Raw genomic sequence first — 115,343 nt, forward strand, 5'->3', positions numbered from 1 at the left:
AGTAATACTCAGGCAGTATTGGATGGTTCATTAGATCAATTTATTGAAGCCAGTTTAAAGGCAGGAGTAGGGCAAGCATGAGTGAAGAACATGTACATTTAGATGAAAGTGAAGTTTATCATATTCGCAAACAAAAATTAGCGGAATTGCGCACAAGCGGGTTTAATTTTCCAAATACCTTTCGCCGCGAACATTTAGCCGATGCTTTGCTGAAGCAATACTCCGAAACTGAAAAACAAACATTAGAACAAAAGCATGTGAAAGTATCTGTTGCAGGCCGAATCGTTCTGAGAAGAATTATGGGTAAAGCCAGTTTTTTTCATATTCAGGATGTATCAGGTCGGATACAAGTTTATCTTCGTTCAAATGATCTTCCTGACGTTTATGAACAGTTTAAACATTGGGATTTAGGAGATATTGTTGGTGTACAGGGTGAGTTATTTAAAACAAACACTGGTGAACTGACCATTAATGCAGAATATGTTGAGTTATTAACCAAATCTTTAAGGCCGCTTCCTGATAAATTCCATGGTTTGGCTGATCAGGAATTGAAATATCGTAAACGTTATGTTGACTTGATTGCAAATGAAGACAGTCGAAAAACTTTTTTAATACGTTCACATTTAATCAAAGCCTTCAGAGAATTTATGGATGATAATCATTTTCTGGAAGTAGAAACACCAATGATGCATCCAATTCCTGGAGGTGCTTTGGCTCGTCCTTTCGTAACTCATCACAATACATTGGATATGACCATGTATTTGAGGATAGCCCCCGAGTTGTACTTAAAACGCTTGGTTGTTGGTGGTTTTGAGAGAGTATATGAAATTAATAGAAATTTCCGTAACGAAGGAATTTCTACTCGTCATAATCCAGAGTTTACGATGCTGGAATTTTACCAGGCTTATGCCGATTACAATGATTTGATGAATTTCACTGAACAATTGTTTCATTATCTATGCGATAAAGTATTAGCTACTCGGCAAATAGAATATCAAGGTCAAGTCATTGATTTCAATAAACCTTTTGAACGGTTGAGCGTAAAAGAAGCTATATTAAAATATCATCCTGATATTAAGGCGCAGCAGTTAGAAACGTTAGAGGGATGCAGAACACTTCTGAATGATTTAGGTCTGCCTTATAAAGAAACTGATGGCCTGGGTAAACTACAAATTATTCTTTTTGAGGAGACAGTAGAGCACCAATTATTTCAGCCCACTTTTATTACGGAATACCCTACAGAAATATCTCCTTTAGCGAGACGTTCTGATACCAATCCGGAAGTCACCGATCGATTTGAGTTTTTTATTGCTGGTCGTGAGATTGCGAATGGATTCTCTGAATTAAACGATGCCGAGGATCAAGCTGAGCGCTTTCGAAAGCAAGTTGAAGAAAAGGATGCAGGTGATTTAGAGGCAATGCATTTTGATAGTGATTATATTGAAGCATTGGAATATGGCTTGCCGCCTACAGCTGGTGAAGGGATTGGAATCGATCGCTTGGTGATGTTATTTACTAATTCGCAATCAATCAGAGACGTTATTTTATTTCCGCATTTGAGACAGTAAAGTACAGCGATTTTTAGATAGCAATGGTTCTAAACAAACCATTGCTATGTCAAGCAATACATAAAATACACTTGGTTTAGATAAAATTATCTGTGTCCATGAACATTACTTGGAGTAGCATGGACGTGAACATTATTACCATGTGTATGTACTGGATTAGAATGGGTATGAACGGTTCCTGAGTGATGAGTGTGGTAAGTACCGCCATTGTTATAAACAGGATGCGAATGAAAAGTTGGGTTATAGCCTGTATACCATGCACTGCTCCAAGGTCTGTAAGCTGGTGAGCTTGATACGGTATATACACTACGGCTACTGCCACAGCAGAGCAATAATGGAAGGCAGCAGATACCCACAGCAGCTAGTAATGCTCCTCCTACAACTAATAATGGAGATAGAGCTGCTCCTGCGGTTGCAACACCAAAACCTACGGCTGCTGTCGCAGTGGCTTTGATTACCACAGCGGTTACTATTGCTGCTGTAGCAAGTGCTGCTGTAGCAGCAGCCATACATTTTAATAGAAAGCTGTAATTTGTATTGTCTTCTTTTTTGTGTATTTTAGACTGCATAACTTACCTCATCTTGATTTTCAGTTAATAGAATGCATTGTTCTGAGTGTGTTATATCTTTTAGCGATGTTGTTATTATTTTGCTGGCATAGCATTATTTCTATGCGCTTGGGATTTTACCTGATCATACTAAAATGTCACCATAAATTTGGATTTAGAGGTTGATTTGTTCAAAATTAAATCAAAAATAATGGAAATACGTAGAATATTATTAAGTTTGGTTAAGTTAAAGGCTGGGGCATGACTTTTTCACAAAGTAAGGGATTTCTCTAAATGAACTCCCTTACTTTGCTCAAGGTAACATGATTAAATTTTATTCATCATCCCAGCTTAAAGTACCACCAGCCTGATATTCAATAACACGAGTTTCAAAAAAGTTTTTCTCTTTTTTGAGATCCAGCATTTCACTCATCCAGGGGAATGGGTTTTCAGCACCAGGGTATTGATCCGGCAGACCTATTTGATTTAAGCGACGGTTTGCAATAAAGTGCAAATATTCTTCAAACATCTCGGCGTTCATTCCGAGAATGCCATGAGGCATAGTGTCTCTGGCATATTGGTATTCGAGCTCAACGCCTTCTCTGATGAGTTGAATTATTTCATTCTTAAATTCAGGTGTCCATAAATGAGGATTTTCGATTTTGATTTGATTAATCACATCAATACCGAAATTCATATGCATGGACTCATCGCGCAGTATATATTGGAACTGTTCTGATGTTCCTACCATTTTGTTACGACGTCCCATGGACAGAATTTGAGTAAATCCGACATAAAAGAAAATACCCTCAAACACGACATAAAATGCAATTAAATCGCGTAGCAGGCGTTGATCATTTTCCGGAGTGCCTGTATGGAAGGTCTCATCACCTAAGCTTTGAGTAAATGGCAATGCCCAAACCGCTTTTCTGGATACAGAAGGTATTTCTCTATACATATTAAATACTTCCGCTTCATCCAGCCCCAAACTCTCTATAATGTATTGATAAGCATGAGTGTGTAACGCTTCTTCAAAAGCTTGCCTTAAAAGATATTGACGACACTCAGGGTTAGTAATATGTCTGTAAACAGCAAGAACCAGATTATTCGCAACGAGTGAATCAGCGGTTGAAAAAAATCCCAAATTACGCTTAATGATTAAACGCTCATCTTCTGTAAGACCATAAGGATCTTTCCATAAGGCGACATCGGCACTCATACTGATTTCATTGGGCATCCAATGATTAGCACAGGCTGTCAAGTATTTATCCCAAGCCCATTTGTATTTGAAAGGCACCAATTGATTTAAGTCAGCACGGCAATTAATGATTTGCTTGTCATCGACATGAATGCGTGCAGCCCCCATTTCTAAAGTTTCGAGCCCTGTCGCGCCCATAAGAGGAGTTACGACAATTTCTTGAGTATCATTGAAGTTCATAAATTTCTCCTGATTATTGGCAAGCCTCGCAGTCTGGATCAGTAATAGAACAAGCCTTTGGTTCGGTATCTATTAATTTGACTGCGTTAAGTGCCCCGTCGGTAACAGTGGATTTTTCAGCATTACTTGCACCTAAACTACGTAAGTAGTAAGTAGTTTTTAATCCACGAATCCATGCATGCATATAAAGCTGATCCAGTTTTTTACCAGAAGGTTGGGCCATATAGATGTTCAAGGATTGGGCTTGATCTATCCATTTTTGACGGCGTGACGCGGCTTCAACCAACCACATGGGGTCAATTTCAAAAGAAGTGGCATAACGTCTTTTCAGCTCCTCTGGAATTCGACTGATAGGTTGTACACTGCCATTAAAATATTTTAGATCATTGACCATGACTTCATCCCAAAGGTTCAGAGTTTTTAAATCGGCCACCAAATAGGGATTCACCACGGTAAATTCGCCTGACAAGTTGGATTTGACGTAAAGGTTCTGATAAGTTGGCTCAATAGATTGTGATACACCGCAGATGTTGGATATTGTGGCTGTAGGTGCAATAGCCATTACATTTGAGTTACGCATGCCTTGTGTGCGAACTTTAACTCGTAATGGTTCCCAATCCAGTTTTTGTGACCTGTCTTGCTCCAGATATTTATTACGGGATTGTTGCAAGAGGTTAATTGAATCGATAGGCAATATGCCTTTGCTCCATAGAGAACCCTCATAGGTTGAGTAACTGCCCCGCTCTTTAGCCAGGTCACAAGAAGCTTCGATAGCATAGTAACTAATTAGTTCCATGGAAGAGTCAGCAAATTCAATGGCTTCTTTGGATGCATAATCCATTTTTAATTCGTATAGCGCATCCTGAAAGCCCATGATACCTAGACCAATTGGCCGATGTTGCAAGTTGGAGTTACGAGCTTGAGGTACAGAATAATAATTAATATCAATGACATTATCCAACATACGGACAGCTGTTGATATTGTGCGCTTGAGTTTTTGCTCATCCAGTTTACCGTTTTTAATATGCGCTGGAAGATTGACACTGCCTAAATTGCACACAGCAATTTCTTCTTCAGAAGTATTTAGAGTAATCTCTGTACATAAATTAGAACTGTGTATTACTCCAGCATGTTGCTGAGGTGATCGTAAATTGCAGGGATCTTTGAATGTTAGCCATGGATGACCAGTTTCAAAAAGCATGGAAAGCATTCTACGCCATAGTTTGACAGCTGAAATGGTTTTTGTATTCCTAATAATACCTTGTCGAGCTTTTTCTTCATATTCAACATAGAGAGCCTCAAATGCTTTACCATATTGATCATGTAAATCGGGTACTTCATCAGGTGAAAATAAAGTCCAATTACCATCTTCACGAACACGCTTCATAAACAAATCAGGTACCCAAAGGGCAGTATTCATGTCGTGAGTACGGCGGCGATCATCGCCAGTATTTTTTCTTAACTCCAGAAATTCCTCTACATCTCTGTGCCAGCATTCCAGGTACGCGCAGACAGCTCCCTTGCGTTTCCCCCCCTGATTTACTGCTACAGCAGTAGCATCGGCAACATTCAGGAAAGGAACTACACCTTGAGATTTACCATTAGTCCCTTTGATATGAGCACCCATAGCTCGTACTGGAGTCCAGTCATTGCCTAGTCCTCCAGCATATTTAGAGAGAAGGGCATTGTCTTTTATAGCGCTATAAATACCATCCAAATGATCGGGTACTGTTGTTAAATAGCAACTGGATAACTGCGGCCTTACTGTTCCGGAATTAAATAATGTTGGAGTGGAAGACATATAATCAAATGAAGAGAGTAACTGATAAAACTCTATGGCTTTCTCTTCCTTATGTTGTTCACGAAGAGCAAGGCCCATGGCTACTCGCATGAAAAAAGCTTGAGGAAGCTCATATCTTACCCCGCGCTCATGAATAAAATAACGATCATATAAAGTTTGTAAACTTAAATAGGTGAACTTCATATCTCGTTCGGGAAGAAGAGCTTGGCTAAGTTTGTCCAGATCGAAGTCAGCCATCTTAGGGTCAAGCATACCTTGGGCAATACCTTGCTCTATGTAAGATTTGAAATAAACTGGATAGATTTGAGCCATTTCATCAAATGTAGCTTCTGATTTGATATTGAGTTTAGTCAGTGCTTCAGAACGTAAGCTGTCTAGCAACAAACGCGCGCTGACATAAGTGTAATTAGGTTCTTTTTCAACCAACGCACGCGCTGACATAATCAAAGCTTTGTGGACATCTTCATATTTGGCTTGGTTATAAAGATTACGCAAGGCATCTTTAATAACAGGTTCTGCTTTGACGTTGCTGAGGTCACGACATGATTCTTTGACGATAGTATTGACCCTGTCCATATCTAATGGTTGTACTTCTCCATTAGGCATAGTTATTAATAAATGCTTACTGTCTTTTGTTTGTTTTTGTTTCGATTCTGATTCTCGTGCTTTTCGACGTTCTTCTCTATATAAAACATAGGAGCGAGCTACTTTATAGTGTCCGCTGCGCATAAGAGCGAGTTCAACTTGATCCTGGATCTCTTCAATATGAATAGCGCCACCACTAGGTAAACGGCGTTTAAATACCTGGGTGATTTGTCTGGTTAGCTCTTCGATTTGCTGGTGAATTCGATCAGAAGTTGGGGCTGTACCACCTTCGTCGGCAATAAAGGCTTTGGTAATAGCAATTTTGATTTTAGTATCATCATAAATGACTACCTTGCCATTTCGTTTTATTGTTTTAAGCATGCCTGGGACATTAGCAGTCAATTCCAGTTGATTTGTTAGCGGTATATCCTTTACCGGCTCAAGAATTTCGGACATTTTTCCTCCACGAAATATATTTTGGCAATTCATTGTTTCAGTGAATCCAACATGTTTTACGAACTTGTTTAAAAGGCAATCCTAGTTTCGTTGAAACTAAGACTTGCTCCTGTTTTTACGACCGTCAAGAGAAGCTTTTGTTTACTGTTACCATAATTATAGCAAAAAACCCAAGATATAGGGTGTTTTAGGGGTTTTAATAACAAGATAATGTGTTTTTTTACTTTGGTCAATAGAATAATCTGGGATTATTCTGTGGATAAGTTGTGGGTTAAAATACTCTGCGGGGGTTAAATTTATGAGAAATAATGTTTAATAGGCTAATTATAGGCAGCATGAATAGAAATAAAATTTTTTCTATTATTTTAAACGTGATTTTAGAGACTCCTGTTGATAATGCATAGCGACGGCTGAATTTCTCAAAAAAAGGCCATCTATAAATTTTAAAACCGGATTCTTCTTTATACCCCAAAAAAAAATTGCCGGTAAAATATCCATAATATTGGAAAAATTTGTTAGGATAAAACACATAAGTAGCGGCAGATGACGCATCAAGATACTCTGTGTAATGCCAACAATTTCTAGGCATGAATAACATATCGCCTTTCTCAAGTAGAACCTGATATCCTTCAGCCTGATTCAGTCTGGGGTATTGTTGAATTAAAACATCCAGGGGTTGAGTGAAGTCAATCAAAGAATCCCCAATAAAGGGGAGTTTGTAAAGGTTGTCACTTTGTTTTCTGGTAAACAGCAATACTTGTTTTTTCCCACTCAAACATAAATGAAGATTGCAGCAATGTTCTCGGTCAAAATGCATTTCTGAGACAGCGCCTTTACCTCCAAAAAAATAAGCCACTTTTTTGGTTTCTCTAAAATACCTTGGCCTGAAAGGAATTTTTTGCCAAAGTGGCACATGCTTTTCTATTTCCTTAGAGCGTTCTCTAGACAAAATTTGCCCAAAAATACGAATGGGTTTGTTGCTTTTTATTTGTTGGATGACTTCAGCAAAATTGCCCGCTTGGAAATCAACACATCGCTTGTTTTCAAAGGTACAATAAGTGGTTTTGGCCTGAGTGAGTTGTTCAAAATAATCGAGTGAAAATTGGCTGGTAAAATCAGGTATTTTAATTAAGATAGGTTCTTTGGATTCATACAAGATATGCTTAAGGATTTCTTCCTCACCATAGTTGTAGATGATTGTTCTGATTTCTTTTAATTTCATTAAATTACCTGTTGAATGGAGTAATTTATAAATATTTTTCATCTCAATAATCTATATTATATCATTAAAAAAATCATGACTTGATTGTGATTTATGTATACGAATGATATAGCAGATTCGGGATTACGGATCTCGCGAAAACAAAGGTGGAATTTGAAAAGGAGATTCTGCACGTGGCTGGAACGCATGAATTAAGTACTATAAGGGGTTTGAATCCAATCAATGATAAGGGGCTTGACTCGAATGCCCCTAAATTTTCTTAACTATGATCGCATCACTGACATTAGAAAAACCATGTACATTGAGCTGAAAGCTGTCAATCTTGGCATATAATTGGCTGGAACTTCCACCATCCAAATTGATTGCGTCACTACAGGATAATGGAGGCGACCTCATAATTTGAGCTAATTGTCTGGTTGACATGGCGGCATTTGTTGTAACCAATATAATCACTTTGCCATCGTCCGTGATCCCCAATGCTGTTCTGTCAGCAACCCCGGCTTTAAGAGAAGGGATGTTTCCTCTGATTAATAATCTGGGGCCGCTTTGAATAGCAAAATCAATGTTACTGTCATAATGAAAATTGCGTATGTTAGTAATACGAGGTTTATTATCCTTAACATAAAAAATGCCCCACCAGCTAATGCGTTTTAATGGATTTTCCTGTTTTTTGTTGTTAATCCTAAGCCCCAGAGGATTGAATTCATGATCAAAAAATCCGCCATTTATGCTAAGTAAAGCTTTGCTGTGTTCAGCAAATTGATCAACGGATGCATTTTTTTGAGCAAGGTTTTTGGCTGTCACCAATGCCATCTGATTTTTATTAAGATCGATACGAAATACATGAATATGAGACCATGGATTTAACAAGCCTCCTTCTAGATCCTGATATTCAATACCTGGAGTAAGTTCTTGCCAATCACTGGCAGAGTAGGACGTCATAGGGATGAAAATGGCGAGTGCTAAAATAAGCAAGGGCCATAAATTCAATTTGTTTGCAGGATAAACATTGGTTTGCGAAGACATGTTATTGTATCCTTATGTACATCATTCAACACCACGGAATCTCATATGCAAATTAAACCGCAAAATAACAATAGTGAAGTATATAAGTCAACAACAGATTTAAATCGAGTGATAAAAGATGTCTTGGAACTTGCCAAAAAAGAAGGTGCCACTGATGCAGCAGTGGCTGTAAATTATGATCGAGGTTTTTCAGTCGATGTGAGAATGGGGGAAGTGGAGACAGTCGCTTTTAGCGAAGATAAAGGAGTTGGTTTAACTGTATACATTGGGCAGCGCAAAGGGGGAGCAAGCAGTACAGACACATCTCCTGAAGCATTACAGTCTTTGGTTAAAGCAGCCTGTGAGATAGCAAAGGTTAGTGCTGAAGAACCATGCTTTGGATTAGCTGATAAGGAATTGATGACAAAGAATCATCCAGATCTTGATTTGTATCACTCCTGGGACATTACCCCACAACAAGCTATAGATTTGGCTTTAAAATGCGAATCACATGCCTTGTCTTTAGATAAACGGATTACTAATTCAGATGGTGTTAATGTTTCTTCCTATGAATCTCATCACGGTTATGCCAATACCCATGGTGGAGAGGGGTTTATTCATAGTACTCGACATAGTATAAGTTGCTCGGTAATCGCCAAAGAAGGTGATGAAATGCAAAGAGACTATGATTATACGACGGCCAGAAATGCGGAAAATTTAGTCTCAGCTGATTTGATAGCAGCTAAAGCTGTCGAAAGGGCATTAAGTCGTCTGGGATCAAAACAAATTAAGACACAAATGACACCGGTTATTTTTTCTTCAAGAGTTTCCAGTGGATTATTGGGTAGCTTTGTGAGCGCTATTAGTGGTTCAAATTTATACAGAAAAAATTCCTTTTTGCTTGATTCCATTGGACAACAATTGTTTCCGGAGTTTGTTCATATTTACGAACAGCCACATTTAAAAGGTGCTTTGGGGAGCGCCCCTTTTGATGGGGAAGGTGTGCCTACGCGACCCAATGTATTAGTTGAAAAGGGGCGTTTGCTTCAATATGTTCTTGGCAGTTATTCGGCGCGAAAAATGGGTTTAAAGACAACAGCAAATAGTGATGGCGTTCATAATTTAACCATTGATCCTACTTGCGGGGATCTTGGTGACCTTTTGAAAATGATGCGGAAAGGGTTGCTGGTTACAGAACTAATGGGCCAGGGTGTGAATGGTATTACCGGAGATTATTCACGTGGGGCAAGTGGATACTGGGTTGAGGATGGGGTCATACAATATCCGGTTGATCAAATTACTATTGCAGGAAATCTTAAAGAAATGTACCGGATGATATTGGCAGTAGGCAGTGACATTAATCCGAATATTTCCATGCGCTGTGGCTCTATTTTAATAGAAAATATGATGGTTGCCGGGAAATAAAATACCCCAAACCATCGAGGTTAACCACTTGCTCTGTAATCTTGGTGATAGTTCTCTGGAACATTAGCTATATACCTGGCTGCTTGCAGCCAGCTTTTTCTATATTCCGTCAGATTTTCTTTAATGAAACAGAGAACAGCTATAGAAATTGGATGAAACGCATTTAGCCTTTATCGCGAAAAATGATACGACCCTTTGAAAGATCGTAAGGAGTCAGCTCTACCTTAACCTTATCCCCAGTCAGAATTCTGATATAATTTTTCCTCATCCGACCTGAAATGTGAGCCGTAACGATATGTCCATTTTCCAACTCAACGCGAAACATGGTGTTGGGTAGTGTATCTATGACAGTACCAGCCATTTCAATGTGATCTTCTTTTGCCATATGTCTCTCAAATGATGTATCAAATTTTTAAAAGTGAAATAGTGCACTAAATTGCGGAAAATGGCAATCCAGTCTTGCAATTACATTGTTCAAAGATATAGCCCAAGGCTCAATTATTGGGAGATATTCAATTATTTTACCAGGCTGTATCCAGCATCTAGCCATCCTTGCAATCCAGTATCCAGAGAATATACATTGGTATATCTCATTTTTTGTAGACTATCGGCTACCAAAGCGCAGCGATAACCCCCGCTGCAATAAACTACAATATTGCTTTGATTATCTGTGATAATTTTTTCAATGTCACGCTCAATAATCCCTTTACTTAAATGAATTGCGTTCGGGATTTTACCTGTTTCCCATTCATTTGTTTCACGAACATCTATTATAATTAACTTTTCATTGTTATCGATTTTACTTTTTAAAATTTGAGGACTAATCTCGTTTATACGTTTTTTTGCTTCCGCTACCAGTTTTAAAAAACCTTGTGAATGCTGCTTCATGCTTATTCTCACTCTATTTAGTTTTAAAAGATAAACGGTTATTGATAAAAAGATTTAATTAATTTAATCAACAGACCAATTTCCCTTCTTGTCAGGGTATTTTAAAGTTTCTTGTAACATATGAAGAAATTCTTTTCGACTTATTATTTTTGCGCCAAGGCGCATTAAATGTAAGGTTGGCAACTGGCAATCAATAAAATCAAAATTCCATGATTGCATAATGCTACATAAAAAATGCAAGGCGACTTTGGAGGCATCGGTTATTGTATGAAACATCGATTCACCAAAAAAAGCATGTCCAAGGCTGATTCCGTAAAGTCCACCTACAAGTTCGGAACCGTCCCAGATTTCAAAGGAATGCGCATATCCCATCTCATGTAATTGGGTGTATGTTTCTATCATTTCACGAGTGATCCAGGTCTTATTAGTCCTGTCTGAACAAGTTGCACAGTATGAAATGACTCGTTGAAAAGCAGTATCGACAGTCAGTTTAAAAGGTTTTTTCAGAGTTTTTTTTAAACTTCTGGATATTTTAAATTCGTTAGGTATTAAGATCAGGCGCGGATTAGGTGACCACCAAAGAACAGGGTTACCGGGCTCATACCAAGGGAAAATTCCTTGGGAGTAGGCTTGCAAAACTCGCTTGGGGGTCAAAACACCCCCAATTGCTAATAAACCCTGTTTATCACTGGTTTCCGGGTCAGGAAAAGTATAGTCGCTATCGTAAGCCAATTTTATATTGAATCCAGGTACTTTTCAGCATCCAGGGCTGCCATGCACCCAAATCCTGCTGATGTAATGGCCTGACGATAAACATGATCAGCAACGTCGCCACAAGCAAATACTCCAGGAACAGAGGTGCTTGTTGCCATTCCATCAAGTCCTGACTTAATCAAGATATAACCGTCTCTCATAGCCAGCTGATCTTGAAATATTGCAGTATTTGGTGTGTGTCCAATGGCTATAAAAATACCATCCATTGCCAGTTGATCAGTTTCGCCAGTTTTAAGGTTACGAATCATGGCTCCTGTAACTTTTTTCTCATCGCCCAGTACTTCGTCAAGGGTTGAGTTCCATACTATTTTGATGTTACCGGAATGCGCTTTCTCAAAGAGTTTATTTTGCAATATCTTTTCTGCACGTAAGCTGTCTCGTCTATGAATCAGAGTAACGGAAGATGCCAAATTTGATAAATAAAGTGCTTCTTCAACGGCAGTATTGCCTCCTCCAATAACGCAAACACTTTTATTGCGATAAAAAAATCCATCGCAAGTAGCACATGCTGAGACACCTCGCCCCTGGTAGGCCGTTTCTGAGGGTAATCCCAAATAACGAGCAGAGGCTCCGGTTGCAATAATCAAGGCATCGCAGGTGTAAGTAGCACTATCCCCTTGTAGTGTAAAGGGAGCTTGCGCTAAATCAGCTTTGACAATATGATCGAATATGACTTGAGTATCAAAGCGTTCCGCGTGTTTTTGCATACGCTCCATTAGAGCGGGGCCTTGTAATCCTTCAATATCTCCGGGCCAGTTGTCTACATCAGTCGTGGTCGTTAATTGTCCACCAGGCTGCATTCCGGTGATCAAAACGGGATTCAGATTGGCTCTTGCGGCATAGACTGCAGCAGTGTAACCTGCAGGACCTGAACCGAGTATGATTAAGCGATGGTGATTGCTTATGCTCATTGTCTCTGCCTTCCTTATTTTTTGTGTTAAGATGGCAAATATTATGACAAAAATAAAAACATTAAAATACCTATGGCAAAACAACATTCGGGAAAACAGGCTGGAATCCCTAAAAAATCCATGCCGAGCTTTATAATAAAACGCTTGTGTGAGGGGAGTTTTATATTGATTTTGACAGGAGCTCTTTTTGTTCTCTTGTCTTTATTTACCTATTCAACCAATGATCCAGGCTGGTCTCATGCCTCCCGTTCTGGTATGTCCGTTTCAAACTCAGGGGGACAAGTTGGTGCGTATATTGCCGATGCGCTTTATTTTGCATTTGGATATTTTGCTTTCTTATTACCAATAGCATTTGTTTACATTGCCTGGGCCATTTTGAAAGATTTTCGCTCTTTTAAAGAGCTGGATAGAATGGTTCTGTTACTGAGAACAGTTGGTTTTATCCTCATGGTTTCTGGTGGTTGTGGCTTATTGAGTATAAATCATCGCTTTGAAGCAGTAGATACCATTCACAGCTCAGGAGGTATTATCGGACAAACAGTTGGAAATGGTTGGTGTCAAATGCTTAACATGGAAGGAGCCACTTTACTTTTATTAGCAATGTTTCTTGTGGGAACAACCTGGCTGACTGGATTATCCTGGATAAAGGCAATTGAGTTAATCGGGTATTACACATTAAATCTTTTCACATTTCTTGATAAATTCATCAGAAAAGGAATGCAAATTATTTCTGAAAATTTTAACAAAGAGAAATTAAAAACACCATTGATCAAGACCGAACAACTCCCTAAACCTGATAATGAAAAAAAGAAATCTGTTCCTAAATTATTCCAGGACAAGAAAGATAAAGAGCAAGAAAAAGCAACACCTGTTTTAATTGCAAGTGAAGAAAAACCTGAAATTGTCAAATCTACCAATGAGTTCAAGGAAATTCGTCCTCCTAAAACAATAACCCCTGGATCTCTTCCCAGTCTGTCGTTGTTAGATAAAGGTCAACCAGGGAAGCCGATGGGAGGTTATACACATGAGGAATTGGAAAGTCTTTCAAGAGATGTAGAACAACACTTGCTTGATTTTGGTATCCAGGCAGATGTTGTAGCCGTTCACCCAGGGCCGGTGGTAACCCGATTTGAATTGCAATTGGCAGCAGGGGTCAAAGTGAGCAAACTGACCGCTTTGGCAAAGGATTTGGCCCGTTCATTATCAGTTATTTCTGTTCGAGTTGTAGAGGTTATTCCTGGTAAAACTGTTGTGGGCCTTGAATTACCTAATCATTCACGTCAAGTGGTCAGGCTATCTGATGTTTTATCTGCAGATGTGTATCAGCAAGCTCATTCTCCCTTATCTTTAGCCTTGGGAGTTGATATTGGTGGGCACCCTATGGTGGTTGATTTGGCAAAAATGCCTCATCTACTGGTTGCAGGAACAACTGGTTCTGGTAAATCAGTTGGTATTAATGCCATGATTTTAAGTATTCTTTTTAAAGCAAGTCCAGAGCAAGTGCGTTTAATTATGGTTGATCCCAAAATGTTGGAATTATCAGTTTATGATGGGATTCCACATTTGCTGACTCCTGTTGTTACCGACATGAAGGAGGCAGCGAGCGCACTGCGTTGGTGTGTAGAGGAAATGGAAAGGCGTTATAGGTTAATGGCCGCATTGGGTGTTAGGAATTTGGCAGGGTATAACACCAAAATTACGGAAGCGGCAGTTAATGGCCAGCCATTGTTAAATCCATTATGGAAACCCGTCGACTCTATGGATGAAACAGCACCAGAGTTGCAAGCACTGCCTTATGTAGTTGTTGTAATTGATGAACTTGCTGACATGATGATGGTTGTTGGCAAGAAAGTGGAGCAATTGATTGCTCGTATTGCACAAAAAGCAAGAGCAGCAGGAATCCATATGATTCTTGCGACACAAAGACCTTCAGTGGATGTATTAACAGGTTTAATTAAATCCAATATTCCAACAAGAATATCATTTCAGGTGTCTTCAAAAATTGACTCACGCACTATACTTGACCAACAAGGAGCCGAACAATTGCTCGGCCATGGTGATATGTTATATCTGGCGCCTGGAAGTGGAGCTCCTTTACGTGTGCACGGTGCTTTTGTCGATGATAAGGAAGTTCATCGTATTGCTGATGACTGGCGGTCAAGGGGTGAACCTGATTATGTTGATGACATCCTTAAAATGGTAAATGAAAATGGGGATGGCGCTTTCGATGATGACAATGGAGGGCAATCCGTAGAAGACGATGATCCTCTTTATGATCAGGCGGTAGAGTTTGTAATTCAGACACGCAAAGCTAGTATTTCTGCGGTACAGAGAAGATTAAAAATCGGTTATAATCGCGCTGCCAGAATGATAGAGGAAATGGAGAGGACAGGAATAGTCGGTCCATTGGATGGTGGTTATCGTGACGTATTAGTAACATCAGTGACTGAGGACTGAATATGAATAAATTGTTTCTCATTTTGTTGCTCATTTTTTCGCATGAAGTGTTTAGTCAAACTTCTGCTGAAGTACTGCAGAGTAAGTTAAATGCTATACAAACCATGACTGCAAATTTTAGTCAAATTGTAAAGGCAAAGAATCATGAAGTGTCACGTTCTTCAGGTTCCATGGCATTGCAACGTCCCGGACGATTTCGCTGGCAAACAAAAGATCCATTGGAACAATTAATTGTTGCTGACGGCCAAAAAATGTGGATTTATGATGTGGACCTTGAACAAGTCACAGTCAAAAATCAGGAAAAGGGACTAGGTGGTACTGCTGCATTGTTTTTGAGCGGCTATGATGAAACCCTTACCCATGATTTCGATGTCAGTGAAAAACAAAAAGGGAAATTGACCGTTTTTGATTTGAAATCCAAATCTGCAAAAGAAAATTTTCAAAGAATTAAGTTAATTTTTAGTCAAAGTGCTTTGATTGGTCTGGAGTTATATGATCAGCTAGGCCAAATTACTGATGTTAAATTAGTGCAGATTAAGTCAAATCCTAAATTACCTGCCAAATTGTTCCAATTCAAGCCCCCTAAAGGTGTGGATGTGGTAAAACAATAATTTTAATGTTGATTTATGAGCCTATTCAATAAAGAACCTGATCCACCATTGGCTGAAAGTTTAAGACCTAAGCATATCGATGAGGTCATAGGTCAAAGTCATTTGCTTGGAGAGGGTAAACCCCTAAGACTTTGTTTTATGGGCTCCAAATTGCATTCTATGATCTTATGGGGGCCACCAGGGGTCGGTAAGACTACTATAGCAAGATTAACCGCACAGGCTTTTGATTGTGAATGGATAGCATTATCAGCTGTGTTTTCGGGTGTTAAGGATATTCGCGCTGCGATTGAGAAAGCGCAGGAATATTTAATTCATGATAAACAGACTATCTTGTTTATCGATGAAATTCATAGATTCAATAAAGCCCAGCAAGATGCCTTATTACCTTATACAGAATCAGGTTTAATCACTTTCATTGGGGCAACTACAGAAAATCCGTCTTTTGAGGTTAATCCAGCGTTATTATCACGGGCGCAAGTTTATGTTTTAAAACTGTTATCGGAGCAGGAGTTAAAACTCTTATTTCTTAGGGCTCACCAAAGAGCTTTATCTTCTCTGCAATTTACCGAGGAAGCCATGGATTTTTTAATTTCTTGTGCTGATGGAGATGCCAGACGATTACTCAATTTACTTGAGCAAACAAAAACAGCCTGCCTAACAATTAAAACAGCAGTTGTTGATGTAGAGCTTTTGCATAATATGATAGTACAAAGTGGTCGACGTTTTGATAAAGGTGGAGAAGCGTTTTACGATCAGATTTCTGCTTTACATAAGTCGGTACGAGGCTCTAATCCTGATGCGGCATTATATTGGCTATGTCGAATGCTGGATGGTGGTGTGGATCCATATTATTTAGCCAGACGTATTATTAGAATGTCATGGGAAGACATTGGGTTAGCAGATCCGAAAGCAATTCAAATCGCTAATGATGCTGCTGCAACTTATGAGAGGCTTGGCTCACCCGAGGGCGAGCTTGCTTTGGCACAAGCTGTAATTTATTTGTCTGTTGCTGCCAAGAGCAATGCGGGATATGTCGCATTTAATCAAGCTATGGAATTTATAAAAAGAGACAAGTCCAGAGAAGTACCCATTCACTTGAGGAACGCTCCTACTCAATTAATGAAAAAACTAGGTTATGGTCATGAATATCGATATGCTCATGATGAACCACACGGCTATGCGGCTGGTGAATGTTATTTACCTGAAGGAATGCCAGAAGTAAATTGGTATAACCCGGTGCAAAGAGGTTTAGAAACTAAAATTGCAGAAAAGCTCGCTTTTCTGCGCCAATTAGATAAAGATGTGAAAAAGAAAGTTTGATTTGTTCTCTGTTTAAGCCAGGTTAGGTTTGTCTCCCAATTTATACTAAAGAAGAAGTCCAATCGACATTGGTATCCGGTGAAGTATAAAGAGTATGTCAAAATTCTGACTGTAGGAAGCATGGATGATTCTTTAAAATCTCCTTAACCCCATTTACAATGATTTAAAAATTACAAATTGTTTATATTTTTAAATACATTCAAAAAAATTTGGTTTTCAATTGGTTAATTAATTGATTTCAAATACATTTTAATTTTGGCCTGAACTTTGCTAGAGACATTTCATAATAATAATTAAAATGAATGACATGCATTATTCAAATTATCAAACTTGTGCAGTCAAACCACAGATAGAATTATCTGAATGGGACATTTTGTCCAGTTTGCCTACCGCCTTGGTAATTTTGAATGCCCAAGGCAAAGTGGTGTGGTTAAATCCTTCAGCTGAAGCGATGCTTGGTTATGGACTGATTGGTTCACTATGGGTAGATGTGATTCAAAAAGCATTTGTTCCAAGAGCTGATGATGGGCATGAAGTGTCTCTGGCTGATGGAAGGCGTGTGCACGTAGCCATTTCGTCTTTAGAGAGTTTACCCGGTATATTGATTACTTTGTCTGACATTACTGCAAGCAGGGATTATGAAGAAGCCAAAGAAAATGAAAAGCGATTGGTTTCTATTGGTACAATGACCGCACAATTAGCTCATCAGATTAGAACTCCTTTGTCTTCTGCCATATTGTATACCGAGCATTTAAATAATCTCCCAAGTTTGGATCATCGCATTAAAAACTGGATTCACAGATTGCAAGAATGTCATGCCAGTATAGAGCAACAAATTCAGGATTTATTATTATTTGCCAGAGGAACCTCCATAGAGCCAAAGTATATCGATATGGAATTTTGGTGCTCTCAATTAATGCAAAGAGCTCAGCCATACATCGAGTCTTATGCAGCTGTATTACATGTTAATAACCATCTTATTGCTCGTGAATCCTCCATACATGGAGAGTCTTTGATTGGAGCAATTTTAAATCTGATAATCAACGCGCTGCAATCTGAGGCAACCCAAATTGATTTAACACTTGCATCCATGGATGATTCAGGTATACAAATATCAGTAGAGGATAATGGAAACGGAATGTCTGAAGAAGTCAGGGCACAAGCATTTTCGCCATTCTATACAACAAAAGCACAAGGTACCGGCCTTGGATTGGCGGTGGTTTTTGCTGTAGTAAAAGCGCATGGCGGTCGAGTGACTCTTGAGTCGACTGAAGGGATAGGAACACAGGTAACTATTTATTTACCTTGCCTGAACAGAAACGTAGGGTAACTTTATCAAACAAAGGATTTTCTATGAGTCATGTTTTAATAGTTGAAGATGATTCAGTATTAAGAGAAGCGTTGGCTGAGACTATGACGATCTCAGGCCATACCTATATCACTGCTAAAGACGGTAAAGAGGCATTAGCACTTCTTGAATTACATAATCCAAGTGTCGTACTCACTGACATAAGAATGGATAAATTAGATGGAAATCAGTTATTAAATGAAATACAAAAAAAGAGGCCTGGTTTGCCGGTTATTCTAATGACAGCTTATGGTTCTGTAGAGGATGCGGTTACAGCGATTCGCAATGGCGCTGTTGATTATTTGCAAAAGCCCTTCAGCGCGCAAGTCTTAATTGAAAAAATAAAGCAGTATATAAAAACTGATCTGAGTGAAGAGGATAATGATCCTATTGCACGGGATCCTAAAAGCCAAGCCTTACTGACAATGGCTTTGAGAGTTGCACAATCCGATGTGGGAGTAATGATCAGTGGAGAAAGCGGTACTGGAAAGGAAGTGCTCGCACATTTTATCCATGATCATTCTTATCGAAGCAAACAACCTTTTATTGCAATTAATTGTGCTGCAATTCCTGAACAAATGCTGGAAGCAACCCTGTTTGGTTATGAAAAAGGTGCTTTTACCGGAGCATACAAATCAACCCCTGGCAAGTTTGAGCAAGCCCAGGGTGGAACTTTACTTTTAGATGAAGTGAGTGAAATGTCCTTAGGTTTGCAGGCAAAATTACTTAGAGTTTTACAGGAAAAAGAAGTAGAAAGGATTGGTTCAAACAAAATAATAAACCTTGATGTGCGCATTATTGCGACGACAAACAGGCAATTAAAGGAAGAGGTTCTGGCAGGGCGTTTTAGAGAGGACCTTTACTATCGATTGAATGTTTTTCCTCTGCAATGGCACCCACTAAGAGAGAGAACAAGTGATATTATTCCATTAGCGAATTATTTAATCCGTAAACATTGTCAGCATAAACAACCAATAGTTCCAGTCATTAGCCCGGATGCACAAAAGGCAATGTTGTCCTATTCATGGCCAGGGAATGCGAGAGAGCTGGATAATGTTATACAAAGAGCTCTGGTGTTACAAACTCAAGGTATCATCGAAGAAGAGCATTTGCAGATTACGAATTCAACTACCATGCCTTCGGAAGCGAAGACAAAGGGTACGAGTAAAAATTTACAGATACATGAATATGAATTAATAGAAAAAACATTATTAGAAAATGAAGGAAACAGACAAAAAGTCGCTGCGTTATTGGGGGTTAGCGAAAGGACTTTACGCTATAAACTCGCAAAAATGCGTGAAGAAGGATATGTCGTTTAACAGGGGCTGAGAAAATGAGTGATATTAATACAGTAAATTTAATTAATCAAATGAAAACTCTGGCTGCCCAGGCTGAGGGGATAAAACTGGATTCTGGTTTAAATCACACTTCTTTCAGTTCGGTTTTTCAACAGGCATTGAATCAAGTCAATGAATTATCACAAACAGCAGATAGTTTAAAGACCCGCTTTGAAATAGGTGATCCTAATGTGTCCTTGGGAGAAGTAATGATAGCAAGTCAAAAATCCAATTTAGGGTTTGAGGCAACATTAAGAGTTAGAAACAAATTGGTACAAGCATACCAGGATATTATGAACATGCCAGTTTAGTACAATGTTTGGGTAGTAGAACTTTTCAACAGCAGATAAACATGATCAAACTCAATAACAGGTTTTTATGGGGTTTTTGAATACCATAATGAGTTTGCAAATGTTCTCAGTAAAGTTTTAAGCTCATAGTGAAGTATTCTGGAAAAAAGGATAAAAATTACAGGAGTAAATCATGGCATTGGCTGATAATGCTTCAGTAGCAGCTACAAAATTTGCAAGCTTATCTATACCACGCCAAATTGGAGTGTTGTTTGGATTGGCGGCCAGTATTGCAATAGGTGTGGCAGTGGTTCTATGGTCTCGTGATCCAAGCTATGTTCCTTTATATAGTCAGCTCAACGCGCAGGACTCATCAGAGATTATGACTATTTTAGAGCGCAATAGTATTGATTTCAAAATTGACAAGAATAATGGCTTGTTGATGGTGCCTGCTGATGAGCTGCAAAGCGCGCGTTTGAAATTAGCCGCACAAGGATTGCCTCGCGATACTGCCATAGGTCATGATCTTTTAGGTAGCAGTGGTGGTGTGTTTAATACCAGCCAATTTATGGAAAACGCCCGATATAAGCAAGCTCTTGAGGCTGAATTAGCACGTACGATCAGTAAATTTAATAATATTAAATCGGCCAGAGTACACTTGGCAATTCCAAGAGAGTCAGCCTTTGTAAGAGACTCACAAGAGCCTAGTGCTTCTGTATTTATTGATGTGTATTCAGGATTTGAAATAAAGAAACATACCATTGCAGCAATTGTCAATTTAGTAGCATCAAGTATTCCGAATTTAAGCGCAGGAAGAGTAACAGTAGTTGATCAAGACGGACAATTGCTAAATGAGGGTAGCGGATATAACCTCTTTTCGGAGACCGAGCGTTTTCTTGATTACAGACAAAACCTGGAACATCAATACGCTCAAAAAATTCAGGATATCTTAACCCCAATATTGGGATACGGCCGTGTCAGGGCCAAAGTATCTGCAGATATTGACTTTACCAGCTATGAACAAACTCAAGAATTGTTCAATCCGGAGCTCTCCGCTTTACGCAGCGAACAAACTATGCAAGAGAGTCGTAATGCGTCAAATGAAGCAAGCGGGGTTCCTGGGACATTATCAAATACTCCTCAACCAAATAGTTCTCTTGGGCAAAAAAATAATCCTCAACAAAATGCAACGCCAAATAACTTACCTCAACAAACATCGTCAGATCAAATGCAGGCAAAGGATGTTCGCATGCAAACCACTAAAAATTTCGAATTGGACAAAACAATAAGTCATACTAAAAATCAGCCAGGAACAATAAAACGCTTGTCGGTTGCGGTATTGGTAGATAATCGACCTGTAATGAATGATAAAACCAAGAAACTGGAGAAGAAACCGCTAACTAAAGAAGAAATTGAACAAATAAAGTTATTGGTTTCTGATGCCATAGGATTGAATGTTAAGAGGGGAGATAGCTTGAATGTGATCAACAGCAGTTTTGTAAAGCCAGATCCTATAGAAGCAATTCCAGAAGAACATTTCTGGCAAAAAGACAGTTTTTGGTCTGTGATTAAGCAGATTGGCGGGGCTCTTTTTATATTGGCAATCCTATTTGGTGTATTAAGACCTATGTTAAAAACATTGGCAAGTAATAAAGACATAGATCAAGCCACTGATAATCAGGATACAGGAGACTTTACATTAGATGGAAAAATATCATTCAGAGATGTTCAGGATTATGAAACTCAGCTGAGTTTGCTTCGTCAAGTGGTTGATAAAGAGCCCAAACGCGTCGCACAAGTAGTGAAATCATGGGTTGATCGGGGGTAATTATGGACGGAATAGAGCGAGCAGCTATTTTATTGTTAAGCATGGGAGAAAAAAATGCTTCAGAAGTATTAAAGCATTTAGAGCCCAGGCAAGTACAAAAAGTTGGAATGGCTATGTCAACGATGAATAGCGTCAGTAAGGCGAAAATGCAGAATGTTCTGATTGACTTTATCAGCGCAATCGAAGATCAAACCAGCTTAACCGTTGATACAGAGCATTACCTCAGAACCGTTCTCATTGAGGCATTGGGTGAAGAAAAGGCAATTCCATTTATTGATAGAATATTGGTATCAAATAAAGACAGTGGTTTGAATAAGCTGAAATGGTTGGATGGACGTCTGATAGCTGAAGTGATTCGTAATGAACATCCCCAAATCATTGCCACTATATTAATTCATCTGGACAGTGAGCAGTCCGCTGAAGTGGTGAGTTACTTTAGCGCAGAAAAAAGAGCAGAAGTGTTATTACGAATGTGTAATATTGATACAGTAAAACCTGAAGCAATTTCTGAACTTGGACATGTGATTGAAAAGCAGCTAAGTGGTCAAACCACAGGTAAATCATCTTCTGTCGGCGGAATTAAAACCGTAGCAGATGTGATTAATTTTTTGGATGGTGCTATGGAAGAAGAGGTACTGGAGAGGATTAAGGATTGGGATGAGGAGTTAAGTGAAAAGATAAGAGATAAGATGTTTGTTTTTGAAAACATCAAAGACATGGATGATAGAAGTGTACAAACTTTATTGCGAGAGGTGACATCTGATCAATTAAAATTAGCATTGAAGGGTACTACTGAAACAACGAAAGAAAAAATCTATTCGAATATGTCTAAGCGAGCCGCTGATCTCCTCAGAGATGATATCGAGGTGCAGGGACCTGTAAGAGTCAGTGATGTGGAGCGTGCCCAGCGAGATATTTTAGCCATAGCAAGAAATCTGGCTGAAGATGGCAAGATTAGCCTGGGAGCAAAGGGGGGAGATGAATTAATCTAGTTCCTTTTCCCAGGATGAGTTTTAGACTTTTTATGAAAATAGTAAAAATCATTAAGCAAGAGTCCGTATTGGAATTGTATTTTATTTGTCCTAAGTGGTAATTTTTGGTATGATTTGAGCCCGGGATAAGGTTGGATAACTATGTCAAATGAATTTGAGCCGTATAATAAAGAGGTAAAAAAAATTGAATTTACCACTTGGAAGTATCAGGTTTCCAACGATGCTGAAAATTCGCCGTCTGATGAAGAAGAGTTGATTAATGAATTGGAGGTAGTTAAGCAGGAAGCTTTTCAAAAAGGTTATGCAGATGGATTTCAACAAGCACAAGAAGAAATTAATGCAATTAAAGCGGAGCTCTCCAAATGGCTGGATTTAATTCAAAAGCCCGTTCAAATTTTAGATGAGCAATTGACGCAGGAAATCATTCAAACCATCATTTGGTTAAGTCAACACTGTGTTGCTGTTGAGCTTTCTGTTAATCCAGATAAGCTAAATGATTTATTAAATAAAATAAAAGGTGAGTTACCTTCTTTAACTGGCAAGAAGTCTATAAGCATGCATCCTGATGATGTGCGATGGATTAAAGAAGTATTTTCTGAAAGTAATATCCCCGGTCTTCATGAGTTATTGGTGGCTGATCCAGCATTAAATCGAGGAGATTTTTATTTACAAGGTGAACACAGCGAGTTAGATGGTCGAATTCAAACGCGTTTAACTACCTTATTCAATGAATATATTAATAAAGAGAATATAATCCCAATGGGCGTTTCTCAGGAATAGTGATGGCCATTTACCAAACACAACTCCATAAAATTTTGTCAGGAACAAGGAATAAACATCATTCTGGACTGTTACATTGTGGTAGAATCAGCAGAGCAATAGGTTTAACCATAGAAGCAAAGGGATTTAATCAGCCTGTAGGAGCGCGTTGCCTGGTTAAAATCAATGATGAACATTCTGTTCAGGCAGAAGTTGTTGGTTTTAGTAATGAAAGTGTTTATTTAATGTCTATTGGTGATATACAAGGTATAGCCCCTGGAATGAAAATTATTCCTACCGGACGCATTGCTCAAGTAAGTGTTGGCCATCAATTGTTAGGAAGAATATTAAATGGTTCGGGAATGTTTATAGACGATGGACCTCCTAGTGAAATGGTTGAGACTTATCCATTGATAGGGCAAGTGATCAATCCTTTAAAAAGAGCCCCTATTGAAGTTCCATTGGATGTTGGGATTCGTGCTATTAATGGCTTATTAACTGTTGGCCGCGGACAACGGATAGGATTGTTCGCTGGAAGTGGAGTTGGCAAATCAGTTTTGCTTGGGATGATGACGCGTTTTACTGAAGCTGATGTTGTTGTGGTTGGATTAATTGGAGAACGTGGGCGCGAGGTAAAAGAATTTATTGAGTGCAATTTGGGTCTGCAAGGTTTGAAGCGAGCGGTTGTAGTTGCCGCTCCAGCGGATGAAAGCCCTTTGATGCGTTTGCACGGCGCGAAGGTTGCAACAAGCATTGCTGAGTATTTTCGGGATCAAGGTAAACATGTTCTCTTGCTGATTGATTCTTTAACCCGTTTTGCCCAGGCACAAAGAGAAATCGCGTTATCGATTGGTGAGGCTCCTGCTACAAAAGGATATCCGCCATCGGTATTTGCCAAATTGCCTAAATTGGTTGAAAGAGCTGGAAATGGGACTTCGGGGGGTGGTTCAATTACGGCATTTTATACTGTCTTGACTGAGGGAGATGATTTGCAAGATCCCATAGCAGATGCGGCACGAGCTATTTTGGATGGTCATGTTGTATTAAGCAGAGCGCTTGCAGAGCAAGGGCAGTATCCTGCAATAGATCTTGAAGCTTCTATTAGCCGAGTTATGCAGGGCGTTGTCTCTGAACAACATATGAAAGATATGTTATTGTTTAAAAAATACTTGTCTGTTTATGAAAAAAACAAGGATTTAATTTTATTAGGAGCCTATGCAAAAGGAAGCGATCCCCTGGTGGATAAAGCGATATTAGCAGTGAATAAACTCAAAGATTACCTAGCGCAAGGAATGGATGAACAAGTAGGCTACGATGAGAGTTTATTATCGTTATCCAAACTGATTTCAACTTTGGTAGGGAATGACCAATGAGTGACAGATTAGATCGTTTGATTCAGTTATTAAAAATTAAACAGGAAGCGACTCAACAGGCCTATATAGAGTTAGTGAAAGCAAGAGAGCAATTTAATCAAAATAAAGCAAGGCATGAACAATTAGTTGGTTACAGACAAGATTATTTACAACAACTGGAAGTATTGGGGCAACAAGGAAGTTACGTAGGGCCTTTACGCAACCGAATTAATTTTATTAATCATTTGGATACTGCTTTGGTACAATTAAACTCCTATTTGAGTCAACTTGCAAAAAACAGGATGAAGGCGGATTTAAATTATAAGCAAGCAAAAACTTCAGAAGAAGGAATAAATAAGTTAATTGAACGCGTAAAAAGAACTGAACTGAAGCAATTACAGCGTATTGAGCAAAAGGAAACTGATGAATATGCGCAAAAGCAATGGTATAGTAGTTTAAAACATGACCGATAATAACCTTTTGGCAAATAAATTTTTTAAAAAAATTTGGATGGGATTGGCCGTCCTTATAATTGTTGCAGCTGTCTTTTCCAGTGTATTTCGCGCTCTTACTCCCTGGGCTAAACAATATAAAGGGGAGGTAGAAGAGCATTTGACTTCACTTTTGGGGCAACCGGTTACTGTTCAAACTATGGAAACAGGGTGGTACTGGTTTGAACCAGTAGTCAAATTAAAACATATAAGAATTCATGATGGTCATAATAAGTCAATTTATCTCGATAGGTTAATTGTCGGTGTTAATTTATTTAAATCCCTATGGAATTGGCGCATTCAACCTGGCGTACTTTATATCGATGATATGCATTTAGTTTTTCGTGAAAAAGACGGGCATTGGCGTATTGAGGGAATTTCACGTAATGCAATGAAAGACACTGATATTACACCTGAAAAAACCAGGGAAATATTAGATTGGCTTGCTCAGCAGGAAAAATTAATTGTACGGCATGTTTCCGCTCACTTACATTTTAATGACGGGTCATTAATCCCTGTTAATGAATTAAACCTGTCGATAGTGAATAAGGGGGGAAATTATAAGATAAAGGGGGAAGCAAGACTCGAACAAACGAATGCAACCGTTTTCCAACTGCTAGGGAATGTACAATTCGATCCTTCTCAAATTGAGAACACCAATGGACGCTTCTATTTTTCAGCTATTAATGTTTTACCCGCACAATGGCAAAATTTATTGCCAAAATCCTCAATGCAACTGGAGGGAGGTAAAGGAAACGTTTCATTATGGGTTGATTTGGAGAAAGGGAATATTTCATCAATTCAGGCAGAATTGAGACTTAAGCGTCTGGCATGGAAATTATTAAATAAAAAAAATAGTAAGTTGATCCAATCATTTTATGCCAACATGGGCTGGAAACTGGATAAACAAGGGTGGCAGTTCCAGGCAGACCATATGAAACTAAGAGTAGCAGGGGTCACTTGGCCAGAGAACCAATTGTCAATTCGTTTTAATAAAAATCAGAATACCTATCAAATCTTTACAAAATCCCTTATTGTAGAGTCACTATTATCCGAAGCGATTAATTGGCCGCCGGCTATTCAAAATGTACTGCAGTTAAAACCGCATGGAATATTGAGTGATGTTCAGGTATTGATCAAAGAAAATCAAATTAATTATATTTTAACTCGATTTGATCAATTAGGATGGAGAGCAAAGGATAATATTCCTGGAGTGAGTAATTTATCCGGCGTTTTAAATTGGCAGTCTATGGAAGGACGCCTTGAGTTAGATTCCGAGAATTCAACTTTCGATATCAAAGGTTACCCTACCCAAAAACTGGCGATTTTCAATGGTGCTTTTGATTGGAAAGAGCTAAATGATGGGTTGCGGTTGAGTATTGAACGCTTGGTCGCAAGTCAACCCGAATTGACCATTAGTCTGGAAGGCGCTTTTGATCAGCTGACCCAAAATTCTGTAGGCAATATTCGTTTAGCGGGTAATTTTTCTGGGAAAAATTTACAGAAGTGGATGCCTTATTTGCCTAAAAAACACATGAAAGCCAAGTTATTTGCTTGGTTAAATAATGACATCAAACGTTTAGGGCAAGCAACAGGCAAGATAACTATTAATGGAATGGCGAAGGATTTTCCATTTGATAATGGCAATGGGGAGTTTTCTATAGTAAGCCATGTTGTCGGTGGAGATATTTTAATTACTCCAGAATGGCGATTGATTAAAGACTTGGAAGGTTATATTAAACTAAAAAATAGAAATCTTGACATTGATATTATTGATGGTGATGCTCAAGGAACTCCGCTTAAACAAATGAATTTGCGTATTGATGATATTGGCAAAGATAGGGAAACCTTATTAATTCATGGAATTGTGCATGGGAAAGCACAACAAATGCTCAATTTTGTTATGAATTCCCCATTAAAGAAAAAATTATCTGCTTTAAAAATATTATTAATAAAGGGGATGCTATCACTCAATTTGCGTTTGGAAATACCTCTTTATCCAGAGAATGATGATAATCTGGCCCGAGGTGAATTAACCTTTGAAAATAATATAATCAACATCAAGCATCAGATGGGAGATTTTTCTGTAAGGGATGTTACTGGAAATTTACTGTTTAATGAAAAAGGCATCCAGGATAGTGCCTTAACTGCTAGGGCATTCGGCTACCCCCTGAATATTAAAATTCAATCGGAAAAATCTCCACAACCATTAACCGCAATATCAATTGAAGGTGAATGCACTGTAGAATCGCTAAAGAAAAAATTGCACTTACCTATTTTTTCTGTACTCAAAGGGAATATTTTAGCTAAGGCATTATTAAAAATTACCGACGATCCTAATGATTTGGATAATATGAAGTTGAGTTCCGATTTGATTGGATTGGCAGTTGATCTTCCAGTACCTTTAGGAAAAACATATAAAGAAAAAAACCCCTTACAGGTTAATCTGGACTTTAATCCACAAAAGACTCTTCGTTTAAGAGTTAATTACAATGGACGACTAAGTACGGATCTATTGATGCAAAAGCAAAAAGGCATGTTTAAGTTAAAATCAGGTCAAATACGTTTAGGTAGTGCGCAAGCTGTAAATCAGGACCATCCTGGCCTCGGTATAGCTGGTACTTTAGACGGCTTTGATTTGCAGGCATGGAAAGAGGTAATAAACAGATTCTCTAAAGAGAATGTGAACCCCTCACTCTTGAGTTTGGTTAATATTATTGATGTAAAAATGAGTAAACTAAACTTTTTGAATCAGCAGTTTGATAACATGTCTTTGTATGCGAAAAAACGCCCTGATAATGATTGGTCAGTCAATTTAAAACAGAAAAAAGTCGATGCGGATTTAACCTACCATTCGGCAACCAATTCTCTGAGTGGCTTTGTCAAATACTTACATTTATCTGAAATCGGATCTTCAAAAAATAATAAAGATACTCCTTCACATGCTACTCCTGGACAAATCCCCAATTTGAATTTAAGAGTTGATAATTTTTCAATTGGAAAAATTCAAATTGGGAATATCACCCTTAAAAGTCATTCTACATCAGAACAGTGGAAGATTGATTATTGCAGGATAGACTCACCTTATTATCAAGCTAATTTTGAAGGGGAATGGCTTCAGAAAGGGAAGTTTAATCAAACAAAGCTACAGTCTAAAATGTATTTGAAAGATTTGGCCAAGAGTCTTGATCGTTGGGCGATTAATCCAGCGGTGGATGCAGGGAAGGGATATATAGAATTTCATGGGGGTTGGCAAGGTTCCTTATATGATTTTTCTCTGTCCAAGTTGAATGGTTCCATGTATTTACAGTTGAAAAATGGCCGCATTACTCATTTGAGCCCGGAGACTGAAGAGAAACTTGGTTTAGGGAAATTATTAAGCATATTGAGTTTGCAAACTATTCCAAGACGGTTAAAACTTGATTTTAGTGATCTCTCAAATGATGGCTACAGTTTTGATATATTTAAAGGCAACTTTAATGTCAATAATGGCATTATGAGCACCAATAACAGTTACATTGATGGCCCAGTAGCTTATGCTAGTATGAAAGGGGATCTGGATTTGGTAAGACGATTATATGATTTGGATTTAAACATTTCACCGCATATCACTGCCAGCTTACCCGTTGTAGCTACGATAGCCGGAGGTCCGATTGCTGGTCTTGCTGCATGGATTGCAAATAAAATTATTAATCAAAGCATGCAAAAAATTGCGGGATATAGTTATAAAATTTCTGGCCCTTGGGATCAGCCTATTGTGCAACAGCTTAATATAGTGAAGAAATTGCCTTAACTAAAGGAAGACAAGATTATTTAGTAAACAGTTATGAAGTCACTTAGGGCCCATGGAGGAATATAAAATATTCTGCTTTGTTCAGAGAGCGCTTAAGCCTCAAGAAAATAATCAAAAAATAATTATGAATACATTAAAATTACTATTTTCTTATTACTGGCGTCTTAGCCTATTGAAGGAAACCCCGGAGAATTCTCCTTATTCCGTTTTTCTTCTTATAGTAATGAGTGTTCTGTTCTCTATTATAATGCTGATTCAATGGGATATCGCCGAACTTGATTTTTCCCGCGATTGGTCATTAAGCTTAATGATGGCTACGAGCCTGATTTTGTCTTTTATATTCTATACCTATGTTATTTTAAAGTTTCAAAATCTTGCGTCCAGGCTTGTACAAACATCAACATGTTTATTGAGTGCCTATATTATTATACATGTTTTGGCGACACCATTGTTCTTAATTGACACTTATTTGTCTGCGGAGAATCTTAAAACCCCCATTTTTTTATTTATAGGTATGATATATTTGTTCATTACTTTGGGGCTTTCTATTTGGCAATTTGTAATTACAGCCCATATTTATAAATTTGCTTTAGGCACTACACCGGTAAAATCAGTTTTAGCTGCTTTTGGTTTAGTCGCTGTTAATATTTTAACTATTTCTTTTTGGCGATGACATGATGACACATTTGCATATACTAGGAGTAAGTGGAACCTTTATGAGTGCCTTGGCTTTACTCGCTCGCGACGCGGGATATAGAGTGACAGGCAGCGATGCCAATTGCTATCCACCTATCAGTGATTTGCTTGCTGCCAAAGGCATTTCATGGATTGAGGGCTACGATGATTCCACTTTAGCATTGCAATCTGACATGGTTATAGTCGGTAATGCTATTAAGCGGGGAATGCCGGTTCTTGAAGCAGTTATGGAGTCGGGAAAACCATATATGTCAGGCCCTCAATGGCTTGCCGAAAATATTTTATCAAAATATCAGGTGATTGCGGTAGCTGGAACTCATGGCAAAACGACTACCACTTCAATGATTGCCTGGATTTTGGATCAAGCTGGAATGAATCCGGGATTTCTCATTGGGGGCGTCTCTAGTGATTTTAATACCAGTGCCTGCCTTGGCAAAGGGAGATGGTTTGTCATAGAGGCAGATGAGTACGATAGTGCTTTTTTTGATAAACGACCTAAATTTATGCATTATCGACCAAATATTGCAGTATTAAATAATTTAGAATTTGATCATGCCGATATTTATCCGGACTTGGCAGCTATTCAACAACAATTTCATTATTTATTAAGAACAATTCCCAAAAGTGGTGTGGCTATCAAACCTCGAGATGATAAGGCTCTGAATGAAGTTCTATCACGAGGTCAATTTTCGCGTATTGAAACATTAGCACTATCTGGAGAGGCCGAATGGGTTGCCGAACTGATTGACGATAGTGGTTCACAATTTAAAATACTCCATAATGGGGGAGTGGTTGCTGAAGTATCTTGGCCGTTGATAGGGCAGTTCAATGTAGAAAATGGTTTGGCTGCAATTGCTGCTACCTGGAATGCTGGAGTAAATCCTGTGGTTGCAGCCAAGGCTTTAGAACAGTTTTCTCCAGTGAAACGAAGGCTTGAAGTTCGTTCCAATCGACATGGAGTAACCGTTTATGATGATTTTGCCCACCATCCAACCGCAATTACTAAAACTATTGATGCTTTAAAAAGAAGTGGACGACATCAACGTATTTTTGCTGTTATGGAGTTTGCTTCATATACTATGAGAACGGGTGTACATGCCGGAGAAATGGCTCATGCTTTAGCTCCTGTTGATGGTGCCTATGTCCTGGAGCCTCAGGATTTTAATTTAAAAGATTTTGTTAGCTCCTGGACTTGCCCGTATAAAATTTGCAAAAACAATGGAGAGATAGTTAAAGAAATTATCAAAACAGTAAGAGAGGGCGATGCTGTATTGGTAATGAGTAATAGAGGATTTAATGGAATTCATCAACAATTGATCGATTCTATAGATAAACTTTTTATGTAACGATTCATTTTTATTCTGAAATGTCTTGAGAACATATAATGATATTGAGAAGCAGGTGAAATAAAAGTCATGTCCTATTATTTGCAAAGCCCCAACACAAAAAGATCATCACAGTAAAAGGTATCTCTTGAGTTTAGAATAACCTACGGAAAAATATATTTATTTTCTTCATCCAAATAAAATTGGCGATTTGAAATATTTGTTGGCAAATAGTTAAATTAATAGTTGCAATATTATGTGTAGGTTGATATAAAAATTAAAAGAGTCTTGATCATCAAAGGCGTATTACTCGCTGCGGTTCTTGCGGGTGGGCCCTTGTGGGAGGGAAACCATGCTAGAGTTTGCAGAATTTCAGCAAAATGCATTGAAATTAACAGATCAATTAAAGAAACGCAGCATACCATCCTTAGGCTGTTTTTGTTTTTTTTCAGTGATATTACCCAATACTGCGGCCATTGAAGATACTCATACGATTAAATTGGTTGCTTATAGCCTGGATAGCGAGAATGACGATGACTTAATCGCTTATCTTAAGGGTGTCACAAGATACTCTGCTGTAACTCCAAAAAATATTAACGAATTCAAAAAAAAGGTACTAACTGGAATTTATTTAATGATGTGGTCACATTATAGCTCTACTGTTTCGAATTTAATGAATAGCACTTTGGTTGAGCTATTTCAAAGAGATTTGCAAGTGAGCTCCCCACAAAAGATGAGTGACACTTTGTTTGATGCCAGTTTAGAGGCTTTAAGTCAATATTGTTCATTTGCCTATCAAAACCGTAATGAACGCATTTATGACAACTTAATTCGCCGTTTAGGTAAGACGGTGCAAGCAGATATTCATGCCTTACGTCATTCCAGGGAGAAACAGGAAACTTCATTCTATGATATTTATAAAGGAATTATGCGTACTTTAGGACTTAATAGCGTGTTTTAGACAGGAGACACTATGACTTTTACTCCGCCCGAGTTCAAAATATTAAGTGTAAATACTCGTAACTTAGAGACAGTATTCTCTACCTTGCTAGGCAGGTATAAAATTATTACTGATCCTCCTGTATCTGAAGCGGTATCGAGTGGTGAAATAATTAGCAATACTTTGGAAACATTATTAGCTCGGACCCATAAGGTTGTGATTTGCAAAACAGATAGAGAAACTGCCAGAGATGTTTTTAAACAATTAAGTAATGAATTGCGAGAAGTTTTAAAAGAAAATAATGAGGAAAAAAACAAGCAAGCCATCCTGTTTTTGTTAGGTGCTTTGCTGCATCGCTATTTTAGACTGATTAAGGAGTATGATAACTTTAATTCTTACATTCCCGTCCCATCATTTTTTTTTAAATATAAACCGCCATCTGATGTAAAGGATTGTCGATTGTTTCAAGCAATAAGACTCGCTTTAGGTTTACCTGAGGTGATGGAGAAAAATTATAGAATAAACGACTTGAAAATTCTTGATGTAACAACGATTGTAACTGCTTTGGAAACATTTCGTGATAATATGCAATTGATTATAGGGAAGGATGAGGGGAAAATGCCCCGCTATAAAAGCTATCCTCATTTTGCAGCAGACAAGAATTTTGAAACCTATTTACAAGAAATTATTGATGAACACAAAAGACGTAACCCTGTTGTTTTAAATCAATTCAAGGCCATAAATTTCATTCAATCCTTGGTAAAACAAATTGAAGAAGAGCAACATCAAATTGAAGAGGCTTTGACTCATTTAGGCAAACTCTTGCCAAAAACCTGTTCCGATTTTAAAACCATATCCTTGGAACTGATGGAAGAGCAAATAAAAGCTCAAATTGAATCGAACGTTTTACAGGAAAAAATTATTGATCTGTTGTATACCGGACATATTCAGGAAAATTTTAGCACGATGGATTGTGGTTCGTTTATTGAAGCAATGAAAAATTGTAATAACAGTCTTGCAAGATATCGGGCTTTGGGTGGTTATTGTTTGTTATTACAAAACGAGGGCGTAAAGGAGCAATTACGGTTTTGCATTCACCAGGCTCTGGGTGTGGAAATAAATCCCAATGAGTTGACTGATAAGGATATGCTGGACGCAATCAGGCTTCTTAAAACATATTTTGAAGCTAATCCTAAAGTTGAGCTTAATTTTGATTTTTTTGGTGGAAAAGGATCAATGAATACATTTATTCTTCAAACAGAATTGGCTTTAGCTAAAAAAGTTCAAACAGTAAACAAAGCTCAGGAAGATAATTCAGAGACTCGCACTACGTCTTTATTTGTTTGATGTGTTTACCCAGCTTGGTCTTGAAACGTTGCCTCGTAATTTTGGAGTCCTGGATAAGGACTCCAGCGTTGTTATCCAATGATAAGCATACTCATTGCTTGGAAAATTCCATTACTCCGTCTTTATAAGATACAATAATGGTATCCCCTGATTTAAATTTTCCAGTCAATAATGATTGAGCTAGGGGATTCTCTAATTTTTGCTGAATAGTACGTTTTAGAGGGCGGGCACCATAGACCGGATCAAATCCTGCTTCAGCCAAATGAGATAAAGCCTCACTTGTGACTTCAAGAGTGATGTTTTGTTGTTTCAGCCGATGATGTAAATAGTTAATCTGGATTGCTGCAATTTTTGCAATTTGTTCTTTTGTCAGGGAATGGAATACCACCGATTCATCAATTCTGTTGATAAATTCAGGTCTGAAATGTTGGCTGACTAAATCCATTACCGCAGCCTTAATCTCATCGTAATTAAATTTGCTGCTCATTTCCTGAATGAGTTGAGATCCCAGATTAGAGGTCATAACAATAACGGTATTCCTAAAGTCAACAGTACGTCCCTGACCATCTGTTAGACGGCCATCATCCATAACTTGAAGCAGAATATTAAATACATCTGTATGAGCTTTTTCTACCTCATCAAGTAAGATAACAGAATAGGGCTTGCGTCTGACTGCTTCAGTTAAATAGCCACCCTCCTCATATCCTACATAGCCAGGAGGCGCTCCGATTAAGCGCGCGACAGAGTGTTTTTCCATAAATTCAGACATATCAATGCGCACCATCGCTTCTTCCGTATCAAAAAGAAAAGAAGCAAGTGCTTTACATAGTTCAGTTTTTCCCACACCAGTTGGCCCCAGAAAAAGAAATGAACCAATTGGACGATTAGGATCAGACAGGCCTGCGCGCGACCGTCTTATGGCATTAGAAACAGCATCCACCGCTTCATTCTGGCCAATGAGTCTACTGTGCAAAGCTTCTTCCATTTTCAGCAGTTTTTCCTTTTCTCCTTCCATCATTTTAGATACTGGGATTCCTGTCCATTTTGAAACAACTTCTGCGATCTCATCTTCGGTGACTTTATTGCGTACCAACTTTGTTTCCATAGCATCGACGGAAGAGACCTGGCTTAATCTTTTTTCCAGCTCGGGTATACGTCCATATTGTAATTCGGACATGCGACTTAAATCTCCTGCTCTTCTTGCAGTTTCCATTTCCAGTTTGGCTTGCTCAAGTGCTTCTTTAATTTGAGTCGATCCTTGCATGGTCGCTTTTTCAGCTTTCCAAATTTCTTCTAAGTCTGAATAATTTTGCTCTAATTCATCGATACTTTTTTGTAAATCAACAAGTCTTTTTTTAGACGCTTCATCATTTTCCTTTTTCAATGCTTCACGCTCGATTTTTAGCTGAATCAAACGTCGTTCCAGTTTATCCATACTTTCTGGTTTTGAATCAATTTCCATCCGGATTAAGCTGGCGGCTTCATCAATTAAATCAATGGCTTTATCAGGTAGCTGACGGTCGCTGATGTAACGATGGGATAGCATTGCTGCAGCAACCAAAGCGGGATCTGTAATTTCAACTCCATGGTGAACTTCATAACGTTCTTTAAGTCCCCTTAATATAGCGATAGTGTCTTCCACACTGGGTTCATCGACCAGTACTTTTTGAAAGCGTCGTTCAAGGGCAGCATCCTTTTCAATGTATTGTCGGTATTCGTCTAATGTCGTAGCCCCAATGCAATGCAATTCACCTCTAGCCAATGCTGGCTTGAGCATATTCCCGGCATCCATAGCTCCTTCAGCCTTGCCAGCGCCAACCATAGTGTGTAATTCATCAATAAATAATATGATTTGACCCTCTTGTTTTGCCAAATCATTAAGCACACCTTTTAAACGTTCTTCAAACTCTCCACGATATTTTGCACCCGCGATCAAGGCACCCATGTCCAGTGCCAGTAAGCGTTTATTCTTTAATCCTTCAGGTACTTCACCATTAATAATTCGTTGTGCCAAACCTTCTACTATGGCTGTTTTACCAACACCAGGTTCACCTATTAATACAGGGTTATTTTTGGTTCTTCTTTGCAATACCTGGATGGTGCGTCTGATTTCATCATCTCGCCCAATCACTGGGTCCAATTTTCCTTGCTCGGCACGTTCAGTCAGATCCAGTGTATATTTTTCAAGGGCTTGTCGCTGTTCCTCTGCATTTGGATCATTAACCGTTTCTCCACCTCTTAACTCATCAATCGCTTTTTCAATTGCTTTGTTGTCACCCCCGGCTTGTTTGAGTATTTTTGCAAGGTTACTATCCTCATTTATCGCTGCTAATACAAAAAGCTCGCTTGAAATAAAGTTATCTTTTCTTTGTTGCGATAATTTGTCAGTCAGGTTAAGTAGTCTATTCAATGCATTAGATATATGAATATCTCCTCCGGTGCCTGATACTTTAGGGAGTTTATCCAGAGCTTGGTCAATTAAAGTTCTTAATAGTGGTATATTAACACCCGCTTTACTGAGAAGAGGTCTGCAACTTCCGCCTTGCTGATCAAGCAAGGCTTTCATTAAATGTTCTGGTTCTATAAATCCATTGTCTCTACCTAAAGCCAGGGATTGGGCATCTGCAAGAGCCATTTGAAACTTTGATGTTAGTTTGTCCATTCGCATAGGAACACCTTTCTAGTTATTTTAGGGTATTAATTCTAGTTTACATGCCATAAAATGGGTATTATTTACATTTTTTCAAGAGTTTTTTATGAATAATGAGTCATCTTCTAATTCTAATTTGGATTCACAAGCTTTGCTTAATCAATTGGTAATTGACTATCTCCAAGAAAGGAAAAGAAAGCGTCGATGGAAATGGATTATAAGAGCTATTATCCTGGTCGTATTAGTTTATTCATCTTATAAGATTGTTTCAGTCGCCAAAACCACGGAAGCATCTAAGGATAAAGAGCATATTGGACTAATTGATATTAACGGTGAAATTGCTGATTCCAGTTCAGCAAGTGCTGATAATTTCACTAAAGGAATTGAGAAGGCTTATAAAAGTAAAGGATTAAAAGCATTAATTGTACGGATAAATAGCCCTGGAGGCAGTCCTGTACAGGCGGAATATATTTATAATGTTTTACAATATTATAAAAGTCTAAAACCAAACATTAAAACTTACGCTGTTTGTGTCGATATGTGTGCTTCTGCTGCCTATTATGTTGCAGTTGGAGCAGATGAAATCTATGCAAGTCCTGCAAGCATGGTCGGCTCAATAGGTGTTTTATATAATGGCTTTGGTTTTGTTGATGCATTGCAGAAGCTTGGTATTTCACGCAGATTACAAACTTCAGGAGTCAATAAAGCTTTCCTGGACCCTTTTTCCCCAACGACTGAATTTCAGAAAGAAAAGCTACAAACCATGCTTGATATAGTTCATAAGCAATTTATTACTCGTGTCAAAGAAGGAAGAGGAAATAGATTACATGTTGATGATGAGACTTTTTCCGGGTTATTTTGGACTGGCGAGCAAGCGTTGGCTAATGGTTTAATTGATGGTTATGCCAGTAGCGGGCAGTTGGCGCGAGAGGTAATTAAAATTACTGATATAGTTGACTATACTTACAAGCAAAATGTCTTTGACCGCCTAACTAAAAATTTGGGCACGGCGATGGCAGATGAGTTGCCAGTAATTTTAGGAATGAAGCCAGGATTAAGATAAGAGTGGAGAGGAGTATTTATCCGCTTTCTCAGCTTCGAGAGAGCGGATATTCGAAAATAATTTAAAATCGATAAGCCTAAATGAACGTCTTAAATGAGCTTAAATTGACAACTTATTTTAAAACGGGTGATATGGTTTGCAAAAGTGACTTAAATACTTTAGGAGTTCCTGCTACTACGTCGCCATAATTTAGGAAATCTTCTCCACCCTGGACATCACTTATTAATCCTCCGGCCTCTCGAACCAGCAGAGCTCCCGCAGCAATATCCCACGGGCGTAACCCAAACTCCCAGAAGCCATCCAGACGACCGCTTGCAACATAAGCCAAGTCGAGAGCAGCAGAACCTGTTCTTCTAACTCCAGCGCATTTTCCAATCAATGCTTCAAAGGTTGGTAAATATCGCTGGGCAAGAGTTGCATCTCGAAAATGAAAACCTGTGCCTAACAGAGAGGCATTGAGTTGAGTTTGCTTGGACACACGGATTCTTCTATCGTTTAGCCTTGCCCCGCGCCCTCTGCTTGCAGCAAAACACTCATGTCGCAGGGGATCGTAAATAACACCATGCTCCAGACGATTTTTAATTTTCAGGGCTATGGATACAGAATAAAAAGGGAATCCATGAAGATAATTTGAGGTGCCATCCAATGGATCAATGATCCAGACTGTATCACTATCGCTTTGCTGAATGCCGCTTTCTTCAGCAAGAATTCCATGCTCTGGATAGGCTTTATGTATCGTATTAATGATAACTTGCTCCGCTTTAATGTCCACTTCACTAAAATATTCATGGCTGTTTTTGGGAGTTATTTTTAAACGATCAACTTGCTCTACATAACGATTAATGATTTCACCAGCCTGTCGCGCAGCATTGACAGCAATATTTAAAAGTGGTTCCATGGATATACTCTTTAGCTATAAAATCAGCAATTCTAACACATTTTTTTTAAACAAAGAGAAGTTCAATTAATAAATCCTATGATATAGTTATCTATTGTATTTGGAATAATTTTTTATGAAGTTAAGTTCTATTCGAATCGTTTTGGTTTCAACTTCCCATCCTGGCAATATAGGCTCTACTGCAAGAGCTATGAAAACCATGGGGCTAAGTACACTGTACCTGGTTAATCCAAAGTCATTTCCTGATCTCAAAGCAAAAGAAATGGCTGCTGGAGCTGATGATGTTCTGGATGCAGCAGTTGTTACAAATACCCTGGACGAAGCTTTAATTGGATGTCAGTTGATTTTAGGGACGAGTGCCAGACCCCGTGGACTGTCATTACCTGGATTAATTCCAGCTTCCTGTGCAGAATTGATAAATCAACAATCAGATAATACTCAAGTGGCCATTGTATTTGGTAGAGAACACGCAGGCCTTACTAATGAAGAGCTGTTAAAATGTCACTATCATATCAATATCCCAAGCAATCCTGAGTACAGTTCATTAAATTTGGCTCAGGCAGTACAAATTATCGCTTATGAACTTCGTATGAAGTTATTATCACCAAGTGCTCAAGTAGCTCTGCGCAATGAAGAACCGGCTACAGCTGATGAAATAGAGCAATTTTATGAGCATTTGAAAGAAGTTTTTATTGAAATTAATTTTTTAAAGCCCTCTAATCCAAGGAGATTAATGCAAAGAGTGAGGCGACTGTTTAATAGAATCAACCTTGAAAAAATGGAAGTTAGTATTTTAAGAGGTATGCTTAGCCAGGTTCAGAAATCATTGGAGTGGGCAAGGAAAGACAATAGGAGCAATAAAATTGGCAATAAAACCGATTTATTTTGATTATATGGCAACAACACCCGTTGATCCTCGCGTTGTTGAGCAAATGATAAAATATTTAGGCCCTGAAGGGGATTTTGGTAATCCTGCATCAGCAACTCATGAGTATGGGAGAGTTGCCTCCATGGCAGTTGAGCAGGCACGCTCTCAAATTGCAGAAACTATTAATGCCTCACCCCAAGAAATAGTGTTTACATCAGGAGCTACAGAAGCAGATAATTTGGCAATTTTAGGAGCTGCCCGGTTTTATAAAAACAAAGGAATGCATCTGGTTACTATGAGCACTGAACACAAAGCTGTGCTTGACAGTTTTCACCAACTGGAAAAAGAAGGTTTTCAAGTCACCTATCTTAATCCGGAATCAGATGGTTTGTTGGATCTTGGAAAACTGGAATCTGCTCTTAGGTCAGATACTATTCTGGTTTCTGTCATGCATGTTAATAATGAAATTGGTGTCATCCAAGATATTGCATCTATTGGTGAGCTATTACGAAACAGGGGAATTATATTTCATGTTGACGCGGCTCAAAGTGCTGGTAAATTGCCAATCGATTTGAGCCAGCTTTCAGTTGATTTGATGTCATTCTCTGCTCATAAAAATTATGGGCCTAAAGGTGTAGGGGCTCTGTATGTCAGGCATAAGCCAAGGATTCGTTTACAGCCTTTAAGTTACGGTGGCGGGCATGAGGGTGGATTGCGCTCAGGAACATTACCTACCCATCAAATTGTCGGCATGGGTGAGGCTTTTGCTATTGCGGAGGCTGATAGAATTCCTGAACAGACGCGTATTCTAAATTTACGCAAACAACTATGGGACGGAATACGACATTTACCTGCTATTAAACTGAATGGACATGAGCACAGGCGTATCGCTGGAAATCTGAATGTGAGTTTTGTTGGATTAAATGGAGATTCATTGCTGTTTGCTTTAAGTGAGTTAGCGATATCAACTACTTCTGCCTGTTCTTCTGCCAGTATTCAACCATCTTATGTTTTAAGGGCAATTGGTTTGACTGATACAGAGGCGCAATCAACTATTCGTTTATCCATAGGACGCTTCACTTCTGAGGTGCAAATAAAGAAGGCAATTGATATAATTTGCATACAAGTGAGTCGGCTGCACGAATTATCGCCTTTATGATGTATAATAAAATTGTACAGGATTATTTTTTTCAGCCACAACATATTGGTAAGCTGGATTTAAATGATCCTTTTGTAATAGGTGTACAAAGTCAACCGATTAATCAACTGAATACAGTACATTTTTATATAAAATGTGACGGAGATAAACTCATATCCAAAGCCAGATTTAAAACGAATGGTAGCCCTTATGTTATTGCGGCAATGGAATGGATATGTTGTCAGATTGAAGGTAAGACTTTGGAATCACTTCCATTAATAGATTTTCAGATTTTAATTAATGTATTACAAATAACAAATAATCAGTATCCTGTAGCAGTCCAGGTAGAGGACATATATAAAGAAGCATTGACTTTGATGCGTAAGAAATTTGAGAGGTAAAGCAATGAGTGTAGAAATACAACAAGCGAGCAGTACGAACCCCAACATCGCTTTCAGTGAATCGGCAATAAAGCACCTGGTCACCTATCTGGAGAAAAACCCAGGAAACAAGGGGGTAAGATTGTCTGTAAAAAAGACGGGTTGCTCGGGATTATCTTATGTAGTGGATTATGTAAAAGAACCTTCAGAAGGAGATATGATAGCTTCTTTATCTAAAGATTATCTGGTATGCATTGATAAAACAAGTTATCCATTTCTTAAAAATATGCAAGTTGATTATGTGAAACAAGGTTTAAATTATAAATTTATTTTTAATAATCCCAATCAGACAGGGCAATGTGGTTGTGGAGAGAGCTTTACTGTAAGTCAGTAAAATAAGCAGAAAGTCTACGATGCTTTTTTAATATTATCAATAAGCGGCTGGCTTGAAGAGCAGTCGCAATATACAGCCTCATGGTTTTATATTCTTTTTACTAGTTAAATTATTAATCCCCGAAAAATTTCTAATTATAAAAGCAGTGATTACTTCTTTCATGTTTAATAGTTATTATTTCAAAAGTAAATTTTTAGAAAAATAAATGCAATTATTTTTACAAACCTAACTAAAATGATACAATAATGACTTAATAATTCCTTAATAAATGAATATCATTAAAACAATGTTTACACTCTTTGGGATATTTGGTATTATATCGGTCATGGTGTTAGAGCCAAATTAATGTGCTGGACATGATTTATGTTCATTAAATTTGTATTAGGAGATTAAAATGAGTGCAGTTATGCAACAAGTGACACAAGGTAACGATGCCTTGTCACATCAAGTGATTAGTGCAGTTAAAGGTTATTTAACAAGTGTCGGTAGTAAGGATGCTAATTTAAACTTATATCAATTGATTGTTGAGGAAGTAGAAGCCCCTTTATTCCGGACTGTTATGGAATTAACTCGCTATAATCAATCAAAAGCTGCTCGAGTGCTTGGTGTAAGTCGTGGTACTTTGCGCACTAAACTAAAGCGTTATTTTGATGATGAATTCATTGGTACTCGTGACTTTTAATTCAGTGGTATAGCTAATACTTTCCAAGTTCAGTTATTTTTCGCGGTATTCTAATAGAAATTCATCGTTAATTATGGCCTTTGCCTGGGCACTCTGCTAATATTGAATTCAGAGTCGGTCAGGCAATCGCTCTTTGCCTAAGAGCAAGGGGAGGAAAGTCCGGGCTCCATAGGGCAGAGTGCCAGGTAACTCCTGGGAGGTGTGAACCTACGGAAAGTGCCACAGAAAATATACCGCCTGTTTTTCCTTTGGGAATCGTGGGTAAGGGTGAAATGGTGCGGTAAGAGCGCACCGCGCGATTGGTAACAGTCGTGGCAGGGAAAACCCCACTCGGAGCAAGACCAAATAGGAATCCATTTGACTGCAAAGTCATAACGTATGGCCCATACGGGATTCGGGTAGGTCGCTTGAGGTATGCGGTGACGCATGTCCCAGATGAATGGTTGTCCACGACAGAACCCGGCTTATCGACCGACTCTTTGTTTTAATCATAATCCCAATTTTCAGGCCAATGATTAAAATTCAAAGTATCCTTATCAATTTTCAGTGTGAACATATCTTCAAGAGGGAAATCCGGATTTAAATGTACTGTCCATTCTTTTCCATCTACATAAGTAACAAATAGGGAATGTTCTTTACTTTCCCATGTAATCTTTTGATGCAACACTTCAGTGTTTATTGACATATTGAGTCCTTTTTTAATTTAAATTAAAAATTCACTTAGCTATTTTCTGGACCCTCTTTGGGTGGATCTTTTTTGTATAATTCTAAAACTTGATTTACATTACGCTTTTTCTGTGCTGATTCAGACGGGTTTACTTTCTTGATTAACTCGCTATGAGGTGCTCCCATAAAATCACCATGTTTATTTTTTTCAGTTGCATGGATTTTATTAAGATATTCCCTTCCTTCCTCAAAATTATTTTGACGATCTCTAGCAGAACCTTTCATAAGTGTTCTTACCGTTATTGCAAGCTGGTTTTGTAATTCTTCTATTGATACTTCATTGTTGCCCTTATTTTTCGAAATGGTTTCACTCGTAATCTCTGCTACCTCTTTATGAAATTCTTGACCCCATTGCGCACATTGTTTAAGTCGCTCTTCAGAAACAAACTCTTTCATAACAGGTTCTTGAGCACATTTTGGATCATACATAACTCGAATTTCATAAGCATTTTGGGCGCGACTAAAATACTTTTCTGTAATTTGATTTATTAGAATAGAAAAGTCTAAATGTGCATTAACATAAGTTAATCGATCTTCCTTAATAGAATAACTCTTGAAATACCTAAATGCATCAAAATTTGAACCCGTTGCGTGATAACCTCTAGCAGGAGAAAATCCTAGCCCACCCACCTTATTTATTTTGTCTTTCATATGATTTAAAAAAACAAATTAGCATAGTATAATTATGATCCATGTTGATCATTTGTCAAGCTTATGCTTTTACTTTGGTTTTCATAGAATTGTAATAATATAGGTTTATATAGATATAAGTCATTTCCGATTTTTATTGGTTAACAATAAGTCAAAATAAATATTATATAGTCAACTTATGATTTTACCCTGATCTATTCGATAAATTATTTGTCAAATAAAGATATTTTGTCTATATAATATAGACTTTTTATTACTTAGGAGTTAATTGAAATGTTTTCAAAACTTTTTTCACCTCATTTTTTTGCTTCTAGCACGAGACCTACTATAAGATATTATTCTCAGGAATTTCTAAGGGAAGCTAATCAGTTTAAAAGTACATTATTCAACCAAAACAATAAATTCATCTGGGAAAAAATAAAGAATGAAAAAGATGCTAGTGCCCTCTATAAAACCAACGTGAATGGTAACCCAGTGTATATAAAATTGAATTCCGATTGGCCTTTAGTGCCTCGCTATAGGGTTGTAAAAGAAGGCGAGGAAGAGGGTATTGATCTTGAAGCAATACCCAAAAAATGGACGATGAAATAGTATTTCCAGGGTTCTGAACTTTTTGACGCATGAAAATCTGTAGGGATAACCCTATTGCACCGACTAATATTCATGCTAATAATCTTTGAGGCTTGCAGTTATGTAGCGAAAAATATTTTTCGAACTCACTCGGCTTAAAGTTCTGGCTGCGTTGCCAGAACCATGTTCTTAATTACACTTCGACTTGCCCCTCCCGCGATAGGAACTTTGGTAGTATGATGATGCCTTTCGCTGGAGAGGGGGCGGGGCGAAGTGAAAGTGAAAAATATGTGCTCATTTCACGATTAAATCTTGTCTAAAAAAGCCTCAGGGACGTTGCCTAGAACATTTGAGGTATTTTCTAAGATTTTAACATCTCATTTTGCTAATACTACTAGCCCTATTATCAATCAACCGTGTATTTTCAGTTTTTATTGGATTATCCTGATCTAATAATACCATATTTAAAAATTTTCATGTAAGCTGTTGTTTTAATAGCTTATTAATTTGCTCGGGATTTGCCTTCCCTTTGGTTTGTTTCATCGCTTGTCCGATAAAAAAAGCTAATAATTTCTCTTTACCGGCTTTGTATTCTATAACTTGTTTGGGATATTGTTTGATTATTTGCTCAACTATTTCTTCCAGTGCCGAGTTGTCATTCTGTTGCTGGTAGCCTTCGCGTTCAATAATCGCATCAATATCTTCTTCACCTGCGCAAAGCATACTGAAAATATTTTTAGCAATACTGGAAGATATACGTTTCTCTTGAATTTTGCTAAGGAAAGCAGCCATGGTTTTAGCTGAAATTGGTGGTGTTTCAAAGGTCAGGTTGTGTTCATTAAGAAAGGCGGCATATTGGCCTTTTAACCAGTTGATAATTGTTTTATCAGCAGCTGGGCAAAGGGATTTAATTTTTTTGTAATATTGATAAGTGTCCGGTGATGATAATATGAAATTAATGTCTTCATCATTTAGGGACGGAGTGTTTTTTAACTCTTTGTAAATTGCTTCAGGCAAGTCCGGCAGGTTATTTTTAATCTCTTCAATTTGTTCTTTGTCAATATGAATTGGTAATAAATCAGGATCAGGAAAATAACGGTAGTCATTTTCATTTTCCTTGCCTCTCATCGCCTGAGTTGTGTTATTGTCAGGATTGTAAAGGCGAGTCTCCTGGATGACTGACAGACCGCTTTCCAATATATCCTGATGTCTTGCTTGTTCAAAAACAATGGCTTTTTCTATAAAACGAAATGAATTCAGATTCTTAAGCTCTGTTCGTGTGCCTAAAACTGAGCTGCCTTTAGGTTTTATAGACAGATTGACGTCACACCGAAAAGAACCTTCTTGCATATTGCCATCGCATATTCCAAGGAATCTTACTAATTGATGCAGAGTTTTTAAATAATTAATCGCCTCTTCAGCGGAGTACAAGCAAGGGGTTGTGACTATTTCCAATAATGGGGTACCTGCTCTGTTGAGGTCGATCCCGCTGTAATCAGTATGGGCATCGTGTAAGGATTTGCCAGCATCTTCTTCTAAATGAGCGCGTGCAATATGGACTGTTTTTTCCAGGTTATTACCAAACTGTATATTTAAATAGCCATTAGTAACAATGGGTTTTTGATACTGACTGATTTGATAGCCTTTGGGCAAGTCAGGATAAAAATAATTTTTACGCTCAAAAACAGATAGCTCATTAATGGTTCCATGAATTGCCAAACCAAATTGGATAGCCATTATGATGGCTTGTTCATTTAATACAGGGAGAACACCAGGCAAACCAGCATCGATAAAACTCGTTTGCGAGTTAGGGGTGGCACCAAAAGCAGTAGATGCTCCTGAAAATAATTTTGATTTGGTTTTTAATTGAGCATGTACCTCAAGACCAATGACGGTATCCCATTCCATATATCACCCTTGCTTGTTAGGATTGGCTAAATGCCAGTTGGTGTGTTGCTGATAATGATGTGCTATTGCAAGCAAGCGGCTTTCACTAAAGTGCTTGCCCATTAATTGCAAACCAATTGGTAGTTTATTTTCAAAACCTGTTGGTATAGAAATAGCTGGTAGGCCTGCAAGATTGGCTGCTACAGTAAATACATCTGCCAAATAATTTTGTATGGGATCATTTATTTTTTCACCCAATTTAAAAGCGGTGGTAGGAGTTGTTGGCCCAAGTATAACATCTACTGAATTTAAAATTGTAATTAACTCATCTCGAATCAAACGCCTCACTTTTTGTGCATGCAAATAATAGGCATCAAAAAAACCGGATGAGAGCACATGAGTTCCAGTTAGAATTCGACGTTTTACCTCGTTACCAAAACCTTCACTTCGAGAGTTAGTGATTAATTCAATTAAGGTTGATGCGGATTTGCTTCGGTAGCCAAATCTTATGCCATCATAACGCGAAAGATTTGATGAAGCTTCTGCGCAAGCTATAACATAGTAACATGGCACCCAAAGTGGCTGAAGTTTCAAGTCGATTTCAATTATTTCAGCCCCGAGACTCTCAAATAATTTCACAGCATCACGTATGGCATCCTGGATGCCCTTTTCGACTTGAGGTTGAAAAAAGCAAGAAGGAAGTCCTATGCGTATTTTGTCTACTGGTTTTTTAATTTCTGCTGAATAATCAGGTATAACTCTATCAACTGACGTGGAATCTTTACTATCAAACCCCGCAATACAGCGAAGTATCATGGCCAGATCTTCAGCTGACTTCGCAAATGGTCCCGCTTGATCAAGGCTTGAGGCAAAGGCAACCATTCCGTATCGAGAGACTAATCCATAAGTGGGTTTTATCCCGCTAATCCCGCAAAAGGCTGCTGGCTGACGAATTGATCCACCGGTGTCAGAGCCAATTGCAAAAGGTACCAGATTTCCAGCAACCGCTGCTGCCGAACCGCCTGATGATCCACCTGGCACTCTTTCTCTATCCCACGGGTTTTTTACCGAACCGAAGTAACTGTTTTCATTAGAGGATCCCATGGCAAACTCATCCATATTGGTTTTTCCAATAATTATTGCGCCATTTTGTTTAAATTTTGTGACGATAGTGGCATCATAGGGGGCTTGAAAATTAGCCAGCATTTTTGAAGCACAAGTTGTATTTAATCGCTTTGTACAAAACAAATCCTTGAGAGCCATGGGGATCCCAGTCAGTGGTTTTCCCTCTCCATTTTTTAGTACCAAATCAGCCGATTGCGCTTCTTTAAGAGCCTGGTCTTCATCAAGGCTGATGAAAGCATTCAAGTCTTTATTGCTTTGAATTTTGTTAATGCAGTGTTGTGTTAATTCAACACTTGAAAATTCTCGATTATGAAGAGCCTTTGATAATTGAGCCAGTGAGTAATGTTCCATTATTATTTATCCGATGATATCACCTTGGGAACCAAATATAAGCCATCCTCAAATAATGGCGCCATGGCTTCTAATTCAGCAAGACATTCCGCTTCAGTTACTTCATCTGGTCTTAAGCGTTGATTTAGTGCCAAGGGATGAAAAAGAGGTGCTATTTGGCTTGTATCTATTGTTTTGAGTTGGTCAACAAAATCCATGATCGCACTTACTTCTTGAGTCAATTTTGTAGAATGCTCAGAGTCTTCATCTAAATAAGCCAATTTTGAAATATTTTCAAGATCCTTAGCAGAGAGAGTCATGGTCATATCCAAATATAAGGGTTATACATTATAGCGGTATTGTTCTAAAAATGAAGTATTAGTTTAATTATCTTTTAGTCTGTTGAGCCAAGTTGCTTTCCTAGAGCCATGTTTAATCATGACTGCAATCATGTCTTTCTTGAAGCAAGTTTTGTAATCACTTCTGAAGACATAAATAAGCAATGATATTGAAATGTTACAAGATTCTTGCAGAACAGTGGTTTTACAGTAGAATGAATATTTGTACGAATCAAATGGTAGAGAATGGTATTCATGTTACAACAATATAAAACTCTCGGTGGTGTTCATGTTGAGTTTTCTCAACAAGAGTTGAATTATCAACAAGGCATAGATTTTTTGCTTGAGAGCCTTGATTCTCAACGTGGAGCAGTATTTGCTTCGAGCTTTGAATATCCAGGACGCTATACTTGTTGGGACATGGGTTTTTATAATCCCCCATTAGTTATCATCTGCCAAAGTAATACCATCTGTTTTGAGGCATTAAATCAACGAGGCGAGATATTATTATCTTTTCTCTATCCGTTATTAAATACAACAGATCTCTGGGAGGTAATCAACCAAACGACCTCATTTTGTCAGTTAAAAATTAAATCATCAGACAAAGTATTTAGTGAGGAGGAGCGGAGCCATCAACCGTCAGTATTCAGTGCAATTCGCCTCTTATTGAATTTTTTTAAAACAGAAGAAGATTCATACTTGGGTTTATATGGCGCTTTTGGGTTTGACCTGATTTATCAATTTGAACAGTTGGAGCGGGGTAAACCAAGAAATGAAACACAGAAAGATATGGTCCTCTATCTACCTGATGAAATTTATATAGTAAATCATCGTAAGGAAGAAGCCTTTGTTAGACGCTATGATTTTCAATATCAGGGGCGATCGACTCAATCTTTATCCAGAGAAGGAAAGTATTTACCATATCAACCTATCCATAAACCGGAAAAAAACTGTGATCACGAGCCAGGTGAATATGCCGAAGTGGTCAAAAAAGCCAAAGAAAAATTTTCCTGTGGTGATTTATTTGAAGTGGTTCCCAGCCAAACTTTCTATACTCACTTTGCTGAAAAGCCGTCAATATTATTTCGCCAAATGCGAGTAATAAATCCATCGCCATATGGTTTTTTTATTAATTTGGGCGATGAAGAATATCTGGTAGGTGCCTCACCTGAAATGTATGTTCGTGTCCAAGGTAAAAGAGTAGAAACTTGCCCTATCTCAGGCACTATCAAACGGGGAGCAGATGCTATTGAGGATGCTCACAATATTCAAACACTTCTAGATTCAGAGAAAGAAGAATCAGAACTAACCATGTGTACCGATGTGGATAGAAATGATAAGTCAAGAATATGTGAAGCAGGGAGTGTGAAAGTCATTGGGCGTCGCCAAATCGAAATGTATTCCCGATTGATTCATACAGTGGATCATGTGGAGGGTATTTTAAGAGATGGATTTGATGCAGTAGATGCTTTTTTAACTCATATGTGGGTTGTTACTGTAACTGGAGCGCCTAAAATTTGGGCTATGAATTTTATTGAACAACATGAGAAATCTCCACGTAAATGGTATGCAGGAGCTGTAGGATGGTTTGGTTTTGATGGAAACTTGAATACGGGATTGGTCTTAAGAACTGTGCGAATAGAAAAAGGCGTTGCGGAAATTAGAGTTGGCGCCACTTTACTGTATGACTCTATCCCTGAAGCAGAGGAAGAGGAGACAAGATTAAAGGCTTCTGCATTTTTAGACATTTTACAAAAGCCATTGCAAAAGGCGAAAAAGAAAACAGAGGATATCCCTCTGGTAGGGAAAAATAAAAAAGTTTTACTTATCGATCATCAAGATTCCTTTGTCCATACTTTGGCAAACTATTTAAGGCAAACAGGAGCTGAAGTTACTACGGTTCGTTATGACAAGGCAATTGGCTATTTACAAAATAATCATTTTGATTTGATCGTATTATCGCCTGGCCCAGGCAAACCAATTGATTTTAAGCTTTCAGAAACAATCGAGGTGATACTCTCAAAGAAAATACCATTATTTGGTGTTTGTTTGGGTCTACAAGGTATCGTTGAGTATTTTGGAGGGGTTCTGGATGTTCTTGATTATCCGATGCATGGAAAGTCCTCTTTAATTAGGGTACTAAATACCAAGGGTTTGTTCTCAGGTTTAGGCGATTGTTTTAAAGCCGGAAGATACCATTCGCTCTATGCCAGATCAGCTGCTTTACCCAATGAATTATTAGTTACAGCTGTAAGTGAAGATGATGTCATTATGGCAGTATCTCATGAGTATTTACCTGTGCATGCGGTTCAGTTTCATCCAGAAACAATTTTATCCTTATCGGATCAAGTGGGCTTAAAAATAATCATCAATTTGATGAACATGGTGAAGGGCAATGGGTAAAAAAATACTGATTTTATATTTTGTATCAGTTTTATTAGGGATATTAACAGGTGCAATTGCCTCTTTATTCCAACTGACTATTCAACAAGTAGATCATCTGTTGGAGCTATTATTTCATATCTCAGAAAGTTATGGGCTGCCTGTAGGCATCGTTTCCGCCTTGGTATCCATGATGATGTTATTTATCGCCTGGATGATGGTGAAATACATCGCGCCAGAAGCGGCAGGAAGTGGTGTGCAAGAAATTGAAGGTACTTTACTTCATGTGAGACCAATATTTTGGAAGCGCTTGATACCCGTAAAATTTTTTGGGGGTGTGTTAGCTATATCGGCAAAAATGGTTATGGGAAGAGAAGGGCCTACTATCCAGATGGGTGGTAATCTCGGACAAATGCTTGGAGAGTTGTTTCGGCTTACACGCCGTCGCCGAGATACTTTAATAGCCGCTGGTTCTGCAGCTGGTTTAGCTGCAGCATTTAATGCGCCTCTGGCTGGTGTACTGTTTGTCATGGAGGAAATGCGTAACCAGTTTAATTATTCATTTACCAATTTTAAAATGGTGGTTATTTGCTGTGTCATGGCAACGATTGTTTTGCATCTTATTATAGGCTCACAACCAGCTATTCAAATGGAAGTTTTTGAACTACCTACACTGGGCTCTTTGTGGCTATTCTTTGTTTTTGGAATATTAATGGGGTTAATTGGCTTATTATTCAATGTCACGCTTATGAGAACTGTTGGATGGTTGGATAAACAAAATACCAAACACAAAAAATATTATATTTTAGCTGTTGGATTGTTAGTTGGTTATCTGGCTTATTCCTATCCAGATACTGTCGGAGGTGGCTATGTTATTATCAGTGAAGCACTGACTATGTCACCTGCGTTTAGTGTATTATGCAGTCTTATTGTAATCAGGTTTATAATGACGATGTTATCCTACTCAAGCGGTGTACCTGGGGGGATTTTTGCCCCAATGCTGGCTTTGGGAACACTATTTGGATTAGGTTTTTTCCATTTGTTCCAATGGTTGAGTATGGATTTTTCAATTGAGCCTGGAATGTTTGCCGTTGCTGGTATGGGGGCGCTTTTTGCAGCCGCAGTACGATCACCAATTACTGCTGTAGTACTGGTTGTTGAAATGACTAAAAATTACTCTCTAATTCTTCCTCTTATGATCTCCTGTATTACTGCAACGATTGTGGTGCAATTAGCGCGTAATGAGCCAATTTATACTCAATTATTAGAGCGAACTATGAGGCTCAATGCAAAATGAGTCTGAATATCTCAAGATGTATTGATGGTTTAGCTATGAGTAATAAGAATAAAGAATAAGAAGGATTCTTGTCTTATCTACAAAACGCACGAACTCATTCGACATTGCCAAGTCAGTTTTGAAAGAGTCAGTGTGTGTAATATTGAGCTCATCAGAGATTGATGGTGATTAAAGTTACTTATCTACGCGAATGACTATTTTCCCGAAATGAGAACCTTGTTGCATGCGTTGCAGAGCTGTTTCTATTTGATTTAGATCAAATTCCGAGTCAATTACTGGTTTTATCTTGTCATTTTCAAATGCATTAAACCAATGATCATGAGCCAATTTCCAAAGCCTTGCTTTTTCTTTGATGCTTTGCGATCTGAGTACAAATCCAATGATGTGCAACCTTTTTTGCATAAGCAACGCCAGACTGCATTCTACTTTGCTTCCTTTGAGGCAAGCAATTTGGATTAATTTACCCCTAGGCTTCAGCAAATGTAAGTGTTTGTTAAAATAATCACCGCCGACAAAATCGACGATCAAATCAACAGAATTGTCCTCAATTAATAATTCAAAATCTTGTTCTTTGTAATGAATAACTTGATCAGCGCCCAGGGCAAAAGCCTTTTCTATCTTACTGGAATCACCGACTGTCGTTATCACTTTAGTAGTTGTTAATTTAGCCATTTGTATGGCTAATGAAGCTATTCCGCTTCCAGCACCATGGATCACTAATGTTTGTCCAGCACTTAAGGCACCTAAATCGTACAACGTAGCATAGACTGTCGTTAATGCTTCCGGGAGTGCTGCGGCTAATGAATAATTCCAATGAGAAGGAATATGATGAGCTAAAGAAGCGTCTACTGGACAGATTTCAGCATAACCTCCACTCCCGACAAGTCCGTAAATTTTATCACCCGGTTTAAATTGTTTTACCTTGGAACCAGTTACGATTACTTCTCCTGCCACTTCCAGTCCGGGTATGTCGGATTCTCCTGGAGGAGGAGGGTATTTACCATATTTTTGCATCAAATCAGCTCTATTCAAGGCTGTGGCTTTGACACGCACAAGAATTTGAGATTCATTAAAACCAGGATTTGGACCTTCGACAAGGGTTAATTCACTATTAGGTCCTGGATTATTAATCTGTATGTAATGCAAGATAAGATCCTTTTTAAGGTAAGAATGCATAGTATGATAATTTACTATATTATATCTTTTACAACTCGCATAATGATTTAAAATCGATATAATATTATTTTAAACTATTGCGATGATAATTATCATTTTAACAACTACATGGTTAGTTAATGCCTAAATTTAATCATCAGCGTTTGTTTGCCTGGCTATTTATAGTCCCTCAGCTAATTGTCACTATTATTTTTTTTATTTGGCCTGCTTGCAGCGCATTATTGCAATCCTTTTTTTATACTGATGCATTTGGTTTGCATAAGAATTTTGCCGGATTGACCAATTTTTTTGACTTATTCCTTGATCCCGGCTATGCAAAAGCCATATGGGTTACTTTTGTAATTGCGATTAGTGTGACGCTTATTACTATGAGTTTAGGGCTTTTAATGGCCACTTTAATAAATTACAGAGGAAAAAGCCAAGGAGTTTATAAGACTTTATTGATATGGCCTTATGCAATAGCCCCTGCCGTTGCTGCAATACTTTGGCGATTTTTATGTCATCCAACTTTAGGATGGTTGACTCAGGTACTTGAGTTTTTGGGAATTCATTTTAATTATGTCAACGATGCAAATCAGGCTTTGCTGGTTGTTATTTTAACCGCCAGTTGGCAGCAGTTTAGTTACAATTTTTTATTTTATTTTGCTGCGCTTAAAGCAGTTCCTCAGACATTAATTGATGCAGCAATCATGGATGGGGCCAATGCATGGCAACGATTCTGGCAAATAATTTTCCCAATCCTGTCGCCCACTACCTTTTTTCTGTTAATAATGAACCTGATTTATGGTTTTTTTGATACATTTGGAATTATTCAAGTCATGACACACGGAGGTCCTGGTAATAGCACAACTAATTTAATCTATAAGGTGTATGAAGACGGTTTTGAGGGAATGGATTTGGGAAGTTCATCAGCCCAATCTGTATTATTGATGCTTATTGTAATTGCAGTTTCCTTGTTACAATTTAAATACCTTGAGAAAAAGGTTCATTACGAATGAGACAATTTAAACGTTTTGGGTCGCATGGGTTAATACTGTTATTTATAGGATTAATGATGGCTCCTTTGTATTTGGCTGTAGTTGCTGCAAGTCATGAAGGAACGGTCATGATGCATTCTCAGTTGCCATTGATTCCAGGAACCTCATTTTTCAAAAATATTAAAAGTGTACTGACTGAAGGTTTAGCTGTCACTGGGGGTGAGCCTATCACTTCCATGCTTGTAAATAGTTTATTCATGGCATTTATCATTGCAGTGGGTAAGATCATTTTGGCTCTGGGATCTGCTTTTGCATTGGTATATTTTGATTTTCCTTTTAAAAAGTCTTGTTTTGCCCTGATATTTGCAACGATGATGTTACCAGTGGAAGTAAGAATAGTCCCTACTTTTCAAGTGGTTGCTTCATTTGGCCTATTGAACTCATTTTCTGGTCTAACCCTGCCATTATTGGCATCAGCTACTGGAACATTTTTATTTCGTCAGTTTTTTAAAACCATATCTAAAGAACTGGTTGATGCTGCTAAATTAGATGGCGCAGGTCCATTAAGATTTTTTATTGATATCGTGTTACCCTTGTCAAGAATTCAAATTTCCGCCTTGTTTGTAATCTTGTTTGTCTATGGGTGGAATCAATACTTATGGCCTTTGGTCATCACGACAGAAACTAAAATGACAACTATTGTGATGGGAATTCGGTATTTGGCAGGTGTAGCGGATCAAGTACCTGAGTGGCACTATATTATGGCCGTCGCATTGATAGCTCTTGTGCCGCCTTGTATGGTGGTTATGGTGATGCAACGTTGGTTCGAAAAGGGATTGAAATAATGGCAACACTGAATTTGATCGAGGTGTCAAAACAGGTTGGAGAAACAACCATTTTGAATCGAATTAACGTTGATATAAAGAAGGGCGAATTCATGGTTGTTGTTGGCCCATCAGGTTGTGGCAAATCTACTTTGTTACGATTGATAGCAGGTCTTGATGTTTTAAGCTCAGGTAAAATACTTATTAATAATCAATGCGTTAATGATACCGAAGCCGCAAAAAGGGACATGGCGATGGTGTTTCAAAATTATGCCCTTTATCCTCATATGACGGTCTTTGATAATATGGCTTATGGTTTAAAATTGAGGCGCTTCAGTAAAGCAGACATTAATCAAAGAGTGGCTGAAGTAGCTAATTTATTGCATTTGATTCCTTATCTGGACAGAAAGCCGCAAGCACTGTCTGGTGGACAAAAGCAGAGAGTGGCAATGGGTAGGGCTATTGTGCGGTCTCCAGCAGTATATTTATTTGATGAACCATTATCAAATCTGGATGCAAAATTAAGAACTGAAATGCGACATGAAATTAAACGATTGCATCAACAATTTAATACGACCAGTTTATACGTTACTCATGATCAAACCGAAGCGATGACTATGGCTGATAGAATTCTGGTGCTTAATCAGGGGGAAGTTGAGCAAATTGGAACGCCACAAGAACTGTATCAAAGTCCGGCTACGCAGTTTGTAGCTGGTTTTACCGGGCACTATCCTATTAATTTTATTTCTGGCAAATACGATAAGAAAACGGATTGTATTCAAACCAACATAGGGATAGCTTACTCAGCCCCCAATTGGCTTCATTCCATTGAAGATAATGCGGATCTTAATTTGGCAATTCGTCCCGAACACATTCAACTATGTTCCAGTCAGAGTAAAGAGGCTGTTGAACTTCATGTGGAATTTGTTGATGATATGGGTGCTGATAAATTGATTCAGGCAAAATGTGTAAAAAATAGTGAACAGATTAACTTGAGGATTTCAGCGGAGCAGGTGGTTTCAAACAGACAATTACATGTAGAGCTACCTAAATTGAAGTTGCATGTATTTGATCAGAGAACAGGAAAACGTGTGGGAGAGTGGCGTGGCTAAAGAAAAAAATAAACTAAAACCAATTGATGCTCCTATCTTTAGTTATTGGCAAGCACTGTATATGTCTTTTTATTCAAAGAGACTTTTTGTTGATGTTGGAAAACATTGGCGTGGAATTGGTTTGATTTATCTATTATTGGTTATTGCTATTTGTTCAATACCGTTTTCTATACGAATTGCTTCTGATTTTAATAAAACGTTTAATCAGCAAATTATTGAACCTTTGCTGCAACTGCCAACTGTTTATGTACAAAATGGTAATGTTATTTTTGATAAACCAATGCCCTATTTAATCAGAAATGATAAAAATCAAGTGGTAATAATTATAGACACAACAGGTAAAGTGGCTGATTTCACAGAGGAGTATCCTTACCTTAATATTCTGATTAAGAAAAATAGTATTAATTTCTTATTGCCAACACCAGAATTATTGGGTAGCAGCCCAGTAAATGAACAGAAAGGAGTTCCTATTGTTCAGCCATTAGATAAAGACATGAATATGGTATTTGATGGCAAAAAAATTATTCAGGATAATGCGATTAATGGTTTGAAATATGCTTCTCAATTGATGATATATCCAATAGTGGTTGCTATCTTATATTCGATTATGGTGACTGTTCTATTGGTCATTGCGTTTTTAGGACAAGTATTTTCCAAAATCTTTTTTTCGTTCACTATATCCTTTAAAAAATCCAGCCGGCTGTTAATGGTCGCATCAACGCCAATGTTAGTAGTTTTGGTAATCATGTTATCACTTCATTTTATTTTTCCAGGATTTGGAGTGATTTTGCTGATATTAATGGCAGCCTATTACAGTTACGGTGTTTATGGTCTCCGAGATGAAAGCAGGAAAATGGTGCTCAAATGAGAGATTTAATCCATTTTGCTCATGGCAATGGATTCCCGTCACTATGTTACAAACAGTTACTAGAGCAGCTGGAAACTCGTTTTGACTGTTGTTTTATAGATAGAATTGGCCATGATCCTGATTATCCCGTAGGAGAAAACTGGCATAACCTGATTACTGAGATCATTGCAAGCATTAAACGACAAGCAGAGCAGCCAGTGATTGCAGTTGGTCATTCTTTGGGAGGTGTTTTGAGTTTGCTTGCTGCGATAGAGCAGCCGAAATTATTTAAAGCGGTCATTATGCTAGACTCGCCTCTCATTGGTGCTTTTAAATCAAGCATGGTGAGATTAGCTAAGGCTTTAGGTATCATAGACAGAGTAACTCCAGCTTTTAAAACAAAGAAAAGGCGTGAGCATTGGCAAAACTATGAACAATTAATTTCCTATTTAAAAACCAGGGATTTATTTAAAACATTTACAGAAGAATGTTTGAATGACTATATTAAATATGGTTTAGAATATAAAGAGGATGGATACTATTTGCGTTTTGACAGGCATATTGAATATCAAATATATAGAACAATTCCGCATGTTATTCCTCGCTATAAAGGTAAACTTATAGTTCCCGCCGCATTAATCTATGGCAACAAGAGTACTGTGGTTGGTAGAATGGACATTCGGTATATGAAAAATCATTTTAATGTAAAATGTTTTAAAACTATGGGTACACATTTATTTCCAATGGAGCACCCTGAAGCTGTAGGTAAGCAAATTATAGAAGTTGTTGATGCTATAATTTGATTAGACGTCTTGACAGGTTTGCAGATTTTGTTATCGAACAAGAAGTCTATTAAATTCTTTAGTTTGGATTAGCCTATAATAAGGAGAATGTTGTGTCAGAACTCATATTAATACTAGCAACAATTGGTGCGGCTGGAATTCTATTAACCCGACAGGCATCAATATCTGTATGGGCTATTAGTTATACCATTTTTCTTGGCTTGGTTTTGCAATTCGGCTCTCCTGGCCTATTGTCGCAAATCGTATTATGGGCAATTGAGGCGGTATTAATTCTAGGCTCCATTAAGCCTTTAAGAAGTGAAGTATTATCAAAACATTTATTTCAGATAATCAAAAAAAACATGCCTTCTATGTCTACTACGGAACGAGAGGCCTTGGAAGCGGGTACAGTGAGTTGGGAAGGAGATTTATTTAGTGGCAATCCTAATTTTTCTCTATTAAGGAATGCGCCAACTGTTGCATTAACTGAAGAAGAACAGGCTTTTATAGATGGTCCTGTGAATACACTCTGTGAAATGTTAGATGATTGGGATATTACTCATAGTAGAACGGATCTTCCTCCTGAGGTTTGGCAATTTATAAAAGAGAATCGTTTTCTGGGAATGATAATTCCAAAGCAGTATGGCGGACTTGGATTTTCTGCTACTGCCCAGATGTCAATTTTGGTAAAAATTTACGGTCGTTCTATTACTGCTGCTACAACTATTTCGGTACCTAATTCACTGGGGCCTGGTGAATTACTTTTAAAGTATGGGACAGAAGAACAAAAAAATTATTATTTGCCAAGATTGGCCGATGGGAGGGAGATCCCATGCTTTGCCTTGACAGGACCTAATGCTGGTTCGGATGCGGCCTCTATACCTGATAAAGGTGTTGTTTGTCGGCAGGAGTTCAATGGTGAGCTCATATTGGGAGTTCTTCTGAATTGGGACAAACGATATATTACCTTGTGCCCGGTGGCGACAGTTATTGGTTTGGCATTTAGAATGTTTGATCCGGACAATTTGCTAGGCAAAGGTGAAGACATTGGTATTACTTGTGCGCTTATTCCTGCAACTATTCCGGGGATCACAAAAGGGCGCAGACACTTCCCTTTAAATACAGGGTTTATGAATGGTCCAACTCAAGGCAAAGATGTTTTTATTCCTCTTGATTATTTGATCGGTGGTGCTTCTATGGCTGGTCAAGGGTGGCGAATGTTAATGGAGTGTTTAAGCGCGGGTCGTGCAATCTCTTTGCCATCAAGCGCCAGTGGAGGTGCACAAGCCGTTGCGTTAGCATCTGGCGCCTATGCCAGAATCCGTAAACAATTCAATCAACCAATCGGCAAGTTCGAGGGGATAGAAGAACCTCTTGCCAGAATAGCCTCAGCTGCTTACATCATTGATTCTTCTTTAACTATGGCAGCAGCGGCTATAGATCATGGGGCAAAACCTTCTGTTGCAGGGGCTATTTTAAAGTATCATACTACTGAAAGAGCGAGACAACTGGCATTGGATGGAATGGATATACATGGTGGTAAAGGGATATGCCTTGGCCCAAATAATTATATTGGAAGAGGATATCAAGGTTCTCCTATTGGCATTACGGTGGAAGGGGCTAATATTTTAACCAGAAGCTTAATTATATTCGGGCAAGGCGCGATACGTTGTCATCCTTATGTTTTCAAGGAGCTAGAAAGTATTAGAAATAATGATTTAGTTGCGTTTGATGATTCCTTTTTTGCCCATGTGGGTTTTGTTATTACTAATTTTACAAAGTCACTTATTTTTGGATGGACCGATGCTCGTTTTAGCAAGTCTCCAGCCAGTTCTGTAAAAAGGTATTATCAATTAATTCATAAGTACAGTTCCAATCTGGCTTTTTTAGCAGATTTTTCAATGATTGTCTTAGGTGGTGAGTTAAAGCGAAAAGAAAAATTATCGGCACGCTTAGGTGACATGCTGAGTTGTTTGTACATGGCATCCGCTGTTTTAAAACGATTTTACGAAGACGGGGAACCTCGTGCCGATTTACCTGTTGTTCATTGGAGTTGTCAGCAGTTATTGCATGAGTGTGAAACAGCTATGCATGGGGTAATCATTAATTTTCCAGCACGCTGGGCAAGAATTGTTTTATCGTTAATTCTAAAACCTCTTGGCAACAGAAGGCATAAACCGGATGATAAATTGGGTCATAAGGTAGCAAGAATACTGATAGAGCCTAATGAAACTAGAAATCGAATCACGAGATTGGTTTATAAGAAGCCAGGAGATAATTGTCCTTTAGGAAGGATGGAGGAAGCATTTCATAAGATTTGTGCAGTTGAAGAGCTAGAGCGCAAAGTGATGAAAGCTGTTAAAGACAATATCGTTCATTCATTGACTTTTCAGGAGCAAATATTGGAAGCGCTTGAGCATCAAATATTGACTCCAGTTGAAGCGAAACAACTAGAGGAGGCTGAGAAGGCCAGACAAGATGTTATAAGGGTAGACGATTTTTCTGATGAAGAACTGCGTCGTCCCTCGTCATTTGGTGAGAAGGTAAAGTCAGAAAAAAAGATTACGGCCAGGGATGACATGGAAACTGAAACAGCTTAATTTTATACTAGATTCTTTTCTATAATACTGAATAGGGTTACATGATGTAATCCTATTCAGTAATTAGAGTCAGGCTAATCATTCCTATATGTTTTTATCAATTTTGGTTTTTAATCAATTGATCTTTACAGACAGAGCCATTAAGAATGGGTTTTACTCCTATGTGTGTAATGCTTAACTCATTATTAGGTATTTTATTTAAAGTTTTTTGAAATAGACTTGAAGGAGAGAATGTTTTAATGCGTATGTTAAGCAGGCAGGTAAACTACATTATTTGATAGTGTAATAATACCTATAAGTATAAAAAACTTAATAGAATTATGAGTTGCTGTCTTCCAATGCTTTATCTGGCATTGTAATGTTAAGCTCAAGAACAGCACTATCTTCCATGCGCTCCAGATTAACACTCACTTGATCTCGGCTTATATTTACGTATTTTGCTATAACTGCAAGAATTTCTTCTTGCAGTTTAGGCAAATAGTCTGGTGTATTGCGTTGAGAACGCTCATGAGAAATGATGATTTGTAAGCGCTCTTTAGCAACAGAAGCGGTAGAGGCTCTTCTGCGTAAGTAATTGAATATACTCATATTGTCACTTCCTCCTTGTTTTTACTGAATAAGCGACGAAATAGTCCTTTTTTATCAATACTTATAAATCGCATTGGTCTTTCTTCGCCCAAAAAGCGTGCTATGGCGTCTTGATAAGCAATGCCCGCATCGCTTGATTCATCCAGAATAACTGGCGTACCAGTATTGGATGCTTTAAGAACCGATTTGGACTCAGGTATAACACCAATTAGAGGAATAGCTAATATTTCCTTTACATCAGTTACAGACAACATTTCACCTCGTTCTACTCGCTCAGGATCATATCGTGTCAATAACAAGTGTTCTTGAACAGGTGCTTTATTTTCTATAGCTCTTTTTGTTTTGCTGGCCAGTATTCCCAGAATTCTATCTGAATCTCTAACAGAAGAGACTTCAGGATTAGTAACAACAATGGCATGATCAGCAAAATACATTGCCATAAGTGCTCCAGTTTCAATTCCAGCAGGGGAGTCACAAATAATGAAATCAAAATCTTTTGCTAGCTCATTGAGAGTTTTTTCTACTCCTTCCAGAGTTAGTGCGTCTTTATCACGAGTTTGTGATGCGGGCAGTATGCAAAGGTTAGGGATCCGTTTGTCTTTGATGAGAGCTTGGTTTAAGTTGGCTTCACCATTGATGACGTTGATGAAGTCATAAACTACACGTCTTTCGCAGCCCATAATGATATCCAGGTTTCTTAAACCGATATCAAAATCAATAACAACAGTTTTATGCCCTAAGAGTGCAAGTCCCGAAGAAATCGCTGCTGATGAAGTAGTTTTACCTACTCCGCCTTTCCCAGATGTAATTACTATTATTTTAGCCAACGCTGAACCCTTCCTATTTTTTTCGATTCAACACAATATTTAACCAACAGTTTACACGTTATTCATTCATTAATTCAAGTTATCCAAAGCTTAATTGTTATAAAAACTAATTAAAAGGTTGTAGTGATATATTTATACAATAAATGTTTAAATTTTTTAAAGTTTGTAGTAAACTATTTGGTTATTTAATTACTGGAGTGAGATAAAAATGCCTCTATCCATTGTGCAACAATCATTAACCTTTGACGATGTTTTGCTTGTCCCTGCCCACTCAACTATTTTACCCAAAGACGTTTCATTGAAAACCAAATTAACCCGTGCAATCCACCTTAATATGCCTTTAATTTCGGCGGCAATGGATACAGTAACCGAAGCGAGGTTAGCTATCGCTTTAGCACAGGAAGGTGGTTTGGGGATTATTCATAAGAATATGAGTATCGCTGATCAAGCAGAGGAAGTCAGAAGAGTAAAAAAATTTGAAAGCGGTATGGTGAAAGATCCTATTTCAGTAACTCCTGACTTGACGGTTAAAGAATTGCTTGCGGTCATGACAAAATATAATTTTTCAGGGGTGCCAGTAGTCGATGGTAAGCTTTTGGTAGGCATAGTAACCAGTCGAGATATTCGTTTTGAAACAAATATGGATTTAACTGTGGCACAAGTAATGACTCCCAAAGGGCGTTTGGTTACTGTGAGAGAAGGAGCAAGCAGGGAAGAAGTCAGAAGCTTGCTCCATAAGCACCGGATAGAAAAATTATTGGTGGTGAATGAGAGTTTTGAGTTACGTGGACTCATTACAGTAAAAGACATACAAAAAGCAAAAGACAATCCCTATGCTTGTAAAGACAGTTTTGAACAGCTAAGAGTTGGAGCGGCTGTTGGTGTTGGTGAAGGCACCGATGAGCGAGTTGCAGCTCTGGTTGAAGCTGGAGTTGATGTTATAGTGGTTGATACAGCACACGGACATTCTCAAGGTGTATTAAATCGTGTGAAATGGATTAAAAAGAATTATCCTGATGTACAAGTCATAGGTGGTAATATTGCAACCGCTGCCGCCGCAAGAGATTTATATGAGGCGGGTGCTGATGCAGTAAAAGTTGGAATTGGGCCAGGATCAATTTGTACCACTCGCATAGTGACCGGTGTTGGTATCCCGCAAATTAGCGCTATAGCAAATGTGGCACAAGAACTTAAAGGGATAATTCCTGTGATAGCTGATGGTGGGATACGTTTTTCAGGTGACGTTTGTAAAGCGTTGGCCGCAGGTGCTGATACTGTAATGCTTGGTAGTATGTTTGCAGGTACGGAAGAATCTCCTGGTGAAATTGAATTATATCAGGGGCGTACTTATAAAAATTACAGAGGTATGGGATCTATTGGAGCCATGTCATTAGCTCAGGGGTCAAGTGACCGCTATTTTCAGGATGCTTCTCTTGGTACAGAAAAGCTGGTTCCTGAAGGTATTGAGGGGAGAGTACCTTATAAAGGACCGGTTCAAACAATTATTCATCAATTATTAGGTGGTTTACGCTCCTGTATGGGCTATACCGGTTGCGCTACTATTGAGGAGTTGCATTCTAAAACTGAATTTGTGCAAGTGACCAATGCTGGTATGCGTGAGTCACATGTGCATGATGTGAGTATTACTAAGCAAGCCCCCAATTATCAGGTGGATAATTAATAATGAATGATTTGAAAAAAAGCCCATTATTAATATTAGATTTTGGTTCTCAATACACCCAATTAATTGCAAGACGCGTTCGAGAAATAGGGGTTTATTGTGAAATTTATCCTTATCATATTAATCATGAACAATTTAAAAAATTAAATCCTTGTGGTGTGATTTTATCAGGAGGTCCTTCCACAGTAACGCATGACGCTAATCCTAGAGCTCCTCAATGGCTGTTTGAGAGTGATTTGCCATTGCTGGGTATATGCTATGGTATGCAAACCATGGCTGTACAACTCGGTGGCCAAGTGCATTCATCGGCGTTAAGAGAATTTGGATATGCTGAGTTGCGTTTGCATGGCCATAGTCAATTATTAAGTAATATCGAAGATCGTACTGCGGTGGATGGCAGTGCTCTACTGGATGTATGGATGAGTCATGGTGATAAAGTCACTGAGTTACCGCCAGGTTTTAAAGTGATATGTGAAACACGCAATGCGCCAATTGCAGGTATGGCTGATGAAAGTCGTCAAATGTATGGTTTGCAATTTCATCCAGAAGTTACTCATACCTTGCAAGGTTTAAGAATTTTACAACGTTTTGTCGTAGATATTTGTAAAGCATCAACAGACTGGACTCCTGAACATATTATTGATGAGGCCATTAATAAAATCAGGGAACAGGTAGGAAATGAAAAAGTTTTGCTAGGCTTATCAGGAGGAGTTGATTCTTCTGTTGTAGCGGCCTTGCTGCATAGAGCCATTGGAGAGCAACTGGTTTGTGTTTTCGTTGATACGGGTTTACTCAGACTTAATGAGGCGGAGCAAGTGCTGAGCATGTTCGGTCGGCATATGGGAATACGCATTATTGCAGTCAATGCCGAAGATAAATTTTTAACTGCTTTGAAGGGCGTAACTTGCCCAGAGGAAAAGAGAAAAATTATTGGGCGTACATTTATCGAAGTCTTTGATGAGGAAGCGCAGAAACTGACTGATATAAAGTGGCTGGCTCAGGGCACAATCTATCCCGATGTCATCGAGTCTGCAGCAACAAGTACTAATGATGCGGCTGTGGTCATAAAGTCTCATCATAATGTCGGTGGCTTACCAGATACATTAAATCTTAAACTGCTGGAGCCTATTCGTGAGCTCTTTAAAGATGAAGTACGTCAAGTAGGTCTGGAATTGGGACTCCCGCATGATATGGTCTATCGGCATCCCTTTCCTGGACCTGGATTGGGTGTAAGAATTTTAGCGGAAGTAAAAAAAGAATATGCGGACATATTACGTAAAGCCGATGCTATTTTTATTGAAGAACTGCATAACGCGCAGCTTTATCATAAAATCAGCCAGGCATTTGCTGTTTTTTTACCAGTAAAGAGCGTGGGTGTGATGGGGGATGGGCGCCGATATGATTACGTAATTTGTTTAAGAGCTGTCGAGACAGTTGATTTTATGACAGCACATTGGTCCCAATTGCCCTGGGATTTTTTAGGAAAAGTATCCAATCGAATTATTAATGAAGTAGAGGGAGTATCACGTGTCACTTACGATATTTCTGGCAAGCCACCTGCTACCATTGAATGGGAATGATTGATAAATTTTGGATGCAACTGGCTTATGAGCAAGCGGTTATAGCTCGTAATGAAGGAGAGGTTCCTGTTGGGGCTGTGTTGGTTAGCAAAGACAATCAATTATTAGGCGTTGGCAGAAATGTCATTGAAAAAAGTCATGATCCTTCCGATCATGCTGAAATCAGGGCAATACGACAAGCCTCGAGAAAGTTAAATAATCATAGATTATTGGATACAACGCTTTATGTTACTCTTGAACCGTGTGTGATGTGTGCGGGACTTATGGTTCACGCACGCATCAAACGACTGGTATTTGCTACCCGAGATTTTAAAGCAGGGGCAGCTGGCTCAATTTTTAATGTTTTACATGCTCTAAACCATTCGGTATTAATAGACGAAGGCATTATGCAGGCTGAGTGTTCTCAATTGCTGTCAGCTTTTTTCAGAAACCTTCGCTAGTAATTTATCTTGGCATATTTCTTAATACTTGCTTTTAGAAATTTCCAAAATTAATTTTTCTTTTAAAATTATTTTTTCCTCATGATTCAGGGAATAACCAGTCTGGTTGGAGATGTAAAACATATCTTCTACCCGTTCACCAGCCGTAGCAATTTTTGCATTATGTAAATGAATGTTTAGTGTAAGAAACACACGGCTTATAGTCGCCAAAAGTCCAGGCCTGTCATTGGTAACGAGAAATAGTTGGGTTTGATGATTTGTATTGTCATCAATAAAGTTAATTTGTGTTTTGACATTAAAATGGGTCAATGCTCTGGATAATCTTCTGCGAGAAACAGCAGGGAGGCGTCCTGTATTGGCAAGATGATCACATAGACTTTTTTGGATGTCTCTAGCACGTTGTTCATTCAAAAAAGCCTGATTGTTTTCATCTAAAATAATATAAGTATCCAGATCAAATTGATTATCACAAGTAATAATTGCTGCTTCCTGTATAGTAACATGATGATTGCTTAATACTGAAGTGGTGATAGTAAATCTCTCATCTTTATGTGGCATGTAGATAAATACTTCGGTTCCACCCTGACTGTGATGCGGCATAATTATTACCACTGGAAATTGTTTGCTGTTCAGTATGGCCTTGGTGTGTCTGGCTATCACTTCAGGAGATTCATGAAGAAAATATTTTCCCTTAAATTGACTCCATAAATCCTGTATGACTCTGGAGGATATCCCATCTGAAATTAATATATCCATAGCGTATTGTTTACGAATGGATATCAGAGCCGCTTCATCGAGCAACTCTTGTTGTTTATGAAGTCTTGTTTTTGCTGCATGATATAATTCTTTAAGCAATGAATCTTTCCAGGCATTCCAAAGAGTAGGATTTGTACCGCAAATATCTGCTACTGTGAGTAAATAAAGATAATCCAAATACCTTGCATGAGGCAGAAGTTGGCAGAATTGCTCAATGGTTTTAGGATCATAAATATCTTTACGCTGAGCAGTTTGTGACATGAGTAAATGGTAGCGAACAAGCCATACAATCAATTTGCTATCTTCTGCCTCCATATAGTGGCGTTGTGTAAATTGTTGTGCCTCAATTGCTCCTAATTCAGAATGATCTCCTCCCCGACCCTTGGCAATGTCATGGAATAAAGCGCCGAGATACAAAATTTCGGGTTTCTCTAAAGCAGTAATGATTTTGGCGCATAAAGGAAATTGCTTTGCGTATTCGTTCTTTTTAAAGCGAGATATATTACGGATCACAAACAAGGTATGCTGATCAACAGTATAGGCATGGAATAAATCATACTGCATTTGTCCAGTGACTGTAGCAAAACAATCAAGATAGTGTGCTAGAACACCATATCTATTCATTCTTTGTAATGCATCGTAGGGATCATTACCAGTTCTGAATATGTTGACAAATATATTAGCGGTTTCTTTTGATTCTCTAAAGCGTTTGCCCATTAAAAATAATGATTCTCTTATTAGTCTGATTGTGCTTGCCCTTACTCCTTCTATGTCAGGGCGTTTAACAAGCCAATAGAATAGTTTCAATATAGATTGCGGATTTTGTTTAAATACACGGTTATTGCGTACTTCAATGAATTGGTTTGACAGTTGAAATTCATCATCCAGACGAATAATTTTTTGCTTTTGATGATAGACTATGGTTTCATTGAACCATTGCAAGAGCATTTCATTCAGCTCTCTATTGCGTTTGATGACTTTAAAGTAGTCTTTCATAAATTGCTCTATGGCCAAGATATGAGACTGATCTTGATATCCAAAAAATTGAGCTAATTTAACCTGATAATCAAATGACAAGCGCTCCTCAGGCTTTCCTGCTAACATATGCAAAGCAAACCGAACGCGCCAAAGAAAGTTCTGGCAGTATTTTAATTCTTCATACTCTTTATCAGTAATAAAGCCGTAACCAATTCCCTCGGCTAATTTTTTAATTTTAAAATGGCGTTTGCTGATGCTTAGCAAAATTTGCAGGTCTCTTAATCCACCTGGACCATTTTTAATATTAGGTTCAAGGTTGTAGGCTGTTTCTCCATACTTTGCATAACGATTTTGCTGTTCCTGAAGTTTGGCAAAGAAGTATTGATGGCTAGGCCACATGTGCAAGCTGTGTGTTTGGTATATTAATTCCTCCATTAAGGCACCATGCCCACACAGTAAGAACATATCCATAATGGTAGAAATTACGCTCAAATCCTGACTGGCCAAATTGGCACATGAAGAAACAGTGGTAATTTGATGGCTTACCTCCAGCCCCACATCCCAACAATCTTGGATAAATTTTTGTGCGCGTTGTAATTGGATATTGCTTACTTTTTCAGTGTGCAATATTAACAAGTCAATATCTGAGTGGAGTTGAAGCTCTCTACGCCCGTAGCTTCCAAGAGCCAGGAGACAAAAAATATCTCCAAAGTGTAACTTATTTTTAATAAATAATTGAATTAAAATAGTATCAATAAATACAGCAAGCTTGCGTGTGATAGAGGTAATATTAGCTTTTTGGCTAAAGTCCTTGCACAGCTTCTCCTTGAACTGTTTAATCGTATTCTTAATGATGCGATTATCGTTCTTCATTACGTAAAGTCAGAATTTCAACACCTGTATCAGTTACCAAAAGTGTGTGCTCCCATTGAGCTGAAAGACTATGATCTTTGGTAACGACAGTCCACTGATCTGGTAATAACCGAGTATGATGTTTCCCTATATTAACCATCGGCTCTATAGTAAAAGTCATCCCTGGTTCTAATTTCATCCCTGTCCCGGGAACACCATAGTGAAGCACTTGTGGATCCTCATGAAATACACGGCCAATTCCATGTCCGCAGTAATCACGCACCACAGAGCAACGATTTTTTTCTGCATGTTGCTGAATGGCATGCCCTATATCACCTAGCTGGACACCGGGTTTAACCATATCAATTCCAATATACAAGCACTCATGTGCTATCTGCACTACATGCTTGGCCTTGACAGAAGGTGTGCCTATAATAAACATTTTACTTGTATCACCATGGTATTCATTTTTTATAACAGTGACATCAATATTGATGATGTCTCCATCTTTTAAAGTTTTTTTCCCTGGTATTCCATGACATACCACATGATTAATTGAGGTGCAAATTGATTTGGGGAAACCGTTATAATTTAAAGGAGCGGGAATAGCCTTTTGTACATTAACAATATAATCATGGCAAATAGTGTTTAATTCATCAGTGGTAATGCCAACTTGAACATAAGGGCCGATCATCTCAAGTACTTCGGCTGCCAGTCTGCCAGCGACACGCATTTTTTCAATTTCATCAGGAGTTTTAATTGTAACGCCCATTATGGTTTTTCCAAAATCATAAATGTTAGCACATGGGTAAGAGGAGCAACAATACTCTTCAATCAGCAAAATAATAGATTTTCAATGAAAATCACACGCAAAACAGAGTAAAAAAAAATCTAATAGAGTATAATATGCCATCTATGGTTATTTTATATGATTTTTTACAAGAGAGCAGTGTTATGCCAAGAAGCAATAATGATAGCAAACTTAAAAAGAAAAGTGCCCTTCAGTCAAAGTTTAAAGAACAGCAATTGAATCATGGTAGTAAAGAGCACAAATCTAAATTTAAATTTTCTCAAAGAAAGGTTAATAAAAAAAGAGCTGGAATGTCACATCTCCCAGGTAATATTTACACACTGTTTACTCCTGTCAATGGACCGAAAAGTAAGGATGAATGGATTGACACGAGCAAGATTATGGTTGATTTGCATATTGATAACATGTCAAGCAATGATTACATTCCGTCTGCAATAGACAGAACCGATCTCGTTATTGTTCAACCTGTCCATTTACTCAGAAAAACTGGTGGGCGAGGTTTATTTGCCAGAGAAGATATCCCAAAGGGAACTTGCATAGGTATTTACACAGGAGAAGCGTATACTGAACAAGAGTTTGAACAATATCTAATCGAACATGCTGGTTCTGATAAAAGTTATGCGATGTACGTTGGGGGCCGGGTAGTCGATGCAGCAAGAAAAGGTAATTTGACTCGTTATATCAATTTCTCCGATAGTCAGGATAATGCGGAGTTTGTTGAAGAGACATTGAATCGCAAGAAAGTTGTAAAAGTTATAACTACCAAAAACATCAAGGCAGGACAACAAATATTAATCAACTACAATACTTACGAAGAGCAAGCTTCCAAGTATTATTCCTTTCTTAATCCTGGCGATGGTTGGCTATCGGCACAGGAATTTTATCAAGCTCACCGATCGCAATACCGATTAGAACAAATGCCCTATAATTTGGAAGGATTTGATCTTAAAGCAGGGGATAGAGTTTTAATGACTCAAATAGGACGGATAATTTTTGCTAACTATTCTCTTGCAAAAGAACAAGAATTAAATGCCTCAGATATCGATTTGCCATTTTTAAAAGTGGGTTCTGACGAAAAAATATTAGATTTTGATGAAGCAGATTCATTCACCCCCTTGATGGCCGCCTGTTATCTTGGACAAGTTGAAAATGTAAAATGGCTTATTGAACATGGTGCTAATATCGATCAACAGCAAAGTCATTCTGGTCATTGTCCTTTGAGTTTGACATTGAAAGGATATTCTTTAATGAAGGATACCCAAAAATACATTGATATCATTCAGTTATTGATTAAAAATCAGGTTAATCTTTTAGTGCATGACCGATCAGACAAGACTTTTTTACATAATGCCGCATTAGTATTGAATAACCTTGATTTTCAATCTGTTGTAAAATTTTTAATAGGACAAAATCCTATTGATATTAATGAATACTTTACATACATCGATGAGAATGATTTCGATATCGTCATGCATTGTTATAACAATAAATTATTTGATAAAGCTCTTGTTTTATTAGCTTTTTATCCGGATTATTTTAAAAGAAATTATATGAGTGATAATGAAGGCCATAATCAATTTAATATTGATGCTTTTAGAAAAGCGATAAAAGATTTTAATTCAAATGAGCGTAATGTTTTATTAATGCAACTCAGGGAGAGCGGTTTGCATTTGCCTGAAGACTTGTTAGAGCAATTAGGTATTATGGATTCAAGTATCACACTTGAAAGCAAGTTTTTTTGATTTGATATTTCCTGTTTACATATCGTATATCAGAAATTCCGAGCTCTCTATTAACTCGTGTTATATGAGAGCTTATACAGTCCAAATTGAACCTGATTGGGGCTGTTTGGACTATGAATAGAAAAACAACAATAAATAAGAAATTGATACATATCTTTGCATAATGTTAACATTATGAACTTTGCTTAATATTGTTTAGCAAAATTTCGATGTGTCTTCTCTATAAGGATTGCCTAGAGGACTGGCTATTTCTAGTTTCATGAGGAAACGGGTGCGTCGCTATGAAGAAAGTATCACTTTACTCAAGGCGATGTTCCGACTTCCATGTTTGAAATTTTCTCCTTAATTAAAGTGACAGTGGTTATGCAATCTTTTTGAGAGGAAAATAAAATGCCAGTTCGTTATTCAGGTTTTGATTATGATGGTTGCGTCGGTGTTACTAATCTAATAAATATCGTTGCACAAAATCCAAAGCTTGTCCAAAGAATTCGAGAAACTTCAAACTACTATACTAAAGAAGTCGCGTTAATTGCTTCGAATCGGCAAAGTGATCGCGATGATAAGCGTAATGCTCGCTCCAATGGCAATGGTTCTTGTTTTATCCAGATTCAAAAACTGTGCACCGACTTAGTCATGGAATTTGATCCGTTTTTATTAGCCGATGCATACAATTTGGTGCCAGCAGGTACTAGTCTCCATGAGGCAACGAATCCTGCAAATGGCGCAAAAATTCAAAACGGCTGGTTACATGATAAATCGAAAACTTCGCTTGTGTATGCACACATGCAAAGAGCTTCTTCCTTGGAAGCTAGAGAGCAGATTGATTATTTTTTTTATGATGATTGAGAAGATATACTTGAAGGCTTATATCAATTTTTCTCATCAAATCCAGAGCTTATTCCATCTAACGTTACAATGCATTTAGTTAAATATGCCAGCCGTGAAAATGTCCATACCATGGACAATTACAAAATTCCTGTTCAGGGAAAGGGCTTTACTAATCCTGACTATGTCAAAACAATCAAAGCATTTGGTGATAAAGCTGTTGAGAATGCAAGAGATGTTTATGACATAGATGGAAAAGAAATTAATGCTGTAGGAGTTCGTCAGGCAAAATACAATTGTAATTTTGAATTTGAAGCTAATAAGTTACAACCAATGAAGTTTGTTAATAATTTTAATTCCCCGCTGAATTAATTAAAGCACATGAACAGGCTATAGAGAAAATAAAGCTTGATGCATTTGAATTGTATAAAGCAAAAATCAACGTTATCACTACGTTATCAAATGAACAAAAAGTCTTTTTAATCAGAGCGAAAGCCCAGCAATGGAGTGTCCTGTGTGATGAAGGACAATGGAACAATCCAATTTTTACTTTGCAGGGGATAATGGCCGAGAAAAGCGATCGCTTTTTTTTATCCCAATATGCTTTTACTGCGAAAATGTTAATCAAACACTATCAAGAAGCTAGAGAAAACAGGAAGGATGGCAGCCGTTTTTGGGGGCAGATTAATGCGTTTATTAAAAGTATGAATGCTTTAAAGGATCCAATGAGAAATGCTCAATCTATTTTCGAAATATTTAAGAAAAACAGTTATTCCGTTAAAGCTGTAGATTGGTTTGTAAAAAAAGTTGTCGAAGTGATGAATGCTTTGATGGACAAATATCCTCAACGCAGCACAACAGAAATGGTAGCATGTATGCGTATTCTTGAGTCAAATTTGCAAAATATGGTTAATTTCTTCTCTCTTGTCGATCGTCTAATTACTATCTATCGGGGTTGCACTACTGCTGGTCCAAATTTTAATAAAATTCTGACTGTTGTACGGGAGGCTCTTGAAGAAATGAAAATGATAACAGACAGTGGTGATAATTACTCTACCACCTTGATTGATTTAGACAAAGTGATAACCGCAGCAAATAATCGGCTGGAAGGCCTCACTTATGCTAAAGAATACTCAACAAAAGATTTCTATTCACCAGAGTCTTATAAAGTAGTAGGAGCCTATTTGACCATGCAAAGTAAATTCACTCATCAATTAGATAACAAAGCCTCTGCTGCATTTGCTATTTAATCTAATTAAAAAAGGTATGCATCCTGTGCATACCTTTTTATTTATGTTGGGTTTGGACTATTCCCTGTATGCCTACGATTTTCTCGTTGTTCACTTCGCTTGGCAAGCACTTCATCCATTCTGCTTTCGGATAGTTGTACTTTTTGAAACCAAAAAGTGCCATATGAGGTTGCAGGAGCTTTATTTCTAATAAATTCTTTACCATTCACCAGACTTACAGATTCTTTTGTAAAATATTTACCATTATGATCTGGATTATACTGAAGAAAGAGTTCAGCTTTATAAGGCGGTTTGTGTCTATAAATAGTAAAATCAGACAGAGCAATTTCCTTTTTTCGACCTTTGTTATATTGCAGAGCGTCTTTAACTAAAGCCTGAATATCAATTCGTGGTAACTTTCCATTCGGATCAACAAAATAGTCGTTCGTATTGTCTTTTTCTGTAATTTGCTTAAATTCCATCCCTTTAGGAATACTTAAAAAAATCATATGTCCTCTCATAATTGGGTTTTTTATTCTGCAACAACAATATTGCTCATCGCCGATATAGGTTGTTCTAAATTGGTTCATAAGTCAATAATTATAGCAAGTGTTTTGAACTGAATTTGTAGTAAAGCTCCATGCTATTCTGTGCAAGGGCAATCCATATGTGGGTCTAGCTATGCGTAAAATTTGAACTATAATTTAAATGAAATATCAATCAGGATAACCGTCATTCCAGGATTTGTTATGAAACCCAAAACAAAGAAGAATATGGCGAGAACTATAATATTTGCACTTTGCATCATTGCCAGTGCAGCTGCTGCAGCATACTATGGGTTAGCATACTGAGCGAAATATAATCTGTTTTTTAATGGTAGAGAGAAAATTCGCCCATTTTTTGTGTTCAGAAAATATTGTTCAGGAAGCAACAGTGAGAAAGATCATAATTACAGCAATGATTATATCTGAAGTGTTGGGATAGATTGGTACCGAATTTTTTGTTATCGGTACCAATCAAGTTTTACATATTCTTTTTGTATTGTGATTTTTGTTCGTTTGTTAGCTGATTGTAAATTTGATTTTTCATCATTACACGATTTTTTAGCATAGTCCCTGTTATTTTATTTCTTTGATTGATTAAACTATCCAGCTTGGCTTCATCAAGCTTCTCATTTGCAATGAGGGCATTGATTTGTTCTTTAATCGCTTTAAGTTGTCTATAATTTTCTTTGATTGATTTTTGAGCTTGTATTTTGATTGTTTTGATTTTGGTTTTTTGTTCTTGAGTTAAATTAAGCTGACTGAGTATTTTTTTGTGATCATGGCAATGACAAGGCTTTGTTTGTGTAGCTTCGCTTGAGTTCGCAAAGACAGGTTGACCAAAGGTAAATATCAAAGCGAGCGTGGCTAAACAGATAGATTTTTTACTCATTATCGTTTCCTCTTAAATGTTATCGTTAATAGGATTCTCCTGAGTACAACATTTTTAAAACTTCCATGCTGATAGCAGTATAAATCAAAATATACAAATTAATATAGACTTATTTCCTAATAGGCTTTGTCTAATTACTGTGGTCATACATAATGCTTTATGCATGACATATTTTTGTCATGTACAGAGAGCGATGTTAATTTCATTGCTGAATTGGCACGAATATGTTATAAATACCGCGCTTTAAATACACACACGTTTCGTCACATGCGATAGGGTCCCTCGGTGGGTTTCGTATGGGAGGCGTGGAGGCTTAACCCTGGAGAGATATATATGAACAATGTTAGTATGCGTGAATTGCTCGAAGCAGGTGCTCATTTTGGGCACAGAACACGTTTCTGGAATCCAAAAATGAGTGAATACATTTTTGGCTCAAGAAATAAAATCCATATCATTAACCTTGAAAAAACATTACCCATGCTGAATGACGTAACGAATTATGTTAGTCGATTGGCAGCAAACAAGGCAAAAATTCTTTTTGTAGGCACTAAAAGAGCAGCTCAAGAAAGCATTCGAGAGCATGCAAAACGATGCGGAATGCCTTATGTAGACCATAGATGGTTAGGAGGCATGCTGACCAACTATAAAACAGTCCGTCAATCAATATTCCGTTTAAAAGAATTAAAAGAAATGAAGGAAAAGGGATTGTTCAATGACATGATTAAGAAAGAAGCGCTAATGCTGACAAGAGAGCTTGAAAAGCTGGAGCGTAGTCTTGGTGGAATCGAGAACATGGGCGGCCTACCTGATGCGTTATTTGTGGTTGATGTTGGTTTTGAACATATTGCTGTTGAAGAAGCGCGTCGATTAAGAATTCCGGTAATTGGTGTTGTTGATACCAATAATAGCCCTGACAACATTGATTATGTTATACCAGGCAATGATGATTCTATGCGTGCTGTGGACATTTATGTTCGCTGTGTCGCTGATGCTATTTTAGATGGTAAAAATAGCAATACTGTAGGAAGAGTATCATCTGATTCAGAATTTGTTGAGGTCACTTCAAATTCTAATGAAGAAGAAAAATCCGGAGAATAATTACTATTTGAATAAAGGGGGCGTTAATTTAATAAGCCCCCTTTTTGCTATGTGGAGAAATCAAAATGTCAACAATTAGTGCTGCATTAGTAATGCAATTGCGTGAGCGCACAGGCGCAGGTATGATGGAATGTAAAAAATTTCTAATAGCTACTAACGGTGATATCGAGCAAGCAATCATTGAAATGCGTAAAGCTGGCCAGGCAAAAGCAGACAAAAAGGCAGATAGAGTTGCAGCAGAAGGTATAATCGTTATTGCACGTTCTTCTGATGAACGTACAGCGGTAATGCTTGAGATTAATAGTGAAACAGACTTTGTTGCACGAGATGAGAATTTCACTAATTTTGCCAATGCTGTTGCCGATGCTGCATTAACCAACCTTCCAAAAAATATAGAAGACTTATCCAATCAGGCATTATCATCTGGTACTACTGTTGAGCAAGCAAGACAAGAACTGGTTGCTAAAATTGGTGAAAATATTAAATTACGCCGATTGGAAAGAATGCATTGTGACGGCGTCATTGGGTATTATTTGCATGGTTCGCGTATTGGAGTTATGGTCGCATTAAAAAATGGAAGTGAAGCATTGGCTAAAGATATTGCCATGCATGTTGCTGCCAGCAAACCGATGGTGGTTAGTCGCGATCAGGTGCCAGCCGAAGCGATTGAAAACGAAAGAGAAATATTTACTGCTCAAGCGAAAGAGAGTGGTAAGCCGCAAGAGATCATTGATAAGATGATTGATGGACGAATCAATAAGTTTATTGATGAGGTAAGCTTGTTAGGACAACCTTATGTAAAAGATCCTAACATTAAAGTGGGTCAACTTCTAAAAGAGAAAAATGCTGAAGTAATATCCTTTGTTCGTTATGAAGTAGGGGAAGGAATAGAGAAAAAAGAAGACAATTTTGTTGAAGAAGTGATGGCCCAGGTTCGTACATGATGAATGAAAGTCAACCTAAATTAAAATACAAACGCATTTTGCTTAAATTTAGTGGCGAAGCGCTGATGGGGAAATCTCAATTTGGGATTGATCCTTCTGTTCTTGATACATTAGCTCGAGATATAGCAGAATTGATTCATATGGGCGTGGAAGTTGGTTTGGTTTTAGGTGGAGGTAATCTGTTCAGAGGGAAAGCGCTCTCTCAGGCGGGTGTAGGACGAGTGACAGGAGACCATATGGGGATGCTGGCCACTCTTATGAATGCTTTAGCACTCCGTGATGCTTTGGAACGAATTGATCTGCCCGCTCGTATTATGTCAGCTATTCCAATGCTTGGGGTAGTTGACCCATACCATAGACGAAAAGCTATCACTCACTTGCGCAATGGTCAGGTGGTGATTTTTGCAGCTGGAACAGGAAATCCCTTTTTTACAACAGATACTGCTGCTTGTTTGAGGGCAATTGAGATAGGCGCAGATATTGTTTTAAAAGCAACAAAGGTGGATGGAGTTTATTCTGCTGACCCACTTAAAAATCCTGATGCAAAGCGTTATGATTATTTGACTTACAAAGAAGTTTTAACCAAAGGTTTGGAAGTGATGGATTCCACTGCAATTTGTTTGTGCCAAGATCAAGGAATGCCTTTACAGGTGTTTGACATGGCAGCTCCTAAAGCATTGAAACGAATTGTAACTGGAGAACAAGTAGGAACTATAGTCGGAGCTAATCATGATCAATGAGATTAAGCAAGATTCAGAAAAACGCATGAAAAAGACTATTGAGGCTTTGCACTCGGATATGTCAAAAATCCGCACCGGAAGGGCGAATGCCAGTCTTTTAGATCATGTCATGGTTGATTATTATGGAAGTCCTACACCTTTAAGCCAGGTTGCCAATATTACTACCAGTGATTCCCGAACTATTTTAGTTACGCCTTGGGAAAAATCTATGGTCGCAGCTATAGAAAAAGCTATACTAAACTCTGATTTGGGTTTAAATCCTGCAACTGCTGGAACAGCCATTCGAGTTCCGATGCCACCTTTAACAGAGGAGCGCAGAAAGGAGTTGATTAAAGTTGTTCGTCATGAAGGGGAACAAGGAAGAGTATCAATTCGAAATATCAGAAGGGATGCCAATAATCAGTTAAAGGAACTTGTTAAGGAAAAGGCAATTTCTGAAGACGATGAACGACGTGCAGCAGAAGCAATCCAAAAGCTAACTGATAGATATATTTCTGAAGTTGATGCAGTATTAGCCGAGAAAGAAAAAGATTTAATGGAAATTTAAGGTGTAGACGTTACTCTTTTATATAATAGAGCTATAGATCTTGTTTTTAGTAAACAAAAAAATATACTCAAATTTATAAAGTATAACGGGGCATAATCGACTAAAATTGGAATGATCTTGCCTTGACTTTCAGCATATTTGTTTCATTTTTGGTTAGCTCTCTTCAGTACCAATAAATTGGTTAGGGTATTTCTATAATTAAGCATTAAGATAATGGTCTATACGCTTTAATTAAAAAATCTCCGTACATGACAGAGTTTTTTGTCATGTACGGAGTTAAAAAGTAAAAAACTATTTCAATTGGCAAAATATCTCATATAATCCTAAGATTGCTTTAGCAATAATAATTTGGGGATGTGATGAAAAGGAATGCATTGATTATAATGTTGGTTTATTTAACAAGTAATCCAGTTTTTGCTAAAAATTTAGGAAAATATACTTACGAAATTGCCTGTAAAAATTGCCATGCCCCTAATTTAGCCCAGGCTATAAAAGCTCCTCCAGCTTTTGATAAAAAGGCATGGAAGTTGCGATTTAAACAAGCAAAAATAGAAGCAAAAAATAATCCTTCACTATTTGAAAATGCAATGGATTACCTGCTGTACAATGTCAAGGTGGGTAAAGGGTTGATGCATCATGGCGGTTTATGTAAAGAGGCAGATGTCCCTAATACCGATTGTTCTGATGAGGCATTAATTGCAGCGATTAATTACATGCGGAAATAAGATAAAATATTTAAATACATACCAGATTTTGGCTGGGTTTCATTTGTAAATAAACTATTGTTTCCTTTCAATTAACATTAATATTCAGCAACATAACCCCAGTCTTTTACCCATGTAATTTTTTTTATTTCATTAGTATTCCTGACTTGTTTAATAAACAAGTCTTTGTTGTCATTTTTGGATGCAATGACAACAATATTGGCACATTTTTTTATTGGAATAATGATATTAGATGGAAATTGTTTCTTGATTAATTGAACCAGAGCCCATTGTTCTTGGGAATTTGCTAAGTTAGCAGCTAAAAATCCATCGTTAGTTAGTTGCTTTTTACAATGAATGAAGAAATCCATAGAATGACACTCATCGGGAAAATGTGTTGCGTCATATAGATCAAGAAGCATGTGCTGAAAAGTCTTTTTGTTTTCGCGTACAAAATCTCGGGCGTTTTGGTGAGTAATGGTGAAATGAGGAATTAAATCTGTCATGAAAAATTTTTTGGCAATTTGAATCACTTCTTCACTACTTTCCACGGCAACGATAGAGCGTATGGTTTTTTGTGCACCCAGCAGGTGAGCGATTCCTGCTCCTCCAAGTCCTAATAAACAACAATCATTAGGAAATTTTCGCGCCATAAGTGTCAGCATTTGCAGATAATGTAAACCAGGCCTGTGAGGTATATAACGGTTAATTACAGTTTGCCATGCTTCGCTACCTAAAGTAAGCCAACGGTACAACAAATTTTGATAGACTTTATATCCTGACGGTGAAATATAAATACATTTGCCGAATTTTGTTTTCCACATGACTCCGATACTCAAGATTGAAAGGGATATATTGAGCCTAATTTCAAGATCTGAGTTAATTCATCCAATGCATCCAAACATTCATATAATAGTTGCGGATCAGCTAAATCGGCGATTTTCAGTTCAGTTCGGTAATATTTTAAAACCCATTTATCTAAAATATCTAACAAATCATTATCAATTAGAATACCTTGGTGCATTGCTTTAAGCTCGTAGTCATTCAAAGGAACTCGCAAGCGTAAACAGGCTGGTCCTCCGCCATTACGCATGCTTTGTTTCAGATCCAGGTAATACACTGAGTTAATAGGGTTTTGAGGATCAGCGACTAATCCATCAATACAAGTTTTTACTTTAAGGTTTGCCTGACATTCAGCAGGGGCTATTAAAATCATATTCTTCTGATCAGGCAGGGTAATCAATTGAGAATTGAAAAGATAGGTATCAACTGCTTCACTAACGCTGATTTCTTCTTTTGAGATCTGAATTATTACTAAAGGAAAATCGGCTTTTTCTCTCAATTGATCCAAAACATAAGCCTGATTATAAAAAGCTTCTTCATGAACCAGAAATACACGTTCATTAGCAACTGAGATGACATCATTATGAAATACACCTTGATCTATTGCTAATGGATTTTGATAGGCAAAAATTACTCGTTCAGGATTTAATAAATGGTTGCGAGCGATGGCTTCTGACGCTTCTTTAGTTTGCCGAGCAGGGTATTTTATTGGGCTCTGTTCGAATTGATGATTTCCCAGCACTTTTTTACCATATACAAAAAGGTTAATCCCTGATTGCGCATGACTTTGACATAAGCGATTATGATTAGCTGCTCCCTCATCGCTTGTGCCCATTGATTTGGGCAACAGGGGGTGATGATTAAAATAATCAGAATTGGAAAAGATAAATTCCAATAATTTTTTTGAAAAATCAGCTTCCTGGTGACGATGCAAATTGCTGATTAAATTGGCAGCAGTAAAATGTACTTTGTTGTCTTCAGTATCCACGCTTGCAGAAACAGTTGCTGCATTAGCTGTCCACATACTTGAAGCAGAGTAGCAGGCACTAAGCAATTCGGGCGCTGTTATATACGCTTTGTTTATCTGCTCACTGGGAGTGCCTTTAAATCCCAGTTGATACAGTAAATTCAAATTAGGTCGTTGATGTGGGGGCAATAGGCCTTGCTTTAGCCCCATGTTATAAAGTTGCCGCATTTTTTCCAAACCTTGTCTTGCTGCAGCTTGAGGGTTGGAAATAGATAAAGCATTATTTGTAGAAGCTATATTACCCGAGGAGAGTCCTGCGTAATGATGAGTTTGACCCACAAGCCCATCCATATTCAATTCATAAACATTCATAATAATTACTCCAATACCAGACCTGGTAATCGTTGCGCCGGAGTTGTTAACAGAGGTTGCTCCATGCTTGCTACAGGATAAGCACAATAATCAGCAGCAAAATAGGCGCTTGGTCTGTGATTTCCACTGCATCCAACACCACCAAATGGAAGGCTACTGGCAGCACCTGTGGTTGGTCTGTTCCAATTAATTAGTCCAGCACGAATATGTTGATAAAACTGCAGATAGTGGTCTTTATTATCGCTGAGTAAGCCTGCTGACAAACCATAACGTGTCTGATTTGCTAATTGAATTGCCTCATCAAAGTGATTATAACGGTAAATTTGTGCAAATGGCGCAAAAATCTCTTCATCTGGCGGGTTCTTGGCGCGAGTCATATCAATAATGCCAGGAGAAATGAGTCCCGTGTACTCAACAAGAAGCGACATCGGGAGAATGATTTCACCCCCCATTTCGATTAGTTTCTTCTGCGCGTGCAGATGTTTTAATGCTTGAACATGGCTAATAACAGGCCCAATAAAAGGCTCTGGCTGGCTATCAAAGGATCCAATTCGCATTAATTTACAAGCCTTGGCAAAGCGTTCTAAAAATAGATCGCCTGTCTGGGTGTCAGGAATTATAATTCGTCTTGCACATGTGCAACGTTGTCCTGCAGTGATCATAGTTGAAAGCATTGTGTGGTATATAGCTGCATCAATGTCTTTCACTTCATCGATGACTAAAGGGTTATTTCCGCCCATTTCCAAAGCTAAAATAATTTCGGGTCTATTACAGAATTGTTGGTGTATACGCAGCCCTGTTGCATAACTCCCGGTAAAATAAACGCCTTGAATGTCTTGAGACAATAGGGTATTTCCACAATTTGCATTACCCTGTAGACAATTGATAACTCCGGGAGGTAAGCCGCTATCGTGCCAACATTGGATGATCAATTCTGCTACTGCTGGAGTATGTTCACTTGGTTTATACAATATAGTGTTCCCTGCAAGGAGGGCAGGGACAATGTGTCCATTGCTTAAATGGGCAGGGAAATTAAACGCGCCTAATACTACAACCACACCATGTGGTTTAAAACGGAGGCAGGCATTGGCTTCTGCAGTTTCAGTTTGTTTTGGCCAGGTTCTTTCTTGATAAGCCTGAATAGACAAATTTACTTTGCCAATTACTGAGCTGACTTCAGTCTGAGATTCCCATAATGGTTTTCCTGTTTCTAATGAAATAAGTCGCGCTAGTTGGTCCCGATTTTTTTCTACTTGTTCTGCAAATGCTATAGTGTAACGAGCCCTTTCCTCAAAACTGGTATTAGCCCAGGATTTCAGTGCGCAATGCGCAATGTAACAAGCGTGTGTAATTTCTTCATCTCTAGCATTATTTCCTTGCCAAAGCAAAGTTCCAGAGGCGGGGTTTGTAGACTCGAGAATTAGACCATTTCCCTTTATCCATTCTCCATTAATATATTGGCCTTTACTCTGTATGATTTGTAATTTAGACATCATTATTCCTTGGTTACAATGGTGGAGTATCTTCTGTACGTATGGGTGATATACGTAGACTGTCTCCTTGTTTTACATCAAGCAATTTTGCTGTTTCCTTGCTAATAATGCAGTTGCTTTCTCGTTCATTAAAAACAGCGTGGCTAATTGTTGCTCGAAAATCCATTTGGGTATTGGAGAGTAAATAACGACTGCTACTGCTCGCTTCATCACTGATGTTTTTAATAACCATGATCCGGCTTAAAGAAATAGTTTTAATTTCTAATAATGGTGATTCGATTGTAGGTCCGGCATCAAAAATATCAACGTAGTTGTTATAACGAAAACCTTCTTTTAAGAGAATATTCATGGCCGGGATAGTCGATTGATGAGGCTTGCCAATGACTGCTTGTGCCTCTGGCGAAAGGAGTTTGACATAGATAGGATTGCGAGGCATTAAATCGGCGATAAATTGTTTGTTCGTGGCTAGTGTCAGACGATCCGCTTCTACAAAAGGCATATGAAAAAAATTAGCTCCAACATTATCCCAGAATGGCGAGTTGCCTTTGTCGTCAGAGATCCCTCGCATTTCGGCAATGACAATTGGGGCGAATCGATGAGGATATTGTGCCATAAATAAAAAGCGCCCTTTCGAAAGCAATAGGCCATTGTTATTTTTTCTGTAATCAGGATGAAGAAACAGAGTACATATTTCTGTGCGACCTTGATTGTCATTAACCAAACTTAATACTTCATAATCACTGCGTATGTTGAGTGTGTGACAGACTCTGGTTCTTTTAGAGAGTTTATAAGAATAAAAAGGTATTTCATAACCTGTTCTTGCTTCTATAGCAGAGGTACCGACAATTGTATTATTTTTTTGTTCTTCCAGGACAAAAAAATAATATTCACAGCCCGGGTTAGTGGCATTTCTTTGATAGGATTCGCAAGACCATTCCAAGCGTTTTTTTAATAACTCTTTATCTTTAGGGAGCGTTGTCATCCCAACACCACTAATTTCTGCCAGTTGATGGATCGCATCCAAGTCAGAGTCGCGGGCACTACGAAATAACATCATTTTATTAAATCCTCTAAACCACCCTGTGCCAAATCTATCAGAAGTAGTGCGCTAAGTGCGGCGCGTTCTGATAAGCTATCAAGCAATATATATTCATCTGAACTATGTATATTACCTCCCCGAACACCTAGAGTATCAAGAACAGCCAAGCCATAGTGAGCCAAATTATTACCGTCGCAACAACCTCCACTGTCTTTCCAGTCAATAGTTAAGCCAAGCGCCTCTCCAATTTTTTGAATCCGATGAAAAAGTCGTTCTGTTCCTGCGCAGATACGCTTCACAGGCCGTCCAAAAGTGCCATGCACATTTAGAGAATAATCAGGTCGCTCTAGCTGTCTGATGATTTTATCCAATTCATTCCTTACCCAAATTTCATCTTCTGGCAGACTAATTCGGATATCCAGTTGTGCTACTGCCTTATCAGGAACAACATTCAGTGCCTCTCCACCAGCGATTTTACCTACATTGATTGTTACTCCATTTCTTTGCCCATTTAAGGCATGAACAATTGTAACTGCTTCAGCAAGATAGCATATGGCGTTTCTTCCTTCATCAAATGCCCGACCAGCATGGGCAGCCCTTCCTGTTGCTATCAGTGTTAATTTTCCACTGCCTTTGCGGTTTTTTGCCAAAGTACCTTTAGGTGTCATTGCTGGCTCATAAACCAAAGCGGCTTGATAGCGATGTGCCAGTTTTTTGAATAAGGAACCTGATGCAGGTGAACCAATTTCTTCATCTGAATTAATTAACACATCCCAACCCATATCTTCCGCAAATCTGGTGTTTTCAAAGGCCGCTAATGCATGCAAGATGACGATTAGTCCACCTTTCATATCTGCGACACCTGGACCATTGATCTGATTAGGGTCCAGGTAGCTTAGTTTTTGAAAAGGGTTGCTGGCGGAATAAACCGTATCCATATGTCCACTTAGCAGAATTCGGCGTTTTAAATGAGGACGTTTGCTAATGAACAATACATCCCCACAGGATTGCATAACTGTGTTTCCGGTCATGTCAATCACAGACAAAGGCGGTAATGTTATTAATTCTGTGGTATCAGCGATGGGTTTGAATGCTGAACACAACGTTTCAGCCATGATGGCCAATCCTGTCAAGTTAGTTGTTCCAGAATTGATTTCACAAAATTGATGGAGTTGCTCCACCATAGTGGCCTGATGATTATCTATTGAATTGATTATTTCCTTATATAATTTAACCATGGCTCTTTAGTCTTACACTAAATCCCCAACAATAACGTAATTTGAGTATTGGCGTCAATTCAGTATAGTCGTCATATGAAATTCTCATTATTGTCGGAACTTTACAATGGGCTATTTTAAAATTAAACTTGAATTTTGATTCTAAATTCAAGTTTGGGGGAGTATATGTCTCATGGTGGTGCACGAGCAGGCGCTGGACGCCCTCGTGGGCAAGGTAAATATGGAGAATCAACCAAATCAGTCCGTATACCTGAATCTCGTATACAGGATGTGATGAAATATCTTCAAGGAGAAAAGGAGTTCACAGCGATTCCTTTATATACCAGTTCTGTAAGAGCTGGTTTTCCTTCTCCGGGTGATGACTATATTGAATCCATGCTGGATTTGAATGAGTACCTGATTAAGCATCCTGCATCCACATTTTTTGTACGAGCTTCTGGAGAATCCATGATAAATGCCGGCATTTACTCCGGTGATATTTTAATCGTTGATCGTGGCATAGAGGCTACTCATGGAAAAATTGTAATCGTTGCCCTGAATGGCGAATTGACAGTAAAACGTTTATCCCGTCAACATGGGCAAGTTAAGTTGCTGGCTGAAAACCCTGATTTTCCTCCCATAGATATTACAGAGGAATACGATATGGTGATTTGGGGAGTCGTCACTCATGTTATTCATACGGTATTGTGATGTTTGCGCTGGTCGATTGTAATAATTTTTATGTCTCGTGTGAGCGTTTATTTAAACCAGCCTTAGCGAATAAACCCATTTTGGTCTTGTCTAATAATGATGGTTGTGTGATTGCGCGATCTAATGAAGTAAAAGCTTTGGGTGTTCAAATGGGAGTGCCTTATTTTGCAGTCAAAGCATTATGTAAGCAGCATAAAGTGCATGTGTTTTCATCCAATTACACATTGTATGCTGATATGTCACGCCGGGTTATGTCAGTTCTTGAAGACAATTGGCCAGCAATAGAGATTTACTCCATTGATGAAGCTTTTCTTGATTTGAATACTTTGCCCCAATCTGAACATGATGAGTTTTGCCGCAAGTTACAAAAAATTGTTTTGCGCCATACCGGTATTCCCGTATCCATAGGCATAGGGGCAACCAAAACCCTGGCTAAACTCGCAAACCATATTGCGAAAAAGGAATTAAGAACCCCTGTGTTTAACATTGAAAATCAATATCATTGGCTAGCTAAAATAGTTGTTGGCGAGGTATGGGGGATAGGACGGCAATGGGGTAAAAAGTTAGTACAACAGGGGATTTATACAGCTCATGACTTGGCTGGTATGGATTTGCAATTAATTAAAAAATTATTTAGTGTTGTATTGCAACGAACAGTGCTTGAGTTGCGTGGGGTTTCATGTGGCAGTTTACAGGATTTTGAGTCAAGAAAAAGCATAATATCTTCCAAATCCTTTGGTTCTATGCAAACAGAGTATTCTGCTCTTGCTCAGGCCATCAGTAGCCATTGTGCCAGAGCTTGGGAAAAATTACGCCATCAAAAATTGATGGCATGCCATCTTTCCATATTTATCAAAACCAATCGATTCCGTTTGGATTTGCCACAATATCAACAAACTATAGGGTTTAAGTTGATTAATCCAACTGATGATCTGCGACATTTGATTCGTTGTGCCAAATTGTGCTTGCGTAAAATATTTCGCTCCGGATTCCATTACCAAAAGGTAGGTGTTTATTTAGGAGATTTAATTGAAAAAAACTGTTTGCAGTTAGATTTGTTTAACCAAATTTCAGAAAAGGAATTGAATCAGACAGAGCGATTGATGTCGGTATTAGATGAAGTCAATACGAAATATGGCCGTCATACCTTACGTTTGGCAGCAGAAGGGTATGTGAAGCCTTGGGCTATGCGGGCACAGTCACGTTCCCCCTGTTATACCACTTCCTGGTCTGAATTGCCTGTGGTAATTATTTAAAGAGAAACTGATAGCTACAATGTTATCCGGGAAATCAATTTAAGTCATCCCGGATGACAGCCTGGCTTAATAACCCAGGCTGGAAATTAATGTCGAATGGTAGGATAGAGGGGATCGAGCGGGGGAGCGCTAGGGGTTACTATACCATTGTCTACAGAAGGATGTTGATGAACAGCAACTTCGGAGTTAAAAAATGGCCTATATGGGTAGGCATGTGGCTCTACTTCTTTCGCCTGCTTTAATGCTTGCTCAGCCAAGCTTTCAAAATAATGTAATTCATCAGTTAGGCGATTTTGAATTCCTTCATTTTGTAATAGCTCTTTTTTAAGATTAGGAATTGTTTGATTTTCCAGGGTGTAAATTTCCTTTTGGTTTGTTCCCATTTGCCGCCTATTACTCTCTATTTTTTCCTTGTTGGATTCAATCGTAGAATTATTGAAGTAAGCTTTCGCAGCATAAGTGATTGTGGCAATACCGACACCAAGTCCAGCAAGCAATAACAGTGCAGGGGGAGCAATAACCAAAGTTAACAATACAGCTGGTGGAATACCATAAGGGATGATCCCAGTTAGAGTTAATATCAATGGAATAGAAAAGAGCAAGGACAATCCAGATAAAACGAGAGTCGGGAAAAACAGTTTATTTCGTGTTTTTATATGGCTATTATACGATTCAAGGAGTTCTCTGTTTTGTTCTTCCAGACGCTCATTCCTCCTTGTTAAATCAGGATTAGCAAGCTGTAAGGAACTCAATTGAGAATTAAGTCTCGTTAATCTTTTTAAATTTTCACCAATAGTAAGCACTGTATTATCTAATCGGGATTGAATCGATGCCGATTTTTCTTTGTAATTTAAATGCCCTTTCATCCTTTTTACAATCGTTTGCAATGCGTCTACTTCTTGAAAAGGACTTTGCATAATTTGCAAAGACAATTCAAATTGCTCAAGAAAGATGGAGTAATTTAATTGATCTGCTTTCAGAAGCAAGGAGGAATGTTGTTGTGTGAGTGATTTTTTTTCTTTCTCAATATTGGATAACAGTTTTTTCTGATTGTCAGGAGATAGAGTGTTGACAACACCTGCTGTTTTTTGAACATAATTAAGGCGTGCTTGAAGGCGTTTTTCTCTATCGCCTCTGCGAATTTCTCTTGCATTATTTCTTGAGTCGAGAATTTCCATTTCTTTATTTATCTCTGAAATTCTTCTGTTAATTCTCTGAATACTCAGCCCAATATCCTGGCTATTTAAAGTGGCTTCAAGATGAGTGTGTACGTGAGTATTAGGGTTTAGCAAGGATGCAGATATTGGTTGAGAAGGATGTTGATGAACGACCGGAGTGTCCGGATGAGTATGGACATTGGGTACTGTATTGCGGATGAGCAACTCTCTTTCATATTGCTCTTTGCGGACTCGCAAGATCTCGAGTTGTCTTGTCAAATGATTCCTTTGGAGAAGATCTTGGCGTAACTCTTCAACATCTCGATTTTTTTCATCGTCATCTTCTTTCATTTGTTGTTCGTAAGCGCTTTTTTCTAACCGCGCAATCATAGCTATTTCGTCTGATTTTTTAATTTGAGATAACTGATCAACTATTTGATTATGGATCCATGGAATGGTTTTTTTATCGGTTAATAAATTTTTTAATTCAGAAAATTGATGATCAATAGAGAAAAAATTCTGGGTAAGCTTGACGAGTTCCTGTTTTACATCATAAGTAGCAAGTGACATAGATTGCTCCCAATAATCAATTTGTCGCATTTTAGATCATAAAGACTAATTTATCAATATTGGGACTAGCAGTTTTATTACAGGGGGTTAATACTCAGTCTTGCTCCATTGAAATTTTATTGACAGAAAGGCAATTTACGCTATCTCATTAACTGTTTCTTCTTCCAGCGCTTGCAGAGAGTCATTCGAGTCATTTAGCCCTTCGTCGCTCTCTTCTGAATGCGTGGATAATGATGGATCACTGGATTGGGTATTGCCGGAATTTAAAAGTGAAGAGGTAGCATAGGATAGGCACTCTACCTCTTTTGCTTTCTGGAATGCCTGGGCAGCTTGACGTTGCTGTTTTTGTAAAGAAAGCATTAATTGATCTCTTAAATTTTCATCTTTTTTGATTTGCATATCCAGAGTGGGGATGGTAAGCGTTTCCAATGATTTTAAATTTTGGGAATTTCGGCTCATTTGATTAGAGTTTGTTTCAATCGTTTGCAAATTGGATTTAATAGCTGATTCATTGGAATGCATTTTGAAGCTGAAAACGATAGCTGCTATGCCAACACCAAGAGTTGATAGCAGCAAGATGGTTGGAGGCGCTGAGACCAAAATATAAAGCAACGCAGGCGCAATGAAAAAAGGAATTACTCCGCTTATGGTTAAAATAAGAGGAATTGAAAATAGAAAAGTTAATCCAAATAAAAGTAATGCGGGTGTGCCCAAGCGATGACGTAGGTCAGCATGATGCTCTTTCATGGCCGTTAATTCCAAATTACGTGAAACTAATTCTTCATTTGCCGCTGTCAAATTGGGGTTATTGTTTTTTAAGGTTTTTAGTTTATTTTGTAATTCTCGTAATTTTACAATCTGGGAACTGATGGATTGCTTTTTAATATGGAGACTGGATTGTGTATTGATTACCTCATGCTCAAATTCCAAGTGTTGCTTTATATATTTTATAACAGACTTTAATGCATCGACCTCTTGAGAAGATAAAGTATGCTTTTTTTTATTTAAATACTTTTGAAGTTCCTCAAGAAATAATGGGTAATTAATCTGATCAGCTTCCTGAATGAGATCACTGCATTTTTTTTCAAGAGCATGATGTTGTTTTTGAATACTGCGCAACAAAATGGATTGATTTTTCCCTGATAATGTACTGAGAATATCCTCTCCAGTACTATTGTATCCAATTCTTGCCTGAGCGCGTTTAACCCTTTTAGTGTGATGTTGTGAGCGTACACTGGCACGCTTTTCAATTTCGTTTAATTTTATCTTGTTGTTAACTTCCTGTTCAAAAAGTGATTGAATTTTAATCTCACGCTCATTAATAGATCTTTGCAGGCGCTCAATCGACGCAGAGTGACTGGAGGACGGCTTTATCTTTTTCATAGGAGAATCAGCATGTTGAGTCATATCGACTTTAGTTTGGCTTTCAAAGAGTCGCTCTAGTTTATAATGAAGTAATCTGAGTTCCGTTTGCTGTTCACTGATTTGAGTTGGGATGTGGTTTAATTCACGAGTTAAAACTTCCTTTAATTTTTTATCTTTTAATGCTTCAGCATCATCCTGCTCTTTTTGAATCTTGTCTTCAGCCAGTTGAGCTTTATAAGATTGTTGTTCAAGGTTTTTTTTTAATTCTGTTTTATCAGAGTCTCTGGATTTAAGCAGAGTGGCTGTTACAGAGGAGTGAATCCAGGGAATTGGGGCTTTACTCAGAATTAAATCTTTTAAGCCAGAGAAAGACAACTCTTCATCCGCTAGAAATTGTTTTATATCTTCTGTAACTAATTCCTCGATATTGCAGTTGGCCAAAAACATAATCACTCCAGATTATCATTTTTAAATGATGTTAGTGTAATTTGAATATTCAGGCAACACACCACGATGGATATGGCAAGAAAATCGCTGCAATCAACAGATAAGCTATTGGCCAACGTGGGGTTTATTTCCAGATGTTAAAATAAGACAATTTCTCATGGTCTAAGAATAGTGTTAAAGTGGCTGAAAACCTGGTTTAAAAACATAGGTAATTATCAAAATACCTCAATTTGAAAATTTAATTATCATGACGGAAGGGTAAAAATTAAGATGTATGAGAATTTATTGGTTGGATGCCATGAGGAATGGAAAGAGATTCTGATGAAAGCATTGAATACAATGGATAGTGATTACTTAAAACAAATACAAGAGGATAGCCATTGGTTACCTGGGCTAAATCAACTGTTTTCTGCTTTTAGCCTGCCTTTGAGCCAGACACAATATATTCTTTTAGGCGAGTCTCCATACCCACGCAAAATTTCTGCTAATGGGTATGCTTTTTGGGATAATTCTGTAGGTTTATTGTGGAGCTCCACAGGACTAAGTAAGGAGGTTAATCGAGCAACCTCACTGCGCAACTGGATTAAAACGTTATTGATCGCTCGGGGTGATTTGCATGGAAATACCTCGCAAGAAGCGATCGCCAAAATAAATAAATCATGTCTGGTACAAACTGCGGAAGATTTTTTTAAAGGAATGATGAAAAAGGGAATTTTATTATTGAACGCTTCCCTGATATACAGTAAAGGTAAGGTTCCGTATCACGCGCGTCATTGGAAGCCATTTATGCAAAATTTATTTGAGCAATTGGCTATCAGGAAGCCTGATGTGCAATTAATCTTATTTGGTAAAATTGCTGAGAAAATACCCGCAAATAAATTATTGATAGGACTGGTTTCAGAACACCCATATAATGTAAGCTTTATTACTAATCAACGTGTTATAGAATTCTTTAAACCAATGGATTTATTGTCTTATGAATCAAATTGAATCGACTATTGCTATTGAAGAAGTACATAAATTTGCCCAACTTGCAAATGATTGGTGGGATACTAATGGTCCTCTCAGAACTTTGCATGATATCAATGGCGCTCGTTTTGAGTTTATTTCAGAGCACATTAATCTAAAGGGGCTGAGGGTGTTGGATGTCGGTTGCGGTGGCGGGATACTCTGTGAATCTATGGCCAAGGCAGGAGCTTATGTGAGTGGATTAGATGCAGAACCAGAAGCTATTCAAATTGCCAAAGAACATGCTCATAAAAACCAGTTGCAGATTGATTATTTTTGCAATCCTATTGAAGAGTATGAGGAGCAAGGTTTTGATGTAATAACTTGTATGGAGTTATTGGAACACGTACAAAACCCTGAGTTGGTTTTACAACATTGCAGGCGTTTATTAAAACCAAATGGGCTATTATTTTTATCAACTATTAGCAGAACGTTAAAAGCTTATCTCGGCGCTATTATTGCTGCGGAGTATGTGCTTAATTTGTTACCCAGGCAAACACACGATTATGATAAATTCATTAAACCCAGTGAGTTAGTTAAAATGGCACGCCTTTACGATTTAAATCTCATTGATATGAAAGGCCTATGCTATAATCCTTTCCTTAGGAAGACCACTCTGGTTTCTGATGTAAGCATTAATTACATTATGGTCCTAAAATAAAACAAATCCAAATGTGGCTTTTCCGCGCTATTTTAACTCTTGGCTTTTTTTATTGCCATAGCGCTCCTGATAACGCTGATAAGCATACTTGGCCTGCTCTGGCGTAACTACATCGACTTCATTACCATAAATATCTACACGTGCTGTATCAGGTTTTTGACAGCTTAAGTAAGCTGGAGAAGCACTGTAATAGCTTAATGCTTCTCTTAACGATTTTTTACTAAAAGGCGGAGTATCCAGTCGCTCATAAAAATCAATTAGATCATCAAATATTCCAATTTTGAGCGGTTTGACCTGGTTTCCTTTTTTAAAAAATGCATTAGGAAAATTTTCAATAAGCCAATCGATTACTTGAAGCTTATCTTTCTTGGTTGCATTTAGTTGTTGGTTCATAATCATACCCCGCTACATTTCATCGTAAATAAACTACCATATCTTATGACATAATCAAGCAGCATATTGCTCTAAAAAGATAAAATGACGTAATTTAAGCTGTAATTGATGTAAGAAATTTCTCAATTCCATAGAAGAAATTATTCTGTTTACCTGGCAATAATTCTTACATAAGCAGGTAAGTTATTGATTATTAATAAAATAAATATATAAGACTATTTCTGATCTGAAAATAGTATTGAGTGAAGGTGTGATTTAACACCTTGCGCTTCCCCTATTCAATTGCTAAATTTTAATCAAGACTTATATGGATATGAGTCGTGCAAATGGATTTGCAATTAGATGGATCTGATTTGTCAGGATGACAATAAGAACGCAAGTTCTTATACGGATGACTGCGAAAAGCCAGGGCTGAGTCCCTGGCTTACTTTTTTATGCTACAAGATAACCTGAGTGAGATAAAAACTTTTTATCAGGGTAATAAGCAAAAACAACCGAACCATTTTTAATGGTATTTATCACCGGTTTTGCCAAGGTTTGTGCTATAGCCGGGCAGCCCCAGGATAAACCAGCGCGACCTGCCTTTTTAATAAATTCAGGTTCAACATACCACGCGCCATGTATCACAACACGTCTATTGTATGCATTATCATTAAAGCCTCTATCCAGGCCTTGGAGGTTCAAGGAGTAGCCTTTGTGTCCGATATAGGTGTTTTTTGTGATATAGGTACCTAAGCTGGATTGTTTGCTGGACTCTCTGTTAGAAAAACTCCGTGCAACATTAACTCCCGAATTTTTACCATGGGCTACGTACGTATTGTATAATAGACGTTCATTACGAAGATCGAATACCCACATACGTTGCTTATTTGAAGGCAAGGAATAATCAATTACTGTGAGGACAGGCTTTTTAACTGCTCCTCTCTTACTCGCATTTTTATAGGCCGTTAAAGCAAGCTTTAATACTTTCTTGTTTAATTGAGGGGCCTTGTGGCTAAGATGTTGTACCTGGGTGTTAATGTCTGTTCCAGGCTTGGCAAATAATGGAGTGCTGGATGTGATATTACTTGTTAGTAGTACAGTTGAGATTAGAGTAAATAATGTATTCATACTGCTCCTTTCTTCTTGTTAAATCACCATTATTGGTTATTACAAAAGATGGTGATTATATTAACAAATAAGTTAATTGTAAATTTATAAGGGTTTAAGTTGCCCATTAGGTAAAAATATTAATCATATCATGAGGTTAATTACAGGCTGAAAAAGAAATTTGATAAAAATATATACAATATGTTTGCTAACAAATCTATATGTATAATCAAAAAAACATCTTTTTGATTGCAATTAGATCTTTTTGTTTAAATTCAATTCTGTTTTTCTGCGTTAAAAAGCATGTTTTTGCTTTGTCGAACAGGATTGTCGTCATATAATATGCCACAAAAAGGGGGGTGATGCATTGATTTTATATAGCCCAATTTTTTGCTCGATACTATGATTTATATTTGAAATATTGCCTTGTAGTAGAGAGGGGCATGGCAAATAAGTCAGTGTAAGATATCATAACCGGATTTTTTCATTGTTATAATAATGAATTTAATTTTTGTGTTATATGGTAAAAATTTAATAACTATTTTTTTCAATTACCAATTTAGCCTTGGAGAACATTATGCTGGAAAAGCAGTCCATTCATTTACCGGAAGGATTAAGAGCTGCTATTAATAAAGCTTATCGCATGGATGAGCTTTCTTTAATTACAGAGCTTAGTGAACAGGCAGCACTTGATCCTCAGCAAATGATGGCAATTAAAACCAGTGCTACAAAATTGGTTCAATCAGTTCGGAGTGAGAGAAAGAAAAGCACCGGAATAGATTCTTTTTTAACGGAGTATGCCTTATCAAGTGATGAGGGAATTGCCTTAATGTGTCTGGCAGAAGCATTATTACGCGTCCCTGATAATGCCACCATAGATAACTTGATTAAAGATAAATTAGCTGGTGGTGATTGGAGGGCACATCGTGGACAGAGTGAATCATTTTTTGTAAATGCTACTACTTGGGCTTTAATGCTAACTGGTAAAGTTTTAACTCCTGAAAAAGCTGAAAATACATTAACCAAAGCTTTACTAAAATTGGTTAATCGAAGTAGTGAGGCTGTTGTTAGAAAAGCAGTGGATAAAGCCATGCGGATTATGAGCAAACAATTTGTGATGGGACGTACCATTAATGAAGCGTTAGCTCGAGCGAAAAAAAAGGAAGACAGGGGATACAGATATTCTTACGATATGCTTGGTGAAGCTGCCTTAACATCTGCTGATGCTGCAAGATATTTTGAAGCCTACAAGGAAGCAATCATTTCAATTGGAGAGAAAGCTGATAAACATTCAGATGTATATAGACGCCCTGGTATTTCCATCAAACTTTCTGCCTTACATCCACGATATAGCGAGTTTCAGTATGAGCGTGTCATGGCAGAATTACCCCCCAAATTATTAGCCTTGTCTCGTTTAGCAAAAGATTATGGTATTGCTTTGACAATTGACGCCGAGGAGTCAGAGCGTTTAGATCTTTCACTTGATGTGATAGAGAAAGTGTTTACTGATGAGAGTTTACAGGGATGGAATGGGTTCGGTTTGGCCGTTCAATCCTATCAAAAAAGAGCTTTTTATGTCTTGGATTGGGTTGCTGCTTTAGCAAGAAGTAAGCAGCGGCGTATTATGGTCAGATTGATTAAAGGAGCCTATTGGGATAGTGAAATCAAAAAAACGCAAATGCAAGGCTTTTCTGAATACCCGGTTTTTACCCGTAAAGTATTTACTGATGTGTCATTTCAGGCTTGCGCAAAAAAAATCCTGACTATGACCGATGCCATTTATCCACAATTTGCCACACATAATGCTTATTCTGTAGCAATGATTCTTAATTTGGTAGGAGGTTATAGAGATTTTGAATTTCAATGTCTGCATGGTATGGGTAATGAACTTTATGAACAGATTGTTCCAGCAAATTGTTATGGTATTCCATGCCGTATTTATGCACCAGTTGGTAGCCATGAGGATTTATTACCGTATTTAGTTCGACGATTACTGGAAAATGGAGCAAACTCATCTTTTGTCAATCGCATAGTTGATGATAAGGCACCTATTAGCGAGTTAGTGGAGGATCCGGTAGCTAAATCAAAATCGTTACTTGATAAAATAAATAAAAATATATCATTGCCAGAGGATATCTTTTTGCCCGTACGAAAAAATTCTAAAGGCCTTGACTTTACAAATCGACTTGAACGCGCCTTATTGCAGCAGGAAATGGCAAAAATTGAATCAAAAGAATGGCAGGCAAGTCCTATGATTGCCGGTCGAAAATTATCCATGGACTTACTGCAAACAGTTATGTCCCCACAGCAGCCGGCATATGCTATTGGCTCAGTGCAGCAAGCCACACTTGATGATGTAGAGGTGGCATTAAATCAAGCAAAATTGGCTTTTGAATCGTGGAGCAAGAAAGCGGTAGAAGAACGCGCTTCTTGTCTAAACCGATTTGCAGATTTATTACAGGCCAATATGTCAGAGCTCATGGTATTGACTTGTCGGGAAGCTGGTAAAACCTGGAGTGATGGCATTGCTGAAGTAAGAGAGGCTATTGATTTTTGTCGATACTATGCCAAGAAAGCTCAAGAGCTTATGAGTAGCCCTCAACGCTTTAATGGATACACTGGGGAATTAAATGAATTGAGTTTGCATCCTCGCGGGACAATATTGTGTATCAGTCCCTGGAATTTTCCATTGGCTATATTTACGGGACAAGTCGTAGCCGGGCTGGTTACAGGCAATTGTGTTATTGCGAAACCGGCAGAACAAACGCCACTAATTGCAGCCTATGCTGTGAAGTTAATGCATCAGGCCGGTATCCCTGAAGGAGTAATTCAATTAATTCCAGGCGCTGGAGAGACTATTGGCGCTGCTTTGGTCGCAGATAAACGAATTAAAGCAGTATTATTTACAGGCTCGACTGACACGGCGAATTTGATTAATCGGACGCTAGCTACTCGAGGTGGTGAAATCATTCCTCTAATTGCTGAAACAGGTGGTCAAAATGCAATGATTGTCGATTCTTCGGCATTATTGGAACAAGTGGTTGTTGATGCTGTCACTTCTGCCTTTGGCAGCGCGGGGCAGCGATGCTCGGCACTTAGGGTATTGTATGTGCAAGAGGAAGTGTATCCAAGAACTGTAGAGCTATTAAAAGGTGCCATGGCTGAGCTAGTCGTAGGGGATCCTCAATGGTTATCAACCGATGTTGGCCCTGTTATAGACAAGGAAGCATTATCTATATTGAAAAATCATGTCGAAAACATGAGAAAACATCATGAAATATTATATCAATGCACTGTTGACGATGAAGCTTTATCAGGATATTTCATGCCGCCAACAGCTATTGCAATTGATAGTATCAGCGCTTTGGAAAAAGAAGTATTTGGGCCAATTTTGCATGTGATTCAGTTTAAGAGAAAAGATCTGGATAAGGTAATTAATCAAATCAATCAAACTGGCTATGGTTTAACACTGGGAATACACAGCCGAATTAATGAAACAGTTGACTACATTAGGCAAAGGGTTCACGCAGGGAACTGTTATGTAAATCGTAATATGATTGGCGCAGTAGTAGGTCTACAGCCTTTTGGTGGTGAAGGGTTATCTGGTACAGGACCCAAGGCTGGAGGCCCTAACTATTTGATTCGACTTTGCCATGAGCGTACCTATACAGTTGATACAACTGCGGCAGGAGGTAATGCCAGTTTAATGTCTATCCCGGAAGAGGGTTAGCAGTATTAGAAATTCACTTAAGAGAATAATAAAATCTTAAGTGCATTTATTACAGGAGATCTGCCCCTGTCTGGAACGGCAATATTTGGTCGATCTTGTATGAGGGCTGATCTATTACAATTGATTAATAACTCTTAAGAATCATCTTGAAAAGCCCAACAAAATTTTTTGTGGGCTTACATTTCTTGCTCAATTATTCTTCACTACATAATTGCTCGTCGTGTTTTTTAGCAAATAACCAGGGAATGAAAACAAATAGAATAAGGCCGCCAATCAGAAAACATTCAAAGAGAAAAACATTCTTTATAGGGATTTGTGAAGGGGGGATAAATCCGACAATCATAGCTGCTATGCAGCAGATAATCCCAATTCCAGAGATAAGAGACATTACCAGATTCCCACCAGGAATAGTATAGCCACGCGGCTGTTCGGGCTTGCTGTATCGCAATTTAATTGCTGCAGCGAACATCATGATATATACCAACAATGCCATTTGAGCACTTAAATCGCTTAATACCCAGTACGCAGCATTAATTGAATCGAGTAAAATAAAGACTGTGCTTAATACAGTAAATATAACGCCTTGAGTGAGCAGTATGGCTACCGGCGAGCCGTATTTATTGACACGGGAAAACAGTGCAGGTAAGGAACCATCGCGTGCAGACACTAGTAATCCTTTGGTTGGACCTATTATCCAGGCTGAAACGCCACTGAGGCCTCCTAAAATAATTAACACGGCAATCACTGATGTCATCCACGGCATATTATAGGAATTAAAAAATATGGCGTAGGCATCAACAAGGCCTGACACAACACTTAAACTATCGTTTGGTACTACAATAACAATTGCCAAAGAACCTAATGATAAGGTGGATATAATTAAAAGAGCCGAATAAAAAAGTGCTTTTGGATAATCTCTTTGCGGGTTTTTTACTTCTTCAGCATGAACAGCAGACATTTCCATTCCTATAAGGCCAAATAAAACCGCTGAAAATAAAGACAGATTTCCTAAAGAACTAAAATCAGGTAACCATGTTGTGGGGTAATTGACTGCTACAGGTCTATCTTGAAATATCCAAACTGCGCCCAGGACAATAATCACTATCATAGGAAGTAGTGTGCCTATGGAGGCGCCGATAATACTTACAATGCTGGATAGTTTCATGCCAAAGCAATTTAAAAAAGTAAACACCCAAAACAAGGTAAGTGCTGTGCCTAATAAATAAAATTTGTTATTCCCCAAATGAGGAGCGATTAAATAGGATAACGTGGCGGCGATAAAAGCTAACATAGTTGGATACCAAACCACGTTATAGATCCATTGCAGCCAAATAGTGATAAATCCTGCCCGTCTCCCGAATGCTTCCCTGACCCAGACATAAATTCCACCGGTGTTAGGATAGGCGGTAGCGAGCTCTGCAGCAACCAATGCTACTGGAATAAAAAAGGTAAGGGCTGCAAAAATATAATAAAAGACCAGAGAAAATCCAAGTTTTGCGCTAATAGGCAAGGTCCTCAAACTATCTACAGCAATGACGTTGATCATAACTAAAGAAAAAACGTTCAGAACCTTTTTTGAATGATTCATTATTTATCCTTTATGAGTGCAATAAACCCGGGTATTGAATGGGGTATAAATGGTATTATGATAAGTTAACAGAGTAAAGAAAAGTTTATCTGTACAGTTTAATTACTGCTTAATATTTATAAGTTGTTGGGTTTCTCCTGATTATGGTATCAATTTTTACTGATATTCTGATTTCAGCTGCCTAGTGATGCAGTGTTCATGCGTCTCTAGATATTTTGTGAACCCAACACTCTAAGGGAGAAGGGCACGCAATGTGCCCAATTGTTAAGAGCTTATTTTGCGCAATACATACTGAAGTATTCCGCCATTTTTATAGTATTCGAGCTCGTCAGCAGTATCAATTCTACAAAGAGTTTCTATCTTCTCAACGTCCCCATCTTGCCTTTCTATAGTTACAGGTACCATCGCGCCCGGGGTTAATTTATCAGAGATTTCAATACTGATGCGTTCGCTACCATCCAATTTTAATGTTTTACGAGTAGTACCCTCTTTAAATTGCAATGGCAATATACCCATGCCAATTAAATTGGAACGATGGATTCGCTCAAAGCTTTCAGTAATCACTGCTTTAACACCAAGCAAATTAGTGCCTTTTGCTGCCCAATCGCGAGAAGAGCCTGTTCCATATTCTTTACCAGCAATGATAACCAAGTCTTGTTGATTTTCCTGATAACGCATGGCTGCATCATAAATCGACATGGTTTCTCCAGTAGGAACATAACGAGTGACGCCACCTTCTTGTCCAGGAGTCATTTCATTACGAATGCGTATATTGGCAAAAGTGCCTCGCATCATGACCTCGTGGTTACCGCGGCGTGATCCATAGGAGTTAAAATCTTTCTCATCTACCCCTTTGGATTTTAAATATAAGCCTGCTGGAGAGCTGGCTTTTATTGAACCTGCAGGTGAAATATGATCCGTTGTAATTGAATCGCCGAATAGGGCTAAAACATAAGCCTGCTTGATGGGTTTGAGAGGTTCTGGTTTCAGACTTAAATTTTCAAAAAATGGGGGGTGTTGTATGTATGTAGAATCAGGATTCCATTCATAAGTTTGTCCTGAGCTTGTTTGAATGGCTTGCCAATGAGCATCTCCTTTAAATACTTCAGCATACTCTTTACGGAACATGGTACCGCTTACTTTAGCGACTTCAGCAGCAATCTCTTCATTAGATGGCCAGATATCCTTGAGATAAACATCATTTCCTTCTTTGTCTTGCCCAATGGGTTCCCTGCTTAAGTCGCTGCAAGTTGTACCGCATAGAGCATAAGCGACTACCAATGGGGGAGAAGCCAGCCAGTTGGCTCTGACTTGCGGGTGAACACGCCCTTCGAAATTTCTATTACCAGACAGTACGGATGAAACAACAAGATCATGCTCTGCAACACAGTGGGAAATATCATCAGGCAAAGGACCCGAATTACCTATACAAGTGGTACAGCCGTAACCAACCAGATTAAAACCCAGTTGATCCAGGTAGGTTTGTAGGCCGGCATGCCTTAAATAGTCAGTAACTACTTTAGAGCCAGGTGCCAATGAAGACTTAACCCAGGGTTTGCGCTGTAATCCTTTCTCAATCGCTTTTTTTGCTACCAGTCCTGCTGCCATCAGTACACTTGGATTAGAGGTGTTAGTACAGCTGGTTATCGCTGCAATGACTACATGACCATGTTTCATTTGAAAATCTTTGTTTTTAACAGCAAAGGTTTTTTCTTTCTCTTTTTCTTTACCAACTTCCATTAAAAAATTGTTAAATTCTACAGGTAATGAACTGAGATTGACTTTATCTTGGGGGCGTTTGGGGCCAGCCAGAGAGGGTTCAACGCTGCTTAAATCCAGATGTAAAGAGTCAGTAAACACAGGTTCTTCATTGTCTTTGTCATACCACATACCTTGTGCTTTTGCATAAGCTTCAACAAGGGCAATGGTATGCTTGTCACGACCAGTCAATTCCAAGTACTTTATTGTTTCCTTGTCTACCGGAAAGAAGCCACATGTTGCGCCATACTCGGGGGCCATATTGGAAATTGTCGCTCTGTCTGCCAAAGGTAAATCATTAAGTCCAGGACCATAAAATTCAACAAATTTACCAACAACCCCTTTTTTTCGCAGCATTTGAGTAACGGTAAGGACCAAATCAGTTGCAGTAATGCCTTCTTTAAGTTTACCTGATAATCTAAAACCGATTACTTCGGGGATTAGCATGGATACAGGTTGCCCTAGCATAGCTGCTTCTGCCTCTATACCACCGACTCCCCAGCCCAGAACACCTAGTCCATTAATCATGGTCGTGTGAGAATCTGTGCCGACCAAAGTGTCCGGATAGGCATACAACTGACCATCATTTTCACTATTCCAAACAGTTTTCCCTAAATACTCCAGGTTGACCTGATGACAAATCCCTGTTCCGGGTGGGACGACCTGAAAGTTGGAAAAAGCTTTTTGTCCCCAGCGTAAAAACTCATAGCGCTCCTGATTTCTTTCTATCTCGATTTTGGTATTCACTTCAAGGGCATCAGCTGAAGCAAATTTATCTACCATGACTGAGTGGTCTATGACCAAATCGACAGGCGAAAGAGGAGAAATTTTGTCTGCATTACCTCCCATTTTTACTATGGCAGTACGCATGGCAGCCAAATCTACTACTGCGGGAACACCAGTGAAATCTTGCATCAGGACTCTAGTTGGTCTAAATGCTATTTCATGCTGGGATGTTTTATTATGGAGCCAGTCGGCAATTGCCTTGATGTCTTTGGTCGTTACTGTATTGCCATCCTCAAAACGTAATAAATTCTCGAGAAGTACTTTCAAGGAGTAGGGGAGGCGATTAATTCCTTTAAAATGTTTATTTTCTGCTTCTTTCAAACTATAGTAATTATAGGTTTTTCCATCAACTGTTAACTGTGATTTTGTTGATAGACTGTCTTGACCCACTTTCATAAAGTACTCCCAAAATCATTATTATTAATAATCTCTAGGAATAATAGCTCAATTTCTGGAAGTTTTCATTCAGTATCAACAAAATCATGTTTTGATTAATGATGCGGAGAGGTCAGGCTGTTCATCAAATTCTTCGATTCTAACATAAGGATTAATGATTTTTGCACCTTCCATAAAAATCCTTTTTTCTTCTTCTTTTTTGCTTGTTGTATCTGGAGAATCTGGGATTAGTAGATAAAATCCACTTGGTAACAGCAATGTCACCGCTAGTGATACCATGATAACACCAAAGAGTGGGTTAAAAATGAATGTTGGTATTGAACCTAAAAGCAAAGCAAGGCTGACTCCAAGAGTAGCTATAGCTGCATTTTCTATAGTGGGATCGGGTTTAATTTTATCGTGAATAGCAACAGGATAATAAAATCCTTTATGGTAATTGTGTATTGCAGAGGATGTTCGTTCAGGTTGCTTTACGCAAATGAGCAAAGTTTTTGCAAATCTTTCATACTGGATAAGTATCTGTTGTTTATTAATAGTATTTGAGGCCTCTGATTTAAGTGCGTTTTGAAATTCGGCAACACGGACAGTCAACAAATTTAAAAAGTATGCCTTTTGTTCCATTTCCACATGATTTAGTAATTGTTTTACTTGTTCAATCAAGCCATCTATAGATTCCTGAGATTTATGGCAGCTGAATAAATAGTGATACATAATAAATTTCTCTCCCTATAAAATATGTCAAAAAACTAGCATTATTTTTTTAGGGGTTATAGTGAGTATTAAGAGGTTTTACATGCATGCAATATTTTTTAACTAACCCTTAATTATTTTTTCAGTAAGCTTGCAGATGCTATTAGTTTTGCTATATGTTAATCATAACACAGGGAGTGTGATATGTCTGATCTGAAAAACCTTATACTCAATTCGTCTATCTTATTGGATACCTCTTCAACGGTTCAAAATGATCTAAACCCTGAGCAATTGATTAATTTTCATGAAGATTCTGATGGCGACAGTGATTTATTAACTCCTGAATCTTTTATACTGCTAATGGCCGAAATGTTATCAATAAACATTTCAGATACAATATGCGAATATGAACATCAAAATTCAGCAGATAATAAAGTTTTGCAAAATTTGCAATTTAAAGAGGTGGAGGAAGACGAACAAATTCAAGGATTCAATCAGCAAAAAAAATCATTAGATAATCCATTGTGGCATGACGTTGATTTACCTGTTATTAATGAAATATCAGGTAATCAATGTGAAGGGCAGTTTGAATCAACATTAGAAAAAAATGTGGCTTTGACATGGATTAATTCTGAAAATTTCCAACCACCAATAGTTAAACCTGAAAGTCAGACAGATGAGACTTATAAAATTTGGGACTCAGAAATCACTTCTATTGAATCTGGCAAACTGAAACCGGGTTTTCCAAAAGCAGATTATGATGGAAATAATATTAGCCCTTATCAAAAAGGAGCAATCAATCAACCGGGGAATGATTCATCGAAAAATCATCAATTAATCAAAGGGAATGATTCTTTCCTGATATTAGAAGACATTAAAACGAATGCTGAACCAGGAACTGAAGCAATAAGATCTGAAATAGAGGTAACTAAAGTGGGCACTGAAATACCTGGTAGTTCCTTTCAAATGAACCAAAAAGCTGGTTCAGATATTCAACCTTCAGCTGTTCCCAATTATTACGTACCTAAAAATTTTTCAATTCCAATTCATGTAAATCATTCACAATGGTCAGAGCAATTATCTGAACATATTGTTTGGCTTGGTCATCAAGATGTAAAAAGTGCCTTAATTAAAATTCATCCTGAAGAATTGGGGCCTTTGGAAATTAATGTAAAAGTTGTAAAAGATAATGCCTCTGTTAACATATCTACTCACAGTGTTTATGTAAAAGAAATTGTTGATCAAGCGATTCCCAGATTAAGAGAGATGATGGCTCAGCAAGGTATAAACTTATCTGAAGTGCATATTGGAACTGATACAAGATCCCGCCAAGGTTCTCAGAAAAACCATCATGTTGAAATAGATCTTATCCAATCAGCAGAAGACAAAAATAAAATCACTTCATTAACTAAGCATCTACCCAAAGGATTGGTCGACTACTTTGCTTAGTTTAACAAATCAATTGTTGGTAAGGAGTTTACAAGAGTGTCCCATAATTATTTTCGTACCTGTCTGACGACAAAGAACAATCAGTTTTTTTGGCAAAAACCTTTGGCATCAGAACGGTTTGACAAGCTAATTGCTGATAGAAAATTTCAAAAATCAATAGCTCACAGCAGGAAAAATCAATTAATGTATAGTTTTATAGAGTCTAAAATTGCCTCAGATTACGCACTATTGATTGATACTAAATTAAGAGAGCAATTGAAACAGCTTACTCTGGATGATTTTAATGATATTTCAGGATTTGAACGAAAAGAAAAATCGAATTCCAGGCAACAAAGCTATTTCAAGTTAAGGCAAGAGCTGGAATTTTTTCTTAAAAATGACATTCAACAGCATAAATTTTGCCCTGACGCTCAATTAAATGCATTCAGACGCTGGATAAATATATCGGATTTACTCTTAAGACATCATTGTTATGAAGGCTTTCTTTTGGTATTTGTTAATTTGCAATTAATTGCAGACAAACAGTTAATCGATGGCTTACCTGTTAGCGTAAGAAATAATTATAATCAACTATGTCAATTAAGTTCACCAATAGGGAATCATGGCACTTTGCGCCATTTTATGAATACGCATCAGGGTGAAAGTGATTTTACTCCTTTATTTTTTACCTATCATGCAATTGGAGCTTTAGATGAATCACTTGAATCCTTAAAGGACAAGGAAGTTCTTTTAAAAAAGCAATTAAAACATCTGAATAAAAAAATTAGTGATTTAAGAACAGAAGCCACTCCAGGAGCGATTGATGTCATTTCTGAATTATTGAAAAATAAGCAACAAATACCAAAAAAAATGATGGAGCGTAGAGGATATCTGATACAGCTGATGGAGGAGGTTAGATTCACTGGAAAACAATTAAAACAAATACAAGTTAACATGCGAAACCAACTTGAGCAACGCGCTAATTTGGTAGGATTGATAGTCAAAGAACAAAAAGCAACGCCAAGAACGCTCCCTGAGTATCTCGAAAAAACCTATAGTATTATCAAGTACAGATTCAATAGGCAGTCTATTGCTACAGTCAAACGCTTTCAGCTTCCAGAATTAACAGCAAGCAGAACTCCAAGTTCCTCAAGTTTGTACAAAAGTAAATTGCTCCCGTATTTTTGGAATAGACATGGAAAATCTTCCTCGAATTACTGGGAAGAGGTATTCACGCCAAGTTGTTTGAACAATAGATGAGAGAATTATATGAGCTCAGCTTCATACAAGCCCTGCTTATGTGAACTCGGTTAAAAACAACGTTTGGCACAGCGAATGACTCGACCACTCCATCGGTCTATCAGGCAGCTTTTCTGGCAACCGTAGCCAATATATCTCCATTTTGTCCAGTAAGCGTTTTTATAATATACAGGACCGCGCCAGTAGTAGTTACCAGGGTAGCTATGAATCCCAATAAAGTAAGCAAGTTTAGTATTTCCGGAATGATATTGATCAGTATTAGTGTTGCTGGCACTTGCTACATTGCTAAATGATATAGTAATGAACAATAGAAAAGTTAAGTTAATTATAGCGAATGATCTCGGGACATAAGCGTTTACCATTTTCATGATAAATTCCTTTTATCGCAAATGACATTAAAATTATAGCTCAATAATAAATCAGTTGGTTCCTATTATTACTATAAACATTTTTTTTAATTAATATTGCTACCAAATGAGTTTTTATAGTGGTAGTAATTGGATAAAGAGCTTAGTACGATAGTTAAAAATTAGGCATAGGTCATGGCGATGAATACAAAAGTTATTTTGATCACAGGATGCTCCAGTGGGATAGGTTTTGATGCTGTTTTTGCTTTGAAAAAAAGAGGACATAGAGTGATTGCATCCTGCAGAAAAACAGAGGATGTCCAAAAATTACTAAACAAAGGAGTTGAGGCTCTGTTGCTGGATGTAAGTAACCCTATTTCAATCCAAAGTGCATTCGCGCAGTTGTTAATTATGACATCGGGTCATCTGGATGTATTGATTAATAATGCAGGATACGGTCAGGTAGGTGCTCTTGAAGATATTTCTCGTGATATTCTTCGCCAACAATTTGAAACGAATGTATTTGGTTTGCAAGATTTGACCAATTTGGTTATTCCAGTTATGAGGGAACAAGGTGGGGGACGCATAATCAATATCAGCTCTATACTTGGCTTAGTTAGCATGCCATTTCGAGGTGCTTATAATGCTTCCAAATATGCATTGGAGGGCTTAAGTGACACACTTCGACTGGAATTGTCTGGTTCAGGTATTAATGTCATAACAATAGAGCCTGGCCCTATAAATAGTCGATTTCGTGATAATGCGGTGGACTTAACTTTACAACAAATACCAATGGAAAAAAGTTATTTCAAGAATCAATACAGAAATATGCTGAGCAATTTTAAACAGAAGAAGGCAGACTCGTTTTTCACTCGGGATACTGATGCAGTGATAAAAAAACTGGTTCATGCCGTGGAGTCAAGGAAACCAAAACCCAAGTACCCTGTAACTTTTCCAGCTTATTTTTTAATTGGTTTAAAACGATTTTTTACTACCCGTTTATTAGATAGGTTTATTTTATTTTTATCCAGGAAAGAGCTAGATTAAAGCAACTTATTGGTAATATTATAAAATAGTCATAAGTTGGTGTTGATAGTTAGCAACTACTGTACAGACCTCTTTTAAAAAGATACTATAGCTATTATGAAGCTTAAATACAGAGTAATTCATTACCTGATACTATGCAGCGTGGTTTTGTTGATGATAAAACCAGCAGTGTTTCATAACAATAATCAGCAAACTCAGAGTAATACACAATATATACATTCTATAACGGAATGTGCTCAGAGGACGGCATTGATGAATTATTGCTCGTCCAGTGCCTATTATATTATTTCTGAAGAGGAATTATCTCTCGGTAATGTCTTATCCTTGCTGACATTTATCCTTTATTTTTTAGTTATTCAATCAAAATACAAATCGCCTGTATCCCCAATTTTTAAACCACCGATTGCCCACTAGAGTAAATTTGTCAACTTTCTCAGTAGGCTTCTTGCTAGTACTGGCTATGCAAGAAGTCCAGTGTAGATTACTTGTATTCTGATACAAGTATCTATCGTTGTTATTTATTACTTATTGGGACATTAAAATGAGAAAATTAATTGATTCGTTCATGATTTTATTACTGATATTTTTTACTCAGGCGGCGTGGTCATATACTCCTGGCTTTGAAAGTTCTAACCCGGATACTGTGATGCATTTTATTACAGGAAATAGTGCTTTTGTTTATTTGAGTGCTTTTTTCGGATTAGGTATTTTGTTGGCTTTTACGCCCTGTGTTCTACCGATGGTTCCTATTTTATCAGGAATTATTGTAGGACAAAATTCTATTTCTACAGTAAAAGCCTTTAAATTATCACTGAGTTATGTGACTGGAATGGCTATCACTTATGCAGGAGCAGGGATGCTTGCCGGGTATATGGGAAGTACAATCCAAACTGTGATGCAACGTCCAGTAGTAATCACTTTATTCAGTGTTGTGTTTGTAGCTATGGCTCTTTCAATGTTTGGCTTTTTTGAATTGAAATTTCCTGCAAGCCTTGGGAATCGGTTAAATAAAAACAATCAATTAGGGAAGCAGAGAAGTTATCTTTCTGTTGGAATAATGGGAGTTTTATCCACTTTAATTGTTTCTCCTTGTGTTACCGCTCCTTTAATTGGTGTTTTAAGTTATATTGGTCAAAATGGCCAGGTCATAATGGGCGGATTGATTTTATTTGTTATGGCATTGGGGATGGGGGTTCCTCTGCTGATTGTTGGTGCGGGTTATGGTGCCTTACTCCCAAAAGCAGGTTCCTGGATGCTTAAAATAAAACAATTGTTTGGTTTTATCATGTTGGGAATTGCCATATGGATGTTATCCCGGATTCTGAATCAGACCATTACGCACATTTTGTGGGCTGGATTACTCATGGTCGCCAGTATCAGTTTAGGCGCTTTAAAATCACAAAACAATTGGCGTGGTTATTTGGCTCAGGGATTGTGTATTCTTGCTTTGATTTCAGGAGGTATTATTTTTTACAACACCGCAATACCTTCAGTAAAAATAAAACAAGCGTCTGTAGAAAATAACCCATTTATCAAGATTAATACCTTAAATGCTCTTCAACTACAATTGGAGCAGGCTAAAAAAGTTAGAAAAGCAGTATTTCTTGATTTCTCAGCGGATTGGTGCAGTGACTGTCAGGAAATGGATACCAAAGTATTCAATCAACCAGAAATTCAAAAGGCCATGTCTGATTGGGTTAGCATTAAAGTGGATATCAGTGATAAGAATGCAGAGGTTGATTCTATAAAAAAAGCTTTTGGTATTTATGGAACGCCAACGATGATATTTTTTAATACATCGGGAGAGCCTATTACTCAAATGACTTCGGTTGGTTTGATTTCGCTATCAAAAATGCTTCAATTGCTTGAGCAAGCGCGCCATTTGGGTTGAAATAATAGACAATTTGCTACCGAAATTTGTTCTTAATAATTTGGGTATGGTTAATATTTGATAAATAAATCAAATTCAAACTGTACCCAAAATATTGAAAAGTATGAATTTGATTTTTTGCTCTTAGAGTTGCTTGTATAAGCAAGAATTTATCAAACCTGTGTTTATAGGTATATAAAAAATCAATTTTATTAAAAAATAATCAATTAATTTTTGTGAAAAAAGAAGAAAAATTTTGATTTGTTTGCTAATATCTTAATGGGTAAATAAAAAATCCATTAACTATCAAGGAAGTAATACTATGAAAAAATCAACAATGGCAGTAGCCACTCTGTTAGCTGCTTTATCAACAGCACCTATGGTTTCCGTAGCTTATGCTGATGATACTTCAAATACAACAACTTCTAGCTGTACTGGTTGTAAAGGATGCAAGGGCTGCAACGGTTGCAAAGGCTGTGGCGGTTGTGGTGGCTGCGGTGGTTGCAGTGGTGATTAATAAGTAATATTTTCTATAAAGAGGTAGTGTTAACTACCTCTTTTTATTACGGTTTATTTTTTAAGTAATTATGAATAGTCAATCAGATTTTAACTTACCCATATTGTCCAGCTGGTATAAAAAGAAATTTCTTGGTTATGCTTCACAAGTTCTTGAAGCCCAACAAAAAATGACATCCAGTAAAGGTAAAAATATTCTGCACTACACGCTTAGAAAAAAACGAAAGCATGAACGCATGAGTCACTATCCTAAGGGAGACAGGATTGATCGTAGTACTGGCTCACAATATTTTTATCATTGCCATAGAGAAAATTTCGAAAGTAATGAACACGGTCATTTTCATTGTTTTTTGCGATATAAACATATACCGAAGCGTATTAAACCAGCTCCATTAGAGGATTGGGATAAATACATAGATAATCCCATGACTCACCTTGTTGCGATAGGTATGAATCAGTTTGGGCAACCGATACGATTATTTACAGTCAATCGTTGGGTAACATCAGAAATTTGGTATGGTGCTGAGCATATTCCATATTTCCTGAAATCTTACAAGATGACATTAATAGACGATCCTTATTGGCAAGTATTAGATCAGTGGGTGGAAGGCATGCTCCATTTGTTTGCTCCCCAAATTGCCTGGCTTCATCAGGAGCGAGACAAACGCATTCAGCTTCACCAACTGAATAGCCCAAATGATAACCCATACACTAACCATGAGCTGGAAGAGCTTTCTGAGATAAATATTGATTTGAAAAAGCAGATTGAGTGGGTAATAAGTTAAATTCCAAAATTAGAACCACAACTTAATTTATCTTAATTATTGGTTTTTCATTGCTTATACCCCGTGTAAAAATATACAATATCTACTGCTTTGGGGAGAGATTAGTCCTTTACTGATCAATCAGAGATTAATTCTATCTGGTATAGAGATTCATGCAAAATCTTACTGAAACCCTTGATTTTTCTTCTTTGAATCGTGGAGAAATTGAAAAATTACTGCGCGATTATAATTTAAATCTTTCTGTAGATGAGGCGTTGACTATACAGAATGAATTCCTCAAAAGACCCCCGACTATTTCAGAGTGTGTACTTTGGTCTATTCAAGGATCAGAACATTGTTCTTATAAAAGCAGCCGTATTCATTTAAAGCAATTCAATACCTCAGGCCCTCACGTGATACTGGGCGCCAAGGAGGATGCAGGTATAGTATCTGTAGCCCAAGATAAAAATGGTTATAGATATGGCGTTATTGTCAGTCATGAATCACATAATCACCCATCTCAAATTGTTCCCTATGAAGGCGCAGCTACTGGAGTTGGTGGTAATGTCCGTGATGTCTGTTGTATGGGTGGGGAAGTTATAGCAGTAGCAGACAGTTTGCGTTTCGGAGATATCAAACGTGCACGTACTCACTGGATACAGGAAGGGGTGGTTTCAGGTATTGCCGGGTATGGCAATCCTTTGGGAATACCGAATATAGCTGGTGATGTGTACTATGATCCGGCCTACAATGAAAATTGTTTGGTTACTGTAGTCACTCTGGGGATAGTAAGAGAGGATCATATTATACATTCTTATGCTCCGCCCGAAGCTGAGAACTATGTTTTTATTTTAGTAGGTAAGCCAACTGATAATAGTGGGTTTGGCGGCGCAAGCTTTGCCTCAACAGTATTGGAAGAAGATTCACAAGAAAAGAATAAGGGAGCTGTTCAAGAGCCCAATGCTTTTTTACAGAGACATCTCCTTAAAGCTAATTATTCATTATTTCAATTACTAAGAGAAAAGAATTTAATTGACAGGGTAGGCTTTAAAGATTTAGGAGCAGGTGGCGTGGCCTGCGCAAGTATCGAGTTGGCTGAAGCCGGCGGTTCTTATGGCGCCGAAATTGATCTGGACAAGGTACCCTCAGGAATGCCAGGATTAATGCCTTCAGTCATTCTATGCTCTGAAACTCAGGAGCGTTTTATGTGGGTTGTTCCCCCTGATTTAGTAGATACTATCCTGAAACACTATAATGAAACCTTCGCGTTACCACAGGTTTCTGAAGGGGCATGCGCTGCAGTTATCGGCAAAATTCGTACCGATGGATTATACGTGGTGAATTACAAAGGGCGAGAGCTTGTGAGAGCTAAAGTCCCTGATGTCACGAAAGGCATTGTTTATAACAGGCCACATGCCTCTTCGCAGAAGCAAAACACAGAACCAGTTTTTCTCCCACCAGATGATTATAATCAAATTTTGTTGCAGTTATTGGCCCATGAGAATATAGCGAGCAAGGAACCTATTTTTGAAATGTATGACAAGCAAGTGCAGGGTCGCACCCTCATACAAGCAGGATGGGCTGATGCTGGAGTATTACAACCATTTAATGAATCGAAGTATCCTGAGGAAATTCGTAAAACAGGTATTGCCTTGTCTTTAGATCAAAATCCTCGCTATAACAAAATTGATGCCTATTGGGGAGCTGTTAACGCGGTTGTCGAATCGGTGCGGAACATCACTGCAGTTGGAGCTACTCCAGTCGCAATAACAGATTGCTTGTGTTTTGGTAATCCAGAAAAGCCAGAACAAATGCGCGAATTTGTTGATTCTGTGCGAGGAATTAGTGATGCCTGTGCCGCTGTTCATCTGAAAGATCATCCCCAATCAACTTTGCCTGTCATTGCCGGGAATGTCTCATTGTATAATGAATCAGTGAAAGGGGCTATTCCTCCCAGCCCCATGATTAGTTGCCTGGGAACGCTTCCTGATATTGGTTTTGCTATTACCTTTGATTTTAAGAAAAGTGATAGCCTATTGATATTGATTGGAGAGCGTAAAGACGAATGTGGTGGTAGCGTTTATTATCAACTCCATAATGAATTGGGTTCTAATGTTCCAAAACCGGATTTAAGCTTGTTTAATAAAGAAATCCATGCTGTTTCATCGGCAATTCAGCATGGGTTGGTTAACGCTGCTCATGATGTCTCAGAGGGAGGGGTTGCTGTTGCTCTTGCTGAGATGAGTTTTAAGAACTCCCTGGGAGTTGCTGTACAGATTAATGGAGAGTTATCTGCGGACAAACTTTTATTTGGAGAGACAGGCGGTTTTATTCTTGAAATCGATAAACAACATAAAGCCGCTTTTGACAAACTGGTTACTCAATATCAAGTCCCTTACATGGTTATCGGACATACTACAGAGCAGCCAGTTTTACAGATGAATTCGGTTATCAACTTGCCTGTCGAAGAAGCGAGACAGGCTTGGGAAAATGGCTTAAGAGAGAGGCTATTATAATGTCTACTATCAATTACAAATCAGCGGGTGTCGATATCGAGGCGGGAAATGAAGCTGTCGCACGCATTAAACGTAATGTTGAAAAAACATTTTCGCCTCAAGTCCTGACAGGAATCGGTAGTTTTGGCGCAATGTATGATTTGAAGCCTTTTATGGAAAAATTCAAACACCCCGTCATGGTTCAAAGCATTGATGGCTTAGGCACGAAGACAATAGTTGCTCGGATGATGCAAAAATTTGATACAATAGGAATTGATTTGGTCAGTGCGACCACCAACGATATTATTGTGTTGGGTGCAAGGCCATTAACACTTTTGGACTATATAGCAACTGATCGATTGAAACCTGAATATATTGAAGAAATTATTATTGGCATGACGCAAGCTTGCCTCGAAAATAATATTTCCCTGGTCGGTGGTGAGACGGCTGAAATGCCTGATACCTATCTGAAGGGAGAGCATGATTTGGTAGGTATTATCACTGGTGTAGTGGAAAAGGATGAAGCCATACTAGGAAAAGATATAATTCCAGGCGATTCAGTCTTGGCATTTCCTTCCAGTGGCTTACATACCAATGGATACTCACTCGCCAGAAAACTTTTGTTTGAACTAGGTGGATATACTGTAGAATCCCAACTTGAAGAGTTGGATGCTACAGTTGGTGAGGCTTTACTGGTACCTCATATCAATTATACAAATCCTGTTCTACACCTGTTGAATAACAAAATCCCTATCAAGGGAATGGCTCATATTACTGGCGGAGGTGTACTGGAAAACATTCCGCGAGTATTACCTAATCATTGTTCCGTTGAAATCAATAAGAATTCATGTCCGGTGTTGCCGATCTTTAATGTGCTAAAAGCATTGGGGAAACTGGATGATCAGGAAATGTATCGTACTTTTAATATGGGAATAGGATTAGTAATGATAGCTTCCCCTGGTATTGTTTCTGAAATTCATACAGCGCTAAAAGAATTCCCTAATTTCCCTGTTTATGAAGTAGGAAAAGTCGTATCAGGAAAACCAGAAGTGAGATTATTGTGATGAAGATTGCAGTTGTTCAGTTTCCAGGCTCCAATTGCGAACGTGAGACAATGCTTGCGGTGCAACGAGCAGGTATGACTCCAGTTGAGTTTCTGTGGAATGATTCATCACAAAAACTGCGAGAAATGGATGGTTATATTATTATTGGTGGTTTTTCATATGAGGATAGATCAAGAGCAGGAATTATTGCAGCCCTTGATCCGGTAATGAAAGAAATAAAATTGCAGAGTGAATTGGGAAAACCTGTTCTTGGCATTTGCAATGGAGCACAGATCCTTGTTGAAACAGGCCTCGTTCCTGGTTTAAAAAACTATCAAATTGGTATGGCTCTGACTGAGAATAAGCGAATTCAGGATGGAAAAATTTTAGGAACAGGATTTTATAACAGCTGGATTCATATGCGAACCGGTGACCGAGTGAGGCAAAATGCATTCACCCGCTATTTATCAAAGGATTCTGTATTATCAATTCCTGCTGCCCATGCTGAAGGGCGTTTTGTGATGCCTGTTAAATTATTGCAAGAAATTGAAGAAGAAGGTTTAAATGCGTTTCAATATTGTGATGCGCAGGGAAACAGAGATGATAATTTCCCCGTTAATCCTAATGGTTCTCTACGGAATATTGCCGCTATTATCAATAAAGCGGGTAATGTCATGGCCATAATGCCTCACCCTGAACGTACATTTGCGGGAGATCCTATATTCCATTCAATGAAGGAATATATTAAGGAGAAAAAAACATTCAAGCAGCAAACATTATCTTATCAACCGGAGCCAGTTAAAATAATTCCTTATGATAAAAAAGAAAATGCCCATGAGTTGATTGTTAAATTGATTATTACCGATAATGCTGCTTTAACAGTACAAAATACGCTAAGACAGTTAGGTATACCAGTCACAGTGAATCGTATGATGCATTGGCATGTCGATACAAATTTTCCTGAAGCAATCGAAAAAATAAAGCAAACAGGGGTTTTATATAATGATCGGAAAGAGTATTTAGTAACGCCTGAGCAAATATTTTCATCAGCAGCCAAGGCTTTTTTGGTTATATCAAAAGACGATATGATCGGGCAACAGAAGCTGCAAATGCTTCGGGATCATTTCTCAATTGATGGCGTTGATGCCATACACCATGGTGTTTTATGGATATTTAGCTGTGAAAATGTTAAAATACAAGAATTGGCAGAATCCATTTTAGCTACTAATATTATCTTTAACCCTAATGCTCATATCTGCTATGAATACCAATGTCCCTAGTCAAGAGGATCTTCTTGCTGCGTTGCCTTTTTGCTTAACCGAAACCTCTTTACCTTTCGGCAAAAAGTATAAGGGGAAAGTAAGGGATACCTATGATCTCGGCGATCAATTGATTTTGGTAACTACAGATAGACAAAGTGCCTTTGATCGATGCCTTGCTGCTGTACCTTACAAAGGACAAGTATTGAATTTGACTTCAGTATGGTGGTTTAAAAACACTCAATCGATTGTACCTAACCATTTAATTGCCGTACCTGATCCCAATGTGGCGATAGCCAAAAAATGCAAAATATTCCCTATTGAATTTGTTGTTCGTGGGTATATTTCGGGGAGTACAAGTACGTCTTTATGGACGCAATACCAAAAAGGAGTTCGTGAGTACTGTGGTATAACGTTTCCTGATGGATTAAGAAAAAATCAAAAACTTGAGAGCCCAGTGATAACCCCCACTACTAAAGAGACGCTCCATGACAGGCCGATTAGCCCACACGAAATCGTCGCAGAAGGCTGGATGACCCAAGAAGACTGGGATGAAACCAGCAGTTATGCTTTAAGGTTATTTCAACATGGAATGGAAGTAGCCCAGCAACATGGTTTGATTTTGGTGGATACCAAATATGAATTTGGCCGTGATGCGGAAGGAAGAATTGTATTAGTGGATGAAATTCATACTCCAGATTCCAGTCGTTATTGGTTATTTAACGGCTATCAAGAGCGATTTGATGCGGGTAAGGAGCCGGAGAATATAGATAAAGAGTTTTTGCGCTTGTGGTTTGTTGATCACTGCGATCCTTATAAGGATGAAGTATTACCTCAAGCACCACAGGAGTTAATTGTTACTTTAGCATCAAGATATATCCAATTATATGAAATGATTACAGGTGAATCGTTTGTGTATGATAGTAATCCTGGGCCAGTAAATGATAGGATTTTGCATAATATACAACGTTGGTTAGGTTAATTTTTAGCCGGGGGAAAGGCTTATGTGTGGCATTGTAGGAATTTACAGTCATGAACCCGTTGCTGCTGAGCTTTATGATAGCTTGATTCATTTACAGCACCGGGGGCAAGATGCCTCAGGTATTTTAACCGGAGCTGATCGTTTTTACTTCAAACATGGACTTGGACTGGTCAGAGAGTCCATTTTCTCTGAAGATATTCTTAAACTGAAGGGGAATATTGGCATTGCTCATGTGCGTTATCCCACGGCCGGAGGTTATAGTGAAGCGGATGTTCAGCCTCTTTGGATAGGGAGCCCTCGCGGGATAGCTCTGGCTCATAATGGAAATTTAGTGAATTATGGAGAGTTGGTTGATGATTTATGCGGAAAACAGCATAGGCATTTAAACTCTACTCTTGATTCTGAGGCACTTTTATTACTTTTGGCAGACTATTTAGCCAAGGGATCTTATTCCGATCATGATGAAGAGCAATTCTTTCAATTACTATGTATGGCAGTTAATGAAATACATCAACGAGTTCAAGGTTCCTATTCTGTTGTGAGTTTAGTAATTGGCAAAGGTTTGGTTGCATTTAGGGACCCGCATGGTATCCGTCCTTTAGTTTGGGGTGAGCGAGTTCATGAAGATGGTAGTAAGGATTATATTTTTGCTTCAGAAACCACGCCTTTTTATGCTTTAGGTTTTGAGCCCAAGGGTGATTTGCTGCCCGGTGAAGTTGCTTACGTGAATCAGCAAGGACAATTGTACAGAAAAGTGCTTTCATCAAAAAAATTTACCCCTTGTATATTTGAATACGTTTACTTCGCCAGACCAGATGCCACATTAGACGATGTGAGCGTTTATCGAGCCAGATTACGTATGGGGCAAAATTTAGCCAAAAGCTGGAAAAAAAGATTTCCCGATACACTACCTGATGTGGTGATTCCAGCCCCTTCAACAGCAAATACTGCCGCATTAGCTTTTGCAAATGAGTTGGGAATACGTTATTCCGAAGGTTTATATAAAAATCCTTTTATTGGACGTACTTTTATTATGCCTAATCAGGAGTCGCGATCAAGACAGGTTCGTTATAAATTAACTCCTCAGAAAACGGAAATTAATAAAAAAAAGGTATTAATCGTTGATGATAGTATCGTAAGGGGAACTACCTCACGCGAAATAGTCAGAATGATACGAGAATATGGAGCATCAGAAATATATTTTGTATCAACCTGTCCACCGATTAAAAACCCTTGTTTCTACGGGATTGATATCCCATCGCGTAAAAAATTGATAGCAGCCCATAAAACGGAAGAGGAAATCCGTCAATTTCTAGGGGTGGATAAATTATTATACCAAACTCAGGAAAACCTTATAGAGGCTGTGTCTCGCAGGGGGCAATATGACATGAGCAAGCCTTGTATGGCTTGTATGGATGGCAAATACATTTGTGGACAGATTACTGAAGAAAAAATTAAATTGTTGGAGAAAAAAAGATTAACCGAGAATGACCAAGAAACAGAGATAGGAGAGATGTCTTGATCAATATCCTTATTGTTGGTTCAGGTGCGCGTGAGCATGCAATAGCTACAGCATTGAGTAAATCAGAGAATAAACCAAAGATTTATTGCTTTGGAACAACTCGTAATCCTGGTATCCAAAGACTCACCTCAGATTATTGGGTAGGTGATATTACAGACCCTGAGCAAGTTAACCAGCAAGCAAAAGAGTGGGAAATTAATTTGGCTATTATTGGTCCAGAAGCTCCTTTGGAGCATGCTGTAGCTGATGCTTTATGGGATTGTGGAATCCCTGTTATAGGGCCCAGGAAAAATT

At 38.0% G+C, this 115,343-nt stretch carries 97 protein-coding genes, 1 other RNA gene and 1 pseudogene (2 of these 99 only partly in view); 63 read left to right on the forward strand and 36 right to left on the reverse strand.

All coding sequences use genetic code 11. The features are described from left to right. Both prfB and lysS read left to right on the forward strand, forming a co-directional pair. Nucleotides 1-81 (forward strand): peptide chain release factor 2 gene (gene prfB, locus OQI99_RS03695; protein WP_104411370.1) (it extends 1,027 nt beyond the left edge of the window). Within the gene, nt 1-81 belong to an annotated coding region that runs on past the window's edge; the region does not span the whole gene. Next, nucleotides 78-1,568, forward strand: coding sequence for a lysine--tRNA ligase (gene lysS, locus OQI99_RS03700; protein WP_011214040.1), 1,491 nt, complete (start codon nt 78-80; stop codon nt 1,566-1,568). The genes prfB and lysS overlap by 4 nt, the downstream gene beginning before the upstream one ends. 86 nt (nt 1,569-1,654) lie before the next feature. Here the strand turns inward: lysS and OQI99_RS03705 are convergent, their stop codons facing one another. The 5 genes from OQI99_RS03705 to OQI99_RS03725 all read right to left on the reverse strand — a co-directional run bounded on the left by OQI99_RS03705 (nt 1,655) and on the right by OQI99_RS03725 (nt 8,644). Beyond that, complete coding sequence (locus OQI99_RS03705; protein ID WP_011214039.1) at nt 1,655-2,137, reverse strand: lpg1776 family Dot/Icm T4SS effector; 483 nt, start codon at nt 2,135-2,137, stop codon at nt 1,655-1,657. Between the two features lie 313 nt (nt 2,138-2,450). After that, on the reverse strand, nt 2,451-3,554 hold the full coding sequence (locus OQI99_RS03710) for a ribonucleotide-diphosphate reductase subunit beta (protein ID WP_011214038.1): 1,104 nt from the start codon (nt 3,552-3,554) through the stop codon (nt 2,451-2,453). Nucleotides 3,555-3,567: 13 nt separating this feature from the next. Next, entirely contained in the window at nt 3,568-6,396 is a 2,829-nt protein-coding gene (locus OQI99_RS03715) for a ribonucleoside-diphosphate reductase subunit alpha (protein WP_011214037.1), read from the reverse strand. A gap of 271 nt (nt 6,397-6,667) precedes the next feature. After that, on the reverse strand, nt 6,668-7,618 hold the full coding sequence (locus OQI99_RS03720) for a cupin-like domain-containing protein (RefSeq protein ID WP_011214036.1): 951 nt from the start codon (nt 7,616-7,618) through the stop codon (nt 6,668-6,670). Between the two features lie 249 nt (nt 7,619-7,867). Beyond that, complete coding sequence (locus tag OQI99_RS03725; RefSeq protein WP_011214035.1) at nt 7,868-8,644, reverse strand: phosphodiester glycosidase family protein; 777 nt, start codon at nt 8,642-8,644, stop codon at nt 7,868-7,870. A 45-nt stretch (nt 8,645-8,689) separates the two neighbouring features. Here OQI99_RS03725 and pmbA point away from each other — a divergent pair, with 45 nt between their 5' ends. After that, a complete protein-coding gene (pmbA, locus tag OQI99_RS03730; protein WP_011214034.1) occupies nt 8,690-10,048 on the forward strand; it encodes a metalloprotease PmbA in 1,359 nt (452 codons plus the stop codon). Between the two features lie 163 nt (nt 10,049-10,211). On the opposite strand, the gene infA is transcribed toward pmbA, so the two are convergent. The 4 genes from infA to trxB form a co-directional block, all read right to left on the reverse strand. After that, nucleotides 10,212-10,433, reverse strand: a complete 222-nt coding sequence (infA, locus tag OQI99_RS03735; protein WP_010947496.1) for a translation initiation factor IF-1 — start codon at nt 10,431-10,433, stop codon at nt 10,212-10,214. A gap of 131 nt (nt 10,434-10,564) precedes the next feature. Then, complete coding sequence (locus OQI99_RS03740; RefSeq protein WP_011214033.1) at nt 10,565-10,936, reverse strand: rhodanese-like domain-containing protein; 372 nt, start codon at nt 10,934-10,936, stop codon at nt 10,565-10,567. Between the two features lie 63 nt (nt 10,937-10,999). Beyond that, nucleotides 11,000-11,668, reverse strand: coding sequence for a leucyl/phenylalanyl-tRNA--protein transferase (gene aat / locus OQI99_RS03745; protein WP_061512551.1), 669 nt, complete (start codon nt 11,666-11,668; stop codon nt 11,000-11,002). Nucleotides 11,669-11,670: 2 nt separating this feature from the next. Further along, nucleotides 11,671-12,621 (reverse strand): thioredoxin-disulfide reductase, encoded by a 951-nt coding sequence (gene trxB / locus OQI99_RS03750; protein WP_011214031.1) that lies wholly within the window; start codon nt 12,619-12,621, stop codon nt 11,671-11,673. Between the two features lie 72 nt (nt 12,622-12,693). On the opposite strand from trxB, the gene OQI99_RS03760 reads away from it, so the two are divergent. The 16 genes from OQI99_RS03760 (at nt 12,694) to OQI99_RS03835 (ending at nt 33,507) form a co-directional block, all read left to right on the forward strand. Further along, the gene (locus OQI99_RS03760; RefSeq protein WP_011214030.1) at nt 12,694-15,078 is read left to right on the forward strand and encodes a DNA translocase FtsK; all 2,385 of its coding nucleotides are present in this window, start codon (nt 12,694-12,696) and stop codon (nt 15,076-15,078) included. Nucleotides 15,079-15,080: 2 nt separating this feature from the next. Beyond that, nucleotides 15,081-15,689, forward strand: coding sequence for an outer membrane lipoprotein chaperone LolA (gene lolA, locus OQI99_RS03765; protein WP_011214029.1), 609 nt, complete (start codon nt 15,081-15,083; stop codon nt 15,687-15,689). A 15-nt stretch (nt 15,690-15,704) separates the two neighbouring features. Further along, nucleotides 15,705-17,009 carry a replication-associated recombination protein A gene (locus OQI99_RS03770; protein WP_011214028.1) on the forward strand — a complete coding sequence of 435 codons (1,305 nt, stop codon included), beginning with the start codon at nt 15,705-15,707 and terminating at the stop codon, nt 17,007-17,009. Nucleotides 17,010-17,307: 298 nt separating this feature from the next. Next, on the forward strand, nt 17,308-18,339 hold the full coding sequence (locus OQI99_RS03775; protein ID WP_011214027.1) for a sensor histidine kinase: 1,032 nt from the start codon (nt 17,308-17,310) through the stop codon (nt 18,337-18,339). 23 nt (nt 18,340-18,362) lie between these two features. Beyond that, the gene (gene fleR / locus OQI99_RS03780; protein ID WP_011214026.1) at nt 18,363-19,676 is read left to right on the forward strand and encodes a sigma-54-dependent response regulator transcription factor FleR; all 1,314 of its coding nucleotides are present in this window, start codon (nt 18,363-18,365) and stop codon (nt 19,674-19,676) included. 14 nt (nt 19,677-19,690) lie between these two features. Further along, on the forward strand, nt 19,691-20,005 hold the full coding sequence (gene fliE, locus OQI99_RS03785) for a flagellar hook-basal body complex protein FliE (protein ID WP_011214025.1): 315 nt from the start codon (nt 19,691-19,693) through the stop codon (nt 20,003-20,005). 172 nt (nt 20,006-20,177) lie between these two features. Further along, complete coding sequence (gene fliF, locus OQI99_RS03790) at nt 20,178-21,812, forward strand: flagellar basal-body MS-ring/collar protein FliF (RefSeq protein ID WP_011214024.1); 1,635 nt, start codon at nt 20,178-20,180, stop codon at nt 21,810-21,812. A gap of 2 nt (nt 21,813-21,814) precedes the next feature. After that, complete coding sequence (gene fliG, locus OQI99_RS03795) at nt 21,815-22,804, forward strand: flagellar motor switch protein FliG (protein ID WP_010947485.1); 990 nt, start codon at nt 21,815-21,817, stop codon at nt 22,802-22,804. Between the two features lie 141 nt (nt 22,805-22,945). Continuing rightward, complete coding sequence (locus OQI99_RS03800; protein ID WP_011214023.1) at nt 22,946-23,584, forward strand: flagellar assembly protein FliH; 639 nt, start codon at nt 22,946-22,948, stop codon at nt 23,582-23,584. 2 nt (nt 23,585-23,586) lie between these two features. Further along, the gene (gene fliI, locus OQI99_RS03805; RefSeq protein ID WP_011214022.1) at nt 23,587-24,936 is read left to right on the forward strand and encodes a flagellar protein export ATPase FliI; all 1,350 of its coding nucleotides are present in this window, start codon (nt 23,587-23,589) and stop codon (nt 24,934-24,936) included. Continuing rightward, nucleotides 24,933-25,388 (forward strand): flagellar export protein FliJ, encoded by a 456-nt coding sequence (fliJ, locus tag OQI99_RS03810; protein ID WP_011214021.1) that lies wholly within the window; start codon nt 24,933-24,935, stop codon nt 25,386-25,388. Before fliI ends, fliJ begins: the two co-directional genes overlap by 4 nt. Then, a complete protein-coding gene (locus OQI99_RS03815; protein WP_011214020.1) occupies nt 25,378-29,199 on the forward strand; it encodes a YhdP family protein in 3,822 nt (1,273 codons plus the stop codon). Before fliJ ends, OQI99_RS03815 begins: the two co-directional genes overlap by 11 nt. 52 nt (nt 29,200-29,251) lie before the next feature. Beyond that, nucleotides 29,252-29,872 carry a hypothetical protein gene (locus OQI99_RS03820; RefSeq protein ID WP_011214019.1) on the forward strand — a complete coding sequence of 207 codons (621 nt, stop codon included), beginning with the start codon at nt 29,252-29,254 and terminating at the stop codon, nt 29,870-29,872. 1 nt (nt 29,873) lies between these two features. Beyond that, nucleotides 29,874-31,241: a UDP-N-acetylmuramate:L-alanyl-gamma-D-glutamyl-meso-diaminopimelate ligase gene (gene mpl / locus OQI99_RS03825; RefSeq protein ID WP_011214018.1), complete on the forward strand. Its 1,368-nt coding sequence runs from the start codon at nt 29,874-29,876 to the stop codon at nt 31,239-31,241. Between the two features lie 292 nt (nt 31,242-31,533). After that, entirely contained in the window at nt 31,534-32,181 is a 648-nt protein-coding gene (locus OQI99_RS03830) for a lpg1752 family Dot/Icm T4SS effector (RefSeq protein ID WP_072356259.1), read from the forward strand. 12 nt (nt 32,182-32,193) lie between these two features. Continuing rightward, entirely contained in the window at nt 32,194-33,507 is a 1,314-nt protein-coding gene (locus tag OQI99_RS03835) for a lpg1751 family Dot/Icm T4SS effector (protein WP_011214016.1), read from the forward strand. Nucleotides 33,508-33,598: 91 nt separating this feature from the next. Here OQI99_RS03835 and clpB read toward each other — a convergent pair whose 3' ends face one another. Then, nucleotides 33,599-36,175, reverse strand: a complete 2,577-nt coding sequence (gene clpB, locus OQI99_RS03840) for an ATP-dependent chaperone ClpB (protein ID WP_265731319.1) — start codon at nt 36,173-36,175, stop codon at nt 33,599-33,601. Between the two features lie 88 nt (nt 36,176-36,263). On the opposite strand from clpB, the gene OQI99_RS03845 reads away from it, so the two are divergent. Further along, on the forward strand, nt 36,264-37,220 hold the full coding sequence (locus tag OQI99_RS03845) for a S49 family peptidase (protein WP_011946706.1): 957 nt from the start codon (nt 36,264-36,266) through the stop codon (nt 37,218-37,220). Between the two features lie 112 nt (nt 37,221-37,332). On the opposite strand, the gene OQI99_RS03850 is transcribed toward OQI99_RS03845, so the two are convergent. Then, nucleotides 37,333-38,118: an inositol monophosphatase family protein gene (locus tag OQI99_RS03850; RefSeq protein ID WP_010947474.1), complete on the reverse strand. Its 786-nt coding sequence runs from the start codon at nt 38,116-38,118 to the stop codon at nt 37,333-37,335. Between the two features lie 115 nt (nt 38,119-38,233). Between OQI99_RS03850 and trmJ the strand changes: the two genes are divergently transcribed. The 6 genes from trmJ (at nt 38,234) to rnpB (ending at nt 42,063) form a co-directional block, all read left to right on the forward strand. Further along, the gene (trmJ, locus tag OQI99_RS03855) at nt 38,234-39,007 is read left to right on the forward strand and encodes a tRNA (cytosine(32)/uridine(32)-2'-O)-methyltransferase TrmJ (protein WP_011946705.1); all 774 of its coding nucleotides are present in this window, start codon (nt 38,234-38,236) and stop codon (nt 39,005-39,007) included. A 4-nt stretch (nt 39,008-39,011) separates the two neighbouring features. After that, the gene (locus tag OQI99_RS03860; protein WP_322783714.1) at nt 39,012-40,145 is read left to right on the forward strand and encodes an IscS subfamily cysteine desulfurase; all 1,134 of its coding nucleotides are present in this window, start codon (nt 39,012-39,014) and stop codon (nt 40,143-40,145) included. Next, nucleotides 40,142-40,525 (forward strand): iron-sulfur cluster assembly scaffold protein, encoded by a 384-nt coding sequence (locus OQI99_RS03865; protein ID WP_265731320.1) that lies wholly within the window; start codon nt 40,142-40,144, stop codon nt 40,523-40,525. The genes OQI99_RS03860 and OQI99_RS03865 overlap by 4 nt, the downstream gene beginning before the upstream one ends. A gap of 4 nt (nt 40,526-40,529) precedes the next feature. Continuing rightward, nucleotides 40,530-40,898 carry a HesB/IscA family protein gene (locus tag OQI99_RS03870; protein ID WP_061512557.1) on the forward strand — a complete coding sequence of 123 codons (369 nt, stop codon included), beginning with the start codon at nt 40,530-40,532 and terminating at the stop codon, nt 40,896-40,898. A gap of 394 nt (nt 40,899-41,292) precedes the next feature. Beyond that, complete coding sequence (locus tag OQI99_RS03875) at nt 41,293-41,580, forward strand: helix-turn-helix domain-containing protein (RefSeq protein WP_010947469.1); 288 nt, start codon at nt 41,293-41,295, stop codon at nt 41,578-41,580. A gap of 110 nt (nt 41,581-41,690) precedes the next feature. Further along, nucleotides 41,691-42,063, forward strand: an RNA gene (gene rnpB, locus OQI99_RS03880) — RNase P RNA component class A. Between the two features lies 1 nt (nt 42,064). Here the strand turns inward: rnpB and OQI99_RS03885 are convergent. Both OQI99_RS03885 and OQI99_RS03890 read right to left on the reverse strand, forming a co-directional pair. Next, nucleotides 42,065-42,265 carry a hypothetical protein gene (locus OQI99_RS03885; protein ID WP_061512558.1) on the reverse strand — a complete coding sequence of 67 codons (201 nt, stop codon included), beginning with the start codon at nt 42,263-42,265 and terminating at the stop codon, nt 42,065-42,067. A gap of 35 nt (nt 42,266-42,300) precedes the next feature. Further along, nucleotides 42,301-42,957, reverse strand: coding sequence for a hypothetical protein (locus OQI99_RS03890; protein ID WP_265731321.1), 657 nt, complete (start codon nt 42,955-42,957; stop codon nt 42,301-42,303). Between the two features lie 273 nt (nt 42,958-43,230). On the opposite strand from OQI99_RS03890, the gene OQI99_RS03895 reads away from it, so the two are divergent. Beyond that, on the forward strand, nt 43,231-43,548 hold the full coding sequence (locus OQI99_RS03895; RefSeq protein WP_061512560.1) for a hypothetical protein: 318 nt from the start codon (nt 43,231-43,233) through the stop codon (nt 43,546-43,548). 453 nt (nt 43,549-44,001) lie between these two features. Here OQI99_RS03895 and gatB read toward each other — a convergent pair whose 3' ends face one another. The 3 genes from gatB to gatC are packed head-to-tail and all read right to left on the reverse strand — an operon-like array spanning nt 44,002 to nt 47,189. Beyond that, complete coding sequence (gatB, locus tag OQI99_RS03900; protein WP_061512561.1) at nt 44,002-45,435, reverse strand: Asp-tRNA(Asn)/Glu-tRNA(Gln) amidotransferase subunit GatB; 1,434 nt, start codon at nt 45,433-45,435, stop codon at nt 44,002-44,004. Nucleotides 45,436-45,438: 3 nt separating this feature from the next. Next, complete coding sequence (gatA, locus tag OQI99_RS03905; protein ID WP_265731322.1) at nt 45,439-46,890, reverse strand: Asp-tRNA(Asn)/Glu-tRNA(Gln) amidotransferase subunit GatA; 1,452 nt, start codon at nt 46,888-46,890, stop codon at nt 45,439-45,441. 2 nt (nt 46,891-46,892) lie between these two features. Then, complete coding sequence (gene gatC, locus OQI99_RS03910; protein WP_265731323.1) at nt 46,893-47,189, reverse strand: Asp-tRNA(Asn)/Glu-tRNA(Gln) amidotransferase subunit GatC; 297 nt, start codon at nt 47,187-47,189, stop codon at nt 46,893-46,895. A 273-nt stretch (nt 47,190-47,462) separates the two neighbouring features. Between gatC and OQI99_RS03915 the strand changes: the two genes are divergently transcribed. Together OQI99_RS03915 and clcA are read left to right on the forward strand one after the other, a co-directional pair. After that, nucleotides 47,463-49,610 carry an anthranilate synthase component I gene (locus OQI99_RS03915; protein WP_265731324.1) on the forward strand — a complete coding sequence of 716 codons (2,148 nt, stop codon included), beginning with the start codon at nt 47,463-47,465 and terminating at the stop codon, nt 49,608-49,610. Next, entirely contained in the window at nt 49,603-50,886 is a 1,284-nt protein-coding gene (gene clcA / locus OQI99_RS03920) for a H(+)/Cl(-) exchange transporter ClcA (RefSeq protein ID WP_265731325.1), read from the forward strand. The genes OQI99_RS03915 and clcA overlap by 8 nt, the downstream gene beginning before the upstream one ends. A gap of 174 nt (nt 50,887-51,060) precedes the next feature. Here clcA and OQI99_RS03925 read toward each other — a convergent pair whose 3' ends face one another. Beyond that, complete coding sequence (locus OQI99_RS03925; RefSeq protein WP_416209978.1) at nt 51,061-52,062, reverse strand: NAD(P)H-quinone oxidoreductase; 1,002 nt, start codon at nt 52,060-52,062, stop codon at nt 51,061-51,063. Between the two features lie 119 nt (nt 52,063-52,181). Between OQI99_RS03925 and OQI99_RS03930 the strand changes: the two genes are divergently transcribed. From OQI99_RS03930 to OQI99_RS03955, 6 genes are all read left to right on the forward strand, one after another. After that, entirely contained in the window at nt 52,182-53,060 is an 879-nt protein-coding gene (locus OQI99_RS03930) for a carbohydrate ABC transporter permease (protein ID WP_027219812.1), read from the forward strand. Further along, nucleotides 53,057-53,884 (forward strand): sn-glycerol-3-phosphate ABC transporter permease UgpE, encoded by an 828-nt coding sequence (ugpE, locus tag OQI99_RS03935; RefSeq protein ID WP_011215710.1) that lies wholly within the window; start codon nt 53,057-53,059, stop codon nt 53,882-53,884. The genes OQI99_RS03930 and ugpE overlap by 4 nt, the downstream gene beginning before the upstream one ends. Further along, nucleotides 53,884-54,975, forward strand: coding sequence for an ABC transporter ATP-binding protein (locus tag OQI99_RS03940; RefSeq protein ID WP_265732344.1), 1,092 nt, complete (start codon nt 53,884-53,886; stop codon nt 54,973-54,975). The genes ugpE and OQI99_RS03940 overlap by 1 nt, the downstream gene beginning before the upstream one ends. Beyond that, nucleotides 54,926-55,843 (forward strand): DUF1189 family protein, encoded by a 918-nt coding sequence (locus tag OQI99_RS03945; RefSeq protein ID WP_265731327.1) that lies wholly within the window; start codon nt 54,926-54,928, stop codon nt 55,841-55,843. Before OQI99_RS03940 ends, OQI99_RS03945 begins: the two co-directional genes overlap by 50 nt. Further along, complete coding sequence (locus tag OQI99_RS03950) at nt 55,840-56,625, forward strand: alpha/beta fold hydrolase (protein WP_265731328.1); 786 nt, start codon at nt 55,840-55,842, stop codon at nt 56,623-56,625. Before OQI99_RS03945 ends, OQI99_RS03950 begins: the two co-directional genes overlap by 4 nt. A 92-nt stretch (nt 56,626-56,717) precedes the next feature. After that, nucleotides 56,718-59,204: an acyl-CoA dehydrogenase gene (locus OQI99_RS03955; RefSeq protein ID WP_265731329.1), complete on the forward strand. Its 2,487-nt coding sequence runs from the start codon at nt 56,718-56,720 to the stop codon at nt 59,202-59,204. A 318-nt stretch (nt 59,205-59,522) separates the two neighbouring features. Here OQI99_RS03955 and minE read toward each other — a convergent pair whose 3' ends face one another. Both minE and minD read right to left on the reverse strand, forming a co-directional pair. Beyond that, nucleotides 59,523-59,792 (reverse strand): cell division topological specificity factor MinE, encoded by a 270-nt coding sequence (minE, locus tag OQI99_RS03960; RefSeq protein ID WP_011213993.1) that lies wholly within the window; start codon nt 59,790-59,792, stop codon nt 59,523-59,525. Beyond that, on the reverse strand, nt 59,789-60,619 hold the full coding sequence (gene minD / locus OQI99_RS03965; RefSeq protein ID WP_010947451.1) for a septum site-determining protein MinD: 831 nt from the start codon (nt 60,617-60,619) through the stop codon (nt 59,789-59,791). The genes minE and minD overlap by 4 nt, the downstream gene beginning before the upstream one ends. Nucleotides 60,620-60,827: 208 nt before the next feature. Here minD and guaB point away from each other — a divergent pair, with 208 nt between their 5' ends. The 3 genes from guaB to tadA are packed head-to-tail and all read left to right on the forward strand — an operon-like array spanning nt 60,828 to nt 64,320. Beyond that, nucleotides 60,828-62,300, forward strand: coding sequence for an IMP dehydrogenase (guaB, locus tag OQI99_RS03970; RefSeq protein ID WP_265731330.1), 1,473 nt, complete (start codon nt 60,828-60,830; stop codon nt 62,298-62,300). Nucleotides 62,301-62,302: 2 nt separating this feature from the next. Continuing rightward, nucleotides 62,303-63,880, forward strand: coding sequence for a glutamine-hydrolyzing GMP synthase (gene guaA, locus OQI99_RS03975; protein ID WP_265731331.1), 1,578 nt, complete (start codon nt 62,303-62,305; stop codon nt 63,878-63,880). Continuing rightward, nucleotides 63,877-64,320 (forward strand): tRNA adenosine(34) deaminase TadA, encoded by a 444-nt coding sequence (tadA, locus tag OQI99_RS03980; RefSeq protein ID WP_061512572.1) that lies wholly within the window; start codon nt 63,877-63,879, stop codon nt 64,318-64,320. Before guaA ends, tadA begins: the two co-directional genes overlap by 4 nt. 21 nt (nt 64,321-64,341) lie before the next feature. Here the strand turns inward: tadA and glnD are convergent, their stop codons facing one another. Together glnD and map are read right to left on the reverse strand one after the other, a co-directional pair. Next, nucleotides 64,342-66,927 (reverse strand): [protein-PII] uridylyltransferase, encoded by a 2,586-nt coding sequence (glnD, locus tag OQI99_RS03985; RefSeq protein WP_265731332.1) that lies wholly within the window; start codon nt 66,925-66,927, stop codon nt 64,342-64,344. Then, on the reverse strand, nt 66,914-67,678 hold the full coding sequence (map, locus tag OQI99_RS03990; protein WP_061512574.1) for a type I methionyl aminopeptidase: 765 nt from the start codon (nt 67,676-67,678) through the stop codon (nt 66,914-66,916). Before map ends, glnD begins: the two co-directional genes overlap by 14 nt. Nucleotides 67,679-67,821: 143 nt before the next feature. Between map and ankI the strand changes: the two genes are divergently transcribed. Then, the gene (ankI, locus tag OQI99_RS03995) at nt 67,822-69,459 is read left to right on the forward strand and encodes a Dot/Icm T4SS effector AnkI/LegAS4 (protein ID WP_265732345.1); all 1,638 of its coding nucleotides are present in this window, start codon (nt 67,822-67,824) and stop codon (nt 69,457-69,459) included. Between the two features lie 390 nt (nt 69,460-69,849). After that, nucleotides 69,850-71,534, forward strand: a pseudogene (locus tag OQI99_RS04000) (type IV secretion protein Dot). A gap of 41 nt (nt 71,535-71,575) precedes the next feature. Here the strand turns inward: OQI99_RS04000 and OQI99_RS04005 are convergent. Both OQI99_RS04005 and OQI99_RS04010 read right to left on the reverse strand, forming a co-directional pair. Continuing rightward, the gene (locus tag OQI99_RS04005) at nt 71,576-72,034 is read right to left on the reverse strand and encodes a permease (RefSeq protein WP_265732346.1); all 459 of its coding nucleotides are present in this window, start codon (nt 72,032-72,034) and stop codon (nt 71,576-71,578) included. Nucleotides 72,035-72,536: 502 nt separating this feature from the next. Continuing rightward, nucleotides 72,537-72,947, reverse strand: coding sequence for a Spy/CpxP family protein refolding chaperone (locus OQI99_RS04010; RefSeq protein WP_010947442.1), 411 nt, complete (start codon nt 72,945-72,947; stop codon nt 72,537-72,539). Between the two features lie 333 nt (nt 72,948-73,280). Between OQI99_RS04010 and rpsB the strand changes: the two genes are divergently transcribed. The 5 genes from rpsB to OQI99_RS04035 all read left to right on the forward strand — a co-directional run bounded on the left by rpsB (nt 73,281) and on the right by OQI99_RS04035 (nt 77,001). Beyond that, a complete protein-coding gene (gene rpsB, locus OQI99_RS04015) occupies nt 73,281-74,045 on the forward strand; it encodes a 30S ribosomal protein S2 (RefSeq protein WP_265731333.1) in 765 nt (254 codons plus the stop codon). A gap of 65 nt (nt 74,046-74,110) precedes the next feature. After that, complete coding sequence (tsf, locus tag OQI99_RS04020; RefSeq protein WP_011213984.1) at nt 74,111-74,989, forward strand: translation elongation factor Ts; 879 nt, start codon at nt 74,111-74,113, stop codon at nt 74,987-74,989. Further along, complete coding sequence (gene pyrH, locus OQI99_RS04025; RefSeq protein ID WP_042237024.1) at nt 74,986-75,729, forward strand: UMP kinase; 744 nt, start codon at nt 74,986-74,988, stop codon at nt 75,727-75,729. The genes tsf and pyrH overlap by 4 nt, the downstream gene beginning before the upstream one ends. Continuing rightward, the gene (gene frr, locus OQI99_RS04030) at nt 75,719-76,276 is read left to right on the forward strand and encodes a ribosome recycling factor (protein WP_011213982.1); all 558 of its coding nucleotides are present in this window, start codon (nt 75,719-75,721) and stop codon (nt 76,274-76,276) included. The genes pyrH and frr overlap by 11 nt, the downstream gene beginning before the upstream one ends. 359 nt (nt 76,277-76,635) lie before the next feature. Next, nucleotides 76,636-77,001 (forward strand): c-type cytochrome, encoded by a 366-nt coding sequence (locus OQI99_RS04035; RefSeq protein WP_061512579.1) that lies wholly within the window; start codon nt 76,636-76,638, stop codon nt 76,999-77,001. Nucleotides 77,002-77,078: 77 nt separating this feature from the next. Here the strand turns inward: OQI99_RS04035 and OQI99_RS04040 are convergent, their stop codons facing one another. From OQI99_RS04040 to OQI99_RS04060, 5 genes are read right to left on the reverse strand one after another with little or no spacing between them, the layout of a single operon-like run. Next, the gene (locus tag OQI99_RS04040; RefSeq protein WP_265731334.1) at nt 77,079-77,804 is read right to left on the reverse strand and encodes a spermidine synthase; all 726 of its coding nucleotides are present in this window, start codon (nt 77,802-77,804) and stop codon (nt 77,079-77,081) included. Nucleotides 77,805-77,815: 11 nt separating this feature from the next. Continuing rightward, a complete protein-coding gene (astB, locus tag OQI99_RS04045) occupies nt 77,816-79,162 on the reverse strand; it encodes an N-succinylarginine dihydrolase (protein ID WP_265731335.1) in 1,347 nt (448 codons plus the stop codon). 5 nt (nt 79,163-79,167) lie between these two features. Beyond that, on the reverse strand, nt 79,168-80,655 hold the full coding sequence (gene astD / locus OQI99_RS04050; protein ID WP_265731336.1) for a succinylglutamate-semialdehyde dehydrogenase: 1,488 nt from the start codon (nt 80,653-80,655) through the stop codon (nt 79,168-79,170). Between the two features lie 13 nt (nt 80,656-80,668). Beyond that, entirely contained in the window at nt 80,669-81,712 is a 1,044-nt protein-coding gene (locus OQI99_RS04055; protein ID WP_265731337.1) for an arginine N-succinyltransferase, read from the reverse strand. After that, the gene (locus tag OQI99_RS04060) at nt 81,709-82,932 is read right to left on the reverse strand and encodes a hydrolase (protein WP_265731338.1); all 1,224 of its coding nucleotides are present in this window, start codon (nt 82,930-82,932) and stop codon (nt 81,709-81,711) included. Before OQI99_RS04060 ends, OQI99_RS04055 begins: the two co-directional genes overlap by 4 nt. Before the next feature lie 165 nt (nt 82,933-83,097). Here OQI99_RS04060 and OQI99_RS04065 point away from each other — a divergent pair, with 165 nt between their 5' ends. Beyond that, nucleotides 83,098-83,622, forward strand: coding sequence for a LexA family protein (locus tag OQI99_RS04065; protein ID WP_265731339.1), 525 nt, complete (start codon nt 83,098-83,100; stop codon nt 83,620-83,622). Further along, nucleotides 83,622-84,878 carry a Y-family DNA polymerase gene (locus OQI99_RS04070; RefSeq protein ID WP_265731340.1) on the forward strand — a complete coding sequence of 419 codons (1,257 nt, stop codon included), beginning with the start codon at nt 83,622-83,624 and terminating at the stop codon, nt 84,876-84,878. Before OQI99_RS04065 ends, OQI99_RS04070 begins: the two co-directional genes overlap by 1 nt. 86 nt (nt 84,879-84,964) lie before the next feature. Here the strand turns inward: OQI99_RS04070 and legC3 (OQI99_RS04075) are convergent, their stop codons facing one another. Further along, nucleotides 84,965-86,605, reverse strand: coding sequence for a Dot/Icm T4SS effector LegC3/PpeA (gene legC3 / locus OQI99_RS04075; RefSeq protein ID WP_265732347.1), 1,641 nt, complete (start codon nt 86,603-86,605; stop codon nt 84,965-84,967). A gap of 135 nt (nt 86,606-86,740) precedes the next feature. Next, the gene (gene legC3 / locus OQI99_RS04080; protein ID WP_265731341.1) at nt 86,741-88,423 is read right to left on the reverse strand and encodes a Dot/Icm type IV secretion system effector LegC3/PpeA; all 1,683 of its coding nucleotides are present in this window, start codon (nt 88,421-88,423) and stop codon (nt 86,741-86,743) included. 264 nt (nt 88,424-88,687) lie between these two features. Between legC3 (OQI99_RS04080) and OQI99_RS04085 the strand changes: the two genes are divergently transcribed. Further along, a complete protein-coding gene (locus OQI99_RS04085; protein WP_010947427.1) occupies nt 88,688-89,407 on the forward strand; it encodes a uracil-DNA glycosylase family protein in 720 nt (239 codons plus the stop codon). Then, on the forward strand, nt 89,394-90,086 hold the full coding sequence (ubiG, locus tag OQI99_RS04090) for a bifunctional 2-polyprenyl-6-hydroxyphenol methylase/3-demethylubiquinol 3-O-methyltransferase UbiG (RefSeq protein WP_265731342.1): 693 nt from the start codon (nt 89,394-89,396) through the stop codon (nt 90,084-90,086). Before OQI99_RS04085 ends, ubiG begins: the two co-directional genes overlap by 14 nt. A 27-nt stretch (nt 90,087-90,113) precedes the next feature. On the opposite strand, the gene OQI99_RS04095 is transcribed toward ubiG, so the two are convergent. Together OQI99_RS04095 and OQI99_RS04100 are read right to left on the reverse strand one after the other, a co-directional pair. Further along, a complete protein-coding gene (locus OQI99_RS04095; protein ID WP_010947425.1) occupies nt 90,114-90,485 on the reverse strand; it encodes a ProQ/FINO family protein in 372 nt (123 codons plus the stop codon). 426 nt (nt 90,486-90,911) lie between these two features. Further along, nucleotides 90,912-91,589, reverse strand: coding sequence for a murein L,D-transpeptidase catalytic domain family protein (locus OQI99_RS04100; RefSeq protein WP_010947424.1), 678 nt, complete (start codon nt 91,587-91,589; stop codon nt 90,912-90,914). 556 nt (nt 91,590-92,145) lie between these two features. On the opposite strand from OQI99_RS04100, the gene putA reads away from it, so the two are divergent. Beyond that, the gene (gene putA, locus OQI99_RS04105) at nt 92,146-95,298 is read left to right on the forward strand and encodes a bifunctional proline dehydrogenase/L-glutamate gamma-semialdehyde dehydrogenase PutA (protein ID WP_265731343.1); all 3,153 of its coding nucleotides are present in this window, start codon (nt 92,146-92,148) and stop codon (nt 95,296-95,298) included. Between the two features lie 193 nt (nt 95,299-95,491). On the opposite strand, the gene OQI99_RS04110 is transcribed toward putA, so the two are convergent. The 3 genes from OQI99_RS04110 to OQI99_RS04120 all read right to left on the reverse strand — a co-directional run bounded on the left by OQI99_RS04110 (nt 95,492) and on the right by OQI99_RS04120 (nt 100,537). Beyond that, nucleotides 95,492-96,886: an APC family permease gene (locus tag OQI99_RS04110; protein WP_010947418.1), complete on the reverse strand. Its 1,395-nt coding sequence runs from the start codon at nt 96,884-96,886 to the stop codon at nt 95,492-95,494. A 264-nt stretch (nt 96,887-97,150) separates the two neighbouring features. Further along, entirely contained in the window at nt 97,151-99,826 is a 2,676-nt protein-coding gene (gene acnA, locus OQI99_RS04115) for an aconitate hydratase AcnA (RefSeq protein ID WP_265731344.1), read from the reverse strand. Between the two features lie 84 nt (nt 99,827-99,910). Then, complete coding sequence (locus OQI99_RS04120; protein WP_061512594.1) at nt 99,911-100,537, reverse strand: lpg1689 family Dot/Icm T4SS effector; 627 nt, start codon at nt 100,535-100,537, stop codon at nt 99,911-99,913. A gap of 183 nt (nt 100,538-100,720) precedes the next feature. Here OQI99_RS04120 and OQI99_RS04125 point away from each other — a divergent pair, with 183 nt between their 5' ends. Then, complete coding sequence (locus OQI99_RS04125) at nt 100,721-101,965, forward strand: flagellar hook-length control protein FliK (protein WP_265731345.1); 1,245 nt, start codon at nt 100,721-100,723, stop codon at nt 101,963-101,965. Nucleotides 101,966-102,001: 36 nt separating this feature from the next. Next, nucleotides 102,002-103,204, forward strand: a complete 1,203-nt coding sequence (gene mavA, locus OQI99_RS04130) for a Dot/Icm T4SS effector MavA (protein WP_265731346.1) — start codon at nt 102,002-102,004, stop codon at nt 103,202-103,204. Between the two features lie 50 nt (nt 103,205-103,254). Here mavA and OQI99_RS04135 read toward each other — a convergent pair whose 3' ends face one another. Beyond that, on the reverse strand, nt 103,255-103,572 hold the full coding sequence (locus tag OQI99_RS04135) for a hypothetical protein (RefSeq protein ID WP_265731347.1): 318 nt from the start codon (nt 103,570-103,572) through the stop codon (nt 103,255-103,257). Nucleotides 103,573-103,746: 174 nt separating this feature from the next. Here OQI99_RS04135 and OQI99_RS04140 point away from each other — a divergent pair, with 174 nt between their 5' ends. The 11 genes from OQI99_RS04140 to purD all read left to right on the forward strand — a co-directional run. Further along, the gene (locus OQI99_RS04140) at nt 103,747-104,598 is read left to right on the forward strand and encodes an SDR family NAD(P)-dependent oxidoreductase (RefSeq protein WP_265731348.1); all 852 of its coding nucleotides are present in this window, start codon (nt 103,747-103,749) and stop codon (nt 104,596-104,598) included. A 252-nt stretch (nt 104,599-104,850) separates the two neighbouring features. Then, entirely contained in the window at nt 104,851-105,012 is a 162-nt protein-coding gene (locus OQI99_RS04145; protein ID WP_013101507.1) for a hypothetical protein, read from the forward strand. Between the two features lie 127 nt (nt 105,013-105,139). Beyond that, entirely contained in the window at nt 105,140-106,489 is a 1,350-nt protein-coding gene (gene dsbD, locus OQI99_RS04150; protein WP_061512597.1) for a protein-disulfide reductase DsbD, read from the forward strand. 301 nt (nt 106,490-106,790) lie between these two features. Continuing rightward, the gene (locus OQI99_RS04155) at nt 106,791-106,985 is read left to right on the forward strand and encodes a hypothetical protein (protein WP_011213959.1); all 195 of its coding nucleotides are present in this window, start codon (nt 106,791-106,793) and stop codon (nt 106,983-106,985) included. Between the two features lie 70 nt (nt 106,986-107,055). Then, a complete protein-coding gene (locus OQI99_RS04160; protein ID WP_010947406.1) occupies nt 107,056-107,769 on the forward strand; it encodes a DUF6969 family protein in 714 nt (237 codons plus the stop codon). Nucleotides 107,770-107,921: 152 nt separating this feature from the next. Next, the gene (gene purL, locus OQI99_RS04165) at nt 107,922-110,264 is read left to right on the forward strand and encodes a phosphoribosylformylglycinamidine synthase subunit PurL (protein WP_265731349.1); all 2,343 of its coding nucleotides are present in this window, start codon (nt 107,922-107,924) and stop codon (nt 110,262-110,264) included. Continuing rightward, entirely contained in the window at nt 110,264-111,307 is a 1,044-nt protein-coding gene (purM, locus tag OQI99_RS04170) for a phosphoribosylformylglycinamidine cyclo-ligase (RefSeq protein WP_265731350.1), read from the forward strand. Before purL ends, purM begins: the two co-directional genes overlap by 1 nt. After that, on the forward strand, nt 111,307-112,566 hold the full coding sequence (gene purQ, locus OQI99_RS04175) for a phosphoribosylformylglycinamidine synthase I (RefSeq protein ID WP_265732348.1): 1,260 nt from the start codon (nt 111,307-111,309) through the stop codon (nt 112,564-112,566). The genes purM and purQ overlap by 1 nt, the downstream gene beginning before the upstream one ends. Beyond that, the gene (locus OQI99_RS04180) at nt 112,547-113,527 is read left to right on the forward strand and encodes a phosphoribosylaminoimidazolesuccinocarboxamide synthase (protein ID WP_265731351.1); all 981 of its coding nucleotides are present in this window, start codon (nt 112,547-112,549) and stop codon (nt 113,525-113,527) included. Before purQ ends, OQI99_RS04180 begins: the two co-directional genes overlap by 20 nt. Nucleotides 113,528-113,549: 22 nt before the next feature. Further along, on the forward strand, nt 113,550-115,049 hold the full coding sequence (purF, locus tag OQI99_RS04185; protein ID WP_011213954.1) for an amidophosphoribosyltransferase: 1,500 nt from the start codon (nt 113,550-113,552) through the stop codon (nt 115,047-115,049). Then, nucleotides 115,046-115,343, forward strand: partial view of a phosphoribosylamine--glycine ligase gene (gene purD, locus OQI99_RS04190; protein ID WP_265731352.1) — the 5' end (the start) only. 1,022 nt of this gene lie beyond the right edge of the window; the window shows 298 of its 1,320 coding nt (coding positions 1-298); the start codon lies at nt 115,046-115,048; its stop codon lies off the right edge, out of view. Before purF ends, purD begins: the two co-directional genes overlap by 4 nt.

It is taken from the genome of Legionella sp. PATHC039, assembly GCF_026191275.1.
In the GTDB taxonomy this organism is placed as follows: Bacteria; Pseudomonadota; Gammaproteobacteria; order Legionellales; family Legionellaceae; genus Legionella; species Legionella pneumophila.

Bases quoted from the DNA above. Each gene is read 5' to 3' on its own strand.
- OQI99_RS03870 (WP_061512557.1), top strand. From the start codon at position 40,530: ATGAGTGTAGAAATACAACAAGCGAGCAGTACGAACCCCAACATCGCT.
- OQI99_RS04065 (WP_265731339.1), top strand. From the start codon at position 83,098: ATGTCTCATGGTGGTGCACGAGCAGGCGCTGGACGCCCTCGTGGGCAA.
- legC3 (WP_265732347.1), bottom strand. From the start codon at position 86,605: ATGTCACTTGCTACTTATGATGTAAAACAGGAACTCGTCAAGCTTACC.
- OQI99_RS03740 (WP_011214033.1), bottom strand. From the start codon at position 10,936: ATGAAGCAGCATTCACAAGGTTTTTTAAAACTGGTAGCGGAAGCAAAA.
- clcA (WP_265731325.1), top strand. From the start codon at position 49,603: ATGGGTAAAAAAATACTGATTTTATATTTTGTATCAGTTTTATTAGGG.
- OQI99_RS03915 (WP_265731324.1), top strand. From the start codon at position 47,463: ATGTTACAACAATATAAAACTCTCGGTGGTGTTCATGTTGAGTTTTCT.
- purF (WP_011213954.1), top strand. From the start codon at position 113,550: ATGTGTGGCATTGTAGGAATTTACAGTCATGAACCCGTTGCTGCTGAG.
- OQI99_RS04125 (WP_265731345.1), top strand. From the start codon at position 100,721: ATGTCTGATCTGAAAAACCTTATACTCAATTCGTCTATCTTATTGGAT.
- infA (WP_010947496.1), bottom strand. From the start codon at position 10,433: ATGGCAAAAGAAGATCACATTGAAATGGCTGGTACTGTCATAGATACA.
- guaB (WP_265731330.1), top strand. From the start codon at position 60,828: ATGCCTCTATCCATTGTGCAACAATCATTAACCTTTGACGATGTTTTG.
- OQI99_RS03770 (WP_011214028.1), top strand. From the start codon at position 15,705: ATGAGCCTATTCAATAAAGAACCTGATCCACCATTGGCTGAAAGTTTA.
- OQI99_RS03860 (WP_322783714.1), top strand. From the start codon at position 39,012: ATGGCAACAACACCCGTTGATCCTCGCGTTGTTGAGCAAATGATAAAA.
- map (WP_061512574.1), bottom strand. From the start codon at position 67,678: ATGGGCGTTACAATTAAAACTCCTGATGAAATTGAAAAAATGCGTGTC.
- OQI99_RS03720 (WP_011214036.1), bottom strand. From the start codon at position 7,618: ATGAAATTAAAAGAAATCAGAACAATCATCTACAACTATGGTGAGGAA.
- purL (WP_265731349.1), top strand. From the start codon at position 107,922: ATGCAAAATCTTACTGAAACCCTTGATTTTTCTTCTTTGAATCGTGGA.
- OQI99_RS03940 (WP_265732344.1), top strand. From the start codon at position 53,884: ATGGCAACACTGAATTTGATCGAGGTGTCAAAACAGGTTGGAGAAACA.
- OQI99_RS04155 (WP_011213959.1), top strand. From the start codon at position 106,791: ATGAAAAAATCAACAATGGCAGTAGCCACTCTGTTAGCTGCTTTATCA.
- fliI (WP_011214022.1), top strand. From the start codon at position 23,587: ATGGCCATTTACCAAACACAACTCCATAAAATTTTGTCAGGAACAAGG.
- OQI99_RS03820 (WP_011214019.1), top strand. From the start codon at position 29,252: ATGGAGGAATATAAAATATTCTGCTTTGTTCAGAGAGCGCTTAAGCCT.
- OQI99_RS03890 (WP_265731321.1), bottom strand. From the start codon at position 42,957: ATGAAAGACAAAATAAATAAGGTGGGTGGGCTAGGATTTTCTCCTGCT.
- astD (WP_265731336.1), bottom strand. From the start codon at position 80,655: ATGTCTAAATTACAAATCATACAGAGTAAAGGCCAATATATTAATGGA.
- ubiG (WP_265731342.1), top strand. From the start codon at position 89,394: ATGAATCAAATTGAATCGACTATTGCTATTGAAGAAGTACATAAATTT.
- OQI99_RS04095 (WP_010947425.1), bottom strand. From the start codon at position 90,485: ATGATTATGAACCAACAACTAAATGCAACCAAGAAAGATAAGCTTCAA.
- putA (WP_265731343.1), top strand. From the start codon at position 92,146: ATGCTGGAAAAGCAGTCCATTCATTTACCGGAAGGATTAAGAGCTGCT.
- OQI99_RS03945 (WP_265731327.1), top strand. From the start codon at position 54,926: ATGTATTTGATCAGAGAACAGGAAAACGTGTGGGAGAGTGGCGTGGCT.
- gatA (WP_265731322.1), bottom strand. From the start codon at position 46,890: ATGGAACATTACTCACTGGCTCAATTATCAAAGGCTCTTCATAATCGA.
- mpl (WP_011214018.1), top strand. From the start codon at position 29,874: ATGATGACACATTTGCATATACTAGGAGTAAGTGGAACCTTTATGAGT.
- OQI99_RS03845 (WP_011946706.1), top strand. From the start codon at position 36,264: ATGAATAATGAGTCATCTTCTAATTCTAATTTGGATTCACAAGCTTTG.
- OQI99_RS04010 (WP_010947442.1), bottom strand. From the start codon at position 72,947: ATGAGTAAAAAATCTATCTGTTTAGCCACGCTCGCTTTGATATTTACC.
- ankI (WP_265732345.1), top strand. From the start codon at position 67,822: ATGGTTATTTTATATGATTTTTTACAAGAGAGCAGTGTTATGCCAAGA.
- OQI99_RS03710 (WP_011214038.1), bottom strand. From the start codon at position 3,554: ATGAACTTCAATGATACTCAAGAAATTGTCGTAACTCCTCTTATGGGC.
- purM (WP_265731350.1), top strand. From the start codon at position 110,264: ATGTCTACTATCAATTACAAATCAGCGGGTGTCGATATCGAGGCGGGA.
- guaA (WP_265731331.1), top strand. From the start codon at position 62,303: ATGAATGATTTGAAAAAAAGCCCATTATTAATATTAGATTTTGGTTCT.
- OQI99_RS03835 (WP_011214016.1), top strand. From the start codon at position 32,194: ATGACTTTTACTCCGCCCGAGTTCAAAATATTAAGTGTAAATACTCGT.
- OQI99_RS04160 (WP_010947406.1), top strand. From the start codon at position 107,056: ATGAATAGTCAATCAGATTTTAACTTACCCATATTGTCCAGCTGGTAT.
- OQI99_RS03800 (WP_011214023.1), top strand. From the start codon at position 22,946: ATGTCAAATGAATTTGAGCCGTATAATAAAGAGGTAAAAAAAATTGAA.
- fleR (WP_011214026.1), top strand. From the start codon at position 18,363: ATGAGTCATGTTTTAATAGTTGAAGATGATTCAGTATTAAGAGAAGCG.
- ugpE (WP_011215710.1), top strand. From the start codon at position 53,057: ATGAGACAATTTAAACGTTTTGGGTCGCATGGGTTAATACTGTTATTT.
- lolA (WP_011214029.1), top strand. From the start codon at position 15,081: ATGAATAAATTGTTTCTCATTTTGTTGCTCATTTTTTCGCATGAAGTG.
- OQI99_RS04100 (WP_010947424.1), bottom strand. From the start codon at position 91,589: ATGAATACATTATTTACTCTAATCTCAACTGTACTACTAACAAGTAAT.
- trmJ (WP_011946705.1), top strand. From the start codon at position 38,234: ATGAAGTTAAGTTCTATTCGAATCGTTTTGGTTTCAACTTCCCATCCT.
- fliF (WP_011214024.1), top strand. From the start codon at position 20,178: ATGGCATTGGCTGATAATGCTTCAGTAGCAGCTACAAAATTTGCAAGC.
- fliJ (WP_011214021.1), top strand. From the start codon at position 24,933: ATGAGTGACAGATTAGATCGTTTGATTCAGTTATTAAAAATTAAACAG.
- OQI99_RS04085 (WP_010947427.1), top strand. From the start codon at position 88,688: ATGTATGAGAATTTATTGGTTGGATGCCATGAGGAATGGAAAGAGATT.
- glnD (WP_265731332.1), bottom strand. From the start codon at position 66,927: ATGAAGAACGATAATCGCATCATTAAGAATACGATTAAACAGTTCAAG.
- OQI99_RS03930 (WP_027219812.1), top strand. From the start codon at position 52,182: ATGCCTAAATTTAATCATCAGCGTTTGTTTGCCTGGCTATTTATAGTC.
- OQI99_RS04140 (WP_265731348.1), top strand. From the start codon at position 103,747: ATGGCGATGAATACAAAAGTTATTTTGATCACAGGATGCTCCAGTGGG.
- OQI99_RS03760 (WP_011214030.1), top strand. From the start codon at position 12,694: ATGGCAAAACAACATTCGGGAAAACAGGCTGGAATCCCTAAAAAATCC.
- pyrH (WP_042237024.1), top strand. From the start codon at position 74,986: ATGATGAATGAAAGTCAACCTAAATTAAAATACAAACGCATTTTGCTT.
- minE (WP_011213993.1), bottom strand. From the start codon at position 59,792: ATGAGTATATTCAATTACTTACGCAGAAGAGCCTCTACCGCTTCTGTT.
- OQI99_RS03775 (WP_011214027.1), top strand. From the start codon at position 17,308: ATGAATGACATGCATTATTCAAATTATCAAACTTGTGCAGTCAAACCA.
- acnA (WP_265731344.1), bottom strand. From the start codon at position 99,826: ATGAAAGTGGGTCAAGACAGTCTATCAACAAAATCACAGTTAACAGTT.
- astB (WP_265731335.1), bottom strand. From the start codon at position 79,162: ATGAATGTTTATGAATTGAATATGGATGGGCTTGTGGGTCAAACTCAT.
- tsf (WP_011213984.1), top strand. From the start codon at position 74,111: ATGTCAACAATTAGTGCTGCATTAGTAATGCAATTGCGTGAGCGCACA.
- OQI99_RS04060 (WP_265731338.1), bottom strand. From the start codon at position 82,932: ATGGTTAAATTATATAAGGAAATAATCAATTCAATAGATAATCATCAG.
- OQI99_RS04110 (WP_010947418.1), bottom strand. From the start codon at position 96,886: ATGAATCATTCAAAAAAGGTTCTGAACGTTTTTTCTTTAGTTATGATC.
- tadA (WP_061512572.1), top strand. From the start codon at position 63,877: ATGATTGATAAATTTTGGATGCAACTGGCTTATGAGCAAGCGGTTATA.
- OQI99_RS04120 (WP_061512594.1), bottom strand. From the start codon at position 100,537: ATGTATCACTATTTATTCAGCTGCCATAAATCTCAGGAATCTATAGAT.
- gatB (WP_061512561.1), bottom strand. From the start codon at position 45,435: ATGGAATGGGATACCGTCATTGGTCTTGAGGTACATGCTCAATTAAAA.
- fliE (WP_011214025.1), top strand. From the start codon at position 19,691: ATGAGTGATATTAATACAGTAAATTTAATTAATCAAATGAAAACTCTG.
- OQI99_RS03925 (WP_416209978.1), bottom strand. From the start codon at position 52,062: ATGCATTCTTACCTTAAAAAGGATCTTATCTTGCATTACATACAGATT.
- OQI99_RS04035 (WP_061512579.1), top strand. From the start codon at position 76,636: ATGAAAAGGAATGCATTGATTATAATGTTGGTTTATTTAACAAGTAAT.
- OQI99_RS03950 (WP_265731328.1), top strand. From the start codon at position 55,840: ATGAGAGATTTAATCCATTTTGCTCATGGCAATGGATTCCCGTCACTA.
- clpB (WP_265731319.1), bottom strand. From the start codon at position 36,175: ATGCGAATGGACAAACTAACATCAAAGTTTCAAATGGCTCTTGCAGAT.
- OQI99_RS03885 (WP_061512558.1), bottom strand. From the start codon at position 42,265: ATGTCAATAAACACTGAAGTGTTGCATCAAAAGATTACATGGGAAAGT.
- OQI99_RS04005 (WP_265732346.1), bottom strand. From the start codon at position 72,034: ATGAGAGGACATATGATTTTTTTAAGTATTCCTAAAGGGATGGAATTT.
- dsbD (WP_061512597.1), top strand. From the start codon at position 105,140: ATGAGAAAATTAATTGATTCGTTCATGATTTTATTACTGATATTTTTT.
- OQI99_RS03895 (WP_061512560.1), top strand. From the start codon at position 43,231: ATGTTTTCAAAACTTTTTTCACCTCATTTTTTTGCTTCTAGCACGAGA.
- OQI99_RS04070 (WP_265731340.1), top strand. From the start codon at position 83,622: ATGTTTGCGCTGGTCGATTGTAATAATTTTTATGTCTCGTGTGAGCGT.
- gatC (WP_265731323.1), bottom strand. From the start codon at position 47,189: ATGACTCTCTCTGCTAAGGATCTTGAAAATATTTCAAAATTGGCTTAT.
- OQI99_RS03875 (WP_010947469.1), top strand. From the start codon at position 41,293: ATGAGTGCAGTTATGCAACAAGTGACACAAGGTAACGATGCCTTGTCA.
- pmbA (WP_011214034.1), top strand. From the start codon at position 8,690: ATGCAAATTAAACCGCAAAATAACAATAGTGAAGTATATAAGTCAACA.
- OQI99_RS04055 (WP_265731337.1), bottom strand. From the start codon at position 81,712: ATGATGTTATTTCGTAGTGCCCGCGACTCTGACTTGGATGCGATCCAT.
- rpsB (WP_265731333.1), top strand. From the start codon at position 73,281: ATGAACAATGTTAGTATGCGTGAATTGCTCGAAGCAGGTGCTCATTTT.
- frr (WP_011213982.1), top strand. From the start codon at position 75,719: ATGATCAATGAGATTAAGCAAGATTCAGAAAAACGCATGAAAAAGACT.
- OQI99_RS04145 (WP_013101507.1), top strand. From the start codon at position 104,851: ATGAATTATTGCTCGTCCAGTGCCTATTATATTATTTCTGAAGAGGAA.
- OQI99_RS03725 (WP_011214035.1), bottom strand. From the start codon at position 8,644: ATGTCTTCGCAAACCAATGTTTATCCTGCAAACAAATTGAATTTATGG.
- fliG (WP_010947485.1), top strand. From the start codon at position 21,815: ATGGACGGAATAGAGCGAGCAGCTATTTTATTGTTAAGCATGGGAGAA.
- OQI99_RS04040 (WP_265731334.1), bottom strand. From the start codon at position 77,804: ATGTGGAAAACAAAATTCGGCAAATGTATTTATATTTCACCGTCAGGA.
- purQ (WP_265732348.1), top strand. From the start codon at position 111,307: ATGAAGATTGCAGTTGTTCAGTTTCCAGGCTCCAATTGCGAACGTGAG.
- OQI99_RS04135 (WP_265731347.1), bottom strand. From the start codon at position 103,572: ATGAAAATGGTAAACGCTTATGTCCCGAGATCATTCGCTATAATTAAC.
- OQI99_RS03865 (WP_265731320.1), top strand. From the start codon at position 40,142: ATGATGTATAATAAAATTGTACAGGATTATTTTTTTCAGCCACAACAT.
- OQI99_RS03850 (WP_010947474.1), bottom strand. From the start codon at position 38,118: ATGGAACCACTTTTAAATATTGCTGTCAATGCTGCGCGACAGGCTGGT.
- OQI99_RS04180 (WP_265731351.1), top strand. From the start codon at position 112,547: ATGAATACCAATGTCCCTAGTCAAGAGGATCTTCTTGCTGCGTTGCCT.
- OQI99_RS03705 (WP_011214039.1), bottom strand. From the start codon at position 2,137: ATGCAGTCTAAAATACACAAAAAAGAAGACAATACAAATTACAGCTTT.
- OQI99_RS03815 (WP_011214020.1), top strand. From the start codon at position 25,378: ATGACCGATAATAACCTTTTGGCAAATAAATTTTTTAAAAAAATTTGG.
- OQI99_RS03715 (WP_011214037.1), bottom strand. From the start codon at position 6,396: ATGTCCGAAATTCTTGAGCCGGTAAAGGATATACCGCTAACAAATCAA.
- lysS (WP_011214040.1), top strand. From the start codon at position 78: ATGAGTGAAGAACATGTACATTTAGATGAAAGTGAAGTTTATCATATT.
- trxB (WP_011214031.1), bottom strand. From the start codon at position 12,621: ATGAGCATAAGCAATCACCATCGCTTAATCATACTCGGTTCAGGTCCT.